Consider the following 113,948-nt stretch of genomic DNA (forward strand, 5'->3'; position numbering starts at 1 on the left):
AGACGGCATACGAGATCATGCCTAGTCTCGTGGGCTCGGAGATGTGTATAAGAGACAGACGTACGAGTGCGTGCGGCGTACTCGTGCGGGCACGTATGCGCGACACGTAGGCGCAGCGCGTCCTGGGCGTGACACGTGCGGGGCAGTGCGTCGTGAACGTGGTGCCCGAAGCGCGGCACATGGATGCCGGCGCGGCCCCTCAAGGGGGCGTGGTCTCCCCCTACGAGGCGCGGCCCCTTCGGCTCACGGAGCCCGCGAGCCGACCGGCTCGCGGGCTCCGCTGCGTTCACGGGGGCGCCGCTTCAGGGGGTCAGTGGGGCCAGCTCCAGTGAGGAGACCTGGCCCTCGATCATCGCGGCCAGCCCCTGTACGGCGCAGGTGTCCGGGCGCTCGGCGACCTGCACGGGCATCAGCGTGCCCTGCCGGATCATCGGCTCCAGGCCCGGCACCAGCGCGCTGCCGCCGGCCAGCATGATGCCGCGCTCGGCGAGGTCGGCGACCAGGTCGGGCGGGCAGCGCCGCAGTACGTCGCTGATGGCGTCGAGGACGCCCGTGAGCCGGGCGGCGATGGCGCGGCGCACGCGGTCCGGCTCCACCCGGACGCAGCGCGCCTCACCGCTGACCACGTCCCGGCCGTGCACCTCCGTGGAGCCCGGTTCGGGGACGCCGTCGCGGGCCAGCACCACATGCAGCGGCCGGACGTTCTGGCTGGCCACCGTCAGCTCGTGATGCAGGCGCAGGTGCTGGACGACGGCGTGGTCGATGGCGTCGCCGCCGACGGGGACCGTCTCGGCGGCCACGATGGAGCCCAGCGACAACACCGCGACCTGGGTCGTTCCGGCTCCGCAGACCACGATCATGGTGGCTTCGGGCTGCTCCACCGGCAGGCCGCAGCCGACGGCCGCCGCCACCATCGTGTCGACCAGTTCCACCCGCCGGGCGCCGAGTCCGGTGAGCGTCTCCACGGCGGCCCGCTGGGTCAGCGGCTCGCTACCGGAAGGCAGGCAGACCGCCGCCCGCATGGTGGGCCTGCGCCGCCACGCGCGGCGCAGTTTGTCGCCCACGAGCTGCCGCAGCAGCCGTTGGGCCATCTCGATGTCCACGATCGTGCCGTGGGAGACCGGCCGGACCACCCGGATGTGGTCCGGGGTGCGACCTGCCATGTACTCGGCGCGGGCGCCGACGGCTATGAGCGCGCCGGTACGGCTGTTGACGGCTGTGACGGTCGGTTCGTCGACGATCAGGCCGTGGTTCTTCACGTACACCCGGGTGCGCGCCGCGCCGAGGTCGACGGCGACCGAGCAACGACGCAGTTGCGCAACGCTGGTGGTCATGGGTTCCTCCGCGGGTGGGCCGATTGGGGCAGGAGCGGCAGCTCACCTCTCGACCGTCATCCTTCTGCCGTACGCCTCCGGCTGCCCGCTGAACGGGGCCGTGCGAGGGACCCCGACGCCGCCCGCAGCCCTACTCGACGAGGCGCTGCAGCAGGCCCCACGTGAACTCCGCGATCCGCTGCTTCGGGGGCCCGGAAGGCCCCGGAGCAGCGAATCCGAGCCGCCAGCGGCTGGGGGCCGAGCCCTCCATCGGGCGGGCCGGTGGGAACGCGCGTGCGACCTCATCGACCGTGCAGCACCACGGCTGGAGGTCCTCGGCCGTTCGGAGTACGGGACCCGCCGCACCCGGGGCGCGCACCAGCCACTCGTTCCACACGCCGCCCCCGGGGGCGGTCAGCACCTCGAAGCGCAGATCGGGCCAGAGCGGCACCGGCCAGGTCAGCGCCCGGCAGGTCAGGTCGCCGATCCGGCGGGCGGTGTCGGACTCCGGGGGCCCGAGCACCGAGCGGTACCGCTGGAGCCCGCCGCGCGACTTGGGGGAGCGGCTCATCGCCTGCCAGCGTCGGTTGGCCTCACGCATCTCCGGACGGGTCACGCCCAGGGTGTGCAGCGCGTCCTCCACCAGTCCCGGCTGGTGGTCGGCCATCCGGCGCAGCAGGACGAGCTGGAAGCCGAGCCTGCCGGGCACGCCGAGCGGGCCCTGAGCGTGTCCCTCGGGCTCGTGCAGGCGGCTGCGTGGCGGATGTGACCTCCCGCGCCCGCCGGGGCCGGAAACGTCCGTGCCGGGCCCCTCGGCGGGCTCTCCGGGACCGGGCTCATGGGTAGGGGTCATGGCGCACATCGTCGCGCAGGAGAGGGCGCGTCGCGGCCGGGTTCGTGCGGTACGCCCGATCCCCGGGGCCGTGGCCGCGTGGCAGGAAGAGTACGGAATTGACGTAGCGGCGGTGCGGCACGAGCGTGCGGCGCACCAGCCCGTGCTCCGCCACGTAGGACGTACGGGCCTGATGCCCCGGCAGGTCGAACGCTGCCAGCGGCAGCCAGCGGTCACCGGGCAGCACCCAGCCCCGGTAGTCGCGCACCGCGAACCACTCCAGTACCGGCCCGAGCGGCTGGATGCGCGTCTCCAGCTCCACGAAGACCGCCGGCCGGTCCCGTTCGACGGTGCGCTCCGCGCCGTGCAGCACTGCCGGTTCGCCGCCGTCCACATCGATCTTGATCAGCGTCACGTCGGAGAGTTCCAGCTCGTCCAGCGTCAGACAGCGGACCTCCAGGGCGCCGCGGTGGAGCCTGCGGCGCACCAGGGAGGACACGCCGCGGTCCCCGCGACCCCCGGGGGGTAACCACAGCGTCGCGGTCCCCGAGCGGTCGCCGGCCGCGGCCACCACCACCTCGACGTTGTCGGGCGTCACGGTCCGCAGCAGCCGCGCCAAGTGCGGCACCGGCTCCAGGGTGACGACCCGGTCGGCACGGCGCGCCAGATGCCGCGCCCAGGGCCCGTACCAGCCGCCCACGTCCACGGCCGTGCCGCCGGGCCGGCAGAAGTCGGAGAGCCGGCGCAGCTCGGGCTCGAAGCGCGGGTAGAGCAGCGTCGCGGTGGCGGAGACCAGCCGGGGCGGCAGGTGCGGCGCGAGCCGGGCGGCGAGCGTCACGGCCGGCCCTCGCCCTCGGAGGAGCCCGCCGCCCCCGGCGTGCCGCCGACCGTCTGCATACGGGCCAGCAGGCGCTCGTGCTCCTCGGCGGAGACCTGCTCCCCCGAAGCGGGCAGCAGCTGCGGGACGCCGTCCACGATGGGGTAACGGCGCCGCAGCCGCGGGTTGTAGAGCGCGTCGTCCGCGGCTATGAGGGCCAGCGGCCCCTTGTCGAGCGGGCAGGCGAGGATCCGCAGCAGCGGGTCGTCCGGCTTCATGTGGCAGCTCCCTGTGACGCGTCCGGTGGCGGGAAGGTGTCGGCCGACGTGGGCCGGCGGGTGACGGAGACGGTACGCCCGGACACCACGGCGGGCGCCGGTGCGGGCGGCTCGGGCACCGGCGTGGGCGGTGCCGGGCGCCGGTCCATGGCGAGCAGCGCGGCCAGCGCCAGGGCCGTACCGCCCAGCCGCAGCGCCAGCCGTACCGGGTCGCCGGGCAGCGGCTCCCCGAAGGCGACCGTGCCGCAGACGACGGCGAGGACACCGCTCACGGCCGAGCACACGGGAACGAGCAGCGACGCCCGGCAGCGCTGCAGCGCCGCCTGCGACAGCACCAGCCCGGCCGTCCCCGTGCACAGCAGCAGATACGGGTACGGCGTCGCGCCCGAAGCGGCGAGAAGGGCGAGCGCCGCCCGGACGTCCGGCAGCCGGCCCGTTCCGGTGCCGGCCGCGCCCGCCACCTCCGGCAACCCCGCCAGCCCCTTGATGGCCAGCGAACTCACCCCGTAAAGCAGCCCGATCGCCACCCCATAGGGCACGCCCGCACCGGCCGCCCGGTGGCGTCGCCGGGCCCGGCGCCCGGCAGCCGCGTACAGCCACAGCCCGGCGGCGAGCGCGGGCAGCGCGCACCACAGCAGCGTCCCCGTCGGGGCCGTGCGGCCCATCTCCGCCGCGTCCGCGCCGTGCAGCGAGACGGCCACCATCACCAGCGCGGCCACCACCGCCACCGTCGCCAGCCGCTCGCGCCCGGTCGTCCGCTCCCCGAGCACCACCGAGGACAGCAGCAGGACCAGCACCAGACCGACCGCGAACAGCCCCTGGGCGGCCGCGACGGGCAGCGTGCGGTAGACCACCAGCTGCGCCGCGAAGCCGGCCACCAGCGCCAGCGAGCCGGCCAGCCACAGTGGACTGCCCAGCAACTGCCGCACGACCCGGAACGGGTGCCGGACGCTCAGCGGTGGCAGCCGGCCCAACGCCCGCTTCTCCAGGACGAATCCGCAGCTGTACAGGACGTTCGCCAGCAGCGCTGCCGCGATGCCCCACCCCGGCACGGTCACCGCTCCGGCCGGCGGGCGTGCACCAGCAGGATCGACGCCAGCGACGGGATCCGGCAGGCCAGCCGGTCCACAGGACGCAGCGGGCGCGGCACATCGTGGTACGGCGCGCCCGCCATCCGTACGACCTCGAACCCCGCGGCGGTCAGGAAGCCACGTAGCGCACGGGCGGTGTAGAGCCGGAGGTGGCCGACGACCTGACTGCCCGGGCGGCCGTGTATGCCACGCAGGCTCACCTCCGAGAACACCGGCTGCACGCCCGCCAGCAGCAGGCCGCGGTTGTACCAGGCGGCGAGGTTGGGCGTGGAGAGCATCAGGTGGCCGCCGGGGCGCAGGACGCGCCGCAGCTCATCCAGGGCCGCGTCGGGATTCACCAGGTGCTCGACGACCTCACTGAAGAGCACCGCATCGGCCGCCCCGTCAGCGAACGGCAGCCCCGCGCCGGACAGTTCGCCGCGCACCACGAGGGGCAGCCGGGTCGCCGCGCGGCGCAGCGCGTCCTGCGACCAGTCGACGCCGATCAGGCGGTGGCCGGACAGGTACGGCAGCGCCGTGGCCGCCGCGGTGCCGTCCCCGCAGCCGATGTCCAGGACGGTGGCCGGGGCCCGCCCGCCACCGGCCGGGCCGAGCGCACGCGCCAGCATCAGCGCCTGCCGCCGCCCCCGCTCGGCCCCGGAGGAGACGGGCACCAACGGGTCCTCGTAGAAGTCGCGCAGGCCTCCGGGGCCGTGCCGCGCACCGGTCGTGGTCATGTGCCGCTCCAAGAGGTCGCCGTGAGAGCTTCTTCGAACAGCGCGCACAGCGCTGCACCTGATGTGTCGTCCAGCAGCGCCCGGGACCAGCGCAGCGTCAGCTGGATCCGGCCGCCGGTGGCGAGCGTCCCGAAGGACAGCCCGCGCGGCATACGGACCGGCGCGGAGAACCACACCCCGGTGGCCCGGCCGCCCATGGCACCGAAGTCCAGCGGGTAGGGCAGCCGACCGATGTTGGACACCAGGGCGGTGGACGTCCAGGGCGCGGCGGCGGCACGCGCCCCACGGGTCACCGCGGCCCGCCCGCCGACCGGCAGCACGGGAGCGGTCAGCAGGGCGCCGGCCCGGCCCAGTTGGGGCCCGGACGCCGACTTGAGGGCGCGGGTGCGGGTAGCAGTGGTACGCAGCAGGCGAGCCACCACGGCCGGCTCCGGTGGCCAGGCGACGGCGTTCCGCGCCGCGCCCGGTGGGCCCGCCCCGAAGTTCACGGAGACCAGCCGTGTCCCGTTGCCGAGTGGCATTCCCGCATCGCGAGGCCGGTCGTCGACGGGCACGGTGAGGACCACGGGGGCGGAGCGCGCGCCGTGCACGTGGTTCCAACGCGTCACCGAGAGGCAAGCGGCCACGAGAAGCTGGTCGTTGACGGTGTACGGGGCCCGCGCGCCGGGGACACGGGGCGGTCGGACCGGTACGGGCAGTTCGGTGAGGAGCATGCCGTTCCCGGGCGCTGCGCGACCGCGGTCGGCGGCCACCCGGGCCGGACGGCGCGGGACGAGGCGTACCGCTGCGGTGCTGCCGCTGGAGCGCCGTACGCCCTTCTGCACGGCGCGTACGGGTGGTGGCGCGGGGGAGTTGTCCGCGCCCCCGTACAGCTCGGCCGTGGTCGCCAGCAGGCGTAGGCAGGACGGCGCGTCCAGCGCGGTGTGGTGGGCGATGAGGAGCAGCACGGTGCCGGGGCCGGTGTCCTGCCCGGCCGCCGCTCCCTGAGCGATCACCTCCAGCCGCACGGGTGGGGCGGCGTCCAAGGAGGGGCACTCGGCGAGCGCCCGCTGCCGGGCCCGGCGCAGCGCCTCGGGGCCCGGCTCCGGGAAGGAGACCGGGTCCCCATCGGGCGCGTCGGCCGGCTGCCACGTGTACCGCCGGTGCCACCAGCGCACGGGGGCCTGCCGCAGCAGCGCCTTCGGATGCCGTGCCAACGCCCGGCCGAACGCCTCCCGAAGGCGGGCGCCGTTCACGTGGCCCGGCAGGTGCGCCTCCACGTGCACGGTCTCCGGCTCCGCCTCCTGGGTGCAGTGCCGGGCGATCTCGTCCACGAGCGGGAAGGGTGCCGGCCGGAGGGCGCGCGGGGTGGGTTTCGGCGCGCGGACCGGGTGGAGGGCGGTCATGCGGTGGGCCCCTCTTCCTCGGGCGGTTCGCTCGTGCGCTTCTTCCGACGAGGCAGCGGGGGCCGGCGTCGGGGCTGGTCGGGAGCGGTCGGCCGCTCGGTGGCAGGCCCCTCGACGGCCTCCCCGGTGTCGGGTCGGCCGGCCTGGCGCTGCCCGGCCTCGGGCGCTTCCGCTCCGGGCTCTCCGGAGGCGGGTTCCTCGGGCGGCACGGGCGGCAGGACGGCCGTGTCGTCCTCGGATCCGGGCGGCACCGCACCGCCGGCCGACGCCGGCTTCTCGTCGCCTTCCCCGGCCGGGAGCGGCTTCGTGGCGCCCTCCCCGGCTGCCGGCGGCTCGGCTGTGGCAGGGCTCGCACCGGGTGCGCTCTCGGGCGGGGCGGCTCCCTCGGCCGGGGGCCGCTCGGTGGGGCTCTCCTCGGCCGGGAGCGGCCTTGTGGCGCCCTCCTCGGCCGTTTTCGGCTCGGTGGCGGGGCTCGCATCGGGTGTGCTTCCGGCAGGGGCGGCTCCCTCGGTCGGGGGCCGCTCGGTGGTGCCTTCCCCGGTCGGGAGCGGCTTCGTGGTGTCCTCCTCGCCCGTCTTCGGCTCGGCTGTGGTGGGGGCCGCTTCGACCGCTGTCCCCTCGGTCGTGTCCGCCTCGGGTGGCCGGAGTTTTCGGTGGCCCGGGCGGAGCGCCGCGGGCCACAGGCGGCCCGGCGGCACCGTGACCACCGCCGCGGTCAGCGCGAGCAGCGCCAGGCCCTGAGCCGGGGCGCTGAACGGGCCGCGGCCGAGCGAGGCCGGGAAGCCGGCCCCGAAGGACGCGGCGACACCGGCTGCCGCCATCGCGAGGAAGGCCAGGGGCGCGAGCAGCGCCGGGCGGCCGCGGGCGAGCAGCGCGAGCACCGGCACGGCCACCGCGAACGGCCCGGCGACGAGCGCCAGTACGGCGGCGAGCACGACCGTGCCCAGCACCCCCCAGGAGGGCGCGGGCGGCGGCACCGGCACTTCCGCCGCCTCGCGGCGCCGCCCTATCAGGGCGCACGCCGCGACCAGCAGGACGCCGACGGCCCCGGTGACCAGCGCCACCCGGTACTGCGCGGCCGGCGCGTAGTACAGGTGCACCGTCCCGCCCCCGCCGGCCGGGACCAGGAACGCCTGCTGCCAACCGTCCACCCGTACCGGGGTGAGCTCGCGGCCGTTCAGGAGCGCGTGCCAGCCGGCGTTGGCGTTCTCGTACGTCTGGAGGTACACCGCGCGCCCCGGGCTGATGTACGCGTCGCGGCTGTCGCCCGACCAGCCGGCCCCGGCGATGACCCGGCGCGGGGCGACGGTCGTCGGCTCCGGAGTGCCGCGCCGGAGGGTGATGTCGGTCAGCGCGAGCGGCCCCTGGTCGCCCGCCTCCACGCGGTGCCGCCCCGCGGGCAGGGCGACCCGGCCGCCCTCGGCGCGGCACAGCTCGACCTTGACGGGGCGGCGCTGCACCAGATCACGGACCGGCCCCGCGGCCTTCGTGGCGTACCGAACGCCGTCCACGGTGAGCTCGGGCCCCTGGCCACAGGGCAGCGAGAAGCGCGCGCCCCGATGGGGCGGCGGGGTGCGGTACTTCTTGAGTGCGGGGAGGTAGACCTCGCTGAGGCCGACCGGAAGCTGGAGCGGCTGCCCCGCCACGGGGTTGTGAATGGTCAGCGGCTTGACCTTGGAGATCGTGAGGTCGAGGCGGTCGGTCGTGATCGGGTCGAAGCGGGCCATGCCGTTCTCGTCGACGCCGGCGGTCGCCGCACCGTAGGGCGAGTTGATCAGGATCTGTTCGGGCCGCGTGGAGATGCCGCCCGCGGCGGGCAGCACGATGGTGTCGATCTTCTTCTTGCCCGGCCAGCGCAGGTGCACCGTGGGCTTGTCCCCGGCGACCCAAGCGGTGGTCAGGTCGCCGTCCACGAGGTTGCGGGGGCTGAGGGACTGCCCGGTACGGCTGGTGGAGTCGGCGGTGACGGTGATCCGGTCACGCTGTTCGGGCGCCGCCTTCGTGAGCAGCGCGTCCAAGGCGCGCCCCGGGACGGCCAGCGCTTCGGCGGAGACCCGGTACACGGCATCGGCGCCCGTGCGGAACTGCCGGTGCAGGCCGGTCTCGGCGGACACCGGGGAGAGGCCACCGGGGTCGCTGCCGCGGTGCAACGCGTACGTGGTGGCCGGTGCGTCCGTGTACTCGGAGTCGGTGGGCACCTGGAGGAGCCGCGTGACCCGTACGCCGGGGATAGTGACCTCCGAGATGCCGGCCCCGGAGACGCCGGCGCGCGGCAACTGGGACCCCATGATGGTGACCTTCAGCCACTTCGCCCGCCCCGCCGGCGCCCGGACCGATTGGCGCGTGCCGTCGGTGCGCAGCTGACTGACCGCGCTGCCGCGGTCGGTGGAGACGCGGACGGCCGTGGGAGCGGCGCGCAGCCCGTCGCCGGGCAGCGGGGTCAGCGCGAGCGTCGCGGGGACGTCCACGGGCCGCTTGAAGGCGACCTTCACCCACTGGCCGACCGGATCACCCGCGCTGCCCTCCGCCCAGGCGGTGTCCGGGTCGCCGTCGAAGGCGTGCACCGGGTCGTACTGCGGCAGGTGGAAGAGCCAACTGCCGCTGGAGGACGCGGTGACCGAGCGGGCGCCGCGCAGCACGGCTGTCGTCTGGTGCTCGATGCCGTGGACGGGCAGGATCTGGCGCGGCGGGCGGCCGGGGTCCTGCACACTGTCCGGGCCGTTCCGCTCGCGGGCGGTGTACGTGTACGACGTGTTGGTGTTGACCAGCCCGAAGCGGGTGTCGGTGCGGCGCAGGCCGTCACCGGTGAGGTGGAGCGCCGGGGCCTCGACGCCCGGGAGCGCGTCGCCGGTCAGGACCGTCGGCCGGTCGCGCAGCGCGGGGTCGGCGGCGAACTGCAGCAGCGCTTCGGGGCCGCCGCTGAGCCGCGCCGCATCGGCCGCGGCCCGGGCGGTGACCTTCCCCGGGCGCGGCGTGTCCTCCGGCTCGTAGATCTCCACCGCGCGCTGCCTCGGGTACAGCCCCTGAACCTGTATCGGGGTGCCGTCGGCGATCCGGCCGGCGGTGGTCAGCGGTCCGAAGGCGGCCACCTTGCGGTAGCCGGAGGACACGAGGGCGCGGCGGACGGTCTGCGGGGGGACGTAGCCGATCTGGTCGGGGTCCAGGTCGTTGCGTACGACCACGTTGTACAGCCCGGCCCGGCTCAGGAAGCCGCGCAGGCCCGGTACTTCGGAGCCGGTCATCAGGGCCTGCTCCACGGCGTCCATCGTGCGCCGCGAACCCTTCGTCCCGAAGGGGACGAAGTCGCGCTGCGCCCAGCGGGACTCGGCGAGCACGTCGAGCGGCTGGTCGATGGGGGAGCCCCAGGTGTACAGGCCGTGCGCGGTGGCCGGGACGACCAGCGCGCGGTCGTCGGGGCTGTGGTCCACGAGCCAGTCGGCGGTCCGCTGCCAGTAGGCGGGCAGTTGCTTGAAGGCACCGGGCTGCAGGACCGTGCCGTTCAGGTAGGGCAGCGCGAGAGCCGGCAGCAGAAGCAGCGCGACGATCAGGGGGACGTACCGGCCGCCGGGCAGCGGGCGGCCGGCGCGCGGCCGGGAGGCCAGGCCCGTGAGGTGCGCCAGCCCGAAGGCCAGCGCGAGGGCGAGGCCGGGCGCGAACTTGTAGACGTTGCGGAACGGCTGCAACGGGCCGTCCAGCCAGTCCCGCACCATTTGGTGCAGCGGGCCGCCGAGGAAGCCCCCGTACCCGGCCAGCGCGATCGCGGCGACGACCAGCACGGTCAGCAGCAGCCAGCGCCGCTCGGGCAGGTCCCGGCGGGCCAGCCCGGCCAGGCCCAGCGCCGCCGTGAGCGCGGTGCCGACGACCGTGAACACGCCCGCCACCAGCGTCCAGCCGGCGGGCAGCCAAGGCTCCCCGAAGTTCAGGTACGCGACCCAGTTGCCGGCGCCGCGCAGCAGCTCGGTGGCCGACATGGTGCTCGTGGTGGCGTCGGCCTGCTCCACGTACGGCATGAAGTTCTCGCCGTGCGCGCCCAGGAGGAGCAGCGGGAGCGACCACCATGCGGTGACCAGCAGGACGCCCGGCAGCCACCAGCCCAGTAACGTCCACCGTCGCGAACCGGTACGGGTGAGCACGTACAGCAGCGCGGGTACCAGCGCCGCGATCGTGCAGGCCGCGTTGACGCCGCCCATGAAGGGGATCAGCACCGCCGAACGGGCCGCCGCGAGGCGCGTGGTGCGGCGCGGGTCGGCGAGCGGCAGCAGCACCCAGGGGAGAACGGCGCCGGGCAGCGCGGCGGCCGAGGTGGACCCGATGACGATGGTGAAGGCGGGCCACAGCGCATACGTGGCGGCCCCCAGCAGCCGTGAGGCGGGGCTGCCCACCTTCAGGCGCTCGGCCAGTCGCAGCGCGCCCCAGAAGGCGGCGGTCACCACGAGGGACAGCCACAGCCGTTCCGCGATCCAGACCGGCAGGTGCGCCAGGTCGGCCAGCGCGTAGTACGGGAGCATCGGGAACGCGTAGCCGATGTACTGGTCGGCGAGGCCCCCGAAGCCGGCCCGGTCGTGCCAGAGGGACCCGAGGTCGGCGAGGAACTTCCACGGGGCCAGCGCCACCCCGAGCTTGGTCTCGAACGTCATCCGGCCCGGGGACGGCGCCAGGAAGGCGAGGAAGGCGACGGCCCAGAAGGCCAGCAGCCAGCTCCGCCTCCGTGGCCGCTCCGGTGGTGGCCCCTCGGGTGCGGTCGTCGGAGTGCTTCCGGGAACGGGCGAGCCCGGAGAGCGCGAGGTGGCGAGCGTCTGGGTCATGGCAACCGCCGGAGTATGAGAAGGAGGTTCCAGGTGGCGACCTCGCGCACGCCGGGCAGGCGGGCGACGGCGCCGGCCAGGAACGGCGCGTAGCGGGACCGGGCGGCGAGCACCTCGACGTCCCGGCGGGCGCGTACCTGGCGCAGCGTGGGCCCGATGTGGAGCGCGAAGAGGTTCTCGCCGAGCGTGTGCTTGGGGCTGCGTCCGGTGCGCCGCCGGTAGCGGTCGCGGGCCCGGCGCGCCCCCAGGTAGTGCCAGGGCGCCGTCTCGTGGCCGCCCCAGGGGGACAGCCAGTTGGTGAAGGCGACGTAGATCAGTCCGCCGGGGCGGGTGACCCGCACCATCTCACTGAGGAAGGTGTGCGGGTCGGCGACGTGTTCCAGGACGTTGGAGGAGAAGCAGACGTCGGCCGCGCCGTCCGCGAGCGGCAGCAGGTAGCCGTCCGCGAGCACCGCGCCCTCGGGCGGGGCGCCGCGCGCGTACAGCTCGGCCGGGTCCGGTTCCAGGAGCACCGCGAGCGCACCGCGGCGGCGGAACTCCGCCGTGAAGTGCCCGGCGCCGCCGCCGACATCGGCCACCACGGCCCCGGACAGCGGGACGTAGCGCTCCAGCTGGTCGGCGGCGTCCCGGGCGAGCAGCCCGTAACAGCCTTCGGGGTCGGTCTGCTCGTGCAGGAACGCGCGGAAGAGCGCCGCGGACCTGCGCAGCGAGGGATCGCGCACCACGTGCGTCACCTCCCCGGCGCCGTGCGGACGGCCTCCGCGGCCACCGCGCGGAAGCTGCGGACCGTGGCGCTCCAGCGGAAGCGTGCGGCGCGCAGCTCGGCCGCGCGGCCCATCGCGTGGCGCCGCTGGCCACTCAGGGCGAGTGCGCACCAGTGGGCGGCGAAGGCGCTCTCCCCTCGTGCGAGCAGGCCGGTGACCCCGTCGTGCACGGAGTCCCGCAGGCCCGGTATGTCGAAGCCGACGGCCGGGGTGCGCCGGGCGGCGGCCTCCATGACCACCAGGCCCCAGCCCTCGATGAGCGAGGGGTGCAGCAGCAGCCAGGCGCGGCACAGCAGTTCGTGTTTCTCGCGCTCGCTCACGTGGCCCGTGAAGCGGACGCCGGGGCCTGCCAGACCCTCCAGGCGGCGCCGCTCCGGCCCGTCCCCGACGATGACCAGGCGGCCGCCGGTCACCGGCCGTACGCGCTCCCACAGGCGCAGGAGCAGGCCGATCCGCTTGTACTCGACGAGTCTGCCCATGGCCAGGAACAGCGGTTCGGGGGACTTCGGGAGCAGCGGGCCGGGCTCCTCGACGCCGTTGTGGACCAGCCGGATGCGGTCCCCGGGTACGCCGAGGTCCCGCAGCGCGCCCGCGGTGGAGTCGGAGACCGCGACCATCAGATTGCCGCGGTGGGTGCCGGCCAGCGCCCACCGCTCCAGGCCGCGGCCCAGGCGCGCTGCGGGGGCCGGGTAGCGCAGCCCCCAGAGGTCGGTGTGGACGTGGTTGACCAGGCAGAGGGTCGGTCCGCTGTGCCAGAGAGGGGCCAGGTAGGGCATGCCGTTGCACACCTCCACCAGTAGGTCGCAGTCGCCGACCTGGCGGGCGAACTGTCTGCGGACGCGCAGGAAGTGACCGGCGTCGCCACCTGCGGAGACCACCCGGTAGTCGCGGTGTGCGGCAGGACCGCCGCACAACAGCGTGACCTGGTGGCCCAGGGCGGTGAGCCCTTCGGCGAGCCGGTCGACGAGCAGTTCGGAACCGCCCGCCGCGGGGTTGCCGAGGTCGCGGCGGGCGAGGAAGACGATGCGGCGCGGCGAGGGTGGCGTGGCCGCGTGGGACGGCCTGCGGGCGTGCGGACGCACCGGCTCGTGCCAGGGGCGTACGGGCTCCAGGGCAGGGGCGTGCGGCAGCGGGGGCACGTGCTGGGGCATCTGCGCTCCAACTCGTCTCAGGGTGCGGTACCTAGGGTGGGGGACGTACTGCGTACTGAGCCGTGCGGAACGAGCCGACCGGAAATCGCCGATGGCCCGTCGGGTCGTCAGTGTTCGCCGCGCGCCGTGCCCTGGCCACTCACCGGAGTGACAAATTCCGGCCCGTCTCCGTCCGGTTGTTCGTCACCGCGCGCAGCATCGGGGCGCGGTCGCCGTCCGATCGCCACCAGCACCGCGCCCGCCAGGGCCAGTACGCCGCCCGCCCCGGCCGTCCACGGGGGGACGGTCTCACCCACCAGCCGCAGCTTCCTGGCGTCCGCGCTCGCCAGCGCCACCTGGGCGCGGCGGGTGGCGGGCGTGAAGCGCAGCCGGCGGCCGTCCAGCAGGGTGACCACGTCCCGCTGTCCGCCGGGCACCCGCAGCGTCCTGCGCGGCGAGACCGAGGCGTCGATGATGCGACCGGTGCGCCGGTCCACGACCAGTTCGATCCCGGCGTTGGCGTACCACTCCTCGGCCTGGATCTGCGGTTGCTTCGGCCGACCCACGAGCTTGCCCGGCACCTGCCTGCTGCCCGTCCTGGCCGGCGGCACCGACCCGGTGAACACATACCCCTGGTGGCCCGCGACGCGCCGCGTCCCGGTGTACGCCAGCGGGACCGCCGCCTGCAGCGTGTCGTCCCACCAACGGTAGGTACGCCGCTGCACATCGAAGGGGAACTTCAGGTACGCCTCGCCCTCGTAGTGCGCGGGGGACTCACCGCAGCAGTGCACCGGCGCGTTCGTCCGCCGGTCGGTGACCCAGCGCCCGGTGGTCCACAGCAGCGCCTTACGAGGGTCCTTCAGTCGCAGCGTCCGAGGGGAGTCGACGGTGGTGGACACGTTCCACACGGCCTGCCCGCTGCGCTCACTCGCGGCCACGTCGCCCAGTACGTGACGGGTGACGGTGATCCGGCCCTTTCTGGTCTCCAGGTCCTCCGTCTCGAAGTAGCGCCCGGTGCCGGTGAACACCGTGGTGACGTCCACGTCGACAGGAGTGCGCGCGGCGCGCGGTGCCACGTACCAGGCCAGCATCGCCGCCAGTACCAGCAGGAACACGCCGCTGCCGAGCAGGGCCAGGGACAGGGGTGAGGCAGTCTTCCGCATACGGGCACTCCTGTGGTGAGGCAGGGCGGGGCAGTGCACGGGGAACGACTTCGGGGCCCGGTACCCGGGCCGGCCGGGAGGCGGGTCGTACGGATACGGAGGCACGGGCCCGGGCGGGACACGGTAGCGGTGGCTCCGCCGGGGCGCGCGGCGGTGTACGGAGGCGGGCCGGAGGGAAGCCGGAAGCGGGCCGAAACCGGCCCGGAGGCGGTTCCCGGCCATCGGCCCGGGAACCGTAGGGGAGTACTTGACAGCCCGTCAACTCCCTCTCACAGTAGGCACACCGCGACAGCCGTCAGACCGGGGCCGGGCGCCGCGCCCGCCACCACGACGAAGGGTCCGCGCGCCATGCCCAGACTGCTCGCCGCCACGCTGACCTGTATCGCCGCCGCCGCGCTCGCCGCGGGCGCGGGCCTGGGGGCCGTCGCCGTGCTGAACGCCACCCCGGAGCAGCCGAACGTCCCGCTGGTCACCTTCGACCGGACCGGTGAGTGAGCGGGCGGTGACCGCCGTGGGCCCGGCCTGGCAGGACGTGCCGCGCCTGCGGGTGCACCGCTTCGCCACCCTGGCCATGGACCGGGTCCCCGCGCTCGCCGAGGAGATCCTGCGCGAGATCCGACGCGAGTTCCCGCAGCTGCCGGTCGTCCTGGACGAACTGGGTGAGCCCAAGGCGCTGGTGGGCATCCGCCGGGCGCTGGAGCACTTCGTCACCCACGTCGCCGCGGGCGAGGAGCGCCCTCAGGCGCCCCCACAGGACTTCCAGGACTTCGGCCGGGGCGAGGGACAGCACGGACGCAGCCTGGACGCCCTGCAGGCCGTCTACTGGCTCGGCGTACGGCTGGCCTGGCGCCGGCTCGCGGAGATCGGCCAGGAGGCGGAGATCCCGGCCCCCGCGATGTACGAACTGGCCGAATCCGGCTTCGCGTACCTGGACGGGCTGGTCGCCCAGTCCGTACGCGGTCACGCCGAGGCCGCCGCCCGGCAGGCCGGCGAGCGGCTCCGGCTGCAGCGGCAGCTGATGGCGGAGATCCTGACCGGCGGGCCGGACGTCGCGGAACGCGCCGCCCGGATCGGCTGGCCGCTGCCCGAATACGTCGCGGTCGCCGTGCTGGCCCGGCCCGCCCGGGAGGCCGTGGCGCCGGCCGTCGGGCCCGGCGTCCTGCTGGACATGGAGCGGGAGCGGCCGTGCGTGATCCTGCCGGAGCCGGACGTGGCGGGCCGCCACGAGCTGCTGGCACGGGCCACGTACGGCTGGTCGGGCGCGGTCGGGCCGCCCGTACCGCTCGCCGCTGCCGCCGCTTCCCTGCGCTGGGCGGAGGCGGCGCTCGCTCTCGTGGAGCGCGGCCTGCTGCCCCCGGGGGAGCTGCTGCGCTGCACCGAGCACACCGAAGCGCTCGTTCTGCTGCCTCCCGAAGAGCTGATCGCCGACCTCACCCGACGCAGCCTGGCGCCACTGGAGAGCTGCGGACCCGGCCACGCCCGGCGACTCGCCGACACCCTGCTCGCCTGGCTGGAGACGCGCGGCGGCGCCCCCGAGGTGGCCGCCCGGCTCGGCGTGCACCCGCAGACCGTCCGCTACCGGCTGCGTCAGCTCCGCGACCTGTGGGGCGAGGAGCTCGACGACCCGGACCGGCGCTTCGCGCTCGAACTGGTGCTGCGCGCACGGCGCTTACGGGAGGGCGCGGCGCAGGGCGGCGGGACGGCCGTCGGGGCGCGCCGGGTCAGCTGAAGTCGAGGTCGCCGGTGCGGGTGCGCTTGAGCTCGAAGAACTTGTCGTAACCGGCGAGCAGCCGGGCGCCGTCGAAGACCCGTACCGCCTCCTCGCCGCGCGGGATCGCGGACAGTACGGGCCCGAAGAAGGCCACCCCGTCGATGTGGATCGTGGGCGTGCCGACCTCGGAGCCCACCGGATCCATGCCCTCGTGGTGGCTCTTGCGCAGCGCCTCGTCGTAGGCGGTGCTGTGCGCCGCCTCGGCCAGCTCGGCGGGGAGCCCGGTCTCGGCCAGCGCCTCCGCGATCACCGCGTCCATCTCCTCGCCACGGCCCTCGTTGTGGATACGGGTGCCGAGCGCGGTGTACAGGTCGCGCAGGATCTCCTCGCCGCGCTGCTGCGCGGCGGCGATGCAGACGCGGACCGGTCCCCAGCCCCGCTCCAGCAGCTCCTTGTACTGGTCCGGGAGGTCCTCGCGGTCCTCGTTGAGGACGGAGAGGCTCATGACCCGGAAGCGCAGGTCCAGGTCGCGGTGGCGCTCGACCTCCAGAATCCAGCGGGAGGAGATCCAGGCGAAGGGACAGAGCGGGTCGAAGTAGAAGTCGACCGCGGGCCGGCTGTTCTGGGTGGTCATGGCCTCACATTAGAGGCGCGGCGCCCTATCGGGCAGCGGTACCGGCGCCGCCGTTCGTGTCCCGCGGGTCGTCCGTGCGGTGCGCGCCATCCGTGCCCTGCACGCCCTGCGCGCCATCCGCGGCGCCGGAGCCATCCGCGGCGCCATGGCTGTCGGCGGCATCGGTGGCGTCAGCGACAGCGGCGTCGTCGGTGACGTCGGCGTCGTCGGTGACATCCGGGTCGTCCAGGCCCAGCATGCGGCGCAGCAGCTCCTTGAGCACCGTGCGCTCGGCGACCGTCAGGCCGCCCAGGGGCTCGCGGGCGAAGCCGAGCGCGGCACGCAGCTGCTGCGCGGTGGCTCGGCCCTCCTCGGTCGGCGCCGCGAGCTTGACGCGGCGGTCGGCCGGGTCGGGGCGGCGCTCGACCAGGCCGCGGGACTCTAGTCGGTCCACGATCCCGGTGATGTTCGACGGCTCGCACTTCAGGCGCTGCGCGATGCGGCGCATGGGCAGCGGCTCGCCCGCGAGCAGGCCCAGGACGCGGGCCTGGGCGCCGGTCAGCGCGTACTCGGCGGCCGCGTGCTCGTACTCCTCGTGGTAGCGGGCGACGACGGTGCCGATCAGCTCCACGACCTCAAGGGTCAACGGGTCGGTGCGAGGCGTCATACGCACGAGGATAGCGTGTTGCTTGACAACGTGAAATATTCAGGAGCATGGTTGTTTCAGTACCTGAAACATCTTCCGCATCTGGAGGCTCCGGGCATGTCCGCACTCCCCACGACCGGCCGTGAATGGCACCTCGTCGCCCGCCCGCAGGGCTGGCCGACCCCGGCCGACTTCGCCCTGCGTGAGGCGCAGGTCCGCGAGCCCGGCGAGGGCCAGATCCTGGTCCGCAACCGCTACTTCTCCGTCGACCCGTACATGCGCGGCCGGATGAGCACGGCGAAGTCGTACGTCGAGCCGTTCGAGCTGGACAAGCCGATGCAGGGCGGTGCGGTCGGCGAGGTCATCGCGTCCAACGCCGAGGGCTTCGCCGTCGGTGACCAGGCGCTGCACTTCGCCGGCTGGCGCGAGTACGCCACGGTCAACGCGAAGACCGCGGTCAAGGTGGACCCCGACGCGGCCCCGCTGAGCACCTACCTCGGCGTGCTGGGCATGCCGGGCCTGACCGCCTACGCCGGCCTGCTGCGGGTCGCGGACTTCAAGGAGGGTGACGCGGTCTTCGTCTCCGGCGCTGCCGGTGCGGTCGGTGGCCAGGTCGGCCAGATCGCCAAGCTCAAGGGCGCGTCCCGGGTGATCGGCTCGGCCGGCTCGGACGAGAAGGTCAAGGTCCTGCTGGAGGAGTACGGCTTCGACGCGGCGTTCAACTACAAGAACGGCCCGGTGAAGGACCAGCTCAAGCAGGCCGCGCCCGACGGCATCGACGTCTACTTCGACAACGTCGGCGGGGACCACCTGGAGGCGGCCATCGGGGCGATGAACCTGCACGGCAGGATCGCCGTCTGCGGCATGATCTCGCAGTACAACGCGACCGAGCCGACCCCGGCCCCGCGCAACCTCGCGCAGATCATCGCCAAGCGCTTCCGCATGGAAGGTCTGCTCGTCGGGGACCACTACGACCTCCAGCCGCAGTTCGTCGAGGAGGTCTCGGCGTGGGTGCGGTCCGGCGAGCTGAAGTACCGCGAGACGTTCGTGGAGGGCGTGGAGAACGGCGTCGAGGCATTCCTCGGCCTGCTGCGCGGCGAGAACACCGGCAAGATGGTCGTCAGCCTGCCCGCCTGATCGATAGGGCGACCGGCCTGACGGGTACGGCGACCGGCCTGATCGGAACGGTGGCCCGCCCGATCGGAACGGTGGCCCGCCTGATCAGGCAGATGGTCCACCTGATCGGAAGGGCGACCCGCCTGGCCGGTACGGCGACCGACCTGATCGGAAGGGCGACCGGCCTGGCCGGTAGGGCGAAGTGCGTCCGGATGGTGGGCCGGTGAGCCGGGCGAGGCCCCTTGCCGGTGAGGCTCTTGCAGGGGCCCGCTAGGCTCAGGACAAGCCGTCGCGATCGTGGGCGCGAGTCGCGGCGAACGTACGAGAGGAATCCGTATGTCCATCCAGCCCGTCGACGTCGTCTACACCGCTGTCGCCACGGCGGAGAACGGCCGTGACGGCCGTGTCGCCTCCGACGACGGCAAGCTCGACGTCGTCGTCAACCCGCCCAAGGAGCAGGGCGGCAGCGGCGCCGGCACCAACCCCGAGCAGCTCTTCGCCGCCGGGTACAGCGCCTGCTTCCAGGGCGCGCTGAGCGTGGTGGCGCGCCAGGAGAACGCGGACGTCTCCGGTTCGCAGGTGACCGCCAAGGTCGGCATCGGCAAGACGCCGGCCGGCGGCTTCGGTCTCAAGGTCGAGATCTCGGCCTCGATCCCGAACGTCGACGCGGCCACCGCGCAGGCGCTGGTGGAGAAGGCGCACCAGGTCTGCCCGTACTCCAACGCCACCCGCGGCAACATCGAGGTCACCCTGACGGTCGCCTGACGCGCCCGCCTCGAAGGGCCGCACCCCACTCGGGGTGCGGCCCTTCCCCGTATGCGCCGCGGGGGCGCCCTTCTTCTGAGGCCGCGGTCACCGATTCGTAGACGCGCGGTCGGCCGCGTATGCCCGGGCGACGCTCCCGCCCCCGACCCGGTCGCGGACCCGCCCCCAACCCCGACCAGGACCCTGGCCCCGACGCCGCCGGCTCCGGCCCCAGCCCCCGCCGCCGGCCCCGGCCTCGGCCCCCGTCCCGGCCCCGGTCCCCGCCTCGGCCTCGGTCCCCGTCCCGGCCCCGGCCGCGGACTTGGCCCCTGACGCCGACCAGGGCCCCGCCCCCGCCGCCAGCCCCCGGTCTCGGTCCCGCCTTCGCTCCCGGTCTCGGTCCCGCCTCCGACCCCGGCGATCGGCCTCCGCCCGCCACCGGCTCTCCGATCGTCCGAGTCCGGGTGGGTGGTCTTTTCGTTCGGCTGTTCGGTGGGCAGCATGGGGGCGGTGTGACGCAGGCTACGTGTGCGGAGTCTTGACGGGGGAGTTGTGTAATCGATTACGTAGGCGCCACGCAAAGACGTGTAATCGATTACACCGCGACCTGAGCCCCCTCCATACGGCCGGTCGCGGAGCGACAGCAGAAGGGCAATGGCGCCATGGCGAACATCAAGGACGTGGCCGAGCGGGCCGGCGTGTCCGTCGCCACCGTCTCGCGCGTGCTCAACGGCCACTCGCCGGTCGCCGCCACCCGCGACCGCGTGCTCGCCGCCGTGGCCGAGCTCGACTACCGGCCCAACAACGTTGCCCGCGCCCTGCGCACCGCCCGTACCGGCGCGCTCGGTCTGATCATCAGCGACCTCACCAATCCCTTCTTCACCGAGCTGGCCGACGCGGTGGAGGACGAGGCCCGCAGCCTCGGCTACAGCCTGGTCATCGGCAACGCCGGCGAGAGCCCGCAGCAGCAGGACGATCACATCCGTACGCTCGTCGACCGGCGGATCGACGGCCTGATGGTCTCCTCGGCCGGTACCGGCTCGCCCGTCCTGCGCGAGGTCGCGGCGGCCGGCACCCCGCTCGTGCTGCTGGACCGGGCCGTGGACGGGCTCGACGCGCCGTGCGTACGGGCCGACGGCCGCGGCGCGCTCGTCGATCTCGCCGCCCACCTAGCCGGGCTCGGCCGCCGCCGCCCGGCGATCATCGTCGCGCCGGCCGGTACCCGTACCGGCACCGACCGGCTGCAGTCCTTCCGGGAGGCGCTGCGGCCGTACGGCATCGAGCTGCCCGACGAGCGGGTCGGCTCGTCCCCCGACCTGCAGCACACCGGGGGCCGCCGGGTCATGCGCGGCTTCCTGGACCTGCCCGAGCCGCCGGACGCGGTGCTGGCCACGGACAACCTGATGGCGCTCGGCGCGATGGACGAGCTGCGGGCGCGCGGGCTGCGGGTGCCGGACGACGTGGCGTTGGTGGTCTACGACGACGTGCCGTGGTTCGCGCACACCGACCCGCCGCTGACCGCCATCGCCCAGCCCACCCGTGAGCTGGGCCGGGCGGCCGTCCACACCCTGCTGGACCGGATCGAGGGCCGACCCGCCGAGTCCGTCCTGCTGCCCGCCCGCCTCGTACCGCGCCGCTCCTGCGGCGAACCGGACGCGCCGGCACCGCACCGGGCGAAGGCGCCGGCACGCCGCCGGGCGGACGCGCCGGCGAGCCACGGGACGGACGCGCCGGCACCGCACCGGGCGAAGGCGCCGGCACCTCACCGAGCGGAGGCGCCAGCACCCCACCGGACGGACGCGTCGGCGAGCCACCGGGCGGATGCGCCAGCTCATCACCGGACCACCGAGGAGCTTGCCGCCGAGGAGCCTGCTGCCGAGGAGCCTGCCGCTGCGGAGTCTGCCCCTGGCGGCGCCTTCATCACCGCGGAGTCTGCCCCTGGCGGCGCCTCCGTCGCCGAGGAGCCCGCCTCCGCCGGCGGTACCCACCGCACTCGTGACAAGTCCTCCGATGACACCCACAACGAGAGGGGCAGCGCATGACCGGCGTCAAAGACGACGTTCCGGGCGGCCGCGAACTGCTGCGCGTGGAGGGGGTGACGAAGTCGTTCCCCGGAGTGCGGGCGTTGGACGGCGTGGACATGAGTCTGCGCGCCGGCGAGGTGCACGTACTGCTCGGTGAGAACGGCGCGGGCAAGAGCACCCTGATCAAGATGCTCTCCGGCGCCCACCGGCCCGACGCCGGCCGCATCCTGGCCGACGGCGGCCACGGCGGCCACGGCGGCCACGGCGGCCGTGCCGAGGCCACCGACCACGGCGGCCACGCCGAAGACGGTGGCGCGGGCCTGCGCGAGGTGCACATCCGCTCCGCGCAGGACGCCGAACGGCTCGGGATCGCCACCATCCACCAGGAGTTCAACTTGGTCCCGGGGCTGACCGTCGCCGAGAACATCTTTCTCGGGCGGCAGCCGCGCACCGCGCTCGGGCTGGTCGACAAGAAGGCCATGCGGGCGGGCGCGGCAGAGCTGCTGGAGCGCGTACGGCTGGACGTCTCCCCGAACACGCCCGTCGCCGAACTGGGCATCGCCCGGCTTCAGATGGTCGAGATCGCAAAAGCGCTGAGCCTGAACACGCGAATACTGATCATGGATGAGCCCACTGCCGTCCTCACCTCAGAGGAGGTGGAGACGCTGTTCGGGCTCGTCCGCGAGCTGCGCGAGTCCGGCGTCGGCATCATCTTCATCACCCACCACCTGGAGGAGATCGGCGCGCTCGGCGACCGGGTCACCGTGCTGCGCGACGGCCGCTCCGTGGCGGAGGTGCCCGCCGGTACCGACGAGGACGAGCTGATCCGCCTCATGGTGGGGCGGGACATCGCCGAGCAGTACCCGCGCGAGCGCCCCGAAGAACCGGGCGCGCCGCTGCTGCGGGTGCGCGGGCTGACCCGTCACGGCCCCAAGGGGGCACCGGTGTTCCAGGACATCGGCTTCGAGGTGCGGGCCGGGGAGGTCGTCGGGATCGCCGGGCTGGTGGGCGCGGGCCGTACCGAGGTCGCCCGAGCGATCTTCGGGGTGGACGCGTACGACGCCGGAGCGGTGGAGGTCGATGGCACGGAGCTGGCCCGCGGCGACGTACGCGCGGCCATGCGCGCCGGGCTGGGCCTGGTACCGGAGGACCGCAAGGGCCAGGGACTGCTCCTGGACGCCTCGTTGCAGGACAACCTCACCCTCGCCCGGCTGCACCGCGACACCCGCGGCGGCCTGGTGGACCGGGGCGCGCAGCGGCGCGAAGCCGCGCGGGTGGCGGGCCGGTTGCAGGTGCGGATGAGCGGTCTGGGCCAGCGCGTCCGCACCCTCTCCGGCGGCAACCAGCAGAAGATCGTCATCGGCAAGTGGCTGCTGACCGACGCCCGTCTGCTGATCCTCGACGAGCCGACGCGCGGCATCGACGTCGGCGCGAAGGTCGAGATCTACCAGTTGATCAACGAACTGACGGCGTCCGGGCGGGCGGTGCTGATGATCTCCAGCGATCTGCCGGAGGTGCTCGGCATGAGCGACCGGGTGCTGGTGATGTCCCAGGGCCGGCTGGCCGGCGAGCTGCCGGCCGCCGAGGCCACCCAGGACGCGGTGATGGAGCTGGCGCTCCAGGCCGCGCCCGGGACCACGACCAACGACGAGAGCGCGATGGAGGGCTCCGATGTCCGCTGAGGTGAAGACGGGAGTGGCCGCCGAGGCGGTGGGGGAGGCGCCGGCCCGGGACGGGTTCGGGCCGTGGTTCTCCCGCGCGGTGCTGCGGAACGGACCGTTGGGCGGCCTGATCGCGCTGGTCGTGGTGATGGCCGTGCTGTCCGGGGACTTCCTGAACGGGCAGAACCTCCTCAACGTCGGCGTGCAGGCGTCCGTCACCGCGATCCTGGCGTTCGGCGTCACCTTCGTGATCGTCTCGGCCGGCATCGACCTGTCCGTCGGCTCGGTCGCCGGCCTGTCCGCGACGGTCGTCGCCTGGGCGGCCACCGCCGAGGGCCTGCCGGTCGTCGTCGCCGTGCTCCTCGGGCTGGCGGTCGGCGCGGCGGCGGGCCTGCTCTCCGGCGCGCTCGTGGCGTACGGCAAGCTGCCCGCGTTCATCGCCACGCTCGCGATGCTCTCCGTGGGCCGCGGCCTGGCGCTGGTGATATCCGGCGGCTCGCCGATCGCGTTCCCCGCCTCGGTCAGCAACCTCGGCGACACCCTCGGCGGCTGGCTGCCGGTACCCGTCCTCGTCATGATCGTGATGGGACTGATCGCGGCGCTGGTGCTGGCCCGTACGTACACCGGGCGCGCGATGTTCGCCATCGGCGGCAACGAGGAGGCGGCGCGGCTCTCCGGCATCCACGTCAAGCGCCGGAAGCTGGTCATCTACGCGCTGTCCGGGCTGTTCGCCGCGGTCGCGGGCATCGTGCTGGCCGCCCGGCTCACCTCCGCCCAGCCGCAGGCCGCCACCGGTTACGAACTGGACGCCATCGCGGCCGTCGTGATCGGCGGTGCCAGCCTCTCCGGCGGCTCCGGCAAGGCGTCCGGAACGCTCATCGGCGCGCTGATCCTCGCGGTGCTGCGCAACGGCCTGAACCTGCTGAGCGTCTCGGCGTTCTGGCAGCAGGTCGCGACCGGCCTGGTCATCGCCCTCGCGGTGCTCCTGGACACGCTGCGGCGGCGGAGCGCGCGATGAGCGGGTACGCGAGGAGGGGGCTCGGGATGAGCAGGTGCACGGGAGCGCTCGGGGTGGTGGGCGCCGTACTGGCCGCCGTCGCCCTCAGTGGCTGCGACCGGGGCGGGGACACGGACCTGGGCCTGGCCCTGTCCACCATGAACAACCCGTTCTTCGTGGGCATCAAGGCGGGCGCGCAGGCCGAGGCCGACCGGCGCGGCGTGAAGATCAACATCACCGATGCGCAGAACGACCCCACCCAGCAGATCAACCAGATGGAGACGTTCACCAGTCAGGACGTCAAGGCCGCGATCATCAACCCGGTCGACTCCGACGCCGCCGTGCCGGCCGTCGGCGTCGCCAACCGCGCGAACGTCCCCGTCATCGCCTTCGACCGCGGCGTCAACGGCGGCAAGGTCGGCTCGACCATCGCCTCCGACAACGTCGCGGGCGGCCGGCTCGCCGCGAAGACGCTCGCCGAATCGCTCGGCGGCAAGGGCAAGGTGGCGTTCCTCGAAGGCCAGGCGGGCACCTCGGCGGCGCGCGAGCGCGGCCAGGGCTTCGAGGAGGGCATCAAGAAGTACCCCGGCATCGAGGTCGTCGCCCGGCAGCCCGCCGACTTCGACCGCGCCAAGGCGATGGACGTGACGACCAACATGCTCCAGTCCCACCGCGACCTCGGCGGGATCTTCGCCGCCAACGACGAGATGGCGCTCGGCGCCTCGAAGGCACTCGGCGCGAAGTCGGGCAAGGACGTCAAGGTCGTCGGCTTCGACGGCACGCCGGAAGGCATCGACGCGGTACGGAATGGGACCCTGACGGCGGTCGTCGCACAACAACCCGAGCTGCTCGGCAAGCAGGCCGTGGACTGGGCGCTCAAGGCCGCCCGGCACCAGCCGCTGCCGAAGGCGGTCAAGGTGCCGGTGGTGCTGGTGACGGAGAAGAACGCGGCGCGGTTCGGCGGATGACCGGCAGCTGACGCGGCAGAACGCGGCGCGGTGGACGGATGGCCACGGCGCCGCAGCAGGACATCGGGCGGCGGCACACCGCCGCCCGGCAGTGAACGAAGAATGGAAACGGCGGACGTGGACGCACACAACGACGACTACGACTACGACGTGCTGGTGGTGGGCTCGGCCAACGCCGACCTGACGGTCCGGGTGGAGCGGCGGCCGGACGCGGGCGAGACCGTGCTCGGTACCGACCTGGTCGAGTCGGCGGGCGGCAAGGGCGCCAACCAGGCCGCCGCCGCGGCCCGGCTCGGCGGCCGGATCGCCCTGCTGGCGCGGGTCGGCGGGGACGCCTACGGCGAGCTGCTGCTCAACGCCCAGCGCGCGGCCGGCACGGACGTCACGCACGTCATCACCGACCCCGGAGCCCGCACCGGCACCGCGATGATCATCGTCGGCGACGACGGCGACAACAGCATCGTGGTCTCGCTCGGGGCCAACGCGGCGCTCAGCCCGCAGGACATCGCCGCGGCACACAAGGTGATCGCGGGCGCCGCGGTGGTCTCCCTCCAGCTGGAGATCCCGATGGAGACCGTGGAGGCCACGGCCGCCGCGGCGCGCGAGGCCGGTACCCGCGTCGTCCTCAACCCCTCCCCGGCGCCCGAGAGTCTGGCCCCGGCGCTGCTCGCCGCCGCCGACCCGCTGGTGGTCAACGAGCACGAGGCACGCCGGATCTCCGGCGCGGCGGACGGCGGACCGGCCGACTGGGCCCGCGCGCTGCGCGCACTCGGCGCCCGCTCGGTCGTCGTCACCCTCGGCGGCGACGGCGCGTACGTCCTCGACGCGGCCGGCGAAGCGGCCGTACCGGGCGTGCGGGTGACGGCCGTGGACACCACGGGTGCGGGCGACGCCTTCACCGGCGCCCTCGCCACCCGCCTCGCCCGCGGCGAGTCCCTGGCGGCGGCCGCGCGCTACGCCGTGCGCGTCGGCGCCGCCGCCGTCACCAAGCCCGGAGCGCAGCCCTCCTACCCGACGCCGGACGAACTCCCCGGCGCCTGAGGCGGCCCCCGGGCCGCCGGGCGCCCGCCGTCCCCGGAGCGCTCGCTACGCCCGGGGCACCAGCTCCGCCGCCACCGCGACCTCCGTACCGGCCAGCCCCACCGACGAGAACAGGGTGAGTTGGCCGGCGGAGGCGCGGCCCGGCGCCTCGCCCGCCAGCACGGCACCCAGCTCGACCGCGGCGGCCGGGTCGACGAGATGCTCGGGGCCGTACGCGGCGGTCTGCGCCCGGGAGTCCGTGACGATCACGTCGGCGCGCGCGATCAGCTCCGGCGGGATCTCCGAGCCGGTACGCAGCTTGGTGCCCAGGGTGGATATGTGCGTGCCGGGCGCGATCCAGTCGGCCTCCAGTACGGGGGAGCGGCTGGTGGTCGCGGTGATCACGACGTCCTGGCCGCGCACCGCCGCCTCGGCCGTCGGGGCCGCCACCGCGGCGAGCCCCAGCTCCGCGCGGACCCGGGCCACGAACGCCGCCAGCCGGTCCGAACGGCGGGCGAAGACGGTCACCTCGGCCGGCTTCCGTACCTGCGCGAGCGCCCACAGCTGCGCATACGCCTGGGTGCCCGCGCCGATCACCCCCAGCCGGGCCGCTTCGGGCCGGGCCAGCGCGTCCACCGCCACCGCGCCGATCGCGCCCGTACGCCGCGGGCCCAGCTCCTGGCCGTGCACGACAGCGAGCAGCGCGCCCCGGGCGCTGTCCCACACGGCGACCAACTGCTCGCCGCCGCGGGTGTCGTACGCGCGGAAGCCGTGCCGGGCACCGCCGGCATCGGCGCCCGCGGTGAACACCAGGTCGCGGTCGCCCACCGGCGCCGCCAGCCGGGCCGGCGCCGACAGCTCCTTCCGGTGGTGGGCGAGGAGCGCGCGGCGCACCGCCGCCACCGCCGTCCCCGCGTCCAGCCGCGCCCGCACCTCCTCGTCACCGATCAGCAGCGGCGTGGTGTCCCGTGTCATGTGCTCAGCTCCTTCGGGCCGTACAGGCAGTGCTCCGCACCGGTCATCACTGCCCAGTACCGGTCGCCGTACGACCAGTGCCACCACTCCGTGGGGTAGTTGACCAGGCCCGCGCCGGAGAGCGCGGCGCACAGTATCCGGCGGTGCGTACGGGCCTCCGGGCGCAGCCCGGGCGCGTGGGTGTAGCACGCGCCGCCGCTCTCCTCCGGATCGGCGTTCAGCCGCGTCCCCATGTCCAGCTCTGTGCCGTCGGCCGTGGTCAGCAGCACGTCCACCGCACCGCCCGCGCTGTGCGGGGCGATCTCCGGCGGGGAGACGTACCGGCTCGCCGCGTCCCGGAGGCGCGCGGGCGGCCACTCCGGATGCGCGGCCCGCAGCTCGTCGGCGTACTCCTCGAAGTAGCGCCGCTGCAGGGCCAGCGGGCGGTACCCCTCCGCCACCCGCAGCCGCAGGCCGCCGGGCAGCGACTCCTGGGCCCGCAGCAGCCGCTCCACCACGCCCTCCCGCAGGTGCGCGAAGGCGCCCGCCGGGTCCCCCCGGTCCGCCGCGACGAGCAGCTCCGGCGCCGCCGTCCGCACGTCGACCAGCGGCTCACCGCACTCCACGACCGGCACCGCAGCCACCGCCGGGTCCGACATCAGCGTGATCCGCTCCCGCAGGTCGGCGAGGGCCAGCCCGGCCCCGGCGCCCGCGTCGGCGATGCGGCCTGCGGCCGGGGACCACGCGCCGCTGAGCCCGCAGCCGGTGCCCGGGCTGCCCGGGCCGAGGTAGTTGGCCAGTACCACATGCAGGTCGTGCTCCCGGGCGGCCGCCTCGTAGCCCTCGGTCCGCTCCGCCGAGTCGTGGAACGCGCTCGCCACCAGCACCCCGCAGCCGTCCGCGGCGGCCCGCTCCCACACCTCCGGATGCGCGGTGTCGTAGCACGTGGCCAGGGCGATGCGGAGGCCGCCGAGCGTGCACCGGCCGTCCGCGCGGCCCGGCGTGAAGACCGCCTTCTCCGGGCCGTGCAGATGCCGCTTGTCGTAGCGGGTCAGCAGCGCGCCGTCCGGGCCGAAGACGTACGACGTCAGGGCCGTGCCGCCGTCCGCTGCGGGCGCCGGGCAGTTGACCACCGCGGCCGTGCCCGTCGCCCGGCAGGCGGCCCTGACCGGCGCGAGGACCGGGTCGTCGGCGGCGTACGCGTACCGCTCCGGCGCCGCGGCGATGCCGTCCAGCTCATAGCCCGTCAGGGCCAGTTCGGCGAAGGCGACGAGCCGGGCGCCGCGGTCCGCGGCCTCGGTGACCAGGGCGGCCATCCGCGCGGCGTTGGCGGCGGGGTCCAGCGGGACGGGGGCGAACTGCGCTGCTGCGACGATCATTTACCCATCATGCAGCCGCCCACCGACAACCGGCACGACGCGGCCTTCCGCACCAGCTCACGCACCTGGTCGACGATGGCCACCCGGTTGCGGACGAAGGTCGGATCGGTGACCTCGCCGGTCGCCGGGTCGGTGTTCCCGGAACCGAACTCCAGCACCGGGGTGTGCAGGTGGCCGCCGGGCAGGGACGGGGCCACCGCGTCCCGCAGCAGCGTCGCCCGGTAGGCGATCTCGTTGGAGAGGTAGTCACCACCGCCGCCCGCGCGGGCCGTGGACCCCGGCGTCGGGCCGTCCGGGCGCTTCACCGGCGCGGTGCCGCCCGCCGGGATCTCGGTGACCTCCGTATTGTCGACCACCGGGTACGGCCCGGTCGCGCTGCCCGCGAGCGCCGCGTACGGCAGCGTCGTACGCGTCCACTGGGGCTGCGGGTGGACCGTGGGCACGCCGCGCGGGATCGGCACCGTCTCCGTGCGCGACTCCCGGGCGTTGTCCGGGTAGCCGCCCCGCCAGGCACCGTTGGTGCGCTCCACGTCGAAGCGGCCGGGGCGGCCCTGGCTGATCGTGGTGAAGAGATCCACCTGGCGCGGTCCCGGCCGGAAGTGCGGCAGCAGGGTGTGCTCCACCGTGCCCGCGGCGAAGTCCGACCAGCGGACCGGGAAGAGTGCCGTCTCGATCCGCACGGTCCGCCCCGAAGCCGTGCGCACCGTCGTCCCGTCCAGCGCCAGCGCCGCGGCGCCCGAGGGGTTGCTGCGCCGCGGATCGTCGTCCAGCTGGAACGGGTCGAAGCCCGTCACCAGGACGCGCGTGGCCCGCCGGCCCGCCGGGAGGTCGATCGAGTCCTCACCACGGGAGGCGCGTTCCAACGCCCCCGACAGTGCCGCGCGCCGCGCGTCGGAGAGCCCGAAGGACGGCTGCCACTCGCGCAGCGCACGCGTCATCTCCAGCCGCGCCCAGTACAGCGGCCGGTCGTCGTCCCGGCTGAGGTCGCCGCCCGCCGGGCCGCGCCCCTGGACCCGGTCCACGGCCCGCTGCCACAACGCTTGCCCGGCCCGCGCGACGTACCGCCGCGCCGCCCCGTAGGACCGCGTCCCCGCCAGCCCTCGGGCGAACTCCGGCCCGGCGTCGTCGAACCCGCTGCGCCGCAGGATCTCCCGCGGCGCCTCCAGGGCGAGCCGCTGTTCTTCGACGGCGACCGGTGACGGGCCGGCGCCCGGGGCCCGGTCGAGGGCGGCCGCGGGTGCGGTCAGGGCCAGGGGGAGTGCGGTGGTCAGCGCGGCCCCGAGGGCGAGCAGCCTGGTACGTATGCGTCTCATGGGGCGAGTAAAGCCGCCCGGCCCGTATGCCGGTAGGGGGCGACCGACGGCCGCCCCGAAGGCGTGGTCCGTCCCGTACGCCTATTCCGTGCCGAGCGTCTGTTCCGTCCCGAAGGCGTACACCGTCCGCGACCGGAAGACCTGCCCGGGGCGCAGCACCGTGCTCGGGAAGTCGGGCCGGTTGGGCGAGTCGGGGAAGTGCTGCGTCTCCAGGGCCAGGCCGGCGCCCGCCTCGTAGGGGCGGCCGGTGGTGCCCGCGTACGTACCGTCCAGGTGCTCGGCGGTGTAGAGCTGGATGCCCGGCTCCGTCGTGGCCAGCCGTACGACGCGCCCCGAGGAGGGGTCGCTCAGCTCGGCCACCGGACGCGGCTCGGGCGCCGCCTCGGAGGGCGCACCGATCGTCCCGGCGCCGTCCCCCACCACGAACGTGTGGTCGTAGCCGCGGCCGACGGTCCGGCGGGCCCGGAAGTCGAAGCGGGTGCCGGTGACCGGGGCCGGCGGGCCGGCGGGGATGCCCGTCGGGTCCACCGGGAGGTAGTGATCGGCGGCCATCCGGAGGCGGTGGGTCGCCGCGCCGCCGCTGCCGTCACCGCTGAGGTCGAAGTACGTGTGGTTGGTGAGGTTGACGACGGTCGGCGCGTCCGTGGTGGCGCGGTAGTCGCAGGTGAGCTCGCCGGCCTCGGACAGGGTGTACCGGACGCGGACGTCCAGCGCCCCTGGGAAGCCCTCCTCGCCGTCCGGAGCGATCCGCCGCAGCTCCACCCCGCCCGGGTACGGCGCGGCCTCCCACAGGGCCGTGGAGAAGTTCGCGACCCCGCCGTGCAGGCAGTTCGGACCGTCGTTGGCGGGCAGCGAGTACCGCTTCCCTCCGAGGGTGAAGGCGGCGCCCCCGATGCGGTTCGCGTACCGCCCGACCAGCGCACCGAAGTAGGACTCGCCGTGCGCCTCGTACCCGGCGGCGTCCGGGAAGCCGAGGGCGATCTCGCCCCGCTCGCCGTGCCGGTCCGGTGTCTCGATGCTCTGCACGATCCCGCCGTACGTCAGGATCCGTACCCGGACTGCGCCGGCTTCGAGTGTCCAGCGGTGGACGATACTGCCGTTTTTCAAGGTGCCGAAGGGCTCTTCGGCGACGTGCGTCGCGCTCATGTCATGACCCTATGCCCGCACGCGGTGGCCGGAACGCCGGGTCAGCTCCGGCCCTCGGCGCGGGTGACGGTGCGGTAGGCCATCTCGGCCAGTTCCCGCTGACCGCGTTTGCTGGGGTGGAACCAGTCCCATTCGCTCAACTCCCGACCGGTGAAGCGGTAGTCGAAGACCGCCTGGTCGAACCGGCAGCGGCGGTCGGTCTCGCACACCTCGCGCAGCGCCTCGTTGTACGCCACCACCTGGTCCCGTACCTCGGCTCTTCGGTTGTTCGCGGTGGACGAGAGGTCGTCGGCGTCGCGCAGCATCGACTGGCAGATGCCGAGCTGCCACACCTGCTTGCCCACCGGGTTCTGCCGGCCCTGTGACCAGAGGCGCAGCAGATCGGGTACCGCGGCGACGTAGACCTGCGTCGTGGGGAGCGCCTTGCGCAGCTTCTGAAGGGACGTCCGGAAACCGGCGCGGAAATCGGCCGTCGACGTCATGGCGGAGGCGTTGTTGCGGCAGGCGTCGTTGGCTCCGACCAGGATCGTGACAAGTTCGGGTTTGTGCGGAATCGCTCGGTCGATCTGGCGCGGCAGATCGACCATGAGCGCTCCGGTGCGCGCAAAGTTCCAGGTGTGTCCGGACGGGTTCGCGACCAGGCGGCTCGCCAGGCTGTGCACCGCGGGGTCGGTGCCTGTGGCCCATGAGGCGGCGGTGCAGTCGGCGAGCAGTCCGCAGGCGTCGAAGCCTGCCGTTATCGAGTCACCGAGCGCGGCCACGGAGTCCGGACGGGTGTCCCAAACCGGTGTGGGGGACGGGTGCGGACGGGCCGATTCCGTGCGCCCGTGCGCGCTCGGGGAGTTGTCGCCGCCGGCCCCGGAACCGCAGGCCGGGACGGTGAGGAGCAGCGCGGCCGCGAGCGCCGCGGGCAGCGTTACCGGCCGCCGGCGGGGGCGTCCGGCGGCCCGGTCGATCTTTGCCATCCCCTGTCCCCGTCCGACGTGCGAGTGATATCTCTTCCGTGAGCGACGGTACGTCACTCCTCTGCGGTCACAGCGCGGTAGCTTTGCCCCGTGGCCGTCGGGCGGCGACACGAAGGAGTAGCGCACTCCGTACGAACAAATTACAACACGTCATTTCCTGTCCCTTTTGTGGCGAATTGAGCCCCATGGTGTTTACTGTAGGTAACCTTGCGTGCTGGTGCCGAAGTGATCATTGGGGCAGAATGTCAGCAGCTGTCCCGGCCGCGACCGGAACGGGCACGAGGCCGCTGGGGAAGGCGAACCTCGAACCGTACTGGAGGTCCCGGTGACGACACGTGGAGTTCTGTACGTCCACTCCGCTCCGCGCGCGCTGTGCCCGCACGTCGAATGGGCCGTCGCGGGCGTCCTCGGCGTGCGCGTCAATCTCGACTGGATCCGCCAGCCCGCCTCACCCGGCACCTGGCGCGCCGAGTTCTCCTGGCAGGGCGAGTCCGGCACGGCCTCCAAACTCGCCTCCGCGCTGCGCGGCTGGCACCTCCTGCGCTTCGAGGTGACCGCCGAGCCGTGCGCGGCCGCTGAGGGTGAGCGCTACAGCTCCACCCCCGACCTGGGCATCTTCCACGCCGTCACGGGAATCCACGGCGACATCCTGATCCCCGAGGACCGGCTGCGGGCCGCACTGGCCCGCTCGGCGCGCGGCGAGACCGACCTGGAGGCCGAGGTCGCCAAGCTCCTCGGCAAGCCTTGGGACGACGAGTTGGAGCCCTTCCGGTACGCGGGTGAGGGCGCGCCGGTCCGCTGGCTGCACCAGGTCGTCTGACCGCCGCCCCGGACGGGCCGCGCGTCGTTGTCTTCGAGTGCGCTCGAACGCCTAGCGTGCCCCTATGGCTGACAACACCTCAGTGGCAGTGCTGGGCACCGGAATCATGGGCGCGGCGATGGCCCGCAACCTCGCGCGGGCCGGCCTGGACGTCCGGGTGTGGAACCGCACCCGCGCCAAGGCCGAACCGCTCGCCGAGGACGGCGCACGCGTCACCGACACCCCCGCCGAGGCCGTGGACGGCACCGACGTCGTCCTGACGATGCTGCACGACGGCCCGGCGGCGCTGGAGACGCTGCGCGCCGCCGGTACGGCGCTGAGCCCCGGCACGGTCTGGGCGCAGAGCACCACCGCCGGCATCGAAGCCCTCGGCGAGCTCGCGCGGTTCGCCCAGGAGCACGGCCTGGTCTTCGTCGACGCACCCATGCTGGGCACCAAGGCGCCCGCCGAGGCCGGGCAGCTGGTCGTCCTCGCGGCCGGGCCGGGCGCCGCACGGGAGCTGCTCGCGCCGGTCTTCGAAGCGGTCGGCAGCCGTACGGTCTGGGTCGGCGAGAACGGTGACGAGGGCGCCGCCACCCGCCTGAAGCTCGTCATCAACAGCTGGGTGCTCACCGTCACCCACGGCGCGGCCGAGGCGATGGCCCTCGCCAAGGGGCTCGGCGTCGCCCCGCAGGAGTTCTTGGACGCCGTCGCCGGCGGCCCGCTGGACATGGGCTACCTGCGCGCCAAGACCCAGGCACTGGTGGACGGCGACCTCGCGCCCAGCTTCCAGACCCGCACGGCCGAGAAGGACGCCCGGCTCATCGTCGAGGCCGGCAAGGCGGCCGGCGTCCGGCTGGACGTCCAGGCCGCGGGCGCGGAGCGCTTCCGCCGCGCCACGGAACAGGGCCACGGCGACGAGGACATGGCCGCGTCGTACTTCGCGAGCTTCGACGAGAAGTAGGACGTTCCCGGCGCAGCACACGATGAGGCCCGCCCCGGATCACCCGGGGCGGGCCTCATCACGTACGACATCACGTACGACGCGTGCTTCAGACCGTACGGAAGGCCAGGACCACGTTGTGGCCGCCGAAGCCGAACGAGTTGTTGATCGCCGCCACGCTGCCCTCCGGCAGCTTCCGCGGCTCGCCGCGCACGATGTCCGCGTCGATCTCCTCGTCGAGGTTGTCGACGTTGATGGTCGGCGGGGCCTGGCGGTGGTACAGCGCGAGGACCGTCGCGACCGTCTCGATGCCGCCCGCGCCGCCCAGCAGGTGACCGGTCATCGACTTCGTCGCGGAGATCGCGATGTGGTCGACCTCGTCGCCCAGCACCCGGCGCAGCGCCTTGATCTCGGCGATGTCGCCCAGCGGCGTCGACGTGGCGTGTGCGTTGAGGTGCACCAGCTCGGCCGGCTTGAGGTCGGTGTCGTCCAGCAGGTTCTGGACGGCCGCCGCGATGCCCCGGCCGGTCGGCTCGGGCTGCGCGATGTGGTGGCTGTCGGCGGACAGGCCCTGGCCCAGCGCCTCGCAGTACACCTTGGCGCCGCGCTTCGCGGCGTGCTCGGCCGACTCCAGGATCACCACGCCGGCACCCTCACCGAGGACGAAGCCGTCCCGGGCGGTGTCGTACGGGCGGGACGCCTTGGTCGGCTCGTCGTTGTTCTTCGACATCGCCATCATGTTGGCGAAGGCGACGAGGGGCAGCGGGTGGATCGCCGCCTCCGTGCCGCCCGCGACGACCACGTCGGCACGGCCGGTGCGGATCATCTCGATGGCGTACCCGATGGCCTCGGCGCCGGAGGCGCAGGCGCTCACCGGGGTGTGCACGCCGGCCTGCGCGCCGACCTCCAGGCCGACGTTGGCGGACGGGCTGTTGGGCATGAGCATGGGCACGGTGTGCGGGGACACGCGGCGTACGCCCTTGTCCTTCAGCACGTCGTACTGGTCGAGCAGGGTGGTCACGCCGCCGATGCCGGAGGCGATCACGGTACCCAGGCGCTCGGGCGCGATGACGGCCGAACCGTCGTCGGTGGTGTCCTCACCGGCCGGGCCGGTGAAACCGGCGTCGGCCCACGCCTCGCGCGCGGCGATCAGCGCGAACTGCGCCGAGCGGTCCAGCTTGCGGGCGACGGGACGGGGGAGGACCTCGCCCGGGTCGACGGCCGCGGTGGCGGCCATCCGGACGGGCAGGTCGGCGAAGCGTTCGTCTTCCAGGGGCCGCACGCCGGAACGGCCCGCCAGCAGACCTTCCCAGGTCGAAGCGGTGTCGCCACCCAGCGGTGTGGTTGCGCCGATACCGGTGACGACCACGGTGCGATTGGTCGCGTTCACGGAAATTCTTGTCTCCACAGGTAGAGGGGTCGAGAATCGACGGCGCCACCGCGGGGTGGCGACATGCGGGGCTGGGTCAGCCCTGGTGCTCGAGGATGTACTTGGTGGCGTCGCCGACCGTCTTGAGGTTCTTGACGTCGTCGTCGGGGATCTTGACGTCGAAGCGCTCCTCGGCGGCGACGACGACCTCGACCATGGACAGCGAGTCGACGTCCAGGTCGTCGGTGAAGGACTTGTCCAGCTGGACGTCCTCAACGGGGATGCCGGCGATTTCGTTGACGATCTCCGCGAGACCCTTGACGATCTCGTCCTGAGTGGCGGCCATGATGGCGCTCCTTCGGTGTTTTTCGAGTGAAACTGTTGCTTTGCGGTGAAGTTCCGTACAGCGGTCGGAACGTCCGGGGACGTCGGCGCTGCGTAGATCTTGCCTAGGGGAGAGTAACGACCGTGGCGGCGTACACGAGACCCGCCCCGAACCCGATGACGAGCGCGGTGTCGCCGCTCTTGGCCTGACCGGTCGCCAGCAGCCGCTCCATCGCGAGCGGAATCGAGGCGGCCGAGGTGTTGCCGGTGGTCTCCACGTCACGGGCGACCGTGACCGACTCGGGCAGCTTGAGCGTCTTCACCATCGAGTCGATGATCCGCATGTTGGCCTGGTGCGGGATGAAGACGTCCAGGTCCTCCGGGGCGACGCCGGCCACGTCCAGGGCTTCCTGGGCGACCTTGGCCATCTCGAAGACCGCCCAGCGGAAGACCGCCTGGCCCTCCTGGGTGATCGCCGGGTAGCGGATCTCCTCCAGGGCCAGCTGGTCGCCGGGGCCGTCGCCGCCGGGCACCGGGGTGCGGCGGTAGACGTCCCAGCCCAGGGTCTGCTTGATCGTCTCGGACTTGTCGCCCTCCGAGCCCCAGATCGTCGGGCCGATCGCCGGCTCCTGCGCCGGGCCCACGACCACGGCGCCCGCGCCGTCACCGAAGAGGAACGCCGTCGCGCGGTCCTCCAGGTCGGTCAGGTCCGACAGCCGCTCCACGCCGATGACCAGCACGTATTCGGCCGAACCCTCGGTGACCATGCCCTTGGCCAGGGTCAGGCCGTACCCGAAGCCCGCGCAGCCGGCGGAGATGTCGAACGCGGCCGGCTTGCCGGCGCCGATACGGTGCGCGATCTCCGTGGCCACGGCCGGGGTCTGCTTGAAGTGCGAGACCGTCGAGACGATCACGCCGCCGATCTGCTCCGGCGTGATGCCCGCGTCGGCGATCGCCTTGCCCGACGCCTCCACCGACATCGCCGCGACGGTCTCCTCCGGGCCCGCCCAGTGACGCGTGGCGATGCCCGAGCGCGACCGGATCCATTCGTCGGAGGAGTCGATGTACTTGAGGATCTCCTCGTTCGGCACCACACGGGTCGGGCGGTAGCCGCCCACGCCCATGATGCGCGCGTACGGGGCGCCCTGCGCGGGCTTGATCTTCGAGGTCATGCTCTTCGGTCTCCTTATCCGGCCGAGTTCTCGGCAGCGGGAGAAGCGTGCTCGGCGATCAGCTCACGGGCCGCGTCGAGGTCCTCCGGCGTCTTCAGCGCGAGGGTCTTCACACCCGGCAGCGCGCGCTTGGCCAGGCCCACGAGGGTCCCGCCGGGGGCCGCCTCGATCAGCGCGGTGACGCCCAGCTCCTTGAAGGTCTCCATGCACAGGTCCCAGCGCACCGGGTTGGCCACCTGGCCCACCAGCCGCTGCACGACCTCCTGGCCCGAGGCGACGGCCGCGCCGTCCTTGTTCGAGACGTACCGGGTGTGCGGGTCGGCGGCGGACAGCTCCGCCACCGCGGCCTCCAGGGCCGAGACGGCCGGGGCCATGTGGACCGTGTGGAACGCGCCGGCCACCTTCAGCGGGACGACCCGCCGGGTGCCCTCCGGCTTGTCCTCGGCCAGCGCGGCCAGCTGCTCGGCGGTGCCGGCGGCCACGATCTGGCCCGCGCCGTTCACGTTCGCGGGGGTCAGGCCCAGCTTCTCCAGGTGCGGCAGCACGACGTCCTGCTCGCCGCCCAACAGGGCCGACATGCCGGTCTCGGTGACGGCCGCGGCCTCGGCCATGGCCAGACCGCGCTTGCGCACGAGAGCCAGCGCGGCCTCGTCCGACAGCACGCCGGTCAGCGCGGCGGCGGCGAGCTCACCGACGCTGTGGCCGGCGGCGGCGCCGACGCGGGCTGTGAGGTCCGCCGGCGACGTGAACAGCTGCCGCGCGGAGATCAGCGCGGACGCGACCAGCAGCGGCTGGGCGACGGCGGTGTCGCGGATCTCCTCCGCGTCCGCCTGCGTGCCGTAGTGGACCAGGTCCAGGCCGATGGCGTCGGACCAGGCACGGAGCCGGTCCTCGACACCGGGAAGGTCGAGCCAGGGGGTCAGGAAGCCGGGCGTCTGAGCGCCTTGGCCGGGAGCGACGAGTACGAGCACCCTCACACTCTCTCTTGTGGGAGGTCCCGCCCGCCCGTGGGGACAGGGACGAAGAACCATCGGGGTAATTGTTGGTGTCCGACAAAAGCTTAGGGCTGCGCCTCACCGTCTGCCAGGCGCCCCAGGATGAGGGCGATACGCAAGGTGAACGCCGAGCGGACGTCGGAGGGCGACCATCCGGTGACGTCCGTCACACGTCGCAGCCGGTAGCGGACGGTGTTGGGATGCACGAAGAGCATCCGCGCCGCCCCCTCCAGGCTGCTCGCCTGCTCCAGATAGACGCTCAGCGTCTCCAGAAGGGCGCTGCCCGCCTCCTCCAGCGGTCTGTAGATCTCCTCCACCAGCTGGTCACGCGCCGCCGGGTCCCCGGCCATCGCGCGCTCCGGTAGCAGGTCGTCGGCCAGCACCGGCCGCGGCGCGTCCGGCCAGGCCGCACACGCCTTCAGGCCCGCCGCGGCGGCCTGCGCGGACCGTGTCGCCGCCAGCAGGTCCGAGACCACCGGGCCCGCCACCACCGGACCCGCGGCGAACGGCCCGATCAGCGCCTTCGCCGCCTTCAGCGGCTCGTCCGAACCACCCGCGATCACCACCAGCCGCTGCCCCAGCACGCCCGTCAGCACCTGCAGCTTCGCGTGCCGCGCCGCCCGCCGGATCGCCTCCACCGTCAGCTCGCTGTCCCCGTCCGGCGCCGTACCCAGCACAACGGCCACGTGCTCGGGGGAGTTCCAGCCCAGCGCCGCGGCCCGGGACACCGCGCCCTCATCCGCCTCGCCGGACAGCACCGCGTTGACCACCAGCGACTCCAGCCGCGCGTCCCACGCGCCGCGCGCCTCCGCCGCCTGCGCGTACACCTGCGCCGTCGCGAAGGCGATCTCCCGCGCGTACACCAGCAGCGCCTCGCGCAGCACCGACTCGTCACCCGGAGCGGCGACGTCGTCGATCGCGGTCTCCATGACCTCGATCGTGGTGCGCACCATCTCCACGGTCTGCCGCAGCGTGATCGCCCGGGTCAGCTCGCGCGGCGCCGTGCCGAAGACGTCCGTGGAGATCGCCTGCGGCGTCTCGGGATGCCGGAACCACTCCGTGAAGGCCGCGATGCCCGCCTGCGCCACCAGACCGATCCACGACCGGTTCTCCGGCGGCATCGCCCGGTACCACGGCAGCGTCTCGTCCATGCGGGCGATGGCATGGGCCGCGAGCTTGCCGGAGGACTTCTCCAGCCGGCGGAGGGTCGCGGAGTGCGGGTGGGCGTCGTGCGATGCGGGTTCAGACACGGGGACAAGCCTGCCTCATCGGGGCGGGGTGATGGCGCGGTGGGGCTACGGTGGCCGAATGCTGTGTTGCCCCGGGGGACGACCCCCGGACCCCCGGCAGGGGGTCTTGAGGGCCTGACCGAAGCGGAATCGGAGGCGAAATTCCGGTGATCGAGGTGCGCAGAGCCCACGAGCGCTACCCGGGCGGGGACCCGCAGGCCGGCGTCGAGACCCGCCACGCCTTCTCCTTCGGCCACCACTACGACCCGGACAACATCAGGTTCGGCGCGCTGATCGCGTGCAACGAGGAGCGGCTGGCGCCCGGCGCCGGCTTCGACGAACACCCGCACAGCCACACCGAGATCGTCACCTGGGTCGTCGAGGGAGAGCTGACCCACCGCGACACCACGGGACACGAGACCCTCGTACGGCCCGGCGACGTCCAGCGGCTCAGCTCCGCCCGCGGCGTACGGCACGTGGAGCGCAACAACGGCACGGAACCGCTGCGCTTCGTCCAGATGTGGCTGGCACCCAGGGAGCCCGGCGGCGAACCGGACTACGACGTGGTGCGCGGGATCGCCGACAACACCCCGTACGCCGTGCCGCGCGCCGACGCGATGCTGCACGTACGGCGGCTCGCGGCGGGCGACCGGACGGCCGTACCGGACGGCGCCCGGGTCTACGTCCACGTCGTACGCGGGGCCGCACGTCTCGGCGACGCGGTCACCGACGGCGGTCAGGCGCTGCTGGAGACGGGCGACGCGGCCCGCGTCACCGACGCCGAAGGGCTGGAACTGACCGCCGAGTGCACCGCGGAATGCCTGATCTGGGAGATGCCGGCGGAACCGACGTACGGCTGACCACCGGGGGCGGGGCCGGCGTACGGCTTCTCCCGGATACGGCGGGTGCGGCGGATGCGGCCGGGGCCGGGCGGCCGGTCTCAGCCGGCCCGCAGGTCCGCCAGCACCGCGTCCGTGAAGGGCGGCCACGCCTCGATCGCCCACGGCCCGAACGCCCGGTCCGCGAGCGCGGCACACGCGGCGCCCGCCTCCGGGTCCACCCACAGGAACGTGCCGGCCTGCCCGAAGTGCCCGAACGTACGCGGCGAGGACCCCGCACCCGTCCAGTGCGGCGCCTTCCCGTCCCGGATCTCGAAACCCAGCCCCCAGTCGTTCGGCTTCTGGTTGCCGTACCCCGGCAGCACGCCCGACAGCCCGGGGAAGACCACCGACGTCGCCTCCGCCAGCGTCTCGCGCGCCAGCAGCCGCGGCGCCAGCAGCTCCGCTCCGAACCGCGCCAGGTCGGCGGCGGTCGACACGGCGTCCTTCGCCGGCGAACCACCCACCGGCAGCTCCGTCGCCGTCATGCCCAGCGGATCGAGCACGGCCTCCTTCAGGTACTGCGGGAAGGGAATGTCGGTCGCCTTGGCCAGGTGCTCGCCCAGCGCCTCGAAACCGGCGTTGGAGTAGATCCGCCGGGCCCCCGGCTGCGCCATGATCCGGTCCTCGTCGAACGCCAGGCCCGACGTGTGCGCCAGCAGGTGCCGGACCGTCGCGCCCGCCGGGCCCGCTGGCTCGTCCAGCTCGATCGCGCCTTCCTCGATCGCGAGGAGCGCGGCGTAGGCGGCCAGCGGCTTGGTCACGGAGGCGAGCGCGAAACGGTGCTCCTGCGGCCCGTGCGACCCGGCCACCGTGCCGTCCGCTCGTACGACCACGGCCGCAGCAGTGTCCACCGGCCAGTTCTCGATCATCCGCAGGCTCTCCATGGCCCCGAGCCTAAGCGATGCCGTTGCCGGCCCCGGCCGGCGTCCCCCGGCGTACCCGCACCGCCCCCGACCGGGCACCTTCGGCCAAAGATTGCGCCAAGTCTGCGCTTGCTTGGAGTGCACTCCAGGTCTCTAGCGTTGACGACGTCGTGAGGAAAACGGCGAACGGGAGAGACAGCATGCCGGTGATGGAGAGCGCCCCGGTCACGCCTCGGGCGAGGCCGCGCAACTGTGCCGGCCTGCGGGTCGGCCCGCGACGGCCGGACGGCCGGGACCAGTACACGATCAGCGAGGTCGTCGAGTTCACCGGACTCAGCGCCCACACGCTGCGCTGGTACGAGCGGATCGGGCTGATGCCGCACGTCGACCGCACGCACACCGGCCAGCGCCGCTTCACCAACCGCGACCTGGACTGGCTGGACCTGGTGAGCAAGTTGCGGCTGACCGGCATGCCGGTCGCCGACATGGTCCGCTACGCCGAACTGGTCCGCGAGGGCCCCCAGACCTTCCCCGAACGGGAGGAACTGCTCACCGCGCACCGCGAGGACGTACGGCGCCGGATCGACGAACTCCGCAGCACGCTGGACGTCCTGGACTACAAGATCGACCTGTACGCCGACGCACGCCGGGCGGCGGAACGGGAGCACGAGCGTGGTTGAGCGCCGTGCAAGAGCCCGGCGATGAGGGAGCGGGAAAGATGACAGAGAAGATCGCGACCGTCGAGCTGGGCACGGGCGGACCGCGCGTCGGCGTCCAGGGCCTCGGCTGCATGGGCATGAGCTGGGCCTACGGCCCCGGTGCCGAGGCCGGGGAGGCCCGCGCGACGCTGGAGCACGCGCTCGACTTGGGCGTCACGCTGTACGACACCGCCGACGTCTACGGCGACGGCGAGAACGAGAAGCTCATCGCGCCCTTCATCCAGGCGCACCGCGACGAGGTCGTGCTGGCCACGAAGTTCGCGATCGTCGCGGACCCCAGCGACCCGTACAAGCGCGGCGTCCGCAACGACCGCCCCTACATCCGGCAGTCGGTCGAGGGCAGCCTGCGACGCCTCGGCGTCGACACGATCGACCTGCACTACATGCACCGCCGCGACGTGCGCGTCCCCATCGAGGAGACGGTCGGTGCGATGGCCGAACTGGTCGCCGAGGGCAAGGTCAAGCACCTCGGCCTCAGCGAGGTCACGGGCGAGGAACTGCGGGCGGCCCACGGCGTGCACCCGATCGCCGCGGTGCAGTCGGAGTGGTCACTGTTCAGCCGGGACGTCGAGGCCGGCGTGGTGCCGGCCGCCGCGGAGCTGGGCGTCGGCTTCGTGCCGTACTCGCCGCTCGGCCGCGGCTTCCTGACCGGCTCGTTCGTCAGCGCCGACAAGGAACTGACCGAGGACGACTTCCGCCGCACGCAGCCGCGTTTCACGGGTGACAACGCGGCCGCCAACGCGGTTCTGCTGGCGCCCGTACGGGAGATCGCGGAGGCGCGTGGTGTGACGCCGGGGCAGGTGGCGCTGGCGTGGGTGCAGCAGCAGGCCGCCGTGCATGACCTGGCGGTCGTGCCGATTCCGGGTACGCGGCGTGCCGAGCGTGTCACGGAGAACGCTGCCGCGGTGGGCCTCCGGCTGACCTCCGACGAACTCGCCCGGCTGGAGCCGATCGCCGCGGGGGTCGCGGGCGACCGGTACGCCGACATGGCATTCACGTCGGCGGGACGGGAGTAGGGCCCGCAGTTGACCCATTGAGCACCTGCACCGGGCCGACGGGCTCAGCCCGCACGAACCTTCTTCCTGACCACCGACGGGAGGGGACGGGCCGCAGCGGGTGGGGTACCGGACGTAAAGCGAAGCAGTCCGGTACCCCACCCGCGGAGGTCCGGCACCGTGACGTCACGCCCCGCGCAGCGGTATCGCTCGCCGCAGGCGCAACGGTGCCGCACCCGGCAACGGACGTGCGGTCCCGCGGTATCGCCCGCCGCAGGCGGTTCGCTGCCGCGGGGGTGCCCGAACGTCGCCGGGGGCCCGAACGTCGCCCGGGGGTGCCCGAACGTTGCCGGGTGCCCCGCCGTTACGGCGGATTCCGCTGCGCGGGGCTTGGCGCTGCGGGGTCGGTCCTCCGCGGCAGGGGGTCCGGACTGCTTCGCTTTACGTCCGGACCCCCTACCGCTGCGGCCCGCCCCCTCCCGCCGGTGGTGGGTGGAAAAGACCGGGTGCGGCCGAGGTTTGGGTGCGGGGGTGGGGGCCTACTGGTGCTGTGGGGGAGGGCCCCACTCAGCCCATACCCAGGGCGAAGAGGGCGAAGCCGGCGGCGAGGGTCGCGGCGGTGGCGCGGAGGGCGCGGCCCACGCCCCACGGGGCCTCGAAACGGCGGGTGAGAGCGCCGATGCCCGACAGGAGCAGGGCGAAGAGCGGCAGCCAGGCGAGGCGCATCAGCAGCCAGGCCGGGGAGTCGGGCGACGTGGTCAGGCCGGGGACCGGACCGAAGGACGCGGACGGGACGGCCGCCATGAGCATGGCGGTCTGGTGCCAGCAGAAGATGGTCATCGCGCAGAGGTTGATCACGACCACCGGAGCCCAGAGCGCCGGACGGCGCAGGAGCGTGGCGATGCGGTCGCGGAGGAGGACCGCGGCGCCGCACTGGGCCGCTGCGAGGGCGAGGACCAGGAGCGACGGCGGGTGCGAGTTGGTTCGGGTCGCGCCGGGTACGCCGACCATGCTCGCGGGGTAGTGGAAGAGCAGGAGCAGGGCGGTGAAGAGGACCGTACCGCCGGTCAGCAGCGTCCACGCCGCGCGCCGGCCGAGTCGGCGCTCGCCCCAGGACACGCCGAGCTGGTACGCGAAGAGCCAGCCGGGAAGCAGGTTGAGCAGCGCGAGCCAGGACGGTACGGCCGCCGCGTACGGGCCGTAGCGCAGGAAGTCGACCACCGCGACGGACGCGAGGAGAGGCGCCGCGGCCCACGGCCCGAGCCGCCGCGCGGCCCGCACGCAGTACGGGGTGAGCGCGGTGACCCCGGCGTACACACCCACGAACCACAGCGGCTGCACGACCAGCGTCGAGCCCGTGTGCAGCGTCGCCTCGGGCACGCCCGTCGTGGACAGCACCCCGATGAGCAGCGCCCATACGGCCGTCACGGCGAGTACCGGGCGGCCCAGGCGGGCGAGTCGGCCGCCCAGCCAGCGTGCGGTGGACTCCCCGCGCTCGGTCGCGCGCCGGTGGGAGAGGACGGAGGAGTAGCCGCCCACCAGGAAGAAGATCCCGAGCAACTGGAGGAACCAGCTTGCCGGTGCGAAGAAGCCGAGGGTCGACAGCGGGCTGGCGTTGTGCAGCCCGCCGTCGGCGTCCAGGGTGAATCCGCCGACCATCCAGTGCCCGGTCGGCACGGCCAGCAGCGCCAGCGCCCGCAGCCCGTCGATCGCGCGGTCGCGGTGGATGGGGGTGCGGTCGTCGATGGTGCGGACCGCGCGGCCTGCCTTGCGCAGCAGGGTGTGCCGAGGGAACGCGAGAGACATGTCGGGTCCTTGAGTGAGGAGGCGCGCGCCCCGCGCGCGGGGCGACGGCGTGCTCGGCGCACGCCCGTGGTGGGCGCTCAGCGCACGTCGGCGTAGCGGCCGAGCACGATGGCGGCGAAGCCGGCCAGGGAGTCGGTGCCGGGGACGAGGTAGCCGGTGTGGCCCTCGGCGCGGTCCGCGGCGACGCGGCGCGCGCCGAACGCGGGGTCGGTGGGGTCGGCGCCGTGGCCGAGGCCCAGCAGCTCGACGTTCGGGATGTCGGCGATCCAGTCGGAGGCATCCCGTGCCGCCCATACGTGCCCGCCGGCGTGCAGGTCGGCGGCGCGTTCCGTACGGGTGCCGGGCGAGCCGAAGAGGATGACGTCGCCGACCGCGGGCCGGCCGGCACGTGGCGCCGCCAGGCCGCAGACGACCGAGCCGTAGCTGTGGCAGAGCAGCGCGGGTGCGGGGGCGCCGGTCGCGGCCAGTCCCGTCAGCAGCCGGGCGAGTCGTGGGGCGCCGGCCTCGGCGAGCCGTCCGGTGGCGGCGTCCGGGCCGAGGCCGACCGGGGTGGTGTAGCCGGCCCAGGCGATCACGGCCGTGGGCACGTGCGGCGCGTCGGCGGTCAGCCGGGCCTGGAGGGAGACCGCCATGCCGGTCGGCGTGCCGTACCGGTCCCGCTCGCGGTCGAAGGTGGTGAGGTCGATGTCGGAGCCGGGCACCACCACCGCCGTGTGCCGGGCCGCTTCGAGATCCCCGTACACCTCGGCGACCTGCCCCCGGCCGCGCGGGTCGAAGAAGAGGATCTGCCGGCCGGGGGAGAGGAGTGCGGTGTATCGGGCGGCCAGCGCGCTGGCCCGGGCGCGGTCCTCGGCGGGGCGGGACGGGTCGTTCGCGCGGGCGTCCTGGCGGGCGCGTTCGGCTCGCAGGGCGCGGGCATTCGCGCGGTAGCGCAGCTGTACGGGGGCGCCGTCCAAGGTGCCGACGGTCAGCGGGTGATGGTCGGCGAGCCGACGCTGCTCCGCTTCGGTCAGCCCCGCGAAGAAGCGGGTCACGGTGGTGGGGGTGGCGGTCGCCGGGTCGGGCAGGGGGCGGCCGAGCGTGTGGTCGGCGCGCCAGGCGGCGGCGCCCGGAGCCGGCCCGGTGACGGCGGTCTGCTCCGAGCCGGCCGCCCAGCCCCCGGTACCGGCGACGAGCGCGGCGGCCACGGCGAGGGCGGCGATCCCGCGGCGGCGCCGGCGGCGACTCCGGGGCCGGGCTCCGGTGCTCTTGGTGCCGTCAGCGGCGGCAGCGGTGCCGTCTGTGGTCCCGGCGCCGTCGGCGGTGCGCGGCTCTGCGGTACGGGGCGGAGTGCGCAGCGGCATCGTTCGGTCTCCCTCTCCAGGTGGTGTGGCGGAGGGAAACGTAGGAAGGGGGTGCCCGGCGCGGCGTCACACCGCGGGGCCAAGTGGCGGGTGCTACCGGGGTATCGGGTTCTCGTCCGGACGGAGGAGAAGGCGGTGCCGCGCTTTGCAGCTCCCCATGGCGGGCATGCGCCTCTGTTCGGCGCGGCACCGAGGCCCGGATCGGTCGCCGGGCCACGAATGAAACGGTTCTTCAGCCGGTGGGCGCCGTCCTGATGGCGGCGATGTCGAACTGGAGGCGGACCTTCTCGCTCACCATGGCGCCGCCCTCGGCCAGCTTCGCGCTGTACGTCAGGCCCCACTCCGAGCGGTTGATGGTCGTGGTGCCGTCGAAGCCGGCCCGCTGGTAGCCGAACGGGTCGGTGACGTTGCCGATGTAGGTCAGCTCCAGGACGACGGGGCGGGTGACGTCCCGGATGGTGAGGTCGCCCGCCATCCGGTAGACGTCAGCGCCCGCGATCTGCACATCGGTGCTCTTGAAGGTCATGCGCGGGAAATTCGCGGCGTCCAGGAAGTCGCGGCCCATCAGGTGGTCGTCGCGCTGCTCCACGCCGGTGTCGACGCTGGCGGTGGCCAGCGAGATCTGCGCCTTGGAGCGGGAGGGGTCCACGCCGTCGAAGTACAGCCGGCTCTCGAACTCCGTGAAGGCGCCGCGCACCGTGGTCACCATGGCGTGCCGTACGGAGAAGCCGATCCTGCTGTGGGCGGGGTCGATCATCCACTCGCCGGTGAGGTGGGCGAGGGCGGGGTCCAGCAGGCCGTCGTGCGGGTGTGCCGCAGAAGCGGCGGCCGACTCCGGAGAGTACGCCTCCGGGCGGCGGGGGGAGGAGCTGCGGCTGAACAATTTCATGAGAAACGTTGTTACTAAGAAGCCGGGTGGCGTCGCAAGGCCTGCTCAGAGTACGGAACAAGCCCTGCTCAAGGGCTACGCAGGTACTTCACGGGTCCCTCGCGAGGCTGTCTGTCGGTCCGTCAGCGGTCACCGGGAGTCACCAGCCCCGACTCGTACGCGAAGATCACCGCCTGGGCGCGGTCGCGCAGATCGAGCTTGGCGAGGACTCGTCCGATGTGGGTCTTCACCGTCTGCTCGGCCAGCACCAGGTCCGCCGCGATCTCCTGGTTGGACAGGCCGTGCGCGATCAGCTCCAGCACCTCGGTCTCGCGCGGGGTGAGGCCGTTCAGGCGCAGGGACTCCCGGTCCTTGCGGGGCGCGGGGCGCTGCCGTGCGAAGTCGGCGATCAGGCGGCGGGTCACGGACGGGGCGAGCAGCGCCTCACCCGCCGCCACGATCCGTACCGCGGAGATCAGGTCGGCCGGCGGGGCGTCCTTCAGCAGGAAGCCGGACGCGCCGGCGCGCAGCGCCTCGTACACGTAGTCGTCGACGTCGAAGGTGGTCAGCATCAGCACCTTCGGGCGGTGCACCACCCCCGGAGGCGGGGACAGCAGCTGCCGGGCCGCCTCCAGGCCGTCCATCTCCGGCATCCGGACGTCCATCAGCACCACGTCGGGGTGGGTGCGACGACTGAGTTCGACGCCGCGCAACCCGTCCTCCGCGTCGCCGACGACGTCGATGTCGCTCTGCGCGGCGAGCAGCGCGGCGAAGCCCGCCCGCACCATGGCCTGGTCGTCGACGACGATCACACGAGTGGTCATGCGGGCGTGGGGTCCTTTTCCGTCAGGGGCTCCGTGAGCGGGAGCCGCGCGGCGACACGGTAACCCCCGTCCGCCAGCGGGCCGGTGTCCAGGGTGCCGCCCAGCAGCCGTACCCGCTCGCGCATGCCGACCAGGCCGTGACCGGTCCCGGTGGTCTCCAACGGCTCGGCGGGGCGCGGCGACGGGCCGTTGACGACCAGGACGGTCAGGCCGGTGCGGTCCGGTGTGACCGAGACCTGGGTGCGCGCGCCGGGCGCGTGCCGTACGACGTTGGCCAGCGCCTCCTGCACGATCCGGTACGCCGACAGGCCCACGGCAGGCGGGAGTTCGCCCAGCGCCCGGGACAGCGTCAGCTCCACCGGCACGCCGGCCCGCACGGTCCCCTCCACCAGCCGCGTCAGCTGGTCCAGGCCCGGCTGCGGCGCCTTCTCGGGGCCGCCCTGCCGTTCGCTCTCCTCGCTGCGCAGCACGCCCAGCAGCCGGCGCATCTCCGCCAGCGACTCGCGCGCGGTCGCGGCGATCGTCCCGAACTCCTCGGCGGCCTCGGGCGGCAGGCCCTGGAGGCGGTACGGCGCGCTGTCCGCCTGCACCGTGATCACCGACATGTGGTGCGCGACGACGTCGTGCAGCTCACGGGCGATGCGGGCGCGCTCCTCCAGCAGCGTGCGCCGGGCCCGCTCCGCCTCGCTGATGGTCGCCTGGGCAGCCAACTCGCGGCGCGCCTCGCCGCGTTCCCGCAGGGCGCCGGTCACCAGCAGTATCGCGCCGGACAGCACGAACATCAGCACCCAGGTGCCGTCGCCGTCGCCCGGCCTGAGGGAGGCGAAGAGGAGGCACGCGGCGCCGGTCGCCAGCCAGACGGCGACGAGCGTGCGCCGCCGCTCGCGGAGCCCGAGCGCGACCATCAGCAGGAGGTAGCTGATGATGGTCTGGGGCGGCCAGGGGTACGGCGGGCCGGGCAGCGTCGCCGACACCGACAGCACCAGCGCGCCGGCGAGGTCGGCAGCGTAGATCGCCCACCAGGCGTGCAGCGGGCGGCTGACGGCGAGCAGCAGCGGCACGGTCTGGGCCACGGCGAGCGCACCGGAGAGCCCGCCGTTCAGACCGTAGTTGTTGGCCAGCACGAGGATGCTGACGGGCAGCAGCACGGCGGTGAACACGCAGGCGACGACGTACGGCAGCCAGCGCAGCCACCGGCGCGCGGAGGTGCCGAGCAGGGGTTCGCCGGGACGCGTCGGGGTGGTGAGGTCCGTGGCGAGGGCGCGCAGTGCCTGCCGAGCGGCGCGTACCGTGCGGGCCCGCCCGTCCGCACGCTCGGCGCGGGAGCCGGTGGGCGCGGACCCGGGGGAGCCGGGGGAGGAAGGTGACGTGGACATCGCCGGTTCAGCGTAGGCGGCATGGGCCCGGCGCGGCGTCATACCGGAGTCGTCAGTCGCGGGTCATACCCCGGTATCAGGCGCGGGCGGTACGGACCCGCCCGGCACCGCCCGCTTTCCGCGTACACCCGGTCCGGCGCGGCCCGCTTCCACGTACACCTCGTCCGGCGCCGCCTGCGCCGCACGGCTCCGCGGCCTACAGCTCCGCCAGCAGCTCGGCCTTCTTCGCGCTGAACTCGTCGTCCGTCAGCAGCCCCGCGTCGTGCAGCTCGCCCAGCTGCCGTATCCGGTCGGCGATGTCGGCGGGGCCCCGGTGCGGCTCCAGCGAACGGCGCGCGGGGGCGGGCGCGGGGGCCGGGCCGGCACTGCGTACGGCCTGGAGGACGGCCGCGGCGAACGGCAGCGACTCGTGGACCGGGCCGTAACCGAGCCCGAAGATCACCGAGGCCGGGTCCTGGTCGGCGCCCTGCTCGTCCTCCTCGCCACCGTGCGCGAGCAGCCGCAGATAGCCGCTGTGCCAGGCGCCGGGCGTGGTGGGGGCCGAGGAGCCGTTCTCCGGGGAACGCCAGACCACGCCGGTCAGCCCGTCCACGGGGAAGCTCTGGTCGCCGGACTTCCACTTGGCCGTCGAGGCGCCGGTCCAGAACCAGCGGAACGCCACCGAACTGCCGTCGAAGGTCGCCTTGCCGTCGTACGCCTTGAAGGTCAGCGGCGCCTCCGGAGCCGCGACGAGATACCGGTCGGCGGGGTCGGCAGCGTCCCGGCCGAGCAGCCCGTCGAGCTGGTCGCGGTAGTACCCGGCCCGGTCGGCGCGGTCGGCGGGGAGCACCAGGCGGTAGGGATCGGCGTCGTCCTTGAGCTGCCCGTCGGCGGCGTCCATCAGAGGATCGGCGCCCGGCCGCGGCCGGGCGCGCAGCACCACCGTCCCGCGCCTGCCGCGCGAGACCTCCACCGACCTCAGCGCTTCGTAGGGGATGCGGCGCTCGCCGAGCGCCTGGAACAGCTTGGGCTTGCGGATCCCCCGTTCGAAGCGGATGAGTACGGAGTCCGTGTCGAACTCCCAGACGGCATGAAAACCGGCCAGCACATCACCCATGCGGTTCATCGTAAGCGGCGGGCGGCCCGCCCGTCCCCCTTCCGTGCAGCACGCGCTACGCGCGTCAATCCCTTACCCGCTCACGGCTGCCCGCACTCCGGCCGGCCCCCGAGCAGGGCGTCCGGCCGGCCCTCAGGCGAGATCGGCCGCGCAGTCGCCGTCGTCGGAGGCGCAGCTGACGCCCGCCACCGCGCCGACCCCGACGAGGGCGAAATTGGCCAGACTCCGCGTCCCGCGGGCGAAGTACCCCGCGTGCCCCTCGGCGCCCGCCGCGGACAGCACCCGGGAGCCGAACGCCGGGTCCACCGGGTCGGCACCGTGCCCCAGTCCGCCCAGCTCCAGGTACGGCACGTCCTGGATCCAGTCGTCGGCGTCCCGCATCGCCCAGACCCGCGCGTCGGTGTGCAGCGCCGCGGCGTCCCGGGCACGCATGCCGGGGCTGCCGGCCACCACGATGTCGCCGACCCGGGAGGGCAGCTCGCGCGCCGCCACCCCGCACACCACGGAGCCGTAGCTGTGGCAGAACAGCGAGACGTCGGCGCCGGCCGGCAGCGCGCCGACCATCGAGGTGAGGCGCTGGGCGCCCGCCTGCGCCAGCTGGCCGGCCGCCGCGTCCACGCCGATGCCGGCGGGCGCGGTGTAGTCGGCCCAGGCGATCACGGCCGTACGGGCGTCGGGGCGCGCCGCGCGCTCCGCGTCGTACAGGGACGACGCCATGCCCACCGGGGCGGTGTCGGCCCGCCGGGTGCGCTCGAAGTTCACCAGATTGGTGTCGACGCCGGGCACCACCACCGAGACTCTGCGGGCGTGCGTCAGATCGCCGAAGACCTCGGCGGCGCGGCCGCCGGCGGCCGGGTCGAAGGAGAGGATCTGCCGCCCGGGCCGCATCAGGGATTCCAGCCGGTGCATCAGCCGGCCGGCGTCCTGGCGGCCCTCCGGGGTGAGCCGCGCGTCGTGCGAGCGGCGCTCGGCCACCGCCCTGGCCCGGTCCAGCGCGCGGTGGTTGGCGTGGTAACGCAGCGTGGCGGGGGCGCCCGCCATGTTGCCGACAGCGAGCGGATAGCGGTCGGCCAGCCGCAGCCGGTCGGCCTTGCGGAGCTTGGCGAAAAACGCCGCGATGCGGTGCGGGCCCACTACCGGGTCGGGCAGCCGGTGGCCGTGGAAGGTGGCGCCCGCCCAGGCGGCGCGGGAGCTGCCCAGCGGGTCGGTGTCGCCCTTCGTGCCTCTGATCCCCGTCCAGCCGGTCACGGCAAGCATCACGAACACCACCACCAGGGCCAGTGCCGCGCGCCAGGCGGAGGACTGCAGGAAACCGGGAGGAGCGCCGAGCTCGGAGAAGGAAGTCACCGCGGAACAGCCTAGGAGACGGCGCGCGGCGCTCGTGGATTGGGTGAGGCAACTCACGTTTCGCTGTGGGTCATTAGGGTCACAACGGACACTTCGCACCCATTTGTCCCGCTCTGACGTGCGGCGTTGCGCTCATATGGTCGGATCAATAGGCCTTTTTGCGCCACTCGCCCGTGAGCGCCGGAACGATGCCGTCCAGATGTTCCTCGGTGATGGCGCGGATGGACTCCACGCTGCACTCGCCGGCGCCGCCCCACAACCGTCCGGCCAGCCGCATCACGCCGCTGAAGGCCGCGACCACGATCCGCGGCCGCGGATCGGTGTCCGGGTCCAGCCCCTCCCGCCGGGCGATCACCCCCGCGATCAGCTCCTCCAGCTCGGAGCTGCGTCGCAGGTGGGCGGCGACCAGGCCGGGCGTCGACTCGATCATCTGGTACGTCCGCATGTGCAGCTCGACCGGGATGATCGACTCGATCATCCGGCCGAGATCGTCCCAGGCGAGCAGGACGGCGTTGCGCAGCGCCTCCAAGGGGGCCTCGGCGGCCGGGCGGGCCTGCAGCGCCTCCAGGAAGCGTGCCTCGACGATCTCCTGGACGGCGAAGACCACGTCCTCCTTGGTGGTGAAGTACCGGAAGAAGGTCCGCTGGGAGACGTCGACGGCCTCGGCGATCTCGTCGATCGTGGTGCGGTCGTAGCCCTGCTCGGTGCACAGTTCCAGCGCCGCGCGGATCAGTGCGTCGTGCGTACGCCGCTTCTTTCGTTCGCGCAGCCCGCACCGCAAACCGCCACGCGGCGTCACCTCGGCCGTCATGCGCCGCCCTCCTCGCTGTATCAGTGCTGCTCACGATACCTGTGAGTTAACTGACAGTTACCGACTCATGAAACGCTTTGTCAACTGTCAGTCGCTGACATTATTGTCGAACCATGAGCTCACAGACCCCGGTAGCCGACCCGATACCGGACATTCCCGCACCGGAGCCGCGCAGGGGCCTGCGTGGTCATCCCTGGCTGACCCTTTTCTCCGTCGCGATCGGCGTGATGATGGTCGCGCTCGACGGCACGATCGTCGCGATCGCCAACCCGGCCATCCAGCAGGACCTCGGCGCCTCGCTCGCCGACGTGCAGTGGATCACCAACGGGTACCTCCTCGCGCTGGCCGTCGCGCTGATCACGGCCGGCAAGCTCGGTGACCGCTTCGGCCACCGGCAGACGTTCCTCATCGGCGTGGTCGGCTTCGCCGCGGCCTCCGGGGCCATCGGGCTGTCCAGCGAGGTCTCGCTGGTCATCGTCTTCCGCGTCCTGCAGGGCCTCTTCGGCGCCCTGCTGATGCCCGCCGCGCTCGGCCTGCTGCGCGCCACCTTCCCGGCCGAGAAGCTCAACATGGCCATCGGCATCTGGGGCATGGTCATCGGCGCCTCCACCGCCGGCGGCCCGATCGTCGGCGGCCTGCTCGTCGAGCACGTCAACTGGCAGTCCGTCTTCTTCATCAACGTCCCCGTCGGCATCCTCGCCCTCGTCCTGGGCCTGGTGATCCTCAAGGACCACCGCGCGAAGAACGCCCCGCGCTCCTTCGACGTCCCCGGCATCGTGCTGCTGTCCGGCGCGATGTTCTGCCTGATCTGGGCGCTGATCAAGGCCGGCGAGTGGGGCTGGGGCGACGGGAGGACCTGGGCCTTCCTGATCGGCTCGATCGTGCTGTTCGCGCTCTTCGGCGTTCTGGAGAGCAAGGTCCGCGAGCCGCTGATCCCGCTGCGCATGTTCCGCTCCGTGCCGCTCACCGCCGGTACGGTCCTGATGGTGCTGATGGCCTTCGCCTTCATGGGCGGCCTGTTCTTCGTCACCTTCTACCTGCAGAACGTGCACGGGATGAGCCCCGTCGACAGCGGTCTGCACCTCCTGCCGCTCACCGGCATGATGATCGTCGCCTCGCCGGTCGCGGGCGCCATGATCACCAAGTTCGGCCCGCGCGTCCCGCTGGTCGGCGGCATGGTCTTCACCGCCGTCGCGATGTACGGCATGGCCACGCTCGACACCGGTACCGGCACCGGCGCCATGTCCCTCTGGTTCGCCCTCCTCGGCCTGGGCCTCGCGCCCGTCATGGTCGGCGCCACCGAGGTCATCGTCGGCAACGCGCCCATGGAGCTCTCCGGCGTCGCCGGCGGCCTCCAGCAGGCCGCGATGCAGGTCGGCGGCAGCCTCGGCACGGCCGTCCTGGGCGCCGTCATGGCCTCCCGGGTGAACAACGAGCTGCCCGACAACTGGAACGCGGCCCACCTGCCGCCCCTCCCGACCGCCCAGCTGGACAAGGCCGCCGACGCGGTCGCCGTCGGCATGGCGCCGGTCCCCAAGGGCACCCCGGCTCCCTTCGCCGAGAAGATCACCGCGGTCGCCCACGACACGTTCGTCTCCGGCATGGGCCTGGCCTTCACGGTCGCCTGCGGCGTCGCCGTCGTCGCGGCGGTGGTCGCGTTCCTGACCAAGCGCGGCGAGAACGAGGTCGAAGGCGGCGTCGGCCACATCTGACCCGCGGTGCGCGCCGGCAGCCGTACGCCCCGGCGCGCTGCGAAGCGCCGCCCCGCACCACCACCGGGCCCCGTTTTCCCCTATCAGGGGGGACGGGGCCCGCGTGCGTTCGCCACGTACCGCCGGGGCCGCCAGCGTGTGCCCGACCGATCATCGGACGATCACCGGGGGACACCTCATGCGTACGACCCTTCTCGCGGCCACGGCAGGCGCGGCCGTTCTCCTGACCTCGGCGGCAGCGGCGCACCCGGCGGCTGCCCCGTGCGCCGCCGGGCAGCTCTGCCTCTGGCCGGCAGCCGGATACGGCGGCCCGCGCACGACCCACGAGCTCTCCGACACCGACATCGAGAGCTGCGTGCCGCTGCCCGGCGGCCACCCCGCGCGTTCCTTCGTGAACCGCACCGGGCGGCCCGTCACCACGTACCAGAGCGCCGAGTGCGCCGAGACCGGCGAGTTCGACACCTATCCCGGCGGCGGCACCTACGTGCCGGACTCGCCGTACGAGGTGCGGGCGGTCAAGATCTGGGAGCGCTGAGCGGGGCCGGCGGCCCATGCCGGAAAGGGCGAGGGCCCGGCAGCACCGCTGCCGGGCCCTCGTCGCGGAAGAACCACCGCGGAGCGGTTACGCGTCGCCGCCCGCCTCGCCGGCCTCCGCCGCCGCGACGTCCAGCAGCTGGTACCGGTCGATGGCCTGCTTCAGCGCCGAGCGGTCGACCTTCCCCTCCTTGGCGAGCTCGGTGAGCACGCCGAGGACGATCGACTGCGCGTCGATGTGGAAGAAGCGGCGTGCCGCGCCACGGGTGTCGGCGAAGCCGAAGCCGTCCGCGCCGAGGGACTGGTACGTCCCCGGCACCCAGCGGGCGATCTGGTCCGGAACCGAACGCATCCAGTCGGAGACGGCCACGAACGGGCCCTCGGAGCCGGACAGCTTCCGCGTCACGAACGGGACGCGCTGCTCCTCCTCGGGGTGCAGGAGGTTGTGCTCCTCCACGTCCACCGCCTCGCGCCGCAGCTCGTTCCAGGAGGTCGCGGACCAGACGTCCGCCTTGACGTTCCACTCCTCGGCGAGGATCTGCTGCGCCTCGATCGCCCACGGCACGGCCACGCCGGACGCCATGATCTGCGCCGGAATGGAGCCCGCCGTGGCCGGCCGGACCTTGTGGATGCCCTTGAGGATGCCCTCGACGTCCACGTCCTCCGGCTCGGCCGGGTGCACGATCGGCTCGTTGTAGACGGTGAGGTAGTAGAAGACGTCCTCGCCCGGCCGGCCGTCCTCGGTCTCGCCGTACATCCGGCGCAGGCCGTCCCGCACGATGTGCGCGATCTCGTAGCCGTACGCGGGGTCGTACGCGACGCACGCCGGGTTGGTCGAGGCCAGCAGCTGGGAGTGGCCGTCGGCGTGCTGCAGACCCTCACCGGTCAGGGTCGTACGGCCGGCGGTCGCGCCCAGGACGAAACCGCGCGCCAGCTGGTCGGCCATCTGCCAGAACTGGTCACCGGTCCGCTGGAAACCGAACATCGAGTAGAAGACGTAGACCGGGATCAGCGGCTCGCCGTGCGTGGCGTAGGCCGAGCCCGCCGCGATCAGCGAGGCCGTGCAGCCCGCCTCCGTGATGCCGTCGTGCAGCATCTGGCCGGTCGGCGACTCCTTGTACGCCAGCAGCAGCTCGCGGTCGACCGACTCGTAGATCTGGCCCAGCGGGTTGTAGATCTTCGAGGTCGGGAAGAACGCGTCCATGCCGAAGGTGCGGTACTCGTCCGGGGCGATCGGCACGAAGCGCTTGCCGATCTCCTTGTCCCGCATCAGGTCCTTGAGCACGCGGACGAACGCCATGGTCGTGGCGATCTTCTGCTGGCCCGAGCCCTTCTTGGCGGTCGCGTACGCCTTGTCGCCCGGCAGCTCCAGCGGCTTGGCGCGCACGACACGGGTGGGCACGTAGCCGCCGCACTCCTTGCGGCGGTCGTGCATGTACTGGATCTCTTCGGAGTCCCGGCCCGGGTGGTAGTACGGCGGGTTGCCGTCCTCCAGGTCCTTGTCCGGGATCGGCAGGCGCAGCCGGTCGCGGAACATCTTCAGGTCGTCGACCGTCAGCTTCTTCATCTGGTGGGTCGCGTTGCGGCCCTCGAAGTTCGGGCCGAGCGTCCAGCCCTTGACGGTCTGCGCGAGGATCACGGTCGGCTGGCCCTTGTGCGCCTTGGCCGCCGCGTACGCCGCGTAGATCTTCTTGTGGTCGTGACCGCCGCGGCCCAGGTGCAGGATCTGGTCGTCGGTCATGTTCTCGACCATGGCGCGCAGCCGGTGGTCGCTGCCGAAGAAGTGGTCGCGGATGTACGCGCCGGTCTCGGTGGCGTACGTCTGGAACTGGCCGTCCGGCGTGGTGTTCAGCTTGTTGACCAGCACGCCGTCGCGGTCCTGCGCGAGCAGCGGGTCCCAGGAGCGGTCCCAGACCAGCTTGATCACGTTCCAGCCGGCGCCGCGGAACTGCGACTCCAGCTCCTGCATGATCTTGCCGTTGCCGCGGACCGGGCCGTCCAGGCGCTGCAGGTTGCAGTTGACGACGAAGGTGAGGTTGTCCAGGCCCTCGCGCGCGGCGATGGACAGCTGGCCGAGCGACTCCGGCTCGTCCATCTCGCCGTCGCCGAGGAACGCCCAGACGTGACTGTCGGAGGTGTCGGCGATGCCGCGCGCCTCCATGTAGCGGTTCATCCGCGCCTGGTAGATCGCGCCGAGCGGACCGAGGCCCATCGAGACGGTCGGGAACTCCCAGAAGTCCGGCATCAGCCGGGGGTGCGGGTAGCTGGACAGGCCGTTCGGGGCCTTGGACTTCTCCTGGCGGAACGCGTCCAGCTGGTCGGCGGAGAGCCGGTCCAGCAGGTAGGCGCGGGCGTAGACGCCGGGCGAGGCGTGGCCCTGGAAGAAGATCTGGTCGCCGCCCCGGCCGTCGTCCTTGCCCCGGAAGAAGTGGTTGAAGCCCACGTCGTACAGGGAGGCGGAGGAGGCGAAGGTGGCGATGTGGCCGCCGACGCCGATACCGGGGCGCTGGGCGCGCGAGACCATGACGGCCGCGTTCCACCGGGTCGCGTTCAGGACCTTGCGCTCGATTTCCTCGTTGCCGGGGAAGAACGGCTCGTCCTTGGTGGCGATGGTGTTGACGTAGTCCGTGCTGCGCATCTCGGGCACGGCCACGCGCTTCTCGCGGGCCCGCTCGATGAGGCGGAGCATGAGGTAGCGGGCACGTTCCCGGCCTCGCTCATCGACGGCTGCGTCGAGCGAGTCGAGCCATTCCTGGGTCTCTTCAGGATCGAAGTCCGGGACCTGGCTGGGAAGGCCGCCAATGATGATCGGGTTGCGATCGGATCCGGAAGCCACGCTGTTCCTTCGCTGTTCTGGTCGTGTCGTGCTCTGCCCATTCGTGCGGCGTATGTGCGGCACACGAATGTCGAGCCCGAGGTCAGATTTCTGTCTCTGCTGGTGTCGCGCCGTCTTCCATCGTGTACCGAGGCACGCGGATACGTCATCTCTACCTGCTGGTAACCGCCCCTTGGGAGACGCCGTCGGCGGGCGCGCTCCAGGGAAGACCAAATCGCCACCATACGCCCTTGTCACGCACCCGCGACGGCCGGCCGTACGGATGGCGAACGACCGTCCGGCGCCGTCCCGCACCCGCCGCCCGAGCCGGTCGCGCGCGAGTACCCCACGGAGTCGGCGCGACGCTGTGGCGTGAATCACCGTACGGCGGGGTAGGAGGGGTCGCAGTTGCGGCGAGACGGCCGTATCCGTCACCGTTTTGGCGGTCTGGACGGCTGGGTACTTGCGCGATTCGCCCCGCCCGTGTGGACTACGCCCAATGCCCCGCGCACGCGCGAGGTGTAAGGCCTATTCACAAGACATGACAGGAGGCAATCCGTGAGCGCGACCGCGGACCACGCGGAGGAGCGGACCAACCCGGCGATCAAGCTGGGGTTCGAGCCCGGACAGGTGGTCCAGGAGATCGGCTACGACGATGACGTCGAGCAGGAGCTCCGTGAAGGCATCGAGGCCGTGATCGGACAGGAGCTCGTCGACGAGGACTATGACGATGTGGCCGACGCCGTCGTCCTGTGGTTCCGGGAAGACGACGGCGACCTCACGGACGCGCTGGTCGACGCCATCGGTCTGATCGAGGACGGCGGCGCCGTATGGCTGCTGACGCCGAAGACCGGACGCGACGGCTACGTCGAGCCGAGCGACATCAATGAGGCCGCGCAGACTGCGGGTCTGTCCCAGACGAAGAGCATCAACGCGGGCAAGGACTGGAGCGGCAGCCGGCTGGTGACGCCGAAGGCCGCCAAGTCCGGCAAGCGCTGAGCCGTCACGCCGGCACGTCCCGAGCCCCCTTCCGCCCCCTTCCCCCGCCTCCGTGCCCGGGGAAGGGCTGCCGGGAGGGGGCTCGACGCGTATCGGCGCCGATGGCGACCCGTAGGGTTGGTGGGTACCTGTTCAGTATCTGCGAAGGGAAACAGAACCCATGGCGATCGAGGTCGGCGCGAAGGCTCCGGAGTTCGAGCTGAAGAACCAGCACGGGGAGACCGTCAAGCTCTCCGACTTCCGCGGCGAGAAGAACGTCGTGCTGCTCTTCTACCCCTTCGCTTTCACCGGCGTGTGCACCGGCGAGCTGTGCGCCCTGCGCGACGAGCTGCCGAAGTTCGTCAACGACGACGTGCAGCTGCTCGCCGTTTCGAACGACTCGCCGTTCTCGCTGCGGGTCTTCGCCGAGCAGGAGGGGCTGGAGTACCCGCTGCTCTCGGACTTCTGGCCGCACGGCGAGGCCTCCCGCGCCTACGGCGTCTTCGACGAGGAGAAGGGCTGCGCGGTGCGCGGCACCTTCATCATCGACAAGGAGGGCGTGGTCCGCTGGACGGTCGTCAACGGCCTGCCCGACGCCCGCGACCTGAACGAGTACGCCAAGGCGCTCGAGACCCTCTGAGGAAACTCCCGGCACCCCGCCGCGGCAACAGCAGGTAATCGGTGGGAACCGGTCACTAGGATCAAATCGTTGTTCTGATGCCATGCACGACGGGGGCGCTATACGTACCCCTCGATTCTTTGGGAGGACTCGTGGGAGTCAGCCTCAGCAAGGGCGGCAACGTCTCGCTGACGAAGGAAGCCCCCAATCTGACCGCGGTCGTCGTCGGTCTGGGCTGGGACGCGCGTACCACCACCGGTACCGACTTCGACCTGGACGCCAGCGCCCTGCTGACCAACGACCAGGGCAAGGTCGGGAACGACCAGAACTTCGTGTTCTTCAACAACCTGAAGAGCCCGGACGGCTCGGTCGAGCACACCGGCGACAACATCACCGGCGAGGGCGAGGGCGACGACGAGCAGATCAAGGTGAACCTGGCCGCCGTGCCGGCCGACGTCGCCAAGATCGTGTTCCCGGTGTCGATCTACGACGCCGAGACCCGCCAGCAGAGCTTCGGCCAGGTCCGCAACGCGTTCATCCGCGTGGTGAACCAGGCCGACGGCAACGAGCTGGCCCGCTACGACCTCAGCGAGGACGCCTCGACGGAGACCGCCATGGTCTTCGGCGAGCTGTACCGCAACGGCGCGGAGTGGAAGTTCCGGGCCATCGGCCAGGGCTACGCCTCGGGCCTGCGCGGCATCGCGCAGGACTTCGGCGTGAACGTCTGACCGAGGACGCACACCCGGCCCGGCGCCGTACGCCCCCTCAAGGGGAGTGCGGCGCCGGGCGCGCTTGAGAGCAGAGCTGAACCGACACCGGGGAGGAAGCGAAGAACATGGGCGTCACACTCGCCAAGGGGGGCAATGTCTCCCTCTCGAAGGCCGCACCCAATCTCACGCAGGTCATGGTCGGCCTGGGCTGGGACGCGCGCTCCACGACCGGCGCGCCGTTCGACCTGGACGCCAGCGCGCTGCTGTGCAGCAGCGGCCGGGTGCTCGGGGACGAGTACTTCGTCTTCTACAACAACCTCAAGAGCCCGGACGGCTCCGTCGAGCACACGGGCGACAACCTCACCGGTGAGGGCGAGGGCGACGACGAATCGATTCTGGTGGACCTGAGCAAGGTGCCGGCCCAGGTCGAGAAGATCGTCTTCCCGGTCTCGATCCATGACGCCGATGCGCGCGGCCAGAGCTTCGGCCAGGTCAGCAACGCGTTCATCCGCGTGGTGAACCAGGCCGACGGCAGCGAGTTGGCCCGCTACGACCTCAGCGAGGACGCCTCCACGGAGACGGCGATGATCTTCGGGGAGGTCTACCGCTACGGCGGCGAGTGGAAGTTCCGGGCCGTGGGCCAGGGGTACGCGTCGGGTCTGCGGGGCATCGCTCTAGACTTCGGGGTCAACGTTTCGTAAGGGTCGCGACACGCAGCGTGGCCCCCGGTCGGGACAAGGGAAAGCCACCTGCTGCGCCTGGAAACGAGGCAGGTGGCTCTCCGGAAGCTCGCCGCCCCAGGGACGGGAGTCCGTTCATTATGCCCAGGAACCCGAAGCAGCCGCCTCAACGCCCCGCTTCCGCCAGTCGTGCGCTCATGTACTGCGCCGCGCTGACCGCCGGTGTCGTCCTCGTCGTCGCGGGGAAGGCCACTCCTGCCGAGGCGTCAGGCTACATCTCACCCTTCTTGGTCGTTTTTGAGGGGGTGAAGGTGCGGAACTGACCCGACGGGGTACCGGGCCTGCGGTTCTCCGGTCGGGCGGGGGCCGCCCCCTCCGGTCGGAGGCCCGGCGCCGTAGAATCCGGGGTCAACGTTTCGTAAAGCGCCGTCCACCCGTGCGCGGGGGACCCCACACAACGAGGGAATGGGTAGGAAGTGCTCCTGAAAACCTTTGGCTGGTCTTTCGCCGTCACGGTGGTGGGCCTGGCCTTGGCCGGTGTCCTCTGGGGGTGGCAGGGGCTCGCGATCGTCGGGATCCTCTCGATCCTGGAGATCTCACTCTCGTTCGACAACGCGGTCATCAACGCCGGCATCCTGCGGAAGATGAATGCCTTCTGGCAGAAGATCTTCCTGACCGTCGGCATCCTGATCGCCGTCTTCGGCATGCGCCTCGTCTTCCCGGTCGTCATCGTGGCCATCACGGCCAAGATGGGACCCATCGAGGCCGTCAACCTCGCCATCAACGACAAGCCGCAGTACGAACACCTCGTCACGGGCGCCCACCCGGCCATCGCGGCCTTCGGTGGCATGTTCCTGCTCATGATCTTCCTCGACTTCATCTTCGAGGAGCGGGACTACAAGTGGCTGGCCTGGCTGGAGAGGCCGCTGGGCAAGCTGGGCAAGCTCGACACCCTCTCGGTGATCATCGCGCTGGTCGTCCTGCTCGTCACGGCCATGACCGTGGCCACCGACGTGGCGCACGGCGGCGGTGACAAGAGCGCCACCGTCCTCCTCTCCGGCGTCGCCGGCCTGATCACGTACCTCGTCGTCGGCGGCATCTCCGGCTACTTCGAGGACAAACTGGAGGACGCTGACGACGCGGAGGACGGCGCGGAGAGCGCGCCGGCCAAGAAGAACGGCACCGGCGCGGCCGTCGGGCTGGCGGGCAAGGCCGCGTTCTTCATGTTCCTCTACCTGGAGGTCATCGACGCGTCCTTCTCCTTCGACGGCGTCATCGGTGCCTTCGCCGTCACCAACGACATCTTCGAGATGGCGCTGGGTCTGGGCATCGGCGCCATGTACATCCGGTCGCTGACCGTCTTCCTCGTCCGCAAGGGCACCCTGGACGACTACGTCTACCTGGAGCACGGCGCGCACTACGCGATCGGCGCCCTGGCCGTGATCCTGCTCATCACCATCAAGTACGAGATCCACGAGGTCATCACGGGCCTGATCGGCGTCGTCCTGATCGCGCTGTCCTTCTTCTCCTCGGTGCGCAAGAATCGCCTGGAGGGCAAGCCGGGCGCGGGAACGGCGTCGAAATCCGAGGTCAGCTCGGGAGTGTGACACGCGACCGCGTGTGACCGGCGTCCGAATGAGGAACGCTTCTCTGCGGGGCGGCCACGAGAGCCGGGCCCGGGGGCACCGCCTCCGGCCCCACCGGCTCCTCGGGGCCGCCCCGCGGCAGTTGGAGGCGAGGGACCCGTAGGCAAGGGGTGGGGCGAAGTGTCGTTCTTGGGAAACTGGCGACGCGGCGGAACGCCGCAGTTCGACAACGGCGGCGCGTCGTACGTCGTCAAACTGACCAAACGCGAGCCCGTGGTCTCGCTGACCAAGCAGGGCGCGGCCAGCGGCAACCTCCGGGTGAACCTCTCCTGGCAGATGCGCACCACCGACTTCGCGGAGTTCGGCGGCCGGAAGAAGAGCCTCTGGCGCCACCCGGGCCAGATCTTCAAGCCCGAGGTGGTGCAGGCGCAGGGCCCCGCGGTCGTCAAGATCGACCTCGACCTGGCGTGCATGTACGAGCTGAAGGACGGCACCAAGGGCGTCGTGCAGCCGCTGGGGAACTTCCTCGGCGACCTCAACAGCCCGCCCTACATCCAGCTCAGCGGCGACGACCGGTTCGGCTCGGGGTCCGGCGAGACGCTCTACATCAACCTCGACCACCAGGACGAGTTCAAGCGTCTGCTGATCTTCGTCTACATCTACGACGGCACCCCCGCCTTCGACCGCACCCACGCCATCCTCACGCTCTATCCGAGCAGCGGACCGCGGGTGGAGATCGGCCTGGACGAGCGCGCGCCGCAGGCCCGTTCCTGCGCCGTCTTCATGCTGGAGAACGTCAAGGGCGAGCTGACCGTGCGCCGCGAGGTGCGGTACGTCTACGGCTTCCAGGCCGAGCTGGACCGGCTGTACGGCTGGGGCCTGCAGTGGGGCCGCGGGTACAAGAGCAAGGTGTGAGGACCGGGCGCCCGCGGCGCGCGCGCCCGGCCTCGGCGGCGGCTCAGCGGCGCTGGAACTGCGGTCCCTGCGGCGGCAGCACCAGCGGCCCGTTCTCCGGCACCGGCCCGGTGGCCTGCCCGGCGGGCGCGGGCGGCGGGTAGCCGTATCCGCCGGCCGCGGTCTGCTGCTGCGGATAGCCGTACCCGGGCCGGGGCCCGCCCTGCTCCGGCTGCGGCCCCGGGTAGCCGTACGCGGGGCCCGGCGGCTGCTCGGGCGGTCCCGGGTAGCCGTACGCGGGCGGGCCGGGCGGCATCGGGGGCACGTTCTCCGGATAGCCGTAGGCACCCGCCGGAGCGCCGGTGGACTGCGTCGGCGGTGCGAAGGCCGCGGTGGGCCCGGCGGTCCCGGCGGCCGGCTCGGGGAACGGCACCGGGTCCGGCACCGCCTGCGTGACGTCCTCGGGGCCGGCGGACGGCGGCTCGGGCACCGCGCGGGTCGCGTCCTCCGACCCCGGCGCGGCCGTCGCCCCCTCGGCCGGCCGCTCGGCGCCGGACCCCGCGTCCGAGCCGTCGTCCACCGAGATGCCGAACTCCGTCGCCAGCCCGATCAGTCCGCTGTCGTAGCCCTGGCCCAGCGCCCGGAACTTCCAGGCGTCCGCGCGCCGGTACAGCTCGCCGCAGATCAGCGCGGTCTCCTCGCCGGTCTCCGGCTCCACCTCGAACACCGCCAGTGGCCCGCCGTCTCCCTGTGCCGCGTCGTAGAGCTCCACCCGCAGATCCGGTACCTGCCCGAAGGGGGCGCCGTCCGAGGACGCGGCCAGCACCACCCGGTCCACCGACGGGTCCAGCGCGGCGAGGTCCGCCTCGACGGTGTCGGTCAGCGCGTCGGCCAGCCGCTTCTTGGGCAGGTGACGCACCAGGCCGCTGGGGTGCCGGGGCTGGTTGTAGAAGACGAAGTCCGCGTCCGACCGCACGCGCCCCTCAGGGCCCAACAGCAGCGCCGAGGCGTCCACGTCGGGCACCCCGGTGCCCGGCGTCCAGCGCAGGACGGCCCGTACGGCAGTGGCGTCGAGGGGTACGTTCGACCCCTTCTGCATGGCGTGCGTCATGGCGTCATCCTGCCTGCTGAGCGGGGTGACGGACAACGCGGGGGCGCCCCGGCGCCGGGAACGGCGGCGTCCCGCACCTGCTTGCCGGGCGCATGACACGTGATTTTCACCTGCGGGGGAACTTTTCACAGGGGCTCACACGTACGATTACCGGCCGGATCCGGACATCGGAAGCCGAGGAAAGAACCACAGGGGTGGCCGAATTCCGCCCGCACCCGGGGAGTTGTATGCGTCATTTCGGACACCTGTCGCCCGACCTGCGCGCGACGCTGTTCCACCAGGAACCGGCGGAGTTCACCGCCGGCTCCCCGCAGCGGCTGCTCGCCGTCGCCCTCGGGGCCACCCTCTACTCGCCCGCGACCAGGCCGCGGCTGGCCGCCGACGTGATCAAGCAGGCGGCGCGCGGCGTGGTGTCGATGGTGCTGTGCCTGGAGGACTCCATCGGCGACGACGACGTGTCGGCCGGCGAGGACAACCTCGTACGGCAGTTCAATGAGCTGGCCGAAACGGTGACCCGCGAGCCGGCCACCCCGCTGCCCCTGCTCTTCCTCCGCGTCCGCACCCCCGACCAGATACCCGACCTGGTGCGGCGGCTCGGCCCGGCCGTCCGGCTGCTCTCCGGATTCGTGCTGCCGAAGTTCACCGCGCTGCGCGGCGTCCCCTTCCTGGAGGCCCTCGCCGCGGCCGAAGCGGCCAGCGGGCAGCGGCTGTTCGCCATGCCGGTCCTGGAGTCCCCCGAGCTGCTCCACCTGGAGAGCCGGACGGAGACCCTGCAGGGCATCGCCCGCACCGTGGACGCCTACCGGGACCGCGTCCTCGCGCTGCGGCTCGGCGTCACGGACTTCTGCTCCGCGTACGGCCTGCGCCGCGCGCCGGACATGACCGCGTACGACGTACGGATCGTCGCCTCCGTCATCGCCGACGTCGTCAACGTCCTCGGCCGCGCCGACGGCACCGGCTTCACCGTCACCGGGCCGGTCTGGGAGTACTTCCGGCTGCACGAGCGGATGTTCAAGCCCCAGCTGCGGCAGAGCCCCTTCCTGGGGCGCGCCGAGGAGCTGCGCACCTCCCTCATCGAGCACGCCATGGACGGCCTGCTCCGCGAGATCGAACTGGACCGGGCCAACGGCCTCCAGGGCAAGACCTGCATCCACCCCTCGCACGTCGCGCCGGTGCACGCGCTCTCCGTCGTCAGCCACGAGGAGTTCAGCGACGCGGCCGACATCCTGCGCCCCGAGCGCGACGGCGGCGGCGTCCTGCGCTCCGCGTACACGAACAAGATGAACGAGGTGAAGCCGCACCGCGCCTGGGCGGAGCGCACGCTGCTGCGCGCCGAGGTCTTCGGTGTCGCGCGCGAGGGCGTCAGCTTCGTGGAACTGCTGGCGGCCGGGCTGCCCGCGGCGGGCGAATGACACAGCGGACCGAGAACGACCAGCACGGTACGGAAGGAAAGAACACGGTGGTGTGGACCGGCGAGTGGGTCGCGGAGCGGCTCGGGGTCGAACTGAACGGTGCGGCCGAGCTGCCCGGCCTGGTGGGGCTCGCGCTGCGGCGCAACCCCAAGCGGGCCCACCTGCTGGTGTCGCAGGTACTCGGCAAGCACGTGCCGCAGCGCCCGTCGGTGGTGTACGACGCGGGGTACGGCCTGGGGCGGCGGGTGCGTGAGCTGCTCGGTGACGAGGCGGCGGCGCGTGCCGTGGTCCTCGGATACGCCGAGACCGCCACCGGGCTCGGGCACAGCGTCGCCGACGGCCTGGCGCTCGCCCCGTACGTGCACTCCACCCGGCGCCCCGTGGCCGGCGTCGAGCAGGCCGGCGGCTTCGAGGAGGAGCACAGCCACGCCACCTCGCACCTCCTGCTGCCCGAGGACCGCGCCCTGCTCACCGGCGACGGCCCGCTGGTCCTGGTCGACGACGAGTTCTCCACCGGGCGCACGGTCCTCAACACCGTCGCCGCCCTGCACGCCCGCTTCCCCCGCCCGCGGTACGTGATCGTGGCCCTCACCGACATGCGGTCGGCGGCGGACCGCGCCCGGCTGGAGAAGTTCGCCGCCGACCTGGGGACACGGGTCGACCTCGTCGCCCTGGCGGCGGGCACGGTGGGGCTCCCGGACGGGGTACTGGAGCGCGGGCAGGAGCTCGTGGCGCGGTACGAGCCGGACGGTGCCGCCGCACCGGCCGAAGCCGCACCGGCCGGCGTCACCCGCGTCGACCTGGCCTGGCCCGCCGGCCTCCCCGACGGCGGCCGGCACGGCTTCACCCCCGCCCACCGGGCCCGCCTGGAGGCCGCGCTGCCGGACATGGCGGCCCGGATCGCCGCGGCGCTGGGGGAGACCGGACGCACGGCGGACGCCCGCGTCCTCGTCCTCGGCAACGAGGAGCTGATGTACGCGCCGCTGCGGCTGGCCGGCGCGCTGGACGAGGCGCTGCCTGCCGAGGTCCGCTTCTCCACCACCACCCGCTCCCCGGTGCTCGCCGTCGACCACCCCGGCTACGCCATCCGCACCCGGCTCACCTTCCCGGCCCACGACCGCCCGGTGGACGGCCCCGGCGAGCGGTACGCCTACAACGTCGCGCCCGGCACCGACCGGGACCGCCGCTTCGACGCGGTCCTCGCGCTCGTCGACTCGGCCGGCGACACCCCCGAACTGCACGCCCCCGACGGCCTGCTGGCCGCCCTCGCCCCGCACACCGACCGCCTGCTCCTCGGCGTCGTCCCCGCGTACGTACCGCCGTCGCCCGCGGCGCCGGACGTGCTCCGCCCCCGTACGGAGGTCCGTACCGACATGCCGGCGCCCCTGCGCGGCCCCGCCTTCTCCTCCTACGCCGCCGACGACGTCGGCTGGCTGCTCCAGGACTTCTCCGACGTCACCCTCGAAGCACCCACCGAGGAGCGCGAGGAGGCCATCCAGCGCGGCGGCGCGCACTACGCCGAGTCGCTGCCCGTCGAGTACCAGCCCAGCGCGGAGTACCAGGCCCTCTTCCACGCGGCGCTGGAGACCTCGGCGGGCCGCATCGCCCGAGCCGTCGGCGCCGTCACCGAGACGGTCCTCGCCGAGCTCCCCCAGCGCCGAAAGCGCCGGGGGGACCCCCATCCCCGCCCGGTCCTGGTCTCGCTCGCCCGCGCCGGCACCCCCGTCGGCGTCCTGATGCGCCGCTGGGCCCGGTACGCGCACGGCCTGGACCTCCCGCACTACGCCATATCGATCGTGCGCGGCCGCGGCATCGACACCACCGCGCTGCGCTGGCTCGCCGCCCACCACGACCCGGCCGACGTGGTCTTCGTCGACGGCTGGACCGGCAAGGGCGCGATCACCCGCGAACTGGCCCAGGCCCTGGCCGACTTCCCCGGCGCCGCCTTCGACCCGCGGATCGCGGTCCTCGCCGACCCCGGCGGCTGCGTGGAGACCTACGGCACCCGCGACGACTTCCTGATCCCGTCCGCCTGCCTGAACTCCACCGTCTCCGGCCTGATCTCCCGCACCGTGCTCCGCGCCGACCTGGTCGGCCCGGACGACTTCCACGGCGCGAAGTTCTACCGCGACCTGGCGGACACCGACGTCTCCCGGCACTTCCTCGACACCGTCGCGGCCCGCTTCGCCGACGTCGCGGCGGACGCCCGCGCCGACGCCGACGCGCTGCTCGCCGCCGACCGCACCCCCACCTGGGCCGGCTGGGCCGCCGTGGAACGGATCAGCGAGACGTACGGCATCCACGACGTGAACCTCGTCAAGCCCGGCGTCGGCGAGACCACCCGCGTCCTGCTGCGCCGCGTCCCCTGGAAGATCCTCGCGCGCAAGGGCGCGGGCGCCGACCTCGAACACATCCGGCTGCTGGCCGCCCAGCGCGGCGTACCGGTGGAGGAGACCGACGACCTGCCGTACAGCTGCGTCGGACTGATCCACCCGCGGTACACCCGCGGCGCGACCGGCGCCGACGGCAGGGCGGTGGCGGCCAAGTGACCGGATCGCCGACGTCCGTGCTGGTCGCCAGCGACCTGGACCGCACGCTCATCTACTCCGCCGCGGCCCTCGGCCTGACCGGGCCCGACGCGCAGGCGCCCCGGCTGCTCTGCGTCGAGGTGTACGACCACAAGCCGCTGTCGTACCTCACCGAGACCGCGGCCGCGCTGCTCGCCACCCTCGCGACCGCCCGCGGCGCCTGCTTCGTCCCGGCCACCACCCGCACCCGCGAGCAGTACGGCCGCATCCGTCTCCCGGGGCCCGCACCCCGGTTCGCGGTGTGCGCGAACGGCGGCCACCTCCTCGTCGACGGCGAGTCCGACCCGGACTGGCAGCGGACGGTCACGGCCCGGCTGGCCGCCGAGTGCGCCCCGCTGGACGAGGTCCGGGCGCACCTGCTGCGTACCGCGGACGAATCCTGGCTGCTGAAGGAGCGGACCGCCGAGGACCTCTTCGCGTACCTCGTCGTGGACCGCGCGCGGCTGCCGGAGACCTGGGTGAAGGACCTCGCGGGCTGGGCCGAGGGGCGCGGCTGGGCCGTCTCCGTCCAGGGCCGGAAGATCTACGCCGTGCCGAAGCCGCTCACGAAGAGCGCGGCGGTCCGCGAGGCAGCGCGGCGCGCGGGCGCCGACCGCGTCGTCGCGGCCGGCGACTCCCTGCTGGACGCCGACCTGCTGCTCGCGGCGGACCGCGGCTGGCGTCCGGGCCACGGCGAACTGGCCGCGGCGGGCTGGTCGGCGCCGCACGTCACCGCGCTGGAAGAGCGCGGCGCGGCGGCGGGGGAGGAGATCGTCAGGGCGTTCCTGGGCGAGGTGGCGGACGCCCGGGAACGCTGAGAACGCAGCCGGAGCGGGGCGGCTCAGCCGCAGCAACCGCCCCCGCAGCAGCCGCCGCCACCGCCGCCGCTCGGGGCCGGTGCGGCGGCGGTACCGCCCACCGCCACGGCGGACAGCAGCTTCACCGTGTCCGCATGTCCCTCGGGGCAGGGCGCGGGCGCGGCGGACTCGGCCATCGGCCGGCTGACCTCGAAGGTCGTCTCACAGGAGCGGCAGCGGTACTCGTATCGGGGCATGGCCCAAGAATACGGCGCGCGGGCCTCGCGAACCGGCGTGCGGGCAGGCCAACTCCCGCACACCGAGGGCTCGCCGCGTACCGGGGCCCGACCCGTCCGCGCACCACCCGGCCCGTCCGCGCACCACCGTGCCCGGCGCCGCGCCCGGCATGCCCAGTTCGGCGCGGGGCGGGGCGCCCTCCCGGTCGCCGGGCTTCAGCGGACCGCTGCCGCGCAGCGCCACCATCGTCTCGCCGAGGGGCAGCACCTCCGGCACGCCTCTGTGCGCGCCGGGCGTGCCCGCAACCGCGGCAGCCGTGCCCGCAACCGCACGAGCCGTGCCCCCGACCGCAGGAGCCGTGCACGCGCCGCTCACGCCAGCCCCTCCGCGCCCTCCGCGCACTCGGTCAGGAAGTCCGCGGCGCGGCGCCGCAGCCCGGCCAGGTCGCCGCCGTCCGCCGCGTCCCCGATCAGCGGCGAGCCGACGCCCACCGCCACCGCGCCGGCCGCCAGATACGCGCGCGCCGCCGCCGCGTCCACCCCGCCCACCGGCACGAACGGCAGCTCGGGGAAGGGCGCCCGCAGCGCTTTGAGGTACGCGGGCCCGCCGATCGACGCCGGGAAGAGCTTCAGGGCCGTCGCGCCCGCGGCCCGCGCCGCGATCACCTCGGTCGGCGTCAGCACCCCGGCCACCACCGGCAGCTCGCGCCGTACGCACTCGTCGACGCCCGCGCCCAGCCCCGGCGTGACCGCCAGGTTCGCGCCGGCCTCGGCGGCCCGCTCGACGTCCTCGGCGGTGGTGACCGTGCCCGCGCCGAGCCATGCGTCGGGACCCAGCTCCTGCCGCGCCCGCCGGATCACGCCGAGCGCGTCAGCGCCGCTGAGCGAGACCTCGATCAGCCGCACCCCCGCCTCGGCCAGGGTCATGACCGTACGGAAGGAGGCCTCCGGGTCCTTGCCGCGGATGACGGCGAGGAGTCGCCCGGCCCGGAGCGCTGTGCTGAAGTCCATGATTCTCCCGGTGGGTGCGGCGTGCGGTCCTGTTGCCGCCCATTCTGAATCCCGCCTCCGGCGCGCCCCCGAAGGCGCGGCTCCTGCTCCGCCCGCCCCTCGACCCGCGTGATACGTGCCTCGCCCACCACGACGTCCTCCTCCGGCCGGCCGCTACGACCCCGTCACGCTCCCTTTCTCCGACGGGCTCCGCCACGGGGCAGCGTGCCGTCCTGCCGCGCTTTCCGCACCAGGGCGGCCTGCTGCGGGGACAGCCGGGAGGAGCGGAACACCTGATCGGGGTGGCGGGCGCGCCAGTACGGGTTGTCGTGCGGCAGGCCGCCGCTGACCCGGCCGTACATGCCGAAGACCAGCAGCATCAGCCCGACCACGAAGCTGAAGAGGACGTTCTGGAGGCGGAAGGCGAGGAAGTTGAAGTCGGTCTCCAGGATCGCCAGGTTGAGGAAGCCGCTCAGCAGGAAGGCGACGCCCAGCACGGCGTTCAGGGTGGAGGCGACGTTCCCGCCGATCACCATGCCCACGAAGAGCAGCAGGCCGATCACGATGGACAGCACGCTCAGCGCGCCGTTGGTGTTCAGGCCCGCGACCGTGTCGCCGCCGGTGTCGAAGAATCCGATCCGGTCGATCAGGCCGAGGATGCCGAAGGCGACGAGGACCAGCCCCATCAACCCGGCACCGAACCGGTAGAACCGGCTCAGCCGGTGGTCGACGGGCAGGTGCTCGTCGAGCGTGATGCGCCGACGGGAACGAGAGGGGAAAGGCCCGCGAAGGGCGTGGCCGTGGCCGACAGCCATGACCGGCCTCCTTTGCACAGACGTACGCGGAGCGACCGCCGGCGAAACGGAGTGACCGCCGGAGGAGCCGTACTTCCCTCCACCTTCCGCCGCGGGGAGCGCGGGCGCCATCGCAGGCGTGCCGGCGGCGCGATCAGCCCGCGGCGCCGCCCCGCTCCTCGCGGATCGCCCGGACCACGCGCGCGGCCGTCTCCCGTACCGCGTCCGTCTCCGTCAGGAAGTGCCACCAGTCCGGATGCCGGCTGCCCTCCAGCCCGGCCTCGGCCCGCTCCAGCCGCGCCACCGCCTCGTCCAGCGGACGTGCGTGCCGCGGGTCCGGCGTACTGCGGCCCGCCATCGCCAGCCGCTGCGCGTCCCGGATCGCGAACCGCGTCCGCTCGACCTCCTTGCGCCGGTCGAAGGAGACCTCGTCCAACCGCCGCAGCCGGTCCCCGGCGGCCGTCACCGCCTCGTCCGTCGTGTTCAGCAGGGCCCGTACGGTCGCCAGCAGGCTCGTCGCGTCCGCCCACCGCTGCTCGTCCCGCGCGGCCTGCGCCTCCCGCAGCTTGGTCTCCGCCTGCCGCACCGCGTCCGCCGCCTGGTCGGGCACCTGCTGCAGGTCCTGCCAGCAGGCCACGCTGTACCGGCGGCGCAGCTCGCTCAGCACCGGCTCCACGCCGCCGGCCCGCGTCGTGATCGCCTGCGCGCGCGTGCGCAGCGACACCAGCCGCTTGTCGATGTCAGCGGCCTTCTCCGGCAGCCGCTCCGCCTCCGTACGCACCGCCTCGGCGCGCCGCAGCACGTCGTCGGCGCGCCGGATCGTCTCCTGCACGCCGTGCTGCCCGGCCCCCTGGTTCAGCTTCGTCAGCTCCGGCGACAGCGCCGCCAGCCGCGCCGCGAGCTCGTCGGCTCTCAGCCCGCGCGCCCTGACCGCGTCCAGCGCCTGCGTCGCGGCCAGCAGCGCCTGCCGCGCCCGCTCCACCGCCGGCGCCAGCCGCGCGAGCTGCGACTCCGCGGTCCGCAGCAGCGGCCCGAGCCCCTCGGCGAACCGCTCCAGCTCCTTGCCGACCGCCGACAGCTCGTCCTTCGCCCGGTTCAGGTCGGCCCGCGCCCGCGCGGCGGTACCCCCGTCCAGGTCGTCCCGGTCCAGGTCATGGGCGTCCACGGCCGCGATGTACGTACGGCTGACCTCGTCGATCCGCCGCCCCAGGCTCGCGTACCCCTCGGCGGCCCGGCGCGCCGCCGCCGAATCGTCCACCGCCGTGATCGTCTCGATCGAGATCCGCAGGTCCCGCTGCGCGGTGTCCAGCTCGTAGAACGCGGCCGCCGCGGCGTCCTTGGCCGCCTGCGCCTCGGCGCGCTGGCTCTCCCCGCGCCCGAACCACCGCCGTGTGCCGCCCCCGGCGAACGCCATCATCCCCCCACCGGTCGCCGCCACGGCCAGCATCGGCACCGGCAGCAGCACCAGCGCCACCGTGTCCCGCACCGCCGCGACCACCCGAGTCCCCCGGCGCTCCCGGAAGCTCCCGCCGGCCTGACGACGTGCTCGCTGCTCGTACGGCCGCGTGAATGTCGCCGTCACAACCCTCTCCCGATCGCGTCGCCCCAGGCCCGAAGCCATTCTCCCACCCTGTACGGACGAACACACCGGGCGGTCGGTTCAGCATCCGGACGCATCCCGTAAGGCGTTTGCGAACCATCCCCGCAGGCAAGGTAGTCTGTCGGTTCATCCGGGCGCATAGCTCAGCGGTAGAGCGCTGCTCTTACAAAGCAGATGTCACAGGTTCAAATCCTGTTGTGCCCACCAGCGCGAAGACCCCTCGTCGATCTTGACGGGGGGTCTTCGTCGTTCCGGGGCGGCCGGGGAAGGGGGAGGGAGGTGGCTGTGTACGGTTGCGGGCATTAGTCTGGAGGTGTGTTCGGTACCGTGCAGAAGACGGAGGAAACGCCCGCCTTCGATGTGGTGTGTCTGGCTGCATCCCTCGGAGGCGTGAGCGCCTACCGGGATGTCCTGGAGGCGTTGCCCGAGGACTTTCCCGCGGCCGTGGTGCTGGTGCAGCACCGGCCCGTGCGGACGGTCGACTCGCTCCTGAAGGTGCTCGCGTACCGCTCCGCGCTGCCGGTGCGGATGCTGGACGAGGGAGACCTGCTGGAGGGCGGCGTCGTCCATGTGGTGCCGGCCGGATGCGCGGCGTCCTTCACGTCCGAGGGCAAGGTGTCGCTGGACATCGTGAACGGCAACGAGGCGGCGGACGCGGTGTTCGCCTCGGCCGCCGCCGCGTTCGGGCCCCGGGTGCTGGCGGCGGTGCTGACCGGCCGGATGGAGGACGGGGCGCTCGGGGTGCGGCACGTACGGGGGGCCGGCGGGCGGGTGCTCGCGCAGGATCACAGCACTTCGGAAGCGTTCGGCATGCCTCGCGCCGCCATCGCCACCGGCTGCGTAGACTTCGTGCTGCCCCTGCCGGTGCTGGCTCACGCGCTGGTCAGCCTGGTGATGGTGCCGGGCGCTGCGGGTCTGATGCGGGTGTCGTTGCCCCCGTGGGCGACCGCGATTCCGCCGGCAGCCGTCGGCTGATCACTGGAGGGAAGGCGAGCAGGATGTCGGGCAGCGCAACGAGCTCCGGAGACCTGCGGACCAATCGGCTCCTGGCCGCCCTGCCGGAGGCGGAGCGGGAGCGGCTGCTCCCGCAACTCAAGGAGGTCGAGCTGGCGCTCGGCGACGTGCTGTACCGGCCCGACGAGCGGATCGACGCCCTGTGGTTCCCCGTACGCGGCGTCTGCTCGATCATCGCCGAGCTGGACGGCGGGCCGGACGTGGAGGTCGCCACCGTCGGTGACGAGGGCGTGGTCGGACTTCCGGTGTTCCTCGGCGTCGGCATCCCGACCGAGCGGGCCATGGTGCAGGTCCCGGGGTGGGCCCTGCGGATGGACGCGGACCTCTTCCGGCGGGAGCTCGCCGTGGTGGACGGCGCGCTCCAGCAGACCATGCAGCACTACACCCAGACGATGTTCACCCAGCTCGCGCGGAACGCCGCCTGCAACCGCAGCCACCGCACCCGCGAGCGGTGCGCCCGCTGGCTGCTGATGACGGCCGACCGCATGCACAGCGACCAGTTCGAGCTGACGCAGAAGTTCCTCGCGCAGATGCTCGCGGTACGCCGGTCCTCGGTGAGCGAGGTGGCCGGTGAACTGGCCGAGGAGGGGTGCATCAGCTACCGCCGCGGCACCATCACCGTGCTGGACCGGGCGGGGCTGGAAGCCCACGCGTGCAGTTGCTACCGGGCCCTCCGCGAGGTCATCGACACCGCGTTCCCGCCCGACGGGACGAGGCCGGACCACCACCGGGCACCCCGAGGCGGGACCTGAGCGAAGGGCCGCCGCGCGAGGCGGTCCACCCCCTGAGCGGGGAGGGCTGGCGGGGCTGCCGGTCGGCGCTACGCTCCGGGCACGGGGGAGGCGACCGGCTGGGTACCAGGGGGTATCTGATGGCATCCCGTGAGGTGAGCGGTGCGGCGGTGAAGGGTCTGCGGGCCGGATTCGCGGGGGAAGTGATCATGCCGGGGGACCCGGCGTACGACGCGCACCGCAGCGTCTTCAACGCGATGATCGACCGCCGGCCCGCGGTCATCGCGGGGTGCGCGAACGCCGAGGACGTCGCCCGGGCGGTGCGGTTCGCGCGGGAGCACGGCCTGGAGGTCGCGGTGCGCGGCGGCGGGCACGGGGTGGCCGGCCGGGCGGTGAACGACGGCGGGCTGGTCGTCGACCTGCGGCGGATGAACGCCGCGACGGTCGACGCCGGGAGCCGCACGGTACGCCTCGGCGGCGGCGCGACGATGGGCGACCTCGACCGGGCGACCGGCGCGCACGGGCTGGCGACGACCGGCGGCCGGGTCTCGACCACGGGCGTGGGTGGCTACACGCTGGGCGGCGGCTCCGGCTGGCTGGCGCGCAAGTACGGGCTGACCTGCGACAACCTGGAGGAGGTCGAGCTGGTCACGGCGGCCGGGGAGCCGGTACGGGCGAGCGCGACCGAGCACCCCGAACTGTTCTGGGCGCTGCACGGAGGCGGCGGCAACTTCGGCGTGGCGACCTCCTTCACGCTCCGCCTGCACGAACTGCCGGCGTTCAGCTTCGGGCTGCTGGTGTGGCCGTCGGAGGCCGGCCCCGAGGTCGTGCGCGCGTACCGCGACTTCATGGCGGCGGCACCGGACGACGTCGGCGGCGGGCTGCTCTACCTCACCGGGCCCGCCGAGGAGTTCGTGCCCGACCGCCTGGTGGGGCGGCTGACCTGTGCGTGCCTTCTCACGTACGCGGGGCCGCTGGCGGTGGCGCGGGAGGTGCTCGCGCCGATGCTGCGCCTCGGGCACGAGGGTGAGCTGCTCGCGGACATGTCGTACGCGGAGTTCCAGTGCCTGCTCGACGCCCCGCCCGGCTACCGCAACTACTGGTCGGCCGAGTACCTGGCGGAGCTGCCCGACCCGGCGGTCGAGGCCTTCTGCACGCGCGCCGGCGACATGGTCGTGCCCTCGCCGTCCCAGCATCTGCTGCTGCCGCAGGGCGGCGCGGTCGCGCGGGGCGCTGCGGACCACCCGGTGCCCTGGCGGACCGCGCCGTGGGCGGTGCACCCGCTGGGTCTGTGGGAGGACCCGGCGGACGATGCGCGTGCCCGGCGGTGGGCCCGCGGGCTGCGGGACGACATGCAGCCGTGGTCGAGCGGCGCGGTGTACCTGAACTTCATCGGGGACGAGGGCGGCGACCGCATCGTCGCGGGGGTCGGCGCGGACAACCACCGGCGGCTCGCCGCGGTGAAGGCCGCGTACGACCCGGACAACGTCTTCCGGCTCAACCACAACATCGCCCCGGCCCCGGCCGCCGCGTAGCCGTACCGCGCCGCCCCGTACCGGACTGCCCCTTCTGCCGGTTATGCAGGCGTGGTGACTTCGCGCGCCGGAAGTGGGCGGCAAGGGGCCGGTGTGGCGTACGGAGGGCGTAGGCGACGGGTGAGGTCGGCGCGGGGGCACGTGGCCGGAATTGGTGGGTTCCGCGTCGATCGTGAGTTCTATGGTGAGCCCCAGTGGCCCCGGACCCCGGCCACGGGCTGGCCAGCGCGTTCTTCGTGGACGGCAGCCCGGCAGAGAAGTCCGCTTCTGAAGGAGAGCAGGGTCCGGCCATGGAGCAGAGTACGGCCGTCTCCCGTATGTCCCCGGCCGCCGGCCGAGTTCCCGCGTTCCGCTGGGCGCTCAGCGCGCGACGCCGCCCCGGTGGTGACAAGGAGGCCACCGTCCTCGCCTGCGCGGTGCTGGACGCGCTCGGCGTCGAAGGGGAGGGGGCCTCGTCCGTGGTCTCCGACCTGGCCAGGGCGACGGCGTACGTGATGTCGCACGGCAGCGCCGACGCGTACCGCCTCACGATCGAGGTGGACGGCGAGCGGTGCGCGGTGCGGGTCGATGACCGGGACGAGGCGGACCGGGACGGGGACGGCCGGGACGGTTGCCGGGCGGCGGACGGGTTCGCCGCGGACGGGCCGGAGGCGTGGGAGCCGGACGGCGCGGACGCCGGGCCGGTCGTCGCCGACGTGCACGGAGGGCGGCTGCGGGTGCGGCATCGCGCGGACGGCACCCTCGTGGTCTCCTTCCAGCGGTCGTTCCCGCAAGTCGCGGAGTTGGCGACGGGGACCGCCGAGCGGACCGGCGCGGCGGACGTGGTGCCGCTGCCGGTCGCCGCCTGCGGCATGGCGGAGAGCGTCGCGGCGGACCTGGTCGCGGAAGGCTGAGGGCCGGCCCTGGCGCGGCCCCCGAGGGTGAAACTCGGTGGATACGGCCTGGAAAGGGTTGACCGGTCGGCGCGGACCCTTATGCTTTCCCTCGTCGGGGATTTCTTGCATAAATGCAGAGTTCCAGTGTTTCCCGTGGTTTTTTCCGATGTCATTCGGCCGCCGCGGGAACTTGGCCTGCCGTCAAGCGAAGTGGCGAAAATTCACCCGACAGAGGCGTTCTGTCCTGGCTGATCGATTCTGCGTCACTTAGCCCGGTTACGGTGCCTGTGCATCCCAGACCCTGGTGCGCATCGGCCCATCGCCGTGTTCGATACGGCCTTAAGCACAACTGGGGGTGACGTGGGGGGAAGCGACGCCGACGTGCAGGTAACCGTTTGCCAGGGTGGCGACACGGTCGTCCTGGCACTGCATGGCGAACTCGACCTGGCCATGGCACTACGCATCGAAGCCGACGTCCTGCTGGCGCTCAACGCGTTGTTCGCGCTGCGCCGGTCGGTGATATTCCCCGCTCCTCGGTCGCGGACCGTGCCGAGCGGATCTCAGGGCATGCCGCGATTTCTTCCGAAGGTCAACGCACTGCCCGAAGTCCGGCCCGAGGCGCCGGCCGACGTGATTCCGTTGCCGAACGCCTTTCCCGTGACTTTTCCAGAATTCGTGCCGCCGCTGTCGCCGAGCGGTCCGCCCGAGGGGTTCCCGGACCCCGGCAGCGGCGGCAACGGCGGCGCGGCGCACGAGAAGACCCTGATGATCGATCTGCGCCATGTCACGTTCATGGACTGCAGCGGTCTCGACCTGCTGTGCCGGGTACGGGACCAGCTGACGGAGCGGGGCGGCCGCATGGTGCTCATGAACCTCCGGCCCCTCGTGATCCGGCTGCTCAAACTGGCCGCGCTGCGCGAGCCGTTCGAGCTGATCGGACAGGTGGAGGGCGAGTCTCCCGGCGCCTGACGCGGTCCCCGTGGCGCGTGCGCGCGCCACGGGGACGGGAGGCGCGGCAGGGGTGCCGGTGCCGGTGGCCGTACGGCGTGCGCAGGGGCGCGGTGGCGTCGGCCGTCAGTACGCGGTACCCCGGAGGAATCCGGCCAGTTCACGGTCGAACTCCGCGGCGTTCTCCAGGTGCACCATGTGACCCGCGGCGGGAATGCGGGCGCGCCGGGCGCCCGGTACCGCGAGGGCCACCGCGTGCGCGTTCGCCGAGATGTCGGTGCTGTCCAGGTCGCCGTCCAGGACCAGGGTCGGCACCCGGATCTCCGCGAGCCGGTGCGCCGCGCCGACCTCGAACGCCGCGCCGCGGCCCATGCTTTCGGCGTGCGCGGTCACGGTGGCCCTCGCCGTCGCCCGGATCCGCTCCCGCAGGACCGGGTCGACCTGGGCCGGTTCGCGGTGCGGGCCGTCCACCCACATCCGCAGGAAGTGCTCGATGAAGAGCCGCACACCGCCCGGCGCGCTCACCGCGGCCACCTGCTCGCGGATGTGGTGCAGCAGGAACGGGTCGGCGAACGTCCGGCCGCTGATGCCGGGCGCCGCCAGGACGAGGGCGGCCACGGAGTCCGGGTACGCCAGCGCGCTGTCCAGTGCGACGCGCGCGCCGTGCGAATGGCCGATCAACGTCGCGCGGGGGACGTCGAGATGGGCGAGCAGCGCCCGGAGGTCCTCGTGGTGGGCGTAGTCCCCGTCGACCTGGGTGGAGCGGCCGTGGCCCCGGGCGTCGTACCGGATGACCCGGTGGCCGGCGCGCGCGAGCCGGACGAACTGCTCGTCCCAGGTGGTCAGATCGAGCATGCCCTCGTGCAGCAGCACCAGCGCCGGGCCCGATCCCGCGGTCTCGTAGTACAGCTCCCCGCCGGCGACGGGCGCGGTGCCGCTCTCGACGGCCGGTCCCGTGCCGCTGTCCTGCGCACCGGATTCGGCGTCCATCGGCACCCTCATATCGCTGCTCATGGTGCCATGATCACACTTTTGCCCTGGAAGGGTGAAGGGTGGGGTGGATCGGGCGGAGCCGGTCACTTCGGCCGCCGTCGCTCCGGTGCGCCGCGCCGGTGGTGGCTCGATCGACTTGCTCTCCTCGGTCCGCGGCGTGCGCGCAGTCACCGCGGGGCGGCCGTGTGACTGTGTAGGGAGCGTATACTCCGAGTGTATACGTGGAGTGTAGAGTGCCCTCCATGTCCGCAGATCTCGCCCCGATACCGACTCGCGCGGTCCGTGCCCCGGCACGCGCCGACCGCGCGCCGGCCCGGCCGGTCCGCCGGCGCACGGCGCCCGCGGGGGACGGATCCGCACCCCGCGCCGCACTGATCGCCGCCCTCCCCGCGTTGCTCGCGCTGGCGCTCGGCTGCTGGGGCCTGACCCGCCAACACAGCCTGTGGCGGGACGAGGCGGCGACCTGGCAGGCGGCCCGGCGTACGGTGCCGGAGATCTGGGCGATGCTCGGACAGGTCGACGTCGTGCACGGCCTGTACTACCTGTGCATGCACGCCGTCTTCGCGCTCGGCGGGCCGGGGCTGGTGGCGCTGCGGCTGCCGTCGGTCCTGGCGACGGCGGTGGCGGCCGCGGCGACGGCGGCCACCGGGCGGCGCTTGGCCGGGCCGTGGGCCGGGCTCGCCGCCGGCCTCGTCCTCGCGTTGATCCCCAACATCCAGCACTACGCGCAAGAGGGCCGTGCCTACGCGCTGGTGACCGCTGCGGTCGCCGTCGCCACCTGGCTCCTGGTCCGGGCCGCGGGCGTGCGCCGGGACGGACCGGAGCCAGGCGCGCGCCTTCGGGGGGCCGGCTGGTGGACGGGGTATGCCGCGGCCGTGCTGTGCGCCGCCCTGCTGAACTGGTTCTCGCTGCTGGTGCTGCCCGCGCACGCGGTGACGGTGGTGCTGGCCCGCCGCCGCGGCCTGCGCGGGGTCCTCGTGCGCTGGCTCGTCTCCGCCGCGTGCGCCGTGGCCGGGGCGCTGCCCCTGGTGCTCGCCAGCCGTGCGCAGGCCGAGCAGGTGTCGTGGATCAAGCCGGTCGCCTGGACCACGCTGCTCGGCATCGCCGCGCTGGTCCTGATCGGCTTCGGCTGCGCGCGGCTGCCGTACGTACGCGGTGGCCGCGCCGGACACGACGACCGGCCGTCCGCGCCGACCCTCGGGTCCGTCGCGCTGCCGCTGCTCGTCGTGCCGCAGGCCGGACTGCTGCTCGCCTCCCTCGTGCAACCGCTCTACCTCGACCGCTACGTCCTCTTCACCAACATCGGCTTCGCGCTGCCGGTCGGCCTGGCCGTCGCGGTGGGCGTACGGGCCGCCGCCGCGCGCCGGCACCGCCTCCGCCCCGGCGTGCTGCTGGCCGGCGTGACCGCTGTCGGGTTCGTGGCGTTGCTGCCCGTGGAGACGGGGCTGCGGACGGCGGAGAGCCGGGTGGACGACGTGCTCCGGCCGGCCGAGGTGGTCGCCGCGCGGGCGCACCCGGGGGACGGGGTGCTCTTCCTGCCGGCGGCCCGGCGCGACACGGCGCTGGTGAGCCCGGCCGCGTTCCGGGGGCTCGACGATCTCGCGCTGCGGGAGGGCCCGGTGGCCGGCGGCACGCTCAAGGGCACCGAGCACACGCCGGCCCGGATCCGGGCCGCGATGCGCGCCCACCGCCGGATCGTGCTGGTCACGGACGCCGCACCGGCCGCCGCCCGGCCGGTACCGGCGCGCGAGGCCATGAAGCGGCGGGTGCTGGCGGCGGAGTTCACCCGCGTCACGTCGACCGAGACCCGCGGCCGCCGCGTCGACGTCTACGTACGGAAGGACGCCTGAGCGTACGCAAGGGCGCCTGAGTCGTACGCACGGGCATCTGAGCCGTACGCACGGGCATCTGAGGCGTACGGAGGCCCGGCGGGCTCCGTGCCGTCCTCAGCTTCCGGCGGGCCCCAGTCGCCACAGCGACGTCACCTCTGCCGCGCGGGCGGCGTGCAGCGGGTCGGTGGCGTCGCGGACCTTCGCGTGCCGGGGCGCGACGTCCAACCGGTCGAGCACGGTCAGGCCGGCCGCTTCGAAGAGGGCGAGCAGATCCGCGCGGGTGCGCAGCCCGAGGTGCTCGGCGAGGTCGGACAGGATCAGCCAGCCTTCGCCGCCCGGCGTCAGGTGGTCCGTGAGGCCCGCGAGGAAGCCGCGCAGCATCCGGCTGTTCGGGTCGTAGACGGCGTACTCCACCGAGGAGGTGGGCTTGGCCGGCAGCCACGGCGGGTTGCAGACCACCAGCGGGGCGCGCCCGGCGGGGAAGAGGTCGGCGGCGACGGCCTCGACCCGGTCGGCGACGCCCAGCCGCTCGGCGTTCCGGCGCGCGCAGGCCAGTGCGCGCGGGTCCTGGTCGGTGCCGAGGACGCGCCGGACGCCGCGCCGGGCCAGTACGGCGGCCAGGACGCCGCTGCCGGTGCCGATGTCGAAGGCCAGCTCGGTGGGGTCGGCGGGCAGCGGGGCCCGGGCCACCAGGTCGACGTACTCGCCGCGCTGGGGCGAGAAGACGCCGTAGTCGGGGTGTATCCGGTCGCCCCCGAGGGCGGGGATCTCGACGCCCTTGCGGTGCCATTCGTACGCGCCGACCAGCCCGAGGAGTTCGCGCAGCGCGACGACCGAGTGCGGGGAGCCCGCCTCGTCGCGCGCCGCGGGCGCCGGGCCGTACGCCTGGGTGCAGGCCGCGCGGACGTCGGGGGCGCGGTGCAGCGGAATGCCGTAGTCGGCGTCGAGCGGCACCAGCAGCATGCCGAGGATGCGGGCGCGCTGGCTCTGTGCGGCGCGGTGCAGGTGGAAGGCGCGGGCCGGGTCGTCGGCGGGCGCGGGCTTGCGGGGGCGGCGGTCGATCCGGCGGGCCAGCGCGGCCAGCAGCTGGCGGGCGTTGTGGAAGTCGCCGCGCCACAGCAGCGCGGTGCCCTCGCAGGCCAGTTTGTACGCGGCGTCGGCCTTCATGCGGTCGTCGGCGACCGTCACGCGGCGCGGCGGCGTCGCGCCGTTCTCCGACCGCCACCGGGCGGAGCGCGGACCGCCGTCCTCGTCCCAGGTGAGGACCGGTTCCGGGGCGGCCCCCGGCAGGGTGGCTCCCCGCAGGGCGGCTTCCCGCGGGACGGCGGCGGTGGCGGGGTGCGGAGCGGGCGGCCGGTGAGCGTTCATGACGTCCTGGATCAGGCGGCACGGCCGGCGGAGGCGCGTCCCGGAGGAGGGCACCGCCCAGGAGCCGGGCGGTGCGGGGAAGTTCGATTTTACCGGCTCCGGGGCACTCGCCCAGTTGCTGATCATGCCGTCGCCGTTCCGGGCAACCGTCCGGAATACTCGCCCGTATCGCCTGTAATGCGTACCGGCCGGACCGCTCGCCCGAGGGGCACCGGCCGCAGTGGCCGCGACGGCCGCGGAATCCGGCGGGGGCGCGGTGGCCGCGCGGCCCGCCGGCGGATCGTAGGGAGGCACAGATGGACAGGTTGCCGGTCATCGTCGGGGTGGACGGGTCCCCGGACAGTGAGCGGGCGTTGTACTGGGCGGCCGAGGCGGCCCGGCTGCGGTCGGCGCCCCTCCAGGTCGTCCACGTGTGGCCGTACGTCACCTCGGCCCGCGCCGCCGATGCCGAGGCGGGCACCGGCGACGCGGTGCTGGAGGAGCTGCGGGCGAAGCTGGCGGCGGGGCCGGAGCTGCCGGAGGTGGAGTTCCGCAGCCTGAGCGGGCTCACGGACGTGATCCTCCCCGGGCTCGGCGAGCAGGCGCAGCTGCTGGTGCTCGGCTCGCGCGGGCGCGGCGGCTTCGCGAGCCTGCTGCTCGGCTCCAACGGCATGGCGTGCGCCGCGCACTCGGCAGCGCCCGTCGTGGTCGTCCCGCGCCCGGACCGGGGCGGCGCGCGACCGGAGGCGGCGGACGAGGGAGGCTCCGCGGGACCGCACGGGCGCGTCGTCCTGGGGATCGACCCGACGACGGAGGAGGCGGGGGAGAGCAGCGCGATCGACTTCGCCTTCCAGGAAGCGGCCCGGCGCGGGGCCGTCCTGCAGGCGGTCGCGGCCTACATGTGGCCGATGGCCGTACCGGTCGCCTTCGACTACGTCGTCGCCTACGACACGACGCAGCGGGAGTACGAGGACACGCTGGGGAAGCAGGTGTCGGCACTGCTCGCGCGGTACCGGGAGCGGTATCCGGACGTTCCGGTGGAGGCCGAGCTGGTGCCTGCTGACGCGGCGGGGCAGCTGGTCGAGGAGTCCCGGCGGAGCGACCTGGTGGTGGTCGGACGGCACCGCCGGCGGCTGCCGATCGGCCCCCGGCTGGGTTCCGTGGCGCACGCGGTGCTGCTGCACGCCCTGTGCCCGATCGCGGTGGTGCCCGATGCGGTACGGGAGGAGGCGCCGAAGGCGGCGGAGTGACGGCCTTTCGGGGGATTACCCGGAGTGCGCCGCGGCGCGCTCCGGCCGGCGCATCACGTACAGCGCGGCGGAGCCGGCGGCGAAGAGGGCGAAGACCGAGACGGCCGTGCTGAACCAGGTCGCGCCGAGCAGGTGGCCGCCGAAATAGCCCAGGGTCACGCTGTACGCGGCCCAGGCCACCCCGGCCAGCATCGACCAGGGCAGGAACTCGCGGACGGTGCGGTGGGCGACGCCCGCGCCGAGGCTGACGACCGAGCGTCCGGCGGGCGCGAAGCGGGCGAGGACGACGACGATTCCGCCACCTCGGGTGAGCGCGGTGCCGAGACGTTCCTGCGCCGCTGCCAGGCGACGGGAGCGGGCGATGGCGCGGTCGAAGCGGTCGCCGCCGCGCCAGGCCACCCGGTACGCGGCCAGGTCACCGAGCACGGAGGCGGTCGCGGCGCACAGCGCGAGCGCGAACAGGTCGGCCACGGCCGAGCCCCCGCTCATCGACGGGGCCCCGACGGTGGCGGTGCGGGTGCCGGCGGCGGTCGCCGCGGCGATGAGCAGCACGCCGCTGGGGAGGAAGGGCACGAAGACGTCGAGCAGGACGCAGAGTCCGACGATCAGATGAATCCACGGGGGATCGGCCAGCGCCCCCAGACTTTCCAGCACCTCGTCACTCCAAGTCGTCCCCGGCCGCGACGTCGCATGGCAGCGGCAGGGGCGGCTTGTCGCTCGTACAGCCATACAGCGTACGCCTGACATGTCCTGAGATCGGGCTCGGGGGCCCCAGGTGTTGTCCGAATCACGCGTTTCCTGCCAGGCAGTTCGCCTGCTGGGCTACGCGGTGGGCCGTCCTGGCCCCGCGTACGACACCCACCCGGCGCCGGCACGACTCGCGCGACGGCCGGCCGGCGGCGACGGTGAGGTCATGGCGCGCGTCGCGCGCTTCGGTTACGGGGAGTGACGAGGAGGAAGAGGATGGCGGCAGGAATCCTGACGGGAACGGCCACGGCGCTGCTCATGGCGGTGTCCGCGGCGGCGGCGCCCGCGTACGGCGCCACGCCGGGCGGCGGGGATCTCGTGGTGGGGAAGGAGAGCCGGTTCGCTCCGGTGTCGGAGTTCGATCCTTCCGACGCGGTGACGTACGACACGAAGAAGGTGCCGACCAGGGCGCGCATCGCGGTCGCGCAGTGGAAGAACGACCACGGGATGACCATCCGGCTGAAGGTGAAGGGGCTGCAGCCCCACCGCACGTACGGCGCGCACGTCCACACCAAGCCGTGCGGCGAGAAGCCGGACGACTCCGGGCCGCACTACCAGAACCGGAAGGACCCGCACCAGCCGTCCACCGACCCGCGGTACGCCAACCCGGAGAACGAGGTGTGGCTGGACTTCACCACGGACTCCGACGGCGACGCCTCGATGTCGTCGAAGCACTCGTGGTGGTTCCGGCCGGGTGAGGCGCGGTCCGTGGTGATCCACGACCACAAGACGGAGACCGGCCATGGCCACGCGGGCATGGCGGGCGACCGGTTGGGCTGCCTCAGCGTGCCGTTCAAGCACGCGGCGAAGTAACCGGGCCGGGAACGGGCTGAGGGCCGCCGGGACGGGCGGCCCTCAGCTCGGTGAGCGGAGCGGACGGGGGCTGCGGCGTCAGGCGGCGCTGGGCTCCCGGCGGGCGGCGGCGGGTGCCTCGGCGTCCTCGCCGCGGTCGCCGGAGCCGAAGAGGATCCGGTCCAGGGCCCAGGCGCCGGGGCCGGTGAAGACCAGCAGGAGGAAGGCCCAGGAGAACATCGCGGAGGGCTCGCCGCCGTTCTGGATCGGCCACAGCGCCTCGCCCTGGTGGACCGAGAAGTACGCGTACGCCATGGAGCCGGAGCTGATCAGGGCGGCGGTGCGGGTGCCCAGGCCGAACAGGACCAGCAGGCCGCCGACGAGCTGGATGACCGCCGCGTACCAGCCCGGCCAGGTGCCGGCCGGGACGGTCCGGCCCTGGCCCATCGCGCCGCCGAGGACGCCGAAGAGCGACGCGGCGCCGTGGCAGGCGAAGAGGAGGCCGGTGACGATGCGGAAGAGCGCCGTTGCGTGGGGTCGGCCGCGTTCGGTGAACGCCGAGAGGGAACCGGGCATGACAAGACTCCTGCGGTGGGGGACGGAACCGAGAGGCCTGAAGGTTAGGCCTGCCTTAGTCGTACTTGCAAGTTCAAGTGTTTGCCGAACCTCTTGGTCTGGACCAGTGGCGTGCCGTCACCATGGTCCAGACCAATGCGGTCGTCAAGGGGGTGCGCAGCCCCCGGTTTTCCTTCGTGCCGCTCCCGGTCCTCCCCGGGATCACGTCAGCGCGCGCTCCAGCACCCGCTCCAATCGCGTGGCGCGCCCCGGCGCCGGGCGCCCCCGCCCGCCGCGCCGTCCCTCCGCGCGGGCCTGGTCCAGGCTCAGCCGGGCGTCCCGGCCGTGCAGGGTCAGCGTCATCAGCTGGTTGCCGAACCACGGCCCGCCGGTGCGGCGCCAGGACACCGGCGGCCGGGCGGCCCGCACGTGGCGGGCGAGCGCGCGCCCCAGCCACCGGCCCGCCCGGCTCCACCCGAACCGGAAGCCCGCCCGCATCGCCGCCGGAATGCTGTTGTGCACCGGCGAACAGGTCAGCTGCAGGACCCGGCCCGCCGGCTCCTCGCCCGCCGGCCAGTGCGGCTCCGCGATGTACGCGTGGTGCACGTCCCCGGACAGCACGCACACCGTCGCGGGCGCCGCCGGGCCGGAAGCCGCCTCGGAGACCAGCTCGGCCAGGGCCGCGAACGACTCCGGGAACGCGGACCAATGCTCCAGGTCGGCCCGCTGCCGCAGCGCCTCACCGCGCCGGGCCCAGCGCGGACCGCGGGCCCCGCGGCACAGCGCCGCGTCCCACACCTCCGCGTCGTGCACCAGGTGCGGCAGCAGCCAGGGCAGCGAGCTGCCGATCAGCAGGTGGTCGTAGCCCCCGGGCGCGTCCAGCACCTCCTGCCGCAACCACTTCGCCTCCGCGGCGTCCAGCATCGCCCGGCGGCCCTCCTCCAGGACGCGGGTGGCCCGGGTGTCGACCATGACCAGGCGTACCCGCCCGAAGTCGCGCCGGTAGCTCCAGCGCGCGCAGGCGGGGTCGGCGTCCGCCGCCGCGGCGAAGTCGCGCACCAGGTCGGTGCCGTCGGCCGCGGCGCGCACCCGTGCGTACAGCTCGTCGCGCGCCAGGTCGGCGGGGGACAGGTTGCCGAGGTGCTGGTGGACCCAGTACGACATCAGGCCGCCGAGGAGCCGGTCGCGCCACCACGAGGTCGCCCGCATCCGTGCCTGCCAGGCGGCCGAGGTGTTCCAGTCGTCGATCACGTCGTGGTCGTCGAAGATCATGCAGCTGGGGACCGTGGAGAGCAGCCAGCGCACCTCCGGGTCCAGCCAGGACTCGTCGTAGAGGTGGGTGTACTCCTCGTAGTCCGCGACCTGCGTCCAGGGCGGCTTCGAGGTGTCCCGGCGGCGGGCCAGCACGGTGGCGGTCGCCTCGGAGGTCTGGTCGGCGTAGACCTGGTCGCCGAGCAGCAGCAGGACGTCAGGGCGGGGGTGCTCCGGATCGCGGGCCAGGGTGGCGGCGAGGGTGTCCAGCGCGTCCGGCCCGACGGGGTCGTGCTTGTCGCCCGGCATCCCCGGCACGGCCGCCAGGTGGCTCCGGCTCCCGGAGGGCGGCGCGGCCCACCGGCAGGAGCCGAAGGCCACCGCGAGCGGGCCGCGCCCCTCGGGCGGCAGCGTGCGGATGACGGAGGGCGGGTACGGGCTGTCCGGCAGCGGCCAGACCTGTGCTCCGTCCAGCAGGACCCGGTAGGGCGTCTCGCCGCCCGGTGTCAGGCCCTCGACGGGGACGAGGGCGTAGTGGTGCCCGGCGACCTGCCAGGTGCGGTCGGTGCCGGTGGCGCCGCTGTCGCAGGCCACGGTCACCTCGCAGGGCTTCTCCGTCTCCACCCACACCGTCGCGCTGTCCTCGTCCACGTAGCGCAGCAGCGGTCCGAGCCGCAGTCCGGTCATCGCGGTCCTCCCTCGCGCGGGCCGGTGCCCGCACCTCGGTACGGGCAGCCGCCCGCGCGTCGGCTCCGAGGATAGGAGGAGGACGCCGGCTCCTCAGGGGGCCGGTGCTGCGGGGGGAGAGGTGGGACGGGCGGCTCCGCAGGCATGGGTGGAGGGCGGAGCCGCCCCATCTGTGGGGCCGTCGGGTCAGCAGCCGTCCAGGATCTTCTTCAGCGCGGCCTTCTCGGCGGAGTCGGCGGTCATTCCGTACTCGTGCTTCACCCACACCCACATCCGCGCGTACTCGCAGTGGTAGGTGGTCTTCGGCGGCAGCCACTCGGCGGGGTCCTGGTCGCCCTTGGACTGGTTCACGTTGTCGGTGACCGCGAGCAGCTGGGAGTGCGTGAGGTCGTTGGCGAGCTGCTCGCGGCGCGCCGTGGTCCAGTCGGCGGCGCCGGACTTCCAGGCCTCGGAGAGCGGCACGACGTGGTCGATGTCGACGTCCGAGGTCTGCGTCCAGGTCGCGCCGTCGTACGGGGAGGTCCACGAGCCGCTGGTCGCGGCGCAGCTGCCGTCGGTCTCGACGTTCTCGCCGTCGCGCTTGAGGACGACCTCGCGGGTGTTGCAGTTGTCGCCCTGGTCGCTCCAGTGCGGGAACTTGTCGCGGCTGTAGCCGTCCTGCGACCCCTCGGCCTGCTCCTTGATGTCGGCGAGGTAGGTGCGGGCGGTGGCGGCGCTCGGCGGGGTGGGCGGCGCGGCCTCGGCGGTTCCGCCGCCGAGCACGAAGGTGCAGAGGAGCGCGGCGGCCGAGCCGGCGGCGAGGGATGCGCGACGCGCGTAGACCTTGGACATCGGATCTCCCGTTGGTGTGGGGGAAAGGGGGAAGCCTTGAACGGTCGGTCGGTCGGGTGGCCGGTCGGGCGACCGGCCGGTGGTCCTTCGGGCCACACGGTGGTCCGTGGGGGTTTCCGCCGCGTGGTCTTCAGGTAACAGAGTGACGACATGCTCACGTCAGATCAAGAGGTGACGCGCCGCCAGGCCGCCCCGAACGCCCGTGCGTTGGGTTTCTCCCTCGCCCGCCGCCTTAAGGTGATCGTGTGCTGCTGCCGGTGAACGCCACCCTCGCGGTCGTGCTCGCGGTGCTGCTCGTCGCCGCCGTGACCGTCGCCGCGCTGTGCCGGCTGGACCACGCGCGGGCCATCGCCGTCGCGGGACTGCGCGCCGCCGCCCAGCTCGCCGCCGTCTCCTTCCTCATCGGCTGGGTCGTACGCGCCCTGCCACTGCTGGTCTGCTTCCTGCTGCTGATGCTCGCGGTCGCGGTGCGTACGGCGGGCCGCCGGATCACCGGGAACCACACCTGGTGGTGGGCCGCCGCGCCGATCACGGCCGGCGTGCTGCCGGTCGTGGCCCTGCTGCTCCTGACGGGCCTGGTGCCGCCCCGCGGGGTCTCGCTCGTCCCGGTGACCGGCATCCTCATCGGCGGCGCGCTCACCGCGACGGTGCTGGGCGGGCGGCGCGCGCTGGACGAGCTGGAGACGCGGCGCGGGGAGGTGGAGGCGGGCCTCGCGCTGGGGCTGCTGGAGCGGGAGGCCCGGATGGAGGTGGCCCGGCCGGTCGTCTCCGACGCGCTGCTGCCGGGGCTGGACCAGACCCGGACCGTGGGACTGGTCACGCTGCCGGGGGCGTTCGTCGGCATGCTGCTGGGCGGCGCCTCACCCGTTCAGGCGGGTGCGGTGCAGCTTTTCGTCCTGGTGGCGCTGCTCGCCGTGCAGGCGGTCGCGGTGGCGGTGGTGCTGGAGCTGGTCGCGCGCGGGCTGCTGCACCGCGTACGCTTGATCCCAGCAGAAGGGGAGTAGCTCTTCGCCGGACCGTCGACATACTGCAGGCCCTCGTGGCCTGCCGGCGCCCGGAGCGTACGGATCCGTCCGTACGCCAGCGAGACCTTCGGCCGCAGTGTCCGACGCTGCCGTGCCGAAGCGACCCCTTTTCCCCGGGCCCCTTTCGGCGCGGCCCTATCGAACGAGGTATTCCACCCCGTGTTCAGCTTCTCCGTCGCAGCCGTCGTCTTCGGCGTCGTCTTCCTCGCCGAGCTGCCCGACAAGACCGCTCTGGCCGGGCTGATGCTCGGCACGCGCTACCGCGCGTCCTACGTCTTCGCGGGCGTGGCCGCGGCCTTCGTGGTGCACGTCGCGCTCGCCATCGCCGCCGGCAGCGTGCTCACCCTGCTGCCGCACCGCCTGGTCCAGGGCATCGTCGGCGTGCTCTTCCTCGCCGGCGCCGCCGTCCTGCTGTTCAAGAAGGACGACGACGAGGAAGAGGTGAAGAAGCCCGCCGACCAGAGCTTCTGGAAGGTCTCCGGGGCGGGCTTCATGATGATCCTGGTCGCGGAGTTCGGCGACCTGACGCAGATCATGACCGCGAACCTCGCCGCCCGCTACGGCGACCCGGTCTCCGTCGGCATCGGCGCCGTGCTCGCCCTGTGGGCGGTGGCCGCGCTGGGCATCCTGGGCGGCCGCACGCTGATGCGGTTCGTGCCCCTGAAGCTCATCACGAAGATCGCCGCCTGCGTGATGATCGTGCTCGCCGGGTTCAGCCTGTACGAGGCGATCACGGGCTGACCGCCCGGACAGCGGCGAGGGGTCTCACCCGGCCGGGTGAGGCCCCTCGTGGTTCCTGTCGTGGTTCCTGGCTCCGTAATGCGGTCCTCCGGGGTGGGTCAGGCGGCGATGTGCAGCCGTACGCCGCCCTCGGGCAGCACCTCGACGCGCAGCTGCGTCAGGTCGTCCACCTGCACCGTCGGCGCGAAGGCCGCGGCCCGCTCGCCCACGCCCACGACGCGCATGCCGGCGGCCTGGCCGGCCCGGATGCCCGCCTCGGAGTCCTCGAACACGAGGCAGTCCTCGGGGGCGAAGCCCAGCTCGGCCGCGCCCTTGAGGAAGCCCTCCGGGTCCGGCTTGCTGGCGCTCACCGACTCCGCGGTGATCCGTACGTCCGGCATCAACAGCCCGGCCGCGCCCATCCGGGCCTCGGCCAGCGGCACGCTCGCGGAGGTCACCAGGGCGTGCGGCACGGCGGCGATGGCGGCCATGAAGGCGGGCGCGCCGGGCACCGGCACGACACCGTCGGTGTCCGCGGTCTCCTGCGCCAGCATGCGCCGGTTGTCCTCGTGGTTCTGCTCCATCGGGCGGTCGGGGAGCAGCGCGGCCATCGTGGCCCAGCCCTGCCGGCCGTGCACGACCTTCAGCACTTCCTCGGCGGCCATGCCCTGCTCGGCGGCCCAGCGGCGCCAGCAGCGCTCGACGACGGCCTCGGAGTTGACGATGGTGCTGTCCATGTCGAGGAGCAGCGCGCGGGCGGTGAGCGTGCGAGGTGCCGTCATCGGCGGACTCCTGTGCCGGAGAGCTGGAGTGGTGGGACAAGAGCGGCCCCGCCCGCCGGTCAGGGGAAGCGGGCGGAACCACTTTGTTCAACCACGATACAAAGCGCTCGGGTCGCACGCCAAGCCCCCCTGGTCAGCAGGCCAGGGGGGCGAGGTGGTACAGGCGGCGCAGGGGCCGGGTCAGGGCTCGTGCGTGAGGAACTCCAGCGAGGTCCGGGTCGCGGGCCCGTACACGCCGTACGGGTCCTCGGTCTCGCCGTACGTCCGCTGGTACCGCGCCACGGAGGCCGTCACTCCGGCGTCGTACCGGCCGTCGGCGGGCCCGGCGTACAGCCCCAGCTGCGCCAACCGGCGCTGCAACTCGGTCACCTCGGGGCCGCTCGCCCCCTCGGACAAGGTGGCCCCGGACCCCGCCCGCAGGCCCCCGAGCGCCTCGCCGCCGCTCCCCGAGGCGCGCGTCGTGGGGGCGCCCGGCGAGCGGGTGAAGGGGGTGTCGGCGGCGCTGGTGGCGGCTCGCGGGTCGGACGGCCGGGCCGCCGAGCGGGAGGCGGCGCCCGGAGCGGTCGGCCGGAGACCGGCGGCCTCGGCGCCCCCGTCCGGTAGGCCGGCCACGGGGCGCTCGGCGCCGTCCGCCAGCGGGAGGCCGGTCTCGTGCGGGGAGTGCAGCTCGCCCCCGAAGAGCGCGGCGCAGACCGAGCCGGCCGCCGCGGTGACCATCAGTCCGGCCAGCAGCACCGGGCGCCTGCGCCGCTCCGGCTCGGGCCGGTCACCCGCCTGCCCGGTGGCCTCGTCCGGCAGATCCATGAACGCCACCGGCCCCGCCACCGGCAGTCCGTCGGGGCGCCGCCCGGACGCCGCCCGGGAGCCCGGCCGGGACAGCTGCCCGGCCTCTTGCGGGGCGTGCGGCGGGTAGGGGGCCGCGGACAAGGGTCCGGGAGGCGCGGGTAACGCTTCGGAGGCCGCCGTCGGTAACCCCCCGAGCGGCGCGGCGTGCGGCTCGGCGGCCGGGGCGGCGGACGGCTCCGCGGTGCGCGGTGGGGCGAACGGCGGGCGGGGCACCCGGACGTACGAAGGCGGGGGGAACGCCGGCGGGCCGTAGGCGCGCACCGTGAAGGCGCGGGGCGGGCGCGGCGGATCGTCGGGGTCGGGCGCGTCCGGCAGGGACACGTACGGCCGGATGTGCAGCGGGTCGAAGTCCTGGGCGGCCGCCTGCTCGCACCGGCAGCCGGGGCGGCCGCCGGTCCGAGCGGGGGCTAAGCAGGTCGGGCAGTTCCTGGCCGTCACGTGCGTCCCCTCCCTAGTTGTCGGTCGCGATTATGCATATGCCGCCGCCTTCTGCACAGGGCCCCAGGATGTGGAGAAGCGGAGTCCGACGCATCGCCCAACGTGTCATAGCGGGGCAAAATGAGCGGGACGGGGAGTGCGGCTCCGCCCGCGGGCGCGGTCCGTCGCCCCGCCCCGCTCCTCGCCGCGGTACCGACGTAAGGAGACGTCCATGGCGCAGGACACCGACGCTCCCGCCGTCCCCGCCGAGGCCCCGCCGCAGCGGACCGTGCTGGTGGCGATCGGCGCGCTGCTGCTCGGCATGCTGATCGCGGCGCTCGATCAGACCATCGTCTCGACCGCGCTGCCCACGATCGTCAGCGAGCTCGGCGGCCTGGACCACCTCTCCTGGGTGGTCACCGCCTACCTCCTGGCGTCCACGGCGGCCACCCCGCTGTGGGGCAAGCTCGGCGACCAGTACGGCCGCAAGAAACTCTTCCAGACCGCCATCGGGATCTTCCTCGTCGGCTCCGTGCTCTGCGGCATCGCGCAGAACATGCCGGAGCTCATCGCCTTCCGCGCGGTCCAGGGCCTGGGCGGCGGCGGGCTGATGGTGCTGTCGATGGCGATCGTCGGCGACATCGTGCCGCCCCGCGACCGCGGCCGGTACCAGGGCCTCTTCGGCGCGGTCTTCGGCGCGACGAGCGTGCTGGGACCGCTGCTCGGCGGGCTCTTCGTGGACCACCTCAGCTGGCGCTGGGTCTTCTACATCAACCTGCCCATCGGCGCGGTCGCCCTGATCGTCATCGCCACCGTGCTGCACATCCCGGCGAGCCGCACGCCGCACCGCATCGACTACCTCGGCACCGCCCTGATCGCCGCGGTCGCCGCCTGCTTCGTGCTGATGACCTCGCTCGGCGGCGTCAGCTACCCGTGGGGCTCCTGGCAGATCATCGGCCTCGCCGTGCTCGGCGTCCTGCTCCTCGGCGCCTTCGTGCTGGCCGAGCGGCGGGCCGCCGAACCGGTGCTGCCGCTGCGCCTCTTCCGGCTCCGTACCTTCGCGCTGACCTCGGCCATCGGCTTCGTCATCGGCTTCGCGATGTTCGGCGCGATGACGTACCTGCCGACGTTCCTGCAGGTCGTCCACCGGGTCTCGCCGACCATGTCCGGCGTGCACATGCTGCCGATGGTCATCGGCATGCTGCTCTCCTCCACGGCCTCCGGCCAGCTCGTCAGCCGGACCGGGCGCTACAAGATCTTCCCGATCGCCGGCACCGCCGTCACCGCCGTGGGCCTGCTGCTCCTGCACAACCTCGATCGGTCCAGCAGCGTCGTCGAGATGAGCGGCTACTTCTTCGTCTTCGGCCTCGGACTCGGCCTGGTCATGCAGGTGCTGGTGCTCATCGTGCAGAACGCCGTGCCCTACGCCGACCTGGGCGTCGCCACCTCCGGAGCCACGTTCTTCCGCTCGATCGGCGCATCCTTCGGCGTCTCGATCTTCGGCACGATCTTCGCGAACATGCTGGGCCCGCGGATCGCCGACGCACTCGCCGGCCGCCGGCTCCCGCCGGGCGTCGACCCGGGCACGCTGGCCCAGGACCCGCGCGCGGTGGCGAAGCTGCCGCCCGGCCAGGCCTCCGGCGTGCTGGACGCCTACGCGACCTCGATCACGCACGTGTTCCTGTACGCGGTGCCCGTCGTCCTCGTCGCCTTCGCGCTGGCCTGGCTGCTCAAGGAGGAGCCGCTCCGGGGCTCGGTGACGGCCCCGGACACCACGGAAGTCCTGTCCTCGAACCCGGTCGAACGCTCCTCCCGCGACGAGTGCGCCCGCGCGCTGACCAAGCTGGGCTGCCTGGAGGGCCGCAAGAAGCTCTACGAGACGATCACCGCGCGGGCCGGCTGCGACCTGAAACCGGCGGCGAGCTGGATGGTGCTGCGGATGTATCGCTACGGCTCCGTGGAGCCCGCACTGCTCGCCGAGCGCAGCGCCGTCCCGCTCGGCGTGATCTCCGAGGCCACCCGGCAGCTGGAGGCGCGCGGGCTCGCGGAGCGCCAGGGCATGCCGATGGTCCTCACCGAGGCAGGCCGGCGGGCCGCCCACCGCCTCGCGGCCGCCCGCCAGGAGGCCCTAGCCGACCTGCTGGGCGACTGGTGGACCAAGGACCGCCCCACCGACCTGACCGAACTGGTCCAGCAGCTGACCGCCGAGATGGGCGGCTCGGACGCCGAACGCCCGCACAACGGCGACGCCAGGAGGCCCCAGGGCCGGGCGGCGGGAGCCCACCCGGCGTGACGGCCACGGGCCTCCCGGGCGTCAGTGCAGCCGCTTCTCGGACGCCACCTCGTCGAGGTAGGCCCGCAGCATGGCGGTGGCCGGCGCCGAGCCGACCGGTTCGGCCCCGGCCGTCCACACCGCGCGGCCGGTCCCGCAGCCCCCCGTCACGGTCCTTCAGGCGCTCTTCGGGGCGGCCTGCTGGACGACCTCGAAGGACCACACGGTGGAACCGGAAGCGGCCGGCTTCGGGCGCTCGCCGCCCTCGCCGCCGCCCTGGTGCGCGGCCTTCATCGGGCCCTCCATCCACGCCTGGAAGGACTCCTCGTCACGCCAGCGGGTGTACACCAGATACTGGTCGGTGCCCTCCACCGGACGCAGCAGCTCGAACCACTCGAAGCCGTCCGAGGACTCCACGGCCCCGGCGCGCGAGGCGAACCGCTTCTCCAGCACCTCCCGCTGCTCCTCGGGAACGGTCAGCACATTGATCTTTACCACGCTGGGCACATGACACCTCTCACAAATAGGACGCCGGACTGGCGCCTTAACCTTGACTCCGTGCGTGCAGTCTCTTACATCCGCCAGTCCAAGCGTCGCGAGGATGACTCGCAAGCGTCCCCCATGGCCCAGCGGGAACGCTGCTCCTCCTTGATCGCCTCCAAGGGCTGGGATGACGCGGGGCACTTTGAAGACGTGGGCAAGTCGGGCTGGGATCCCGGCGTCCACCGCCCCGGGTTCGAAGAGATGATGGCTGCCGTTCGGGGCGGTCATGTGGACGCTGTGATCGTCTTCTCCCTGTCCCGGCTCACCCGGCGGGGAGCGCTGGAGGCCATGAAGATCATCGATGAGCTGGAGCGGTACGGCGTCCGCCTGGTTTCGGTGGAAGAGCCCTACCTGGACACCTCCACGCCGGTGGGCGTCGGAATCCTGGCCATCATCGCGGGACTCGCTCAGCAAGAGTCGGACTTGAAGTCCGAATACATCACCTCAACGAAGGACACCCTTCGCCGAGCCGGTAGCCACGTTTCCGGACACGCCCCTTTTGGCTTTCGAACGGAGCGCAAGGCTCGTGGAAAGCTCACTGTGACCCGGCTGATACCGGACCCGATCGAGGCGCCGATAGTCCGGGACATGGTCACGTGGGTAGGCGACGGACTGACCGCATCGGCTGTATCCAAGCGGCTGAACGAATCGGGAGTGCTTACAAAGGCGGCTGGTCTCGGAGAATCCGGGGCCAAGCGGATTGAGGCACGTCGGGAACGTGTCGGGTCGTCCGAAGCGGCGACACGGACCGGTTGGACCTCTTCCACAGTCCTCCGCATCCTCCGCGACCCGCGTTTGGCCGGGTACGCCATGGAATGGCAGGGGCGCCAGAAGAAAGTCATAGACGCGGATGGCAATGTGATCCCCGGCAAGGCAGGGAAGCGGGTGATCCTCCGCGATGACGAAGGGCGCCCTGTGGAGGCGCATGAAGCGATAATTCCTGCCGACGAGTGGTGGAAACTCCAAGACGTGCTGGATGGTCGCACCAAAACGGTTGTGCGGTCTGGCCGACGGGTACCCACGCTCTTGGCTGGTCACGGATTGCTGTTCTGTGACGTATGCGGCTCGGTCATGGTCAGCGACAGACGCTCAGGAAAGCTCTACTACAAGTGCAACCGTGCGAGTGGCGTTGTGGCTGGGCATGGCGGACTTGTCATCAGCATGGCCGATGCGGATGACGCAGTGGCTCGCCGAGTATGGGCGCGACTCACAGCCATGGACCCCGACGGCGAAGACGATAGGGAATGGCTGGCGGAAGCGGCTCGCAGATTCGCCCATCAGCGAGACACTTCGCAGCGCGAGACGGAGCGTGCGGCGACGCGCGCAGAGTTGGAACATGTCCGTGAAGCCCTCCGAACCCTTTATCAGGACCGGCAACAAGGGCTGTACGCCGGTGAGGTGGGCAGCGCAATGTTCCGGGAGTTTGTGGAGCGCCTAACGGCTCATGAGCAGCGGGTGACGGAACGCCTGGCTGAATTGGATCAAGCGGCGAATGTCGCGATCAAGATTCCTGCTGAGTGGACGGCTGTTGACGGAGATCCCATTGGGGAGGGAACGCCTTGGTACGGGTGGAGTCTGGAAGACCGCCGAGAATTCCTCGCCTTCTTCATTGATTCAGTGAGAATCGCAAAGGCTGCCGGGCGAGGGCGTTATGCAAACACTCGGGATCGCATCCTGATTCGTTGGGCAGAAAAGCCTGGCAACGGATAGCCTCCGGTTCTCGCAGTGAAGGGGTCCAGCCATCGGGCTGGGCCCTTTTGCGTTGCTGGAGGCGGTGGGCTGTCCCGTTGTCCCGTCCTGTCCCGCCCCGCGCGGCGGACCACCAGTGCAGGGGCCGGGTGTAGCGCTCCTCAGTTACTGATGTCACGGCCCCCGGTGCATGGCGTTAGCCCCCGGCGCCTGCCGGGGGCGCCATCGAAAGGACAACGGCATGAGTCACACCGAAGAACTTCCCGACGCGCCCGCGCATCCGGTACCGCCAAATGCGCCTGGCGAACCTTGGACGTACCGGGTTGAGTGCCCCTACTGTCCCCGCATCCATACCCACGGCGCCGGACGGTCCGCCGAAGACGCCCGCACCCATTACGGCCCCCGCAGCGCACATTGTGTGGACATCGTGCAGCGTGGCAGGCGCATATTCGACGCCACCCCTTACCTGGGCCGCTCTTACCGCCTCATTCCGGCGGTGGCCGCATGATGGACATTATCGAGATTGATGGCTACGCCTTCCAGGCGGACAAGTTGGCGGAGGCGGAGGAAAAGGCAGAGCCGCCAGTCCCAACCGGCGCCGAAGCGCTGGCGGACCTTGAGGGAGCACTCAGGCGGTTTGTGTGGTTTCCCAAGCCGCATCACTTCACGGTGGCGGTTTTGTGGACGGCCTACACGCACCTGCTGACACAGTGCCCCGGACTTCCCATTGCGCCACGACTCGGCATATTTTCCGGCGCCCCTGGGTCCGGCAAGACGCGCGCTTTGGAGGTTCTTTCCAAGTTGGTCGCCAATGGGCAGGACGTAGGCTCCATGTCGTCGGCGGCCATGCTGCGAATCATCGCGGCAGCGGAAGCATCGGAAGAACCAGGAACGTCCCCTGTCGTTCTGTTCCCTGACGAACTAGACCGAACGTACTCTGCCAATTCCGCAGGAAATCAGGATGATCTAACCATCATTCTGAACGCGGGATACAAGCGCGGTGCGGTGGTGCTGCGTGCACACAAGGACAAGCAAACGGAGGTAGTTCGATACCCGTGCTTCGCTCCGGTCGCGTTCGCCGGACTGGCAACGGCCCGGCTTCCGGACGCGCTCCTGACGCGCACGTTCGTTATTCACACAACGCGCGCTCGACGGGAGGAACGACCCGAGCCGTATTTCCCCTTGGCGCATGATGAAGAACTGGTCGAGGTTCGAGAGAGCGCGGCCCGATGGGCCAGGGATACGGCCCATCGATTCGTCAATAAAGAAAAGCTACTGGCCGAACTCCTGGCCCCGGAAATCGGGGACAAGGTGGATGGCCGAGACCATGAAATCTGGTCGTGCCTGTGGGCCGTTGCGGTCACCGCCGGGGATGAGTGGCGGGAGCGCTGCATGGCGGCGCTGGAGGCTGCCCAGGAGGAGTCACGCGACGGAAGCGCTACGGGTTCCGCCTCCATGCGGCTCCTGACGGCCCTGCGAACCCACTACCGGGGCCTGGAGCGGCGCGGCAGGGTGAGGGTCGGCATTAGCCGGGACGACGCCTGTACGGCGGCGCTGAACCTGGACCCGCTGGCGTTCTCCCGGTTCGACGGCCGGGAGGAATTGCGACCGGAAGATGTGGGGCGGCTGCTACGTGAGCACGGTTTGAAGTCCACGCGTGTCCGTGTCGGCAGTGAACGGTCCTATGGATGGCATTGGGCGGATCTGCGGGACGCTTGGGAACGAGTCCTGCCGCCACTGGACGACGGCGACGGAGAAGACCCGGAAGCCATAGAAGAGAACCCCTCGGCTGACATCTTCGGCCAGTCTCGCTAACGCCGCACATGGCGGGACAGGACGGGACAGCGGGACAACGTAAGACGCAGAGCAAAGAGTGTTCCGGTGGCGGAAATAGAGACTTCCGGCCGGCTGGTCCATTCAGGAATTGCGAATCAGTGCTCGCCTATCCCGATGTAGCGGTCCTCAGTTAATGGACAAGGAGGGCGCTGTCACGGTCCCCAGTTAATGCATGTAGAAGGCCCCCGCCCTACGTAGGGGGTTCTCGCCCGGCGGCGTCCGGGTGCGCGCAAGCGCCACCAACCGGCCACCAAACCTCGCGCCCCGGTATCCCCGGGGCGTGGGGTTTTCGCATACCTAGAACTCCCCCTGGAGCGCCTTGTGTTTCTTGAGCGAATCAACCTGATCCGACGTCTTATCGCTGCCCTTGGTGACGCACTCGACATGGCCCGCGAGACGGGCACGCTTGACCGTTTCCCCGACTTCTACGAACTCCGGGAAAAGGCGGCCAAGGATCTCGGCGAGATGGTCCGCACCGCCTACAACAACGGGGGCATCACGGAGGCACAGGCGCAGTCCGCCATGCGCCCGATCTACTCCACCGCGAACGAGGCGCAGCACACCAGTGCCTGAGTCCACCGAAACAGCCGCGGACGCCTACGCGGCGGCACCGGAGGCGGAGGCGGTCGCGGAAGTGCCCGAGACGGCTCCAGCCCCCGGAGACGGCGGGACGGGGCCTGATGCGGAAGCACTTCAGGCGCGTGTCCGTGAGCTGGAGGAGGAGCGGGACCGTCTGGCGGCCGAGAGGGCCGAGCGGGACCGCACGGACGCCGTGGCAGCCGTCGTGAGCCGCTACGAGCACATCACGGGGGAGATCGTCCAGGCCCTTCCCGAAGACCTCCCCACGGACCGCCTGGAGGCCGTTGCGGGTGCCGTCAACAAGGCTATGCACGCGGCCCTAAACCCACCCGGCCTCGGACGCGGGGGCCTCACCCCATCCGGAGAACGGCGGGCCACCTGGGACGGCCTTTTCCGCTCTGCCCTTGAACAGCGCAACCTCTAAGCAAGGAAAGCTACTTGTCTCTTCTGACTACTACCCCCGGCGTCTCCGGCATCACCCCCGACGACTACGGCCCGCTGATCGTCCAGCCCGTAGAGCGGCAGAGCGTCGCTCTCCAGGTGGCCAGCAAGCTGAAGACGGACCGCACCAAGGTCCACATCCCCATCGTGCACACCGACGCGGGCGCGTCCTTTGTGGCGGAGGGGGAGGAGATCGCCGAGACGGATGCCGTCATGGGTGAGCTGGAGATCGTCCCGTCCAAGTGCGCGGGCCTGTCCATCGTGTCGTCCGAGCTGGCTGAGGACAGCGACCCTGACGCACAGAAGCTCGTGGGTGACGGTCTGGCCCGTTCCATCGCCGGGGCCCTGGACCGCTCGTTCTTCGGCAACCTCTCCGCACCCAACCCGAAGGGCCTGGAGAGCGTGGACGGCGTGGGCACCGTGGACGCCGGAACGAAGTTCACCAACCTGGACGCCTTCCAGGAGGCCATCAACCGGGCCGAGGACGTGGGCGCCACGATCACGGCGTTCGCTGCGAACCCGGTGGACGCGCTGACCCTGGCCCAGCTCAAGCAGACCAAGGACAGCAACGTCCCGCTCCTGGGCTCCGACCCGACCGCGCCGACCCGGCGAACCATCCTGGGCGTCCCGCTGTTCGTCTCCAACGCTGTGGCCGCCGGGACCGTGTGGGGTATTCCGCGTGACCGCGTGATGGTGGTCATGCGCCGGGACGTGACCCTGGACGCCTCCAAGCACGTCCGGTTCACGCGGGACCAGGTGGCCATCAAGGCCACCATGCGCGCGGCGCACGCCTTCCCGCATCCGGCCGCGATCCAGCGCGTCCGTCTCACGGCGTCCAAGCCTTAACGCCAACGAACCGGCGGCCGGGGGTGGGGTACACCCCCCTTGGCCACCGCCGGAAGACCGAAGCGTGATAGCGGCTCCGTCTCTGTACGGGTTCCAAGGTCTTTCAGAGCCGCCAGGCACACCCCAACTCGCCAGCGACCAGCGGAAACGCCGAGTCAGCCGCTTCACGCAGGGGCCATAACCGCAGATTCGGCGACCCGAGAGCCTGCGTTTCGAAGGTGCTCCCCCGGCCGGCGTGGGGCCTCTCGGCGACCGGGAGCCCTGGCATTGCTGGGCTCCCACCCCCCTTCGAATCCATGGCCCCGTGCCTGCCCGACGCCGGGCGGGTGCGGGGCCTTTTACGTGCTCTGAGACCAGGGTGCGGGCGTACGCTGCGAGTACGACTGCCGTACCTGTCAAGGAGCGCGCACCATGGCTACAGGGCTTGCCGAGAACGTCAGGAACTACCGTCGCACCGCCGGTATGAGCCAAGAGCAGCTAGCCGAAGCGGCAAACGTGTCTGTCGGCACCGTCCGCAAGGTGGAGCAAGGCGGAGACGTGCGCATGGAAACCTTGCACGCCCTTGCCCGCGCCCTCGGCGTCGCCACTTCCACGCTCTTCGCCATCGAGGCCCCGACGCCCGTCATCGGTGATGAGGCTAACCGCCGTTACCTGGTGGAGTTGCGAAAGGCGCTCATGCCCCCCGTTGGCCTATCAGCGCCGATCACGAACCTGGGAGAGGCCGACGAACTGTCGGTGCTCCGCAGGGCCACGGCGGACGCTCACGCGCTCTACTGGGCCGACCGGTACGACTCGGTGGCCAAGCGCCTTCCGGGGCTGCTGCGGTCGGCTGAAGCAGCCGTGGAGGCGTTGGAGGGCGAGGAGCAGCAGCGGGCAATGATTGCCCGTTGCCATGCGCTGTTGCTGACCGGCAAATACCTGACGCAGGTGCGGCAATACGACATGGCGTATTTCGCCCTGGTGGAAGCGATCCGGCTTGCCCGGGAGACGGGGCAGACGCTGACCGCTGCGACGGGTGTCGTAGGCATGTGCTGGCTGCTGCTGAGGCAGGACCGGTTCGATGAGAGCGAGCAGCTTGCCGCGCAGACCGCAGCAGAGATCGAACCCCGCATGTCGGACGCCAGTGCCGCTCACCTCGCCGTGTGGGGTGAGCTGTGGCTCAGGGTTGCCTCTGCCACCGTGCGGAACAACCGCCCAGACGTGGCGCACGAGGCCCGCAGGATGGCCGGGACAGCCGCTAGTGCGATGAGCGGCGAGAACGCAGAGTTCCCCCTCCACTGGGGCGGCTTTGGCCCTGTCACGGCGGAACTGAAAGCCGTGGAGGACCTGGCGCTGCTCGGAGACGCGCGAGGCGTTTTGAGCCGGTCGGACGACGGCCTGTTGGGCAGCAAGGCGCTCCGCAACTTCGGCAAGCCGACGGCCCCGAACTGGGACCGTCACCGGCTGGACGTGGCCCAGGCACACGTCACGCTCAAACAGCACCAAGACGCCATGGACATACTGATGTCCGTCCGGCGCACATCGGGTGAATGGATCAAGCATCAGCCGATGGCCCGCTACGTGATGACGGACCTGCTCAAGGCCCGCAAACGCACCCTGACGCAGGACATGCGCGACATGGCCACACACCTGGGCGTTTCCGGCTAGCTACTACGCAGCGTGGCAGTTCCCCTGTCAGCGCCCCAGAACTGCCATGCCACGTACGTGGATTGACCCGTTCCGTGACCGTAGCTTCTCGGTATTCCAGCGTCGAACGGACCAGGGGCCGAGAGATGGTGCACAGGACGGATGCAGACCGTCAGCGCAGGCGTGACCTTGCCGACGCTTCGGCGGGTGCCTGGACCCCCGCCACGGGCACATACGCGGTGGACAAGACGACCGGCCGAATCGGTGAGGTACGCAGACTGTTCGAGGGGTCCGCGTACCTCGTTCCGCCGGGTGGCGGCGCTGAGTGGGCGGTTCGGCCCGACCAGTTGCGCGAGCCCACCGCCGAGGAGCACGAGCGGGCACGGGTCTGGACGCGCCCGGTCGGGAGCCGACCGTGAGCCGGGCCTACTTCGCGCCGCACCACAGTTACTCAGAACCGCCGGTCGATCTCCCCGCGCGGGCCTCATCGCTCGAACCGGCGCCGGTTGAGGGCTGCAAGGTGTGCGCGCACGCTGCGGCATGGCGGCAGGCGTTCCGGACGGGAAACGGCACGACGGACGGCTACACCAACCAGTCCCGGGCCGTGGACTGCTCACTGGAGATCCGCAACCACCCGCACCAGCCGCGCGTAACGGGGCTGCCGATCGACCCCCCGGCGGTGCGTCCGTGAGCACCCGCAGCGTGATCCGGGCCGTGAAGCACGCCATCGGCACGCACCCGCGTAGCAAGATCACCGTTTCGGCACGCTGCATGAACGGCGGATGCCCGTGGACGCTGGAGACGACCGCCGACCTGAAGGCGGCCGACCTGGCGATGATGACCCACACGGGCCGGACTGGGCACCCGACGTTCGCCCGGACGTTCAAGGACGTGGCGCTCGTGCGCCGTCTGGAGCTGAACGAGGGACGGACGGCAATCCCGCCGCTTCCGTCCGAGGGGCCGTAACAGGCGCGCACGCGGCCCGCTAGCCCCCGCCCCTCTCGCGGTGGACTGAAGGCGCGCAACACCGTGTTCCCCCACGCTGCGCAGCCCGCTTGAGGGGCGGGCAACCTCTCCCACAGTCGCAAGGAGGCGGCGATGAGCCCTGGCCGGAACCGACTGAAATTCGCATGGCTGGAGGTCACGGGTTTCTGTAACGAGTTCTGCGATCACTGCTATGCAGACTCCTCCCCGAAGGGGACGCACGGCACGATGACCCTCCAGGACTGGAAGCGCACCATCGATCAGCTCGCGGCCCTGGGCGCGCTGGACGTGCAGTTCATCGGCGGGGAACCGACCCTGTACCCGCACCTGCCCAGCCTCATCCGGCACGCCCACGGGGTGGGCCTGTCCGTGGAGGTGTTTTCCAACCTCACCCACGTTCGTGATCACCTGTGGGCGACTTTCACGGACTGCGGGGTCAAGCTCGCCACGTCGTACTACTCCGACACGGCGGACGACCACGACAAGGTGACCAACCTCCGGGGGTCGCACCGGCGGACCCGAAGCAACATTCAAAAGGCGCTCAGCCTGGGTATTCCGGTGCGCGGCGGCGTGGTCGCGGTGCGCAAAGAGCAGCGCGTCCAGGAAGCGGCCAAGGACCTCGTGGCCCTCGGCGTGGGCACGGTCGGCGGCGACCGGACCCGGGCGTTCGGAAGGGGGAGCCGGGGCGCCGCACCGACGATCGCTGACCTGTGCGGACACTGCGCCCACGAGAAATGCGCTATCGGCCCGACGGGTGACGTGTGGCCGTGCGTGCTGGGCCGCTTCCTGACCATCGGCAACGTGCGAGAAGCGCCGCTCCCCGACATCTGGGGAGGCGCGCGTATGGCCAAGGTGACGGCCGAGATTACCGCCGTACACGGCGAGGGGGCGCAGTCCTGCACGCCCCCGCAGTTCCTGCCCATGTGCGGGCCGTGTCAGCCGTGCGTCCCCTCTGTGGGGCACTGCGACCCAAGGGAGGCTGACGCCGTGGCCGGGGCGACTACGATCGGCGCACCCGCCTGACCCGCTGAGATCACCAGGGAGCGCGCACATGCACGATCACGGCGACGACTTCGGCCCGTGGGGTTCCGACGGCACCGCCAGCGCCATACAGCGAACTGAGGAAGAGTGGGCCGCCATCGCCCGGTACGTCCGGCACGCCGCGAACAAGATTGGCCCCGATCTTCCGCTGTGCCTCCCTGGCGAACCCCAAGAGTGCGGGCGGCCCGCCCAGCAGCACGTCTTGGCGTGGTCGGCGCACCTGAAGGCGGCGGCCCATCACCTGATTGAGCAAGCCACCCCCAGCAGGGAGAGGGGCGCTCACGCCGTCGGAACCCTCTACCAGCGACGACTGACCGAGCTGCGAGACCAGAGCGCGCGCACACACGTCCAGCAGTAAACCGGTACTGGCCCCACCCGCGCGTACCCAGATGCCGCGCGGGCGGGGCCTCTATGTGCGTGGCTTGACACACTCATTGATCTTCACGATGCTCATGCCGTCATCCTGCCCCATCGGACGAAGCGGCTTCCGGGCACCCCGAGACGTTTTCGGACGCGAACGAGCCCCCTGCCGCGGGGGCAGGGGGCTCGTTCGCGCAGTCGCGGGTGAGCGGCGGGGTCAGGCCGCCTTGCTCAGTTCGCGGGCCTCGGCCTCGGTGGCCACCGCGGGCTTGGAGCCCGGGAGGGGGCGGCCTGCGCTCTCGGTCATCTTCCACACCGCGAGGCCGCCGATGACGCCGGCCGCCATCATGTAGTACGCGGGCATCATCTTGTCGCCGGTGGCGCTGATCAGGGCCGTCACGACCAGCGGGGTGGTGCCGCCGAAGAGCGAGACGGAGATGTTGAAGCCGATCGACAGGGAGCCGTAGCGGACCTTCGTCGGGAAGAGGGCGGGCAGCGTGGACGGCATCGTCGAGGTGAAGCAGACCAGCAGCAGGCCGAGCGCGGCCATGCCCAGGCCGATCGCGGCCAGCGAGCCCTGGCGGATCAGCAGCAGCGCCGGGACGGAGAGGGCGAAGAAGCCGATGCAGCCGGCGGCGATGACCGGGCGGCGGCCGAAGCGGTCGGAGAGCCGGCCCGCGAACGGCTGGACGCACATCATCAGGGCCATCACGGCCAGCACGACCAGCAGGCCGTGCGTCTCGTCGTACTTCAGCTCCGAGGTCAGGTAGCTCGGCATGTACGACAGCAGCATGTAGTCGGTGACGTTGAAGACCAGGACCAGGCCGATGCAGAGCAGCATCGCGCGCCACTGACCGAAGATCATCTCGCGGATGCCGGACTTCTTCTCGGCGGCCCGGCGCTCCTTCTCCTGCGCCGCGGCCTCCTTCTCCAGCTCGGCGAAGGCCGGGGTCTCCTCCAGCCGCATCCGCAGGTAGAGGCCGATGATGCCCATCGGGCCCGCGATCAGGAACGGGATCCGCCAGCCCCAGGAGAGCAGGTCGTCGTGGCTGAGCAGCGCGGTCATCAGGGTGACCAGGCCCGCGCCGCCGATGTAGCCGGCGAGCGTGCCGAACTCCAGCCAGCTGCCGAGGAAGCCGCGCTTCTTGTCGGGCGAGTACTCGGCGATGAAGGTGGAGGCGCCGCCGTACTCACCGCCGGTGGAGAAGCCCTGCACCAGGCGGGCGACCAGCAGCAGGACGGGGGCCCAGACGCCGATGGCGGAGTACGAGGGGATCAAACCGATCGCGAAGGTGCCGATCGCCATCATGATCATGGTGATGGCGAGGACCTTCTGGCGTCCGATACGGTCACCCAGCGGACCGAAGACCATGCCGCCGATGGGCCGCACGAGGAACGCCGCGGCGAACGCTCCGAACGTCGACAGCAACTGCGCGGTCGAATTCCCGGACGGGAAGAACACCTGCCCGAGGGTGACCGCGATGTAGCTGTAGACGCCGAAATCGAACCACTCCATCGCGTTCCCGAGCGCGGCTGCCGAGACCGCCCGCTTGGCCATGGCCGGGTCGACGACCGTGGCACCATGTCGCTGCTCGCTCGAAGGGGCCCGGCTTTTCGTGCGGGCACCGGGGCCCGGGGCGACGGAGGTGTGCGTCGGCACGTGTTCGCTCGCCTGCGCTCTCTGGGACGACTGCATTGCAAAGCCCGTCGGGCCACCGACGGGCGAATGTCGACCTTAGGGGCAGAACGGATCCTCACGGACTGTGGTCGTCCGGTTGCGGAATCGGGGTGAAACCCGCTCGTTCCAGGGGTGATGCGGCGGACAGAACGGACACCGGAAAAGTATTCCTGTGATCCTTATCGCTGCGATCATGTGCAACTGAGGGCCCTGATGTGACCCATCCCACGTGACAGCGCGGCATTCCGGGGAACGCCGCGCCGTCGGATCGTCGCCCGTCCAGCATCCGTCCGGCGGCTCCGCGGCGCCAGTCGGACGGATGCGGGAGCGTCACCTCAGGACGGCCGGTGAGGGAAGCGGCCGGGTCAGCCGGTGACGGTGATCTGCGACGCCGGGTCCGTCGTGTCGGACACCGCGTACGTGGCGCCGAACGTCGAGGCGGTCGCGCTCGTCGGGCAGCCGAAGCCGCCGACGACGGTGACCGGCACCGAGGCGCCGGAGAAGGTGAGCGTGGACGGCGCGCCGTTGGACCAGCTGCCGTTGACGGTGGCCGGTCCGCTGGGCGCGGCCGTGACCGTGCAGCTGGCGAGGCCGCTGGTCTTCACGACGACGCCGCCCTTCGGAATGCTCATCACGGCGGTGCTGGGCGAGCCGTTCTGCATGGCCACGCCCCACGCGCCGCTGGTGGTGACGGTGGCGCTGACGCCCGGCATGCTCGTCGTGCACGAGCTGTACGTCGGGGCGCTGATCGAGCTGGTCACCGGGCCGGCGTCGTTGTGGTTGCCGGGCGCGGCCGGTACCTGGCCGGTGGAGTTCGACACCGAGCAGGTCACGGTCACCGAACCGGCCTTGAAGGTGGCCTTGCCGGTGAGGTTCGCGGCGAACGCGTGGCCCGCGGGGGTGACGGTGGTGGAGCCGGCCGCGAGGCTCGGGGCCGGGGCCGCGGCGGTGGCCGGTGCGGTGACGGCCAGGCAGAGCGCGCCCGCCGCCGCGACGCCGGTGCCGGCGGCGAGCAGCGTTCGGGCATGCGTACGGGGTCTGAGCTGCATCATCGAGGGGTCTCCTTGCGGTTGCCGTTGCGGGTGATCGAGCGATCGTGCGGTACCGGTACGGAGTGCTGGTGGTGCAGATGTGCAGATGCGCAGACGTGCAGTTGCGCAGACGAGCTGTGTGCTGTGGTGCGGCTGTGCCGTGGTGCGGTGGTGGTGCAGGGCGTCCTCGGCCACGGCCGAGGCGGCCGAGGACGCCGTTCTTGGGAAGGGCGGCCGGGGCCGCCGTGCGCTAGGCGGCCGGGCCCGTGGCCGCGGCGGCGCCGTCGGCGGCCGGGTCCGCCGCCGAGGGGTCCGCGGCGGCCGGTTCCGGCGCCGGGACGGGCTGCCACGCGAACATCAGGCCGCCGCCGACGATGCCGAGCACGGTGCCGATGAAGAAGCCGCCGAGGTTGGACATGACCAGCGCGGCGGCCGCCATCAGGACGGTCAGTACGCCGGCCAGTCCGCGGTAGTGCGGCGCGAACCAGGCGGTCAGGCCCATCACGATCATCACCAGGCCCATCAGCACGGACGGGATGCCGGCGATGCCCTGCTGCAGCATGACCTTCAACGGTGCCAGCGGGATCACGCAGATCTCCAGGCCCGCCAGGACCGTGGCCAGCCCGCCCCAGAAGGGTCGCGCCTTGCGCCAGCGCCACCAGGCGGAGCGGGGCCGCGTCGCATCGGCCCGCGGCGCCCGGCGGCCGCCCGCGCGCCGGGTCAGAAGCATTCCTTCTTGCCCTTGCTGATCTTCATGCTCAGCCCGGAGAGCTTGAAGGTGCCGGCGTTGGTCGCCCACGCGGTCTGCTTCAGATCGGTGATGTCGATGTCGTCGGCCTGCTGCGCGAAGGCGTCCTGCATGCCCTGCGCCTCGGCCGGCCCCTTGTCCAGCGTGGAGGCGTCCCGGCCGATCTCGATGTTGTGGAAGGCCGCGTTACCGGAGAGCTGGGTGGCGTCGACGTAGAGGTTCTCGGCCTGTACGGGCTTGCCGCCTCCGCCGGCGGTCAGGTTCAGCGAGATGTTGCCCAGGACGGGCAGCTTGGTGACCACCGACTGGCAGAGGTTGTTCAGTTCCGCCTTCTTGATGGCGGTCACCGCGACCGGGAGCAGGTCGCCGCGTGCGTTGGCGTCCACCCCGCCGTACTGCGCGAAGCCGTCCCCCTTGAGGCTGCTCGCCGAGACCTTGAACTGCTGGCCCGAGACGGCGAACGAGGCCGCCAGCGCGCCGTTGGCCAGGGCGATGGCCAGGGCCGCCGTGCCCGCGAATGCCGGGACGGCCAGCACGGCGAACTTCCGTGCGCTGACCCGTCCCGTGACCGGTCTGCCGTGTGCGTCTTTCATGGCATATTTCCCCTTCGTTGCGTGCCGAGCGATGCGTGGGGGGAGCGAGGTGCTGGGAGGGCGTGGAGCGTGGGGGAGACCAGTGTGCGGCCGACCGCGAGGTGGCGCAGGTGTTACCGCCGGTGTTACTGGCGAGTTTGAATGTAAGTGCGCCAGTAGGTGTTGGCAAGGTTCCGCGGCAGACGGTTTTGCGCCAAAGGGAACGGGCGGTGACGCCGGGATCCGGTGTCACCGCCCATACGGGATAGGGGAGTTGGTGCCGGTCGAGGTCACCCGTAACTGACCCGCAGCTCCTTCACGCCGTTCAGCCACGCCGAGCGCAGCCGCCGGGGATCGCCGGCCAGCGCGATGTCCGGCACGGCGTCGGCGATGGCGTGGAAGATCAGGTCGATCTCCAGCACGGCCAGCGACTTCCCCAGGCAGAAGTGCGGGCCGCCGCCCCCGAAGCCCAGGTGCGGGTTGGGGTCCCGGCCGATGTCGAACTCCTCGGGCCGGTCGAAGGCCTCGGGGTCGTTGTTGGCCGAGGCGTAGAAGATGCCGACCCGCTGCCCTTCCTTGATGTGCGCGCCGCCCAACTCGGTGTCCTGGGTGGCGGTGCGCTGGAAGGAGACCACCGGGGTCGCCCAGCGCACGATCTCCTCGGCCGCGGTGGCCGGCCGCTCCCTCTTGTACCGCTCCCACTGCTCGGGGTGGGTGAGGAAGGCGTGCATGCCGTGCGTGATGGCGTTGCGTGTGGTCTCGTTGCCCGCCACGGCCAGCAGCAGTACGAAGAAGCCGAACTCGTCGTTGCCGAGGTTCCCTTCGTCCTCCGCCGCCACCAGCCGGCTGACGATGTCCTTCGCCGGGCATTCCTTGCGCGCCGCCGCGAGGTTCATCGCGTACGAGATCAGCTCCATGGCGGCGTTGGTGCCGACCTCTTCGGTGATCGCCAGCTCGGGATCGTCGTACGCGACCATTTTGTTCGACCAGTCGAAGATCCGGGAGCGGTCCTCCTGGGGGATGCCGATCAGCTCGGCGATGGCCTGGAGCGGCAGCTCGCAGGCGATGTCGGTGACGAAGTCGCCGCGGCCGTTCCGCTTCGCCTCCGCGACGATCCGGGTGGCGCGCTCGCGCAGCGCGTCCTCCAGCGCGCGGATGGACCGGGGGGTGAAGCCGCGCTGGACGATCTGCCGGACCCGGGTGTGCTCGGGCGGGTCCATGTTCAGCATGATCAGCTTCTGGACGTCGATCTGGTCGCGGGTCATCGACTCGTTGAAGCGGATGATCGAGGTGTTGCGGTGCGCCGAGAAGACGTCGGGGCGGGTGGAGACCTCCTTGACGTCCGCGTGCCGGGTCACCACCCAGTAGCCGTCGTCCTCGAAGCCCGCGATGTTGTGCGGCTGGGCGTTCCACCACACGGGCGCGGTCCGCCGCAGCTGGGCGAATTCGGGGAGGGGTACGCGGTCTCGGTAGACGTCGGGGTCGGTGAAGTCGAACCCGTCGGGCAGCGCTGGACAGGGCATCGGCGTCTCCAGGTCCGTCTCGCCGGCTTCAGCGGCCGGTCCTTCCGCACTCCTGACGGCCCATCAGAAGGTGTCGCGAAGGTAGTAACGAGTTCTACAAGTGGCAAGCCTCATACGGGAAATACTTGCGGATGCGGCCGACACCGCACTCTTGCGCGGGCGCGTGTGGCTCGTGAGACTGGGCGCGGAACTAGAACGCGTACTAGTTCTGCCCGGGTGCCGGGCCGCCCGGGCAGCCAGGAGAGGACGAGTCATGGCCGCTGAACCCGTCATCGTCGAAGCCGTCCGCACCCCCATCGGCAAGCGCGGAGGCGCGCTCGCCAACCTCCATCCCGCCTATCTGCTGGGCGAGACGTACCGCGAACTCCTGGAGAGAACGGGCATCCAGCCGGACTGCGTCGAACAGGTCGTCGGGGGCACGGTCACCCACGCCGGCGAACAGTCCATGAACCCCGCCCGCAACGCCTGGCTCGCCGTCGGCCTGCCGTACGAGACCGCCGCCAGCACCGTCGACTGCCAGTGCGGCTCCTCGCAGCAGGCCAACCACATGGTCGCCAACATGATCGCGGCCGGCGTCATCGACGTGGGCATCGGCTGCGGCGTCGAGGCGATGTCCCGCGTCCCCCTGGGCAGCGGCTCCAAGCACGGCCCCGGCAAGCCCTTCCCCGACGAGTGGAACGTCGACCTGCCCAACCAGTTCGAGGCGGCCGAACGCATCGCCCGCAAGCGCGGCCTGACCCGCGAGAACGTCGACGCGCTGGGTCTGCTCTCCCAGGAACGGGCGGCCCGGGCCTGGGCCGAGGAACGCTTCAAACGCGAGACGTACGCGGTCCAGGTGCCCACCACCGAGGACGAGCAGGCGGCCGGGCAGGGCATGTGGCGGCTGGTCGACAAGGACGAGGGGCTGCGCGACACGAGCCTGGACGCGCTCGCCGGACTGAAGCCGGTCATGCCCACCGCCGTCCACACCGCGGGCAACTCCTCCCAGATATCCGACGGCGCCGCCGCTGTCATGTGGGCGTCCAAGCGGATGGCCCGGGCCCTCCGGCTGAAGCCGCGGGCCCGCATCGTCGCCCAGGCCCTGGTCGGCGCCGACCCGCACTTCCACCTGGACGGCCCGGTCGACGCGACCCGCGCGGTGCTCGGCAAGGCCGGCATGTCCCTCAAGGACATCGACCTCGTCGAGATCAACGAGGCCTTCGCGTCCGTCGTCCTGTCCTGGGCCCAGGTCTTCGAGCAGGACCTGGACAAGGTCAACGTGAACGGCGGGGCCATCGCCCTCGGCCACCCGGTGGGCGCCACCGGCGCCCGGCTCATCACCACGGCGCTGCACGAACTGGAACGCAGGGACAAGGAATTCGCCCTGATCACGATGTGCGCGGGCGGCGCGCTGGCGACGGGGACGATCATCCAGCGGCTGTGAGGGGCCGGCTGCCGAGCGGCGACCGACGGCCGTTGTCAGTGGCCCGTGTCACACTCCAGACATGACGACAGAACCGACGGGACCCACCGAGCGGACAGGGGCGGCGGCCCCCGCGGGACCGCCCGCCATCCCTCCGGAAAACCTGCCGCCGACCTGGGCGGGGCCGGAGGAGCGCCCCGCCCCGCCGCTGGTCGGTGACGAGCGCGAGATCCTCACCTCGTTCCTCGACTGGCACCGCAGGACCTTCGAGCTCAAGTGCGCCGGTATAGACGCCGACCGCCTCTCCGAGAAGAGCGTCCCGCCCTCCGGCCTCAGCCTGCACGGCCTGGTCCGCCATCTCGCCGGCGTCGAGCACTGGTGGTTCCGCGTGCAGTTCGCGGGCGAGCGGGACGACTTCCCCTACTACTCCGACGACCACCCCGACCAGGACTTCGAGATCCTGGACGGGGACGTGACGGAGGAGCTGGACTTCTGGCGAGCCGAGTGCGCGCACTCCCGCAAGCTCGTCGCCGCCACCCCCTCCCTGGACGCCACCGGCACCCATGCCGCCAGCGGCCGGCCGGTCTCGCTCCGCCGCATCCTGGTCCACGTCATAGCCGAGTACGCCCGGCACAACGGCCACGCCGACCTCCTCCGGGAACGCCTCGACGGCGCGACCGGGGTCTAGGACCGGGGCGCGCCGTCGGGGAAGGCCGTCGGGGAAGGGGGAGCGGCGGGCCGCGTCAGGGTGCCGCTCGTGCTCGGGGAGGGGCCCCGGGAGAGCCTCAGCCGGTGTCCTTCGGGGTCGTGGCCGTGGAGGACACCGGGGCGTCGAAGGACACCGGGGCGTCGAAGGCCGCCCTGCGAGTGGCGCGGCGGAGGGCCTTCAGGAGGACGGGGCCGACGGTGAGGGTCAGGACGATCGTGACCAGCGCCCGGGGGAGGTCCCAGCCGAGGGAGGTCGCCAGGCAGTAAGCGACGAAGCGGGCGAGGTTCTCCGGGAGCGGGTCGCCGGGGACGAAGGAGACGCCGGAGGCGAGCCCCGCGATGTAGGGCCAGCCCTGGAGGTTCATGACCAGGCCGTACAGCAGGGACGCGACCGTGCCGTACGCGGCCAGCAGCAGCATCTCGCGCCGGCCGCGGAGCCGGTCGGCCCCCGGCAGCAGCCCGGCCCCCATCGACACCCAGCCCATCGACAGCATCTGGAACGGCATCCAGGGGCCGACGCCACCGGTGAGCAGGGCCGAGGCGAACATCGACACCGCGCCGAGCACGAAGCCGAAGCCCGGCCCGAGCACCCGCCCCGACAGCACCATCAGGAAGAACATCGGCTCGATGCCGGCCGTGCCCGCGCCGAGCGGGCGCAGTGCGGCGCCCGCCGCGGCGAGCACGCCCAGCATCGCGATGGCCTTGGCGTCCAGGCCGACGTCCGCGATGGTCGCCACGACCACGGCGAGGAGGAGGGGGAGCAGGGCGGCGAAGAGCCAGGGGGCGTCCTTGGAGTGCGCGAGACCGGACGCGGAGTCCGCCAGCAGCGGCCAGCCGAAGGCCAGCACGCCGACGGCGGAGACGAGGACGAGGGCGGCCACCGACCGCGGGCCGAGCCGGATAGCCCGCACCTGCCGTACGGACCGGTGGTCCACCGGTCGGGCCGTTTCCGCCTGCGGACTCATACTGTGGGCTCCAGTTCGGCCAGGGCGTGCTGCGGGCTCATGCCGTGCGCTCCAGTTCGGCCAGAGCGTGGGTGACCTGGGGGACGGTGAGCCAGGGCAGCGGGGCGAGGACCTTGGAGACCTGCGGCGCGAAGGACGGGGAGGAGACCACGACCTCGGCGGTCGGGCCGTCCGCGACGACCTCGCCGTCGGCGAGGATGACGACGCGGTGCGCGAGTTCCGCCGCCAGTTCCACGTCGTGGGTGGCGAGGACGATGGCGTGGCCCTCGGCGGCGAGGTCGCGCAGGACGGTCACCAGCCGGGCCTTGGCCGCGTAGTCCAGGCCGCGGGTCGGCTCGTCCAGCAGGAGCAGCGGTGGCCGGGCGGTGAGGATGACCGCGAGCGCGAGGGCGAGGCGCTGGCCTTCGGAGAGGTCGCGGGGGTGGGTGTCGTCGGGGACGTCGGGGAGCAGCCGGGTGACCAGTGCCCGGCAGCTGCCGGCCGTGGCGCCCGCGTCGGCGTCGGCCGCCGCGCACTCGGCGGCGACGGTGTCCGCGTACAGCAGGTCGCGCGGCTCCTGCGGCACCAGGCCGACCCGGCGCAGCAGGTCGCGCGGGCCGGTGCGGTGCGGCACGGCGCCGCCCACCCGTACCGAGCCGGCGGCCGGTTCGTGCATCCCGACCAGCGTGTTCAGCAGGGTGGACTTGCCGGCGCCGTTGCGGCCCATCAGGGCGACGGTCTCGCCGGGGCGTACGGCGAGGTCGACGCGGTGCAGCGCGTCGATGCGGCCGCGGCGTACGGACAGCCCGGCGGCCTCGGCGACCGGCGCGGCGGCGTCCTCGGAGCCGGTGCGGGCGCCGGCCGCCGCGCCCGGGGACGCCGGCGTCTGCCCGGCCAGCCGCTCGCGCAGCGCGCCGGCCTTGCGGCGGGCGTCCCGGACGGTCAGCGGCAGCGGCGACCAGCCCGCCGCCCGGCCGAGGGCGACGACCGGCGGGTGGACGGGGGAGACCGCCATGATCTCGGCGGGCTCGCCGATGACCGGCGCGGCCCCGGGCGCGGGCAGCAGGATGACCTGGTCGGCGTACTGGACGACGCGTTCCAGGCGGTGTTCGGCGAGCAGTACGGTCGTGCCGAGGTCGTGGACCAGCCGCTGGAGGACGGCCAGTACCTCTTCGGCGGCGGCCGGGTCCAGCGCCGAAGTGGGCTCGTCCAGCACCAGCACCTTGGGGTGGGTGGTGAGGACGGACCCGATGGCGACGCGCTGCTGCTGGCCGCCGGAGAGGGTCGCGAGGGCGCGGTCGCGGAGGTCGGCGAGGCCGAGCAGGTCGAGGGTCTCCTCGACGCGGCGGCGCATCACGTCGGGGGCGAGGCCGAGCGACTCCATGCCGTACGCCAGCTCGTCCTCGACGGTGTCGGTGACGAAGTGGGACAGCGGGTCCTGGCCCACCGTGCCGACCACGTCGGCCAGTTCGCGCGGCTGGTGGGTGCGGGTGTCGCGGCCGTCGACGGTGACCCGGCCGTGCAGCGTGCCGCCGGTGAAGTGCGGTACGAGGCCGGAGACGGCGTTCAGCACGGTCGACTTGCCGACGCCGGACGGGCCGACCAGCAGGCAGAGTTCGCCCTCGGGGACGGTCAGGTCGATGCCCTGGACGGCGGGCGTGCCGGCGTCCCCGTAGGTGACCGACACCTGCTCGAACCGGATCACGTCGTCGTCTCCTTCAGGTCCTTCGGGTTCCTCGGGTGTGCCGTGCCTGCCGTGCGCCGGTCGGCGGGCGGGCCGGGGGCGCCCGCCGGTACCGGTGCGGCGACCGCCGGTACCAGCCCCACCAGGACCGACAGCGCGGGCCAGAGCGGCAGTTCCGGGGCGGTCAGGGGGACGGCCGGCGGGTGCAGGGCGGCGGGCGCGTACGCGTTCGCCCAGATCATCAGCGCGGCCACCGCCACGCCGGAGCCCGCGACCAGCCAGGCGCGCAGGCCCCAGGGGTCGGGCCGGTAGCGGGTGCGGACCGAGCGGCGGCCGCCGAGCCACAGCCCGGCGAGCGCGGCGGCGAGCCCGGCGGCCAGCACCGGCAGTCCGTATCCGGCGCCCTGGGCCGCGAGCAGCCCGTACGTACCGGCGCAGATGCCGAGGAGGCCGCCGAGGGTGAGCGCCGTGGTGGTGTGCCGGACGGCGCGCGGCACCTGCGCGGTACGGCCGTACCCGCGGGCGTCCATCGCCGCGGCGAGCGCCACCGAACGCTCCAGTGCGCCTTCCAGCACCGGCAGGCCGACCTGGAGCAGCGCCTTGAAGCCGCGGTCGGGGCGGCCGCGGAGCCGGCGGGCCGCGCGGAGCCGCTGGACGTCGGCGACCAGGTTCGGTGCGAAGGTCATCGCCACGACGACGGCGACGCCTGCTTCGTACAGCGCGCCGGGCAGGGACTTGAGCAGCCGGGCCGGGTTGGCGAGCGCGTTGGCGGCGCCCACGCAGATCAGCAGCGTGGCCAGCTTCAGCCCGTCGTACAGCGCGAAGACCATGCCCTCGGCGGTGACCCGGCCGCCGATCCGTACGCCCCGCGCCCAGTCGGGCAGCGGCAGTTCGGGGAGCGTGACGAGGGTGTGCGT

Annotated in this window: 100 protein-coding genes, 1 tRNA gene and 3 pseudogenes (1 of these 104 running past the window's edge); 48 read left to right on the forward strand and 56 right to left on the reverse strand. The window is 72.7% G+C overall.

Annotated features, from left to right (window positions below; genetic code table 11):
• Positions 1-302: 302 nt before the first annotated feature.
• From IF20_RS14305 to IF20_RS14355, 11 genes are all read right to left on the reverse strand, one after another.
• Positions 303-1,334 carry a rod shape-determining protein gene (locus tag IF20_RS14305; protein WP_052865543.1) on the reverse strand — a complete coding sequence of 344 codons (1,032 nt, stop codon included), beginning with the start codon at positions 1,332-1,334 and terminating at the stop codon, positions 303-305.
• Between the two features lie 130 nt (positions 1,335-1,464).
• Positions 1,465-1,980, reverse strand: coding sequence for a hypothetical protein (locus IF20_RS14310; protein WP_234426673.1), 516 nt, complete (start codon positions 1,978-1,980; stop codon positions 1,465-1,467).
• Between the two features lie 169 nt (positions 1,981-2,149).
• Positions 2,150-2,983: an FkbM family methyltransferase gene (locus tag IF20_RS14315; protein WP_052865905.1), complete on the reverse strand. Its 834-nt coding sequence runs from the start codon at positions 2,981-2,983 to the stop codon at positions 2,150-2,152.
• Positions 2,980-3,240, reverse strand: a complete 261-nt coding sequence (locus tag IF20_RS14320) for a Trm112 family protein (RefSeq protein ID WP_052865906.1) — start codon at positions 3,238-3,240, stop codon at positions 2,980-2,982. The genes IF20_RS14315 and IF20_RS14320 overlap by 4 nt, the downstream gene beginning before the upstream one ends.
• Positions 3,237-4,298, reverse strand: coding sequence for a DMT family transporter (locus IF20_RS14325; RefSeq protein WP_407702495.1), 1,062 nt, complete (start codon positions 4,296-4,298; stop codon positions 3,237-3,239). Before IF20_RS14325 ends, IF20_RS14320 begins: the two co-directional genes overlap by 4 nt.
• The gene (locus IF20_RS14330; protein ID WP_052865544.1) at positions 4,295-5,047 is read right to left on the reverse strand and encodes a class I SAM-dependent methyltransferase; all 753 of its coding nucleotides are present in this window, start codon (positions 5,045-5,047) and stop codon (positions 4,295-4,297) included. Before IF20_RS14330 ends, IF20_RS14325 begins: the two co-directional genes overlap by 4 nt.
• Complete coding sequence (locus tag IF20_RS14335) at positions 5,044-6,432, reverse strand: condensation domain-containing protein (protein ID WP_052865545.1); 1,389 nt, start codon at positions 6,430-6,432, stop codon at positions 5,044-5,046. The genes IF20_RS14330 and IF20_RS14335 overlap by 4 nt, the downstream gene beginning before the upstream one ends.
• A complete protein-coding gene (locus IF20_RS14340; RefSeq protein ID WP_110944163.1) occupies positions 6,429-11,237 on the reverse strand; it encodes an alpha-(1->3)-arabinofuranosyltransferase domain-containing protein in 4,809 nt (1,602 codons plus the stop codon). The genes IF20_RS14335 and IF20_RS14340 overlap by 4 nt, the downstream gene beginning before the upstream one ends.
• Complete coding sequence (locus IF20_RS14345) at positions 11,234-11,959, reverse strand: class I SAM-dependent methyltransferase (protein ID WP_052865907.1); 726 nt, start codon at positions 11,957-11,959, stop codon at positions 11,234-11,236. Before IF20_RS14345 ends, IF20_RS14340 begins: the two co-directional genes overlap by 4 nt.
• An 8-nt stretch (positions 11,960-11,967) precedes the next feature.
• Entirely contained in the window at positions 11,968-13,152 is a 1,185-nt protein-coding gene (locus tag IF20_RS14350) for a glycosyltransferase family 4 protein (protein ID WP_052865546.1), read from the reverse strand.
• 107 nt (positions 13,153-13,259) lie between these two features.
• Positions 13,260-14,294 (reverse strand): DUF3068 domain-containing protein, encoded by a 1,035-nt coding sequence (locus IF20_RS14355; protein ID WP_052865547.1) that lies wholly within the window; start codon positions 14,292-14,294, stop codon positions 13,260-13,262.
• A 348-nt stretch (positions 14,295-14,642) separates the two neighbouring features.
• On the opposite strand from IF20_RS14355, the gene IF20_RS39175 reads away from it, so the two are divergent.
• Both IF20_RS39175 and IF20_RS14360 read left to right on the forward strand, forming a co-directional pair.
• The gene (locus tag IF20_RS39175; protein ID WP_199896599.1) at positions 14,643-14,789 is read left to right on the forward strand and encodes a hypothetical protein; all 147 of its coding nucleotides are present in this window, start codon (positions 14,643-14,645) and stop codon (positions 14,787-14,789) included.
• Between the two features lie 7 nt (positions 14,790-14,796).
• The gene (locus IF20_RS14360) at positions 14,797-16,023 is read left to right on the forward strand and encodes a PucR family transcriptional regulator (protein ID WP_234426654.1); all 1,227 of its coding nucleotides are present in this window, start codon (positions 14,797-14,799) and stop codon (positions 16,021-16,023) included.
• Here IF20_RS14360 and IF20_RS14365 read toward each other — a convergent pair.
• Both IF20_RS14365 and IF20_RS39925 read right to left on the reverse strand, forming a co-directional pair.
• Complete coding sequence (locus IF20_RS14365) at positions 16,016-16,639, reverse strand: mycothiol-dependent nitroreductase Rv2466c family protein (RefSeq protein WP_052865549.1); 624 nt, start codon at positions 16,637-16,639, stop codon at positions 16,016-16,018. The two genes, IF20_RS14360 and IF20_RS14365, sit on opposite strands and share 8 nt — an antisense overlap.
• Positions 16,640-16,865: 226 nt before the next feature.
• A pseudogene (locus IF20_RS39925) lies at positions 16,866-17,285 on the reverse strand (MarR family winged helix-turn-helix transcriptional regulator); the annotation flags it as partial.
• A gap of 96 nt (positions 17,286-17,381) precedes the next feature.
• Between IF20_RS39925 and IF20_RS14375 the strand changes: the two are divergent.
• The 6 genes and pseudogenes from IF20_RS14375 to IF20_RS14405 all read left to right on the forward strand — a co-directional run bounded on the left by IF20_RS14375 (position 17,382) and on the right by IF20_RS14405 (position 25,815).
• The gene (locus IF20_RS14375; protein ID WP_052865550.1) at positions 17,382-18,401 is read left to right on the forward strand and encodes an NADP-dependent oxidoreductase; all 1,020 of its coding nucleotides are present in this window, start codon (positions 17,382-17,384) and stop codon (positions 18,399-18,401) included.
• 315 nt (positions 18,402-18,716) lie between these two features.
• Positions 18,717-19,145: an organic hydroperoxide resistance protein gene (locus tag IF20_RS14380; protein WP_052865551.1), complete on the forward strand. Its 429-nt coding sequence runs from the start codon at positions 18,717-18,719 to the stop codon at positions 19,143-19,145.
• A 641-nt stretch (positions 19,146-19,786) separates the two neighbouring features.
• A pseudogene (locus tag IF20_RS14385) lies at positions 19,787-20,782 on the forward strand (LacI family DNA-binding transcriptional regulator); the annotation flags it as partial.
• A gap of 380 nt (positions 20,783-21,162) precedes the next feature.
• Complete coding sequence (locus IF20_RS14390; RefSeq protein WP_052865552.1) at positions 21,163-22,830, forward strand: sugar ABC transporter ATP-binding protein; 1,668 nt, start codon at positions 21,163-21,165, stop codon at positions 22,828-22,830.
• A gap of 13 nt (positions 22,831-22,843) precedes the next feature.
• Positions 22,844-24,774: pseudogene (locus IF20_RS39930) on the forward strand (ABC transporter permease/substrate-binding protein).
• A 102-nt stretch (positions 24,775-24,876) separates the two neighbouring features.
• Entirely contained in the window at positions 24,877-25,815 is a 939-nt protein-coding gene (locus IF20_RS14405) for a ribokinase (protein ID WP_052865555.1), read from the forward strand.
• A 45-nt stretch (positions 25,816-25,860) separates the two neighbouring features.
• Here the strand turns inward: IF20_RS14405 and IF20_RS14410 are convergent, their stop codons facing one another.
• The 5 genes from IF20_RS14410 to IF20_RS14430 all read right to left on the reverse strand — a co-directional run bounded on the left by IF20_RS14410 (position 25,861) and on the right by IF20_RS14430 (position 31,551).
• Positions 25,861-26,769: an ornithine cyclodeaminase family protein gene (locus tag IF20_RS14410; RefSeq protein WP_052865556.1), complete on the reverse strand. Its 909-nt coding sequence runs from the start codon at positions 26,767-26,769 to the stop codon at positions 25,861-25,863.
• Entirely contained in the window at positions 26,766-28,127 is a 1,362-nt protein-coding gene (locus IF20_RS37755; protein WP_110944165.1) for a nitrilase-related carbon-nitrogen hydrolase, read from the reverse strand. The genes IF20_RS14410 and IF20_RS37755 overlap by 4 nt, the downstream gene beginning before the upstream one ends.
• Positions 28,124-29,440, reverse strand: coding sequence for a pyroglutamyl peptidase (locus tag IF20_RS14420; RefSeq protein WP_052865557.1), 1,317 nt, complete (start codon positions 29,438-29,440; stop codon positions 28,124-28,126). Before IF20_RS14420 ends, IF20_RS37755 begins: the two co-directional genes overlap by 4 nt.
• A gap of 81 nt (positions 29,441-29,521) precedes the next feature.
• Positions 29,522-30,586, reverse strand: coding sequence for an aldose epimerase family protein (locus IF20_RS14425; protein WP_052865558.1), 1,065 nt, complete (start codon positions 30,584-30,586; stop codon positions 29,522-29,524).
• A 41-nt stretch (positions 30,587-30,627) separates the two neighbouring features.
• On the reverse strand, positions 30,628-31,551 hold the full coding sequence (locus tag IF20_RS14430) for an SGNH/GDSL hydrolase family protein (protein WP_110944166.1): 924 nt from the start codon (positions 31,549-31,551) through the stop codon (positions 30,628-30,630).
• A gap of 325 nt (positions 31,552-31,876) precedes the next feature.
• Between IF20_RS14430 and IF20_RS14435 the strand changes: the two genes are divergently transcribed.
• Entirely contained in the window at positions 31,877-32,371 is a 495-nt protein-coding gene (locus IF20_RS14435; RefSeq protein ID WP_030618245.1) for a DUF3145 domain-containing protein, read from the forward strand.
• A gap of 64 nt (positions 32,372-32,435) precedes the next feature.
• Positions 32,436-33,314 carry an NAD(P)-dependent oxidoreductase gene (locus IF20_RS14440; RefSeq protein ID WP_052865559.1) on the forward strand — a complete coding sequence of 293 codons (879 nt, stop codon included), beginning with the start codon at positions 32,436-32,438 and terminating at the stop codon, positions 33,312-33,314.
• Positions 33,315-33,402: 88 nt separating this feature from the next.
• On the opposite strand, the gene IF20_RS14445 is transcribed toward IF20_RS14440, so the two are convergent.
• The 5 genes from IF20_RS14445 to IF20_RS14465 form a co-directional block, all read right to left on the reverse strand.
• Positions 33,403-34,683, reverse strand: a complete 1,281-nt coding sequence (locus IF20_RS14445; protein WP_052865560.1) for a beta-ketoacyl-[acyl-carrier-protein] synthase family protein — start codon at positions 34,681-34,683, stop codon at positions 33,403-33,405.
• Between the two features lie 76 nt (positions 34,684-34,759).
• On the reverse strand, positions 34,760-35,008 hold the full coding sequence (locus IF20_RS14450; protein WP_030618236.1) for an acyl carrier protein: 249 nt from the start codon (positions 35,006-35,008) through the stop codon (positions 34,760-34,762).
• 103 nt (positions 35,009-35,111) lie between these two features.
• Positions 35,112-36,158 carry a ketoacyl-ACP synthase III gene (locus IF20_RS14455; RefSeq protein ID WP_052865561.1) on the reverse strand — a complete coding sequence of 349 codons (1,047 nt, stop codon included), beginning with the start codon at positions 36,156-36,158 and terminating at the stop codon, positions 35,112-35,114.
• Between the two features lie 14 nt (positions 36,159-36,172).
• A complete protein-coding gene (locus IF20_RS14460) occupies positions 36,173-37,129 on the reverse strand; it encodes an ACP S-malonyltransferase (RefSeq protein ID WP_052865562.1) in 957 nt (318 codons plus the stop codon).
• Positions 37,130-37,218: 89 nt separating this feature from the next.
• On the reverse strand, positions 37,219-38,403 hold the full coding sequence (locus IF20_RS14465; protein WP_052865563.1) for a PucR family transcriptional regulator: 1,185 nt from the start codon (positions 38,401-38,403) through the stop codon (positions 37,219-37,221).
• Between the two features lie 149 nt (positions 38,404-38,552).
• Between IF20_RS14465 and IF20_RS14470 the strand changes: the two genes are divergently transcribed.
• Positions 38,553-39,242 (forward strand): pirin family protein, encoded by a 690-nt coding sequence (locus IF20_RS14470; RefSeq protein ID WP_110944211.1) that lies wholly within the window; start codon positions 38,553-38,555, stop codon positions 39,240-39,242.
• Between the two features lie 80 nt (positions 39,243-39,322).
• Here IF20_RS14470 and IF20_RS14475 read toward each other — a convergent pair whose 3' ends face one another.
• Complete coding sequence (locus IF20_RS14475) at positions 39,323-40,147, reverse strand: serine hydrolase domain-containing protein (protein WP_199896600.1); 825 nt, start codon at positions 40,145-40,147, stop codon at positions 39,323-39,325.
• Positions 40,148-40,326: 179 nt separating this feature from the next.
• Here IF20_RS14475 and IF20_RS14480 point away from each other — a divergent pair, with 179 nt between their 5' ends.
• A complete protein-coding gene (locus tag IF20_RS14480; protein ID WP_052865566.1) occupies positions 40,327-40,806 on the forward strand; it encodes a MerR family transcriptional regulator in 480 nt (159 codons plus the stop codon).
• 38 nt (positions 40,807-40,844) lie between these two features.
• Complete coding sequence (locus IF20_RS14485) at positions 40,845-41,861, forward strand: aldo/keto reductase (RefSeq protein WP_052865567.1); 1,017 nt, start codon at positions 40,845-40,847, stop codon at positions 41,859-41,861.
• Between the two features lie 546 nt (positions 41,862-42,407).
• Here the strand turns inward: IF20_RS14485 and IF20_RS14490 are convergent.
• From IF20_RS14490 to IF20_RS14525, 8 genes are all read right to left on the reverse strand, one after another.
• Positions 42,408-43,646: an acyltransferase family protein gene (locus IF20_RS14490; protein ID WP_052865568.1), complete on the reverse strand. Its 1,239-nt coding sequence runs from the start codon at positions 43,644-43,646 to the stop codon at positions 42,408-42,410.
• Between the two features lie 77 nt (positions 43,647-43,723).
• Positions 43,724-44,989 carry an alpha/beta hydrolase gene (locus IF20_RS14495; RefSeq protein ID WP_110944167.1) on the reverse strand — a complete coding sequence of 422 codons (1,266 nt, stop codon included), beginning with the start codon at positions 44,987-44,989 and terminating at the stop codon, positions 43,724-43,726.
• A 232-nt stretch (positions 44,990-45,221) separates the two neighbouring features.
• Complete coding sequence (locus tag IF20_RS14500; RefSeq protein ID WP_052865569.1) at positions 45,222-45,878, reverse strand: YceI family protein; 657 nt, start codon at positions 45,876-45,878, stop codon at positions 45,222-45,224.
• A gap of 122 nt (positions 45,879-46,000) precedes the next feature.
• Positions 46,001-46,681, reverse strand: a complete 681-nt coding sequence (locus IF20_RS14505) for a response regulator (protein ID WP_052865570.1) — start codon at positions 46,679-46,681, stop codon at positions 46,001-46,003.
• The gene (locus tag IF20_RS14510; RefSeq protein ID WP_407702504.1) at positions 46,678-48,057 is read right to left on the reverse strand and encodes a sensor histidine kinase; all 1,380 of its coding nucleotides are present in this window, start codon (positions 48,055-48,057) and stop codon (positions 46,678-46,680) included. The genes IF20_RS14505 and IF20_RS14510 overlap by 4 nt, the downstream gene beginning before the upstream one ends.
• A 196-nt stretch (positions 48,058-48,253) precedes the next feature.
• Positions 48,254-49,153 (reverse strand): DUF4429 domain-containing protein, encoded by a 900-nt coding sequence (locus IF20_RS14515; protein ID WP_052865912.1) that lies wholly within the window; start codon positions 49,151-49,153, stop codon positions 48,254-48,256.
• 132 nt (positions 49,154-49,285) lie between these two features.
• Positions 49,286-50,500, reverse strand: a complete 1,215-nt coding sequence (locus tag IF20_RS14520; RefSeq protein ID WP_052865572.1) for an alpha/beta hydrolase — start codon at positions 50,498-50,500, stop codon at positions 49,286-49,288.
• 145 nt (positions 50,501-50,645) lie between these two features.
• Positions 50,646-51,311 (reverse strand): TetR family transcriptional regulator, encoded by a 666-nt coding sequence (locus IF20_RS14525; RefSeq protein ID WP_052865573.1) that lies wholly within the window; start codon positions 51,309-51,311, stop codon positions 50,646-50,648.
• Between the two features lie 113 nt (positions 51,312-51,424).
• Between IF20_RS14525 and IF20_RS14530 the strand changes: the two genes are divergently transcribed.
• Together IF20_RS14530 and IF20_RS14535 are read left to right on the forward strand one after the other, a co-directional pair.
• Positions 51,425-53,023: an MFS transporter gene (locus IF20_RS14530; RefSeq protein WP_052865574.1), complete on the forward strand. Its 1,599-nt coding sequence runs from the start codon at positions 51,425-51,427 to the stop codon at positions 53,021-53,023.
• A 178-nt stretch (positions 53,024-53,201) separates the two neighbouring features.
• Positions 53,202-53,558: a peptidase inhibitor family I36 protein gene (locus IF20_RS14535; RefSeq protein WP_052865575.1), complete on the forward strand. Its 357-nt coding sequence runs from the start codon at positions 53,202-53,204 to the stop codon at positions 53,556-53,558.
• Positions 53,559-53,645: 87 nt separating this feature from the next.
• Here IF20_RS14535 and aceE read toward each other — a convergent pair whose 3' ends face one another.
• Positions 53,646-56,393 carry a pyruvate dehydrogenase (acetyl-transferring), homodimeric type gene (gene aceE / locus IF20_RS14540; protein ID WP_052865576.1) on the reverse strand — a complete coding sequence of 916 codons (2,748 nt, stop codon included), beginning with the start codon at positions 56,391-56,393 and terminating at the stop codon, positions 53,646-53,648.
• A gap of 537 nt (positions 56,394-56,930) precedes the next feature.
• Between aceE and IF20_RS14545 the strand changes: the two genes are divergently transcribed.
• The 6 genes from IF20_RS14545 (at position 56,931) to IF20_RS14575 (ending at position 61,860) form a co-directional block, all read left to right on the forward strand.
• A complete protein-coding gene (locus IF20_RS14545) occupies positions 56,931-57,371 on the forward strand; it encodes a DUF3052 domain-containing protein (protein WP_052865577.1) in 441 nt (146 codons plus the stop codon).
• Between the two features lie 160 nt (positions 57,372-57,531).
• Positions 57,532-57,990, forward strand: a complete 459-nt coding sequence (locus IF20_RS14550) for a peroxiredoxin (protein WP_052865578.1) — start codon at positions 57,532-57,534, stop codon at positions 57,988-57,990.
• Between the two features lie 131 nt (positions 57,991-58,121).
• Positions 58,122-58,697: a TerD family protein gene (locus IF20_RS14555; protein ID WP_052865579.1), complete on the forward strand. Its 576-nt coding sequence runs from the start codon at positions 58,122-58,124 to the stop codon at positions 58,695-58,697.
• A 107-nt stretch (positions 58,698-58,804) separates the two neighbouring features.
• Positions 58,805-59,380: a TerD family protein gene (locus IF20_RS14560; protein WP_052865580.1), complete on the forward strand. Its 576-nt coding sequence runs from the start codon at positions 58,805-58,807 to the stop codon at positions 59,378-59,380.
• Between the two features lie 455 nt (positions 59,381-59,835).
• A complete protein-coding gene (locus IF20_RS14570) occupies positions 59,836-60,966 on the forward strand; it encodes a DUF475 domain-containing protein (RefSeq protein WP_052865582.1) in 1,131 nt (376 codons plus the stop codon).
• 159 nt (positions 60,967-61,125) lie between these two features.
• Entirely contained in the window at positions 61,126-61,860 is a 735-nt protein-coding gene (locus tag IF20_RS14575; protein ID WP_052865583.1) for a TerD family protein, read from the forward strand.
• Between the two features lie 43 nt (positions 61,861-61,903).
• Here IF20_RS14575 and IF20_RS14580 read toward each other — a convergent pair whose 3' ends face one another.
• The gene (locus IF20_RS14580; protein ID WP_052865584.1) at positions 61,904-62,950 is read right to left on the reverse strand and encodes a TerD family protein; all 1,047 of its coding nucleotides are present in this window, start codon (positions 62,948-62,950) and stop codon (positions 61,904-61,906) included.
• A 227-nt stretch (positions 62,951-63,177) separates the two neighbouring features.
• On the opposite strand from IF20_RS14580, the gene IF20_RS14585 reads away from it, so the two are divergent.
• Genes IF20_RS14585 through IF20_RS14595 form a run of 3 tightly spaced genes read left to right on the forward strand, consistent with a single transcriptional unit; the run spans position 63,178 to position 67,747 of the window.
• On the forward strand, positions 63,178-64,362 hold the full coding sequence (locus IF20_RS14585) for an HpcH/HpaI aldolase/citrate lyase family protein (RefSeq protein ID WP_052865585.1): 1,185 nt from the start codon (positions 63,178-63,180) through the stop codon (positions 64,360-64,362).
• On the forward strand, positions 64,359-66,911 hold the full coding sequence (locus tag IF20_RS14590) for a phosphoribosyltransferase (protein WP_052865586.1): 2,553 nt from the start codon (positions 64,359-64,361) through the stop codon (positions 66,909-66,911). Before IF20_RS14585 ends, IF20_RS14590 begins: the two co-directional genes overlap by 4 nt.
• The gene (locus tag IF20_RS14595) at positions 66,908-67,747 is read left to right on the forward strand and encodes an HAD family hydrolase (protein WP_052865587.1); all 840 of its coding nucleotides are present in this window, start codon (positions 66,908-66,910) and stop codon (positions 67,745-67,747) included. The genes IF20_RS14590 and IF20_RS14595 overlap by 4 nt, the downstream gene beginning before the upstream one ends.
• A gap of 23 nt (positions 67,748-67,770) precedes the next feature.
• Here IF20_RS14595 and IF20_RS14600 read toward each other — a convergent pair whose 3' ends face one another.
• The 4 genes from IF20_RS14600 to IF20_RS14615 form a co-directional block, all read right to left on the reverse strand.
• Positions 67,771-67,983, reverse strand: coding sequence for an FmdB family zinc ribbon protein (locus IF20_RS14600; protein WP_030618155.1), 213 nt, complete (start codon positions 67,981-67,983; stop codon positions 67,771-67,773).
• A 351-nt stretch (positions 67,984-68,334) separates the two neighbouring features.
• The gene (locus IF20_RS14605; RefSeq protein WP_052865588.1) at positions 68,335-68,973 is read right to left on the reverse strand and encodes a bifunctional 4-hydroxy-2-oxoglutarate aldolase/2-dehydro-3-deoxy-phosphogluconate aldolase; all 639 of its coding nucleotides are present in this window, start codon (positions 68,971-68,973) and stop codon (positions 68,335-68,337) included.
• Positions 68,974-69,137: 164 nt separating this feature from the next.
• Positions 69,138-69,767 (reverse strand): DUF4383 domain-containing protein, encoded by a 630-nt coding sequence (locus tag IF20_RS14610; RefSeq protein ID WP_234426656.1) that lies wholly within the window; start codon positions 69,765-69,767, stop codon positions 69,138-69,140.
• Between the two features lie 133 nt (positions 69,768-69,900).
• Positions 69,901-71,328 (reverse strand): coiled-coil domain-containing protein, encoded by a 1,428-nt coding sequence (locus IF20_RS14615; protein WP_407702507.1) that lies wholly within the window; start codon positions 71,326-71,328, stop codon positions 69,901-69,903.
• A 150-nt stretch (positions 71,329-71,478) separates the two neighbouring features.
• On the opposite strand from IF20_RS14615, the gene IF20_RS14620 reads away from it, so the two are divergent.
• From IF20_RS14620 to IF20_RS14645, 6 genes are all read left to right on the forward strand, one after another.
• A tRNA-Val gene (locus IF20_RS14620) sits at positions 71,479-71,553 on the forward strand.
• A 108-nt stretch (positions 71,554-71,661) separates the two neighbouring features.
• Positions 71,662-72,321, forward strand: coding sequence for a chemotaxis protein CheB (locus IF20_RS14625; protein WP_052865590.1), 660 nt, complete (start codon positions 71,662-71,664; stop codon positions 72,319-72,321).
• Positions 72,322-72,344: 23 nt separating this feature from the next.
• Complete coding sequence (locus IF20_RS14630) at positions 72,345-73,112, forward strand: Crp/Fnr family transcriptional regulator (RefSeq protein ID WP_110944168.1); 768 nt, start codon at positions 72,345-72,347, stop codon at positions 73,110-73,112.
• A gap of 119 nt (positions 73,113-73,231) precedes the next feature.
• A complete protein-coding gene (locus tag IF20_RS14635) occupies positions 73,232-74,626 on the forward strand; it encodes an FAD-binding oxidoreductase (protein WP_052865591.1) in 1,395 nt (464 codons plus the stop codon).
• A 290-nt stretch (positions 74,627-74,916) separates the two neighbouring features.
• A complete protein-coding gene (locus IF20_RS14640) occupies positions 74,917-75,519 on the forward strand; it encodes a hypothetical protein (RefSeq protein WP_052865592.1) in 603 nt (200 codons plus the stop codon).
• A gap of 342 nt (positions 75,520-75,861) precedes the next feature.
• Positions 75,862-76,470, forward strand: a complete 609-nt coding sequence (locus tag IF20_RS14645; protein ID WP_234426657.1) for an STAS domain-containing protein — start codon at positions 75,862-75,864, stop codon at positions 76,468-76,470.
• Between the two features lie 105 nt (positions 76,471-76,575).
• Here IF20_RS14645 and IF20_RS14650 read toward each other — a convergent pair whose 3' ends face one another.
• Complete coding sequence (locus tag IF20_RS14650) at positions 76,576-77,463, reverse strand: alpha/beta fold hydrolase (RefSeq protein ID WP_324605567.1); 888 nt, start codon at positions 77,461-77,463, stop codon at positions 76,576-76,578.
• Positions 77,464-77,684: 221 nt separating this feature from the next.
• Between IF20_RS14650 and IF20_RS14655 the strand changes: the two genes are divergently transcribed.
• A complete protein-coding gene (locus IF20_RS14655) occupies positions 77,685-79,292 on the forward strand; it encodes a glycosyltransferase family 39 protein (protein WP_110944169.1) in 1,608 nt (535 codons plus the stop codon).
• Between the two features lie 96 nt (positions 79,293-79,388).
• Here IF20_RS14655 and IF20_RS14660 read toward each other — a convergent pair whose 3' ends face one another.
• Positions 79,389-80,642, reverse strand: a complete 1,254-nt coding sequence (locus IF20_RS14660) for a methyltransferase (protein ID WP_110944170.1) — start codon at positions 80,640-80,642, stop codon at positions 79,389-79,391.
• Between the two features lie 296 nt (positions 80,643-80,938).
• On the opposite strand from IF20_RS14660, the gene IF20_RS14670 reads away from it, so the two are divergent.
• Positions 80,939-81,871, forward strand: coding sequence for a universal stress protein (locus IF20_RS14670; protein ID WP_052865596.1), 933 nt, complete (start codon positions 80,939-80,941; stop codon positions 81,869-81,871).
• Positions 81,872-81,886: 15 nt separating this feature from the next.
• On the opposite strand, the gene IF20_RS14675 is transcribed toward IF20_RS14670, so the two are convergent.
• Positions 81,887-82,525 carry a DedA family protein gene (locus tag IF20_RS14675; protein ID WP_052865597.1) on the reverse strand — a complete coding sequence of 213 codons (639 nt, stop codon included), beginning with the start codon at positions 82,523-82,525 and terminating at the stop codon, positions 81,887-81,889.
• Positions 82,526-82,834: 309 nt separating this feature from the next.
• Between IF20_RS14675 and IF20_RS14680 the strand changes: the two genes are divergently transcribed.
• Complete coding sequence (locus IF20_RS14680; RefSeq protein ID WP_052865598.1) at positions 82,835-83,431, forward strand: superoxide dismutase family protein; 597 nt, start codon at positions 82,835-82,837, stop codon at positions 83,429-83,431.
• A 78-nt stretch (positions 83,432-83,509) separates the two neighbouring features.
• On the opposite strand, the gene IF20_RS14685 is transcribed toward IF20_RS14680, so the two are convergent.
• The 3 genes from IF20_RS14685 to IF20_RS14695 form a co-directional block, all read right to left on the reverse strand.
• Positions 83,510-83,986 carry a DoxX family protein gene (locus tag IF20_RS14685; protein WP_052865599.1) on the reverse strand — a complete coding sequence of 159 codons (477 nt, stop codon included), beginning with the start codon at positions 83,984-83,986 and terminating at the stop codon, positions 83,510-83,512.
• Between the two features lie 201 nt (positions 83,987-84,187).
• Entirely contained in the window at positions 84,188-85,903 is a 1,716-nt protein-coding gene (locus tag IF20_RS14690) for an alkaline phosphatase D family protein (RefSeq protein WP_052865600.1), read from the reverse strand.
• A gap of 186 nt (positions 85,904-86,089) precedes the next feature.
• Positions 86,090-86,734, reverse strand: coding sequence for an HNH endonuclease family protein (locus tag IF20_RS14695; protein ID WP_052865601.1), 645 nt, complete (start codon positions 86,732-86,734; stop codon positions 86,090-86,092).
• Positions 86,735-86,979: 245 nt separating this feature from the next.
• Between IF20_RS14695 and IF20_RS14700 the strand changes: the two genes are divergently transcribed.
• Both IF20_RS14700 and IF20_RS14705 read left to right on the forward strand, forming a co-directional pair.
• Positions 86,980-87,738, forward strand: coding sequence for an ABC transporter permease (locus IF20_RS14700; protein WP_052865602.1), 759 nt, complete (start codon positions 86,980-86,982; stop codon positions 87,736-87,738).
• Positions 87,739-87,918: 180 nt separating this feature from the next.
• Positions 87,919-88,500 (forward strand): TMEM165/GDT1 family protein, encoded by a 582-nt coding sequence (locus IF20_RS14705; RefSeq protein ID WP_052865603.1) that lies wholly within the window; start codon positions 87,919-87,921, stop codon positions 88,498-88,500.
• A gap of 98 nt (positions 88,501-88,598) precedes the next feature.
• On the opposite strand, the gene IF20_RS14710 is transcribed toward IF20_RS14705, so the two are convergent.
• Positions 88,599-89,261, reverse strand: a complete 663-nt coding sequence (locus IF20_RS14710; RefSeq protein ID WP_052865604.1) for an HAD-IA family hydrolase — start codon at positions 89,259-89,261, stop codon at positions 88,599-88,601.
• A gap of 180 nt (positions 89,262-89,441) precedes the next feature.
• The gene (locus tag IF20_RS14715; RefSeq protein WP_052865605.1) at positions 89,442-90,545 is read right to left on the reverse strand and encodes a peptidoglycan-binding domain-containing protein; all 1,104 of its coding nucleotides are present in this window, start codon (positions 90,543-90,545) and stop codon (positions 89,442-89,444) included.
• A gap of 211 nt (positions 90,546-90,756) precedes the next feature.
• Between IF20_RS14715 and IF20_RS14720 the strand changes: the two genes are divergently transcribed.
• Positions 90,757-92,817 carry an MDR family MFS transporter gene (locus IF20_RS14720; protein WP_052865606.1) on the forward strand — a complete coding sequence of 687 codons (2,061 nt, stop codon included), beginning with the start codon at positions 90,757-90,759 and terminating at the stop codon, positions 92,815-92,817.
• A 21-nt stretch (positions 92,818-92,838) separates the two neighbouring features.
• Here IF20_RS14720 and IF20_RS40500 read toward each other — a convergent pair whose 3' ends face one another.
• Together IF20_RS40500 and IF20_RS14725 are read right to left on the reverse strand one after the other, a co-directional pair.
• Positions 92,839-92,967 (reverse strand): hypothetical protein, encoded by a 129-nt coding sequence (locus IF20_RS40500; RefSeq protein ID WP_267881131.1) that lies wholly within the window; start codon positions 92,965-92,967, stop codon positions 92,839-92,841.
• A gap of 6 nt (positions 92,968-92,973) precedes the next feature.
• A complete protein-coding gene (locus IF20_RS14725; RefSeq protein WP_052865607.1) occupies positions 92,974-93,303 on the reverse strand; it encodes an antibiotic biosynthesis monooxygenase family protein in 330 nt (109 codons plus the stop codon).
• Between the two features lie 51 nt (positions 93,304-93,354).
• Here IF20_RS14725 and IF20_RS14730 point away from each other — a divergent pair, with 51 nt between their 5' ends.
• The 10 genes from IF20_RS14730 to IF20_RS14780 all read left to right on the forward strand — a co-directional run bounded on the left by IF20_RS14730 (position 93,355) and on the right by IF20_RS14780 (position 102,739).
• Positions 93,355-95,049: a recombinase family protein gene (locus tag IF20_RS14730; protein ID WP_199896601.1), complete on the forward strand. Its 1,695-nt coding sequence runs from the start codon at positions 93,355-93,357 to the stop codon at positions 95,047-95,049.
• 483 nt (positions 95,050-95,532) lie between these two features.
• On the forward strand, positions 95,533-96,843 hold the full coding sequence (locus IF20_RS14735) for a DUF3631 domain-containing protein (RefSeq protein WP_052865609.1): 1,311 nt from the start codon (positions 95,533-95,535) through the stop codon (positions 96,841-96,843).
• 405 nt (positions 96,844-97,248) lie between these two features.
• Positions 97,249-97,437, forward strand: a complete 189-nt coding sequence (locus IF20_RS14740) for a hypothetical protein (RefSeq protein WP_052865610.1) — start codon at positions 97,249-97,251, stop codon at positions 97,435-97,437.
• The gene (locus IF20_RS14745) at positions 97,430-97,867 is read left to right on the forward strand and encodes a hypothetical protein (RefSeq protein ID WP_052865611.1); all 438 of its coding nucleotides are present in this window, start codon (positions 97,430-97,432) and stop codon (positions 97,865-97,867) included. The genes IF20_RS14740 and IF20_RS14745 overlap by 8 nt, the downstream gene beginning before the upstream one ends.
• A gap of 14 nt (positions 97,868-97,881) precedes the next feature.
• Positions 97,882-98,730, forward strand: coding sequence for a phage major capsid protein (locus IF20_RS14750; protein WP_199896602.1), 849 nt, complete (start codon positions 97,882-97,884; stop codon positions 98,728-98,730).
• A gap of 411 nt (positions 98,731-99,141) precedes the next feature.
• Positions 99,142-100,377 carry a helix-turn-helix domain-containing protein gene (locus IF20_RS14755; RefSeq protein ID WP_052865612.1) on the forward strand — a complete coding sequence of 412 codons (1,236 nt, stop codon included), beginning with the start codon at positions 99,142-99,144 and terminating at the stop codon, positions 100,375-100,377.
• 394 nt (positions 100,378-100,771) lie between these two features.
• The gene (locus IF20_RS14765; protein WP_052865614.1) at positions 100,772-101,047 is read left to right on the forward strand and encodes a hypothetical protein; all 276 of its coding nucleotides are present in this window, start codon (positions 100,772-100,774) and stop codon (positions 101,045-101,047) included.
• The gene (locus tag IF20_RS14770) at positions 101,044-101,322 is read left to right on the forward strand and encodes a DUF7848 domain-containing protein (protein WP_052865615.1); all 279 of its coding nucleotides are present in this window, start codon (positions 101,044-101,046) and stop codon (positions 101,320-101,322) included. Before IF20_RS14765 ends, IF20_RS14770 begins: the two co-directional genes overlap by 4 nt.
• 132 nt (positions 101,323-101,454) lie before the next feature.
• Positions 101,455-102,363, forward strand: coding sequence for a radical SAM protein (locus IF20_RS14775; protein ID WP_110944172.1), 909 nt, complete (start codon positions 101,455-101,457; stop codon positions 102,361-102,363).
• 28 nt (positions 102,364-102,391) lie between these two features.
• Entirely contained in the window at positions 102,392-102,739 is a 348-nt protein-coding gene (locus IF20_RS14780; protein ID WP_052865616.1) for a hypothetical protein, read from the forward strand.
• Positions 102,740-102,958: 219 nt separating this feature from the next.
• Here IF20_RS14780 and proP read toward each other — a convergent pair whose 3' ends face one another.
• The 5 genes from proP to IF20_RS14805 form a co-directional block, all read right to left on the reverse strand.
• Positions 102,959-104,437, reverse strand: coding sequence for a glycine betaine/L-proline transporter ProP (gene proP, locus IF20_RS14785; RefSeq protein WP_110944173.1), 1,479 nt, complete (start codon positions 104,435-104,437; stop codon positions 102,959-102,961).
• A gap of 347 nt (positions 104,438-104,784) precedes the next feature.
• Positions 104,785-105,471 (reverse strand): hypothetical protein, encoded by a 687-nt coding sequence (locus IF20_RS14790; protein WP_052865618.1) that lies wholly within the window; start codon positions 105,469-105,471, stop codon positions 104,785-104,787.
• Positions 105,472-105,700: 229 nt separating this feature from the next.
• Entirely contained in the window at positions 105,701-106,180 is a 480-nt protein-coding gene (locus IF20_RS14795) for a DUF6114 domain-containing protein (RefSeq protein ID WP_052865619.1), read from the reverse strand.
• Entirely contained in the window at positions 106,171-106,791 is a 621-nt protein-coding gene (locus tag IF20_RS14800) for a DUF6230 family protein (RefSeq protein ID WP_052865620.1), read from the reverse strand. The genes IF20_RS14795 and IF20_RS14800 overlap by 10 nt, the downstream gene beginning before the upstream one ends.
• A 269-nt stretch (positions 106,792-107,060) precedes the next feature.
• Positions 107,061-108,293 (reverse strand): cytochrome P450, encoded by a 1,233-nt coding sequence (locus IF20_RS14805; protein ID WP_052865621.1) that lies wholly within the window; start codon positions 108,291-108,293, stop codon positions 107,061-107,063.
• Positions 108,294-108,546: 253 nt separating this feature from the next.
• Here IF20_RS14805 and IF20_RS14810 point away from each other — a divergent pair, with 253 nt between their 5' ends.
• Positions 108,547-109,716, forward strand: coding sequence for a steroid 3-ketoacyl-CoA thiolase (locus IF20_RS14810; RefSeq protein ID WP_052865622.1), 1,170 nt, complete (start codon positions 108,547-108,549; stop codon positions 109,714-109,716).
• Positions 109,717-109,777: 61 nt separating this feature from the next.
• Entirely contained in the window at positions 109,778-110,383 is a 606-nt protein-coding gene (locus IF20_RS14815) for a DinB family protein (RefSeq protein ID WP_110944174.1), read from the forward strand.
• A 97-nt stretch (positions 110,384-110,480) separates the two neighbouring features.
• Here IF20_RS14815 and IF20_RS14820 read toward each other — a convergent pair whose 3' ends face one another.
• The 3 genes in view from IF20_RS14820 to IF20_RS14830 are tightly spaced (at most 37 nt apart) and all read right to left on the reverse strand, a layout consistent with a single transcriptional unit that may run on beyond the window.
• On the reverse strand, positions 110,481-111,368 hold the full coding sequence (locus IF20_RS14820; protein ID WP_110944175.1) for an ECF transporter S component: 888 nt from the start codon (positions 111,366-111,368) through the stop codon (positions 110,481-110,483).
• 37 nt (positions 111,369-111,405) lie between these two features.
• The gene (locus tag IF20_RS14825) at positions 111,406-113,052 is read right to left on the reverse strand and encodes an ABC transporter ATP-binding protein (protein ID WP_052865624.1); all 1,647 of its coding nucleotides are present in this window, start codon (positions 113,050-113,052) and stop codon (positions 111,406-111,408) included.
• A protein-coding gene (locus IF20_RS14830; protein ID WP_052865625.1) for an energy-coupling factor transporter transmembrane component T crosses the window boundary here: on the reverse strand, positions 113,049-113,948 show its 3' portion. It continues 282 nt past the right edge of the window; only the last 900 of its 1,182 coding nucleotides appear in the window; its start codon lies off the right edge, out of view — the gene reads right to left on this strand; it ends in the stop codon at positions 113,049-113,051. The genes IF20_RS14825 and IF20_RS14830 overlap by 4 nt, the downstream gene beginning before the upstream one ends.

The sequence above is a fragment of the Streptomyces niger genome, assembly GCF_000718305.1.
Classification (GTDB): domain Bacteria; phylum Actinomycetota; class Actinomycetes; order Streptomycetales; family Streptomycetaceae; genus Streptomyces; species Streptomyces niger.

Excerpts from the sequence above, each read along its gene's own strand:
- IF20_RS14660 (WP_110944170.1), bottom strand. The coding sequence starts at position 80,642 with ATGAACGCTCACCGGCCGCCCGCTCCGCACCCCGCCACCGCCGCCGTC.
- IF20_RS14635 (WP_052865591.1), top strand. The coding sequence starts at position 73,232 with ATGGCATCCCGTGAGGTGAGCGGTGCGGCGGTGAAGGGTCTGCGGGCC.
- IF20_RS14455 (WP_052865561.1), bottom strand. The coding sequence starts at position 36,158 with ATGACCTCGAAGATCAAGCCCGCGCAGGGCGCCCCGTACGCGCGCATC.
- IF20_RS14515 (WP_052865912.1), bottom strand. The coding sequence starts at position 49,153 with ATGGGTGATGTGCTGGCCGGTTTTCATGCCGTCTGGGAGTTCGACACG.
- IF20_RS14375 (WP_052865550.1), top strand. The coding sequence starts at position 17,382 with ATGTCCGCACTCCCCACGACCGGCCGTGAATGGCACCTCGTCGCCCGC.
- IF20_RS14425 (WP_052865558.1), bottom strand. The coding sequence starts at position 30,586 with ATGAGCGCGACGCACGTCGCCGAAGAGCCCTTCGGCACCTTGAAAAAC.
- IF20_RS14685 (WP_052865599.1), bottom strand. The coding sequence starts at position 83,986 with ATGCCCGGTTCCCTCTCGGCGTTCACCGAACGCGGCCGACCCCACGCA.
- IF20_RS14780 (WP_052865616.1), top strand. The coding sequence starts at position 102,392 with ATGCACGATCACGGCGACGACTTCGGCCCGTGGGGTTCCGACGGCACC.
- IF20_RS14655 (WP_110944169.1), top strand. The coding sequence starts at position 77,685 with ATGTCCGCAGATCTCGCCCCGATACCGACTCGCGCGGTCCGTGCCCCG.
- IF20_RS14305 (WP_052865543.1), bottom strand. The coding sequence starts at position 1,334 with ATGACCACCAGCGTTGCGCAACTGCGTCGTTGCTCGGTCGCCGTCGAC.
- IF20_RS14535 (WP_052865575.1), top strand. The coding sequence starts at position 53,202 with ATGCGTACGACCCTTCTCGCGGCCACGGCAGGCGCGGCCGTTCTCCTG.
- IF20_RS14605 (WP_052865588.1), bottom strand. The coding sequence starts at position 68,973 with ATGGACTTCAGCACAGCGCTCCGGGCCGGGCGACTCCTCGCCGTCATC.
- IF20_RS14505 (WP_052865570.1), bottom strand. The coding sequence starts at position 46,681 with ATGACCACTCGTGTGATCGTCGTCGACGACCAGGCCATGGTGCGGGCG.
- IF20_RS14590 (WP_052865586.1), top strand. The coding sequence starts at position 64,359 with ATGACACAGCGGACCGAGAACGACCAGCACGGTACGGAAGGAAAGAAC.
- IF20_RS14795 (WP_052865619.1), bottom strand. The coding sequence starts at position 106,180 with ATGCTTCTGACCCGGCGCGCGGGCGGCCGCCGGGCGCCGCGGGCCGAT.
- IF20_RS14720 (WP_052865606.1), top strand. The coding sequence starts at position 90,757 with ATGGCGCAGGACACCGACGCTCCCGCCGTCCCCGCCGAGGCCCCGCCG.
- IF20_RS14330 (WP_052865544.1), bottom strand. The coding sequence starts at position 5,047 with ATGACCACGACCGGTGCGCGGCACGGCCCCGGAGGCCTGCGCGACTTC.
- IF20_RS14355 (WP_052865547.1), bottom strand. The coding sequence starts at position 14,294 with ATGCGGAAGACTGCCTCACCCCTGTCCCTGGCCCTGCTCGGCAGCGGC.
- IF20_RS14710 (WP_052865604.1), bottom strand. The coding sequence starts at position 89,261 with ATGACGGCACCTCGCACGCTCACCGCCCGCGCGCTGCTCCTCGACATG.
- IF20_RS14340 (WP_110944163.1), bottom strand. The coding sequence starts at position 11,237 with ATGACCCAGACGCTCGCCACCTCGCGCTCTCCGGGCTCGCCCGTTCCC.
- IF20_RS14530 (WP_052865574.1), top strand. The coding sequence starts at position 51,425 with ATGAGCTCACAGACCCCGGTAGCCGACCCGATACCGGACATTCCCGCA.
- IF20_RS14695 (WP_052865601.1), bottom strand. The coding sequence starts at position 86,734 with ATGTCCAAGGTCTACGCGCGTCGCGCATCCCTCGCCGCCGGCTCGGCC.
- IF20_RS14490 (WP_052865568.1), bottom strand. The coding sequence starts at position 43,646 with ATGTCTCTCGCGTTCCCTCGGCACACCCTGCTGCGCAAGGCAGGCCGC.
- IF20_RS14740 (WP_052865610.1), top strand. The coding sequence starts at position 97,249 with ATGGCCCGCGAGACGGGCACGCTTGACCGTTTCCCCGACTTCTACGAA.
- IF20_RS14810 (WP_052865622.1), top strand. The coding sequence starts at position 108,547 with ATGGCCGCTGAACCCGTCATCGTCGAAGCCGTCCGCACCCCCATCGGC.
- IF20_RS14580 (WP_052865584.1), bottom strand. The coding sequence starts at position 62,950 with ATGACGCACGCCATGCAGAAGGGGTCGAACGTACCCCTCGACGCCACT.
- IF20_RS14495 (WP_110944167.1), bottom strand. The coding sequence starts at position 44,989 with ATGCCGCTGCGCACTCCGCCCCGTACCGCAGAGCCGCGCACCGCCGAC.
- IF20_RS14450 (WP_030618236.1), bottom strand. The coding sequence starts at position 35,008 with ATGGCCGCCACTCAGGACGAGATCGTCAAGGGTCTCGCGGAGATCGTC.
- IF20_RS14560 (WP_052865580.1), top strand. The coding sequence starts at position 58,805 with ATGGGCGTCACACTCGCCAAGGGGGGCAATGTCTCCCTCTCGAAGGCC.
- IF20_RS14485 (WP_052865567.1), top strand. The coding sequence starts at position 40,845 with ATGACAGAGAAGATCGCGACCGTCGAGCTGGGCACGGGCGGACCGCGC.
- IF20_RS14690 (WP_052865600.1), bottom strand. The coding sequence starts at position 85,903 with ATGACCGGACTGCGGCTCGGACCGCTGCTGCGCTACGTGGACGAGGAC.
- IF20_RS14410 (WP_052865556.1), bottom strand. The coding sequence starts at position 26,769 with ATGACACGGGACACCACGCCGCTGCTGATCGGTGACGAGGAGGTGCGG.
- IF20_RS14430 (WP_110944166.1), bottom strand. The coding sequence starts at position 31,551 with ATGGCAAAGATCGACCGGGCCGCCGGACGCCCCCGCCGGCGGCCGGTA.
- IF20_RS14775 (WP_110944172.1), top strand. The coding sequence starts at position 101,455 with ATGAGCCCTGGCCGGAACCGACTGAAATTCGCATGGCTGGAGGTCACG.
- IF20_RS14320 (WP_052865906.1), bottom strand. The coding sequence starts at position 3,240 with ATGAAGCCGGACGACCCGCTGCTGCGGATCCTCGCCTGCCCGCTCGAC.
- IF20_RS14650 (WP_324605567.1), bottom strand. The coding sequence starts at position 77,463 with ATGAGCAGCGATATGAGGGTGCCGATGGACGCCGAATCCGGTGCGCAG.
- IF20_RS39175 (WP_199896599.1), top strand. The coding sequence starts at position 14,643 with ATGCCCAGACTGCTCGCCGCCACGCTGACCTGTATCGCCGCCGCCGCG.
- IF20_RS14475 (WP_199896600.1), bottom strand. The coding sequence starts at position 40,147 with ATGGAGAGCCTGCGGATGATCGAGAACTGGCCGGTGGACACTGCTGCG.
- IF20_RS14405 (WP_052865555.1), top strand. The coding sequence starts at position 24,877 with ATGGAAACGGCGGACGTGGACGCACACAACGACGACTACGACTACGAC.
- IF20_RS14680 (WP_052865598.1), top strand. The coding sequence starts at position 82,835 with ATGGCGGCAGGAATCCTGACGGGAACGGCCACGGCGCTGCTCATGGCG.
- IF20_RS14420 (WP_052865557.1), bottom strand. The coding sequence starts at position 29,440 with ATGAGACGCATACGTACCAGGCTGCTCGCCCTCGGGGCCGCGCTGACC.
- IF20_RS14790 (WP_052865618.1), bottom strand. The coding sequence starts at position 105,471 with ATGATGCAGCTCAGACCCCGTACGCATGCCCGAACGCTGCTCGCCGCC.
- IF20_RS14380 (WP_052865551.1), top strand. The coding sequence starts at position 18,717 with ATGTCCATCCAGCCCGTCGACGTCGTCTACACCGCTGTCGCCACGGCG.
- IF20_RS14525 (WP_052865573.1), bottom strand. The coding sequence starts at position 51,311 with ATGACGGCCGAGGTGACGCCGCGTGGCGGTTTGCGGTGCGGGCTGCGC.
- IF20_RS14735 (WP_052865609.1), top strand. The coding sequence starts at position 95,533 with ATGATGGACATTATCGAGATTGATGGCTACGCCTTCCAGGCGGACAAG.
- IF20_RS14610 (WP_234426656.1), bottom strand. The coding sequence starts at position 69,767 with ATGGCTGTCGGCCACGGCCACGCCCTTCGCGGGCCTTTCCCCTCTCGT.
- IF20_RS14670 (WP_052865596.1), top strand. The coding sequence starts at position 80,939 with ATGGACAGGTTGCCGGTCATCGTCGGGGTGGACGGGTCCCCGGACAGT.
- IF20_RS14800 (WP_052865620.1), bottom strand. The coding sequence starts at position 106,791 with ATGAAAGACGCACACGGCAGACCGGTCACGGGACGGGTCAGCGCACGG.
- IF20_RS14350 (WP_052865546.1), bottom strand. The coding sequence starts at position 13,152 with ATGCCCCAGCACGTGCCCCCGCTGCCGCACGCCCCTGCCCTGGAGCCC.
- IF20_RS14815 (WP_110944174.1), top strand. The coding sequence starts at position 109,778 with ATGACGACAGAACCGACGGGACCCACCGAGCGGACAGGGGCGGCGGCC.
- IF20_RS14310 (WP_234426673.1), bottom strand. The coding sequence starts at position 1,980 with ATGGCCGACCACCAGCCGGGACTGGTGGAGGACGCGCTGCACACCCTG.
- IF20_RS14805 (WP_052865621.1), bottom strand. The coding sequence starts at position 108,293 with ATGCCCTGTCCAGCGCTGCCCGACGGGTTCGACTTCACCGACCCCGAC.
- IF20_RS14480 (WP_052865566.1), top strand. The coding sequence starts at position 40,327 with ATGCCGGTGATGGAGAGCGCCCCGGTCACGCCTCGGGCGAGGCCGCGC.
- IF20_RS14820 (WP_110944175.1), bottom strand. The coding sequence starts at position 111,368 with ATGAGTCCGCAGGCGGAAACGGCCCGACCGGTGGACCACCGGTCCGTA.
- IF20_RS14510 (WP_407702504.1), bottom strand. The coding sequence starts at position 48,057 with ATGTCCACGTCACCTTCCTCCCCCGGCTCCCCCGGGTCCGCGCCCACC.
- IF20_RS14440 (WP_052865559.1), top strand. The coding sequence starts at position 32,436 with ATGGCTGACAACACCTCAGTGGCAGTGCTGGGCACCGGAATCATGGGC.
- proP (WP_110944173.1), bottom strand. The coding sequence starts at position 104,437 with ATGCAGTCGTCCCAGAGAGCGCAGGCGAGCGAACACGTGCCGACGCAC.
- IF20_RS14550 (WP_052865578.1), top strand. The coding sequence starts at position 57,532 with ATGGCGATCGAGGTCGGCGCGAAGGCTCCGGAGTTCGAGCTGAAGAAC.
- IF20_RS14390 (WP_052865552.1), top strand. The coding sequence starts at position 21,163 with ATGACCGGCGTCAAAGACGACGTTCCGGGCGGCCGCGAACTGCTGCGC.
- IF20_RS14640 (WP_052865592.1), top strand. The coding sequence starts at position 74,917 with ATGGAGCAGAGTACGGCCGTCTCCCGTATGTCCCCGGCCGCCGGCCGA.
- IF20_RS14365 (WP_052865549.1), bottom strand. The coding sequence starts at position 16,639 with ATGACCACCCAGAACAGCCGGCCCGCGGTCGACTTCTACTTCGACCCG.
- IF20_RS14600 (WP_030618155.1), bottom strand. The coding sequence starts at position 67,983 with ATGCCCCGATACGAGTACCGCTGCCGCTCCTGTGAGACGACCTTCGAG.
- IF20_RS37755 (WP_110944165.1), bottom strand. The coding sequence starts at position 28,127 with ATGATCGTCGCAGCAGCGCAGTTCGCCCCCGTCCCGCTGGACCCCGCC.
- IF20_RS14630 (WP_110944168.1), top strand. The coding sequence starts at position 72,345 with ATGTCGGGCAGCGCAACGAGCTCCGGAGACCTGCGGACCAATCGGCTC.
- IF20_RS14755 (WP_052865612.1), top strand. The coding sequence starts at position 99,142 with ATGGCTACAGGGCTTGCCGAGAACGTCAGGAACTACCGTCGCACCGCC.
- IF20_RS14500 (WP_052865569.1), bottom strand. The coding sequence starts at position 45,878 with ATGAAATTGTTCAGCCGCAGCTCCTCCCCCCGCCGCCCGGAGGCGTAC.
- IF20_RS14335 (WP_052865545.1), bottom strand. The coding sequence starts at position 6,432 with ATGACCGCCCTCCACCCGGTCCGCGCGCCGAAACCCACCCCGCGCGCC.
- IF20_RS14585 (WP_052865585.1), top strand. The coding sequence starts at position 63,178 with ATGCGTCATTTCGGACACCTGTCGCCCGACCTGCGCGCGACGCTGTTC.